Below are 87,856 nucleotides of genomic sequence, written 5' to 3'. Positions count from 1 at the left end.
CCAGGAGAGTTGGCAAGGGGTTGATTTCCCAAGGTTCTCTGGATCCCCGCTTTCGCGGGGATGACGAAAAATGGAAGAAACGCGCACGGGGCCGTCATATCCCCGAGGTGGAGACTCGGAACCACAGAACTCTGCCGCTTCAGAAGCTTAAACACGTTCCCCGGACAGCCGTGCGCGAAGGCGGGGATGACGGCGAAAAGGTGCCGCCAGGGCATGAGACTATGGGAGCGGCCGGCGTCGAACGTCCTCACACCGCCAGCAGCACCGCCCATCCCAGCACGATCAGGTTGACCGCGAAGGTCATCGCCATGCCCGGCGCGCGGGCGTAGGGGTGGACAGCGTAGCCCGCCCAGAACAGCAGCCGCCCCACCACGAACAGCGCCGTCGCCAGCGCCAGCACGCCCAGGCTGGCGACCGGCAGCAGCGTGCTCAGCGCCGTCAGCGCCGGCAGGAAGATCAGCGTCTGCTCGACGGTGTTGGACAGCACCCGCTGCGCCACGCGGTAGGCGCGGCTCTCGGTGTCCTCGACGGGGTTGAAGGCCTGGAAGCGCCCGCGCACCGCCATCACGCCGGCCACCATGGCGAACAGCACCAGCGCCGGCCAGATCGACAGCCGCGCCGCCAGCGCCAGCCGCGCCTGCAGGGCGACGACGCCCTCCGGCGCCGCCATCAGCGGCGCCAGCAGGACGAACAGGGCGGCGGTGACCGCCGCCGAGGCGAGGTTGACGCCGGCCGCCGTGGCGATGAGGCGCGTCCCCGCCGCCATGGCGTCAGCCCAGCCCCTTCTGGCCCATCTCCAGGAACTTCTCGCGGCGGTGGCGGCGCAGCGTGGCGGCGTCCTGGCCGTCCAGCTCGCGCAGCGACTCCTCGATGGCGTCGCCCAGCGCCGTCACCGTCTCGTCCGGCGCGCGGTGGGCGCCGCCGATCGGCTCCTGCACCACGCGGTCGATGACGCCCAGTTCCTTGAGGTCCTGGCTGGTCAGGCGCAGCGCGGTCGCCGCGTCGCCGGCCATGTCGGAGCTGCGCCAGAGGATCGACGCGCAGCCCTCGGGCGAGATCACCGAGTAGATGGCGTGTTCCAGCATCAGCACGCGGTCGGCCGTCGCGATGGCGATGGCACCGCCGGAGCCGCCCTCGCCGATCACCGCGCTGACCAGCGGCACGCCGATGCGCAGGCAGGTTTCGATGCTCTTGGCGATGGCCTCGGCTTGGCCGCGCTCCTCGGCCTGGACGCCGGGGAAGGCGCCGGCGGTATCGACCAGCGAGACGACCGGCAGGTTGAAGCGCTCGGCCATCTGCATCAGGCGCTGCGCCTTGCGGTAGCCCTCGGGCTTGGCCATGCCGAAGTTGTGGCGCACGCGCGATTCGGTGTCGTGGCCCTTCTCCTGGCCGATCACCACCACCGACCGGCCGCGGAAGCGGCCCAGGCCGCCGACCACAGCGGCGTCCTCGGCGAAGTGGCGGTCGCCGGCCAGCGGCGTGAAGTCCTCGATCAGGCCCTCCACGTAGTCCAGGCAATGCGGCCGGTTCGGGTGGCGCGCCACCTGCACCTTCTGCGCCGCGGTCAGCTTGGCGTAGGTCGAGCGCAGCAGCTTGTCGACCTTGACCTGCAGCTTGCCGACCTCGTCGGCGATGTTCAGCTCGCCGGCGTCGGTCAGGTGCCGCAGTTCCTCGATCTTGCCTTCGAGTTCGGCGATCGGCTTTTCGAATTCCAGAAAGGTCTGCATGTCGGGTGATTTCGCGGGGTCTGCTCGGGACCGGGCTACCTACCACGCGCCGCACCGCAGCGCCATAGCCTAGAACGCCGCTCCGTTGTTACCATGGCGCCCCGCAACGGAGGCCGAGCGATGACCAGCGCGTTCAAGGACCACTTCTCCGGCCACGCCGACGATTACCGGGCCTTCCGCCCGCTCTACCCGGCGGCGCTGGTGGACGTGCTGGCCGACGCCGCCCCCGGCCACGACCTCGCCTGGGACGCCGGCTGCGGCAACGGGCAGCTGTCGGGCGACCTCCGCCGCCGCTTCGCCCGCGTCATCGCCACCGACGCCAGCGAGACGCAGATCGTCCAGGCCGTGCCGCACGACGGCGTCGCCTACCGCGTCGCCCCGGCCGAGCGCAGCGGCCTGCCCGCGGCGCAAGCCGACCTGATCGTCGCGGCCCAGGCGGCGCACTGGTTCGACCTGCCGGCCTTCTACGCCGAGGCGAAGCGCGTCGGCCGCCCCGGCGCCGCGCTGGCGCTGGTCAGCTACGGCGTGCTGGCGGCGGACGGCGAGGTCGGGACCCTGCTGCGCACCTTCCACGACGACACCATCGGCCGCTGGTGGCCGCCGGAGCGGGCGCACGTCGACAACGGCTACCGCTCCCTGCCCTTCCCGGTGCCGGAGCGCCCGGTGCCGCCGCTGTCCATGGCGATGCCGTGGACTCTGGCGCAGGTGGTCGGCTACCTGGGCACCTGGTCGGCGGTGAAGGCGGCGCTCAAGGCCACCGGCGCCAACCCGCTGGACGATTTCGTGCCGGAGCTGGCGGCGGCCTGGGGCGACCCCGACGCGCCGCGCACCATCCGCTGGCCGCTGGCGGTGCGGCTGGGCACGCTGTAGCCCACCATCGGCGTACTCCGCCGCGACTCCCTGGCGCCCGCCCCTGTTCCACACCACTGTTATGGAAAAGGGGAGACGAGCCATGGTCGCGACCGCGCCGCCGGGGACCCGCCCCGACTACACCATCGACCAGGACTGGGACGCCTACACGCCCGAGGAGCACGCCATCTGGCGCACGCTGTTCCGCCGGCAGGAGGAGATCCTGCAGGGCCGCGCCGTGCCCGAGCTGGTCGAGGCCATGCGGGCGCTGGAGATGACCGCCGAGGGCATCCCGCGCTTCGAGCGGCTGACCGAGATGCTGATGCCGGTCACCGGCTGGACCATCGTCGCCGTGCCGGGTCTGGTGCCGGGCGAGATCTTCTTCGAGCACCTTGCCAACCGCCGCTTCCCGGTCACCCGCTGGATCCGCACGCCCGAGCAGATGGACTACCTGGAGGAGCCGGACCTCTTCCACGACCTGTTCGGCCACGTGCCGCTGCTGATGAACCCGGTGTTCGCCGACTACATGGCGGCGTACGGCGCCGCCGGGCTGAAGGCGAAGGACCTGGGCTTCCTCGACTATCTGGGTCGGCTGTACTGGTACACGGTGGAGTTCGGGCTGATCGACACTCCCGACGGCCTGCGCATCTACGGCGCCGGAATCGCCTCGTCGAAGGGTGAGTCGATCTGGTGCCTGGAGGACCCGTCGCCGAACCGCATCGGCTTCGACCTCAAGCGGGTGATGAACACGCACTACCGCATCGACGACTACCAGGAGACCTACTTCGTCATCGACAGCTACGACCGCCTGTTCGCCGAGACGACGCAGGACCTGACGCCGCTCTACCGGCAGTTGGCGGGCCACCCGCCCTACGAGCCGGGCACGGTGCTGCCGACCGACCGGGTGTACCATAGCGGCACCGGCACCTACCACGCGGCGAAGCGGCGGGCGGCCGAGTAGGCGGTCGCCCCGCCGGTTCCGGTGGGGTATCGTCGGCGGACACTCACCGGAGAGGAGCCAGCGATGTCAGCGGTGAAGATCTGGACCGACGCGGACGTCGAGGCGGACCCGCGCGTCAAGGCGGTGTTCGACGACATCCGGGCGACCCGGAAGACCGACTTCGTCAACAACATGTGGCGGGCGCTGGCCGGCCAGCCGGAGCTTCTGGAGGCCACCTGGAACCGCCTGAAGCAGGTGATGGTGGCGCCGTCCTCCCTCGACCCGCTGACCAAGGAGCTGGTCTACCTCGCGGTGTCGACGGCCAACTCCTGCAGCTACTGCGTCCACTCGCACACCGCCGCCGCGCGGGCGAAGGGCATGACCGACGCGCAGTACCAGGACTTCCTGGCCGTGGTCGGCATGGCGATGCAGACCAACGCGCTGGCGACCGCCATGCAGGTGCCGGTGGACCCGGAGTTCCAGGTGTGACGCTCCGGGTGTGAACGGCCTGCGGTCCGCCCGAACACCCGTTTCCGTCAGCCCGCGACCGCGTCCTCCAGCAGCGCACGCACGGCGGCCGTGTCCACGTCGCGCATGGTGAAGGCGTCGCCCAGGCGGCGGGCCAGCACGAAGGTGATGCGGCCGTCCTTCACCTTCTTGTCCTTGGCCATGGAGGCGATCAGCTCGTCCACGTCCCAGGCGACGCCGGGGATGTCGGTCGGCTTGGTCGGCAGGCCGACTGCCTTCAGGTGCGCCCGCGCCCGCTCGGCGTCGGCCGCCGGGCAGAGGCCCAGGCGCACGCTGAGGTCGAACGCCAGCACCATGCCGATCGCCACGCCCTCGCCGTGCAGCAGGCGCTGGCCGAAGCCGGTCGCCGCCTCCAGCGCGTGGCCGAAGGTGTGGCCGAGGTTGAGCAGCGCGCGGTCGCCGCTCTCGCGCTCGTCGATGCCGACGATGTCGGCCTTGGCGCGGCAGCTCACTGTCACCGCGTGGCGGCGGGCGGCCGAGTCGCCGTCCACCACGCGCCGGCCGTTCGCCTCCAGCCACGCGAAGAAGTCGGGCAGGCGGATCAGGCCGTACTTCGCCACCTCGGCATAGCCGGCCAGCACCTCGCGCGTCGGCAGGGTGTCCAGCGTCGCGGTGTCGGCGATCACCAGGCGCGGCTGGTGGAAGGCGCCGACCAGGTTCTTGCCGTGCCGGCTGTTGATGCCGGTCTTGCCGCCGACCGAGCTGTCGACCTGGCTCAGCAGCGTCGTCGGCACCTGGACGAAGTCGATGCCGCGCAGCGCGGTGGCGGCGGCGAAGCCGGTGATGTCGCCGATCACCCCGCCGCCCAGCGCCACCAGCACCGCCCCGCGCTCGATCCCGCGCCCCAGGATGGCGTCGAGCAGCCGCTCCAGATGGGCGAAGTCCTTGGTCTTCTCGCCGTGCGGCAGGACGATGGCGGTGCCGGGGTCGATGCCGGCGCGGCGCAGGCTGGCCTCCAGCGTGCCGAGGTGCAGCGGCGCCACGGTGTCGTCGGTGACGATGATCGGCGGCTTGCCGCGGGTGATCCCGGCGATGCGCGGCCCGGCCTCGGCCAGGATGCCGTCGCCGACCAAAATGTCGTAGCTGCGGGCGCCGAGCTCGACGCGGACGGTCTCGGGCCCAGGGGTCTTGGTGGCGGCGGTCATGGGTGCTTCTCCTCGGGCGCGGCGGCGGACCTGGACGGGCGGAGGGAATGGCCGAAATGCGTCTCCAGCGCCTCGATGACGCGGGAGACGGTGTATTCCGGCGGGTGCTCGTCGCTCTCCACCGTCAGCTCGGCCTCGGCGTAGATGGGGTAGCGCTGCTCCATCAGGCGGGACAGGATCTCGCGCGGGTCGCCCTTCCTCAGCAGCGGCCGGTGGGTGCGGCGCGCGGTGCGCTCCAGCAGCACTTCCAGCTCGGCGCGCAGCCAGACCGAGGTGCCGCGCTCGCGGATCAGCGCGCGGGTGTCCGGGTCCATGAAGGCGCCGCCGCCGGTGGCCAGCACGTGCGGCGCGCGCTCGGTCAGCAGCCGGGCGATGATCTTGCGCTCGCCGGCGCGGAACGCGGCCTCGCCGTCGCGGGCGAAGATCTCCTCGATGGTGCAGCCGGCGGCCTGTTCGATCTCGATGTCGGCGTCCACGAAGGGCAGCCCCAGCCGGGCGGCCAGGCGTCGGCCGATGGCGCTCTTGCCGGCGCCCATCAGGCCCACCAGCACGATGGTCCGCGGCAGGACGGCCGGCACGACGGTCTTGGGCAAAACTCACAACTCCCGGTCGATTCGGCGCGGGCGCGGCACGCTGTTGCGCGCCGCCCGTGCCGGGTCTAAAGTGACGCCCCGCTCGGGCTCCAGCCGAACGGCCGGTCCCAGGGCGCGGGTGCCTTGCTTTAGCATGAAAGCGCACCCTTGTCCCAACCCCTGCAGACCAGCCCCATGGTACGTCCGAAATCCCGTTCCTTTTCCGCTTCCGGGTCGTCCCGCTCCATGAAGTCTCGCGCGCTCTCCGCCCTCCTGGTGCTGTTGCTGGTGGTTGCCGTCGGCGGCCTCGCCGTCCTCGGCACCTGGGATCTGCCCGCTCCGTCGAAAGCGGTCGAGAAGGTCATCCCGGATGAGCGCTTCCCGCGCTGATCGCGCCGGGAGCGTCCGTCCAGGCCGGCGCGCCGCGCCGGCCGCCATCCTGATTCCGCCCATCCTGATTCCGCTGGGGGCCCTTCTCCTCGCGTCGGCCGCGCATGCGCAGTCGCAGGGCCCGATCCGCCTCGGACCGCCCGCCGCCGACACGGCGCGCTCGGTGACCGTGCCGGTGGTGCCGGCCGGCCCGGACACGCCGATCATCCTGGTGCCGCCGCCGGCCCGGCCGGACGCGGCGCCCTCCCCTCCGCCCGTCGCCGACCCGATCACCCCGGCGCCGGCCAAGCCCGGCACGATCCAGGCGGCCCCGCTCGCCGCCCCTGACCCGGACGGCGCCGGCGTGCTGGACGCGTCCAACGGCGGGCTCGGCGTGCTGCTGTGGCACGGGGTGCCGCGCGGCGCGGTGCTGCGCCTGCTGTCCGAGCTGCCGCTGTCGGTGCCGTCGCCCACCGCGCGCAGCCTGATGCGCCGGCTGCTGCTCACCGACGCCGCCGCGCCGCCGCCGGCCATGGACGAGGGGCCGCCGGTCCGCCGCTTCGGCGCGCTGCGCGTCGAGGCGCTGGCCGGGCTGGGCGACCCAAAGGGAGCGCTGGACCTCGCCGCCAGGCTGCCCGGCGTGCTGGAGGACGAGTCGGCGGCGCGCGCCGTCGTCGATGCGCAGCTGTTGCAGGGCACGCTCGACTGCCCGTGGGCGGTGGAGACCGGCAAGCCGTTCCCGACCACCTACTGGCAGCGCCTCGACCTGTACTGCCGGGCGCGCGGCGGCGACCGCACCGGCGCGGCGCTGGTCCTGGAGCTGCTGGGCGGCCAGAACGACGCCGACGATAGCTTCCGCGCGCTGGCCGAGGCGGCCATCGCCGGCGGCGTGCCGCCGCTGCGCGGCCTGAAGGACCCGGCGCCGCTGACGCTGGCCATGATGCGGCTGATCTCGGCGCCGGTGTCGCCGGACCTGCTGGACCTCGACCCGATGCGGCTTGCCGGGGTGGCGCGGCTTCCCTCCGCCGACCCGACGACCCGCGTCGCCGCGGCCGAACGGGCGGCCACCGCGCTCTACATGGATGCCCGCGCGCTCAGCGAGGCGTACCGCGCCGCGCCCGCCAAGGGGGACGAGCTGTACCGCCTGAAGGACCTCGCCGCCCGCGACCGCGGCGCGCGGGTGCGCGGGCTGGTGCAGCAGGCCTTCGCCGGGGCGGCGGACGGCAACCGGCGGATGGCGCTGGCGGCCCAGGCCATCGACCTGCTCGACCCGCCGATGTGGGCCGGGCCGGCCGGCACGGTGGTGGCCGCGATGTTCGACACCGTCACCGTGAACGTCGAGGCGGCGCCGCTCGCCCCGGCCGCGGTGCGGCTCTACGAGGCGCAGGGGCGCACCGAACAGGTACGGCGCTGGCGCGATCTGGCGACGCGCACCGGCGCAGGGGCGCGGCTGTGGCCGCTCGCCGCGGCGGCCAACCCGGCGGCCGGCGGGCTGTCGGCGTGGCTGGACGACGCGTTGCGCGGCGGCGATCCGTCGGCCCCGGCGCGCGCGGCCGGCACGCTGGCTCTGCTCAAGGCGCTGGGCGCGGACGTGCCCGAGGAGGCGTCGCGTCGCGTGCCGGCCGACCCGCCGGCGCTGCCCGGCGAGCCGATGCGCTGGTCGCAGCTCGACATGGCGGTCAAGGAGGGCCGTGTCGGCGAGACGGCGCTGCTCGCCCTGGTCCTGCTCGGCGAGGCCGGGCCGGCCGGGACGCCGCCGGCGGTGCTGGCGCGGCTGGCCGGCGCGCTGCGCACGGTGGGGCTGGAGAACGACGCCCGCGCGCTGGCGCGCGAGGCCATCGTGGCGCAGGGGCTCTGAGCGACCGCCCATGACGACCAAGCGCCGCGGACGACCCTGCAAGCCCCGCCCGGTGTCGCGCGTGCCGCAGCTCGACGCCTTCCTCGACATGCTGATGGCGGAGCGCGGGGCGGCGCTCAACACCCGGCAGGCCTACGAGCGCGACCTGACCGACGCGGCGCTGTGGCTGGCGCAGCGCAGCGTGACACTGGACCGCGCCAACACCGACGACCTGCGCGGCTACCTCGCGCATCTCCAGGCCAAGGAGGGGGCGGCGCCGCGCACGGTGGCGCGGCGGCTGTCGGCGCTGCGGCAGTTCTTCCGCTTCCTGGTGTCGGAGGGGCGGCGCGCCGACGACCCGGCCTCGGCGCTCGACAGCCCGAAGCAGGGCCGGCCGCTGCCGAAGATCCTCTCGGAAGGCGAGGTGGAGCGCATGCTCGACACCGCCCGCGCCCGCGGCGGGCCGGACGGCGTGCGGCTGGTGGCGCTGCTGGAGGTGCTGTACGCGACGGGGCTGCGCGTGTCGGAACTGGTGGGGCTGCCGCTGTCGGCGATCCTGCGCGACGGACGCGGCCTGATCGTGCGCGGCAAGGGCGGCAAGGAGCGCATGGTGCCGCTCTCCGACCCGGCGCGGGCGGCGATCGCCGCCTACCTGCCGCTGCGCGCGGCCTTCCTGATGCCCGAGCGCGAGGCGGTGCAGACGCGCTTCCTGTTCCCGTCGCGGACCGCGGCCGAGGGCTACCTGACGCGGCAGCGCTTCGCGCAGATCCTCAAGGACCTCGCCATCGAGGCGGGGATCGACCCGGAGAAGGTCAGCCCGCACGTGCTGCGCCACGCCTTCGCCACGCACCTGCTGGACCACGGCGCCGACCTGCGCTCGGTGCAGAAGATGCTGGGCCACGCGGACATCGCCACCACGCAGATCTACACCCACGTGGTGGCGGACCGCCTGCGCAAGGTCGTCACCGAGCACCACCCGCTGGCCAAGAAGCGGACGGTGAAGGGCGAAACGTAGCGGTCTTGCCCCCTCCCCCGCGCTGCGGGGAAGGGGGCATCGGCTCACCGTTTCAGCCCGCTCCCGTAGCGGCGGCAGTCGTACTCGTCCGTCCCGCGCGCGGCGTTGCCGCCGTTCGAGGTGTTGTACGACGGGTCGTCGCACTGGCCGTTGCGGGCGTACGCGCCGCCGCCCCGGCGGTTGCCGTACGCATAGCCGTCGTCGTAGTCGCTGCCCGAATTGCCGAACAGCCCGCCCGAGCCGCCGAACAGGCCGCCGCCGCCACGGCCGCTGCTGGTCTCGTTGCAGGCGGCGAGCGTCAGCGGCACCGCGATGATCGCGGCCACGCGAAGTGCGGTCTTCATGGTCGTTTCCTTCTCATTGTGCGGGGCGAACCCCGTCCTCGATCCCTCAACAGGCGAACGCCGCGCGGAATTCCCTCACGGCGTGCAGGCCGGCCGGGCGCGACCAAACGCCCGCGACGGCTGTGCCGCGGCTGTGCTATAGCGGCTGGAAAGGGTGCGCGCCGAAGCGCGGCAGCGTTCAAGGAGGGGGAAACCGCTATGGCAACCACGATCTCCGGGCTCGAGATCCTCGGCCCCGTCAAGCCGGGCTACGAGGAGATCCTGACGCCCGAGGCGCTGGCCTTCGTCGCCGAGCTGGAGGGCCGCTTCGGCCCCGAGCGCGAGCGCCTGCTGGACGTCCGCCGCAAGCGCCAGGCCCTGATCGACGCCGGCGAGAAGCCCGACTTCCTGCCCGAGACCAAGGCGATCCGCGCCGCCGACTGGAAGATCGCGCCGCTGCCGCACGACCTGCTGGACCGCCGGGTCGAGATCACCGGGCCGGTCGACCGCAAGATGGTCATCAACGCGCTGAACTCCGGCGCCAAGGTGTTCATGGCCGACTTCGAGGACGCCAACACCCCCACCTGGGCCAACCAGATCGAAGGGCAGATCAACCTCCGCGACGCGGTGCGCCGCACCATTAGCTTCCAGGACCCGGCAACCGGCAAGGCCTACGCGCTGAACCCGAAGCCCGCCGTCCTGAAGGTGCGCCCGCGCGGCTGGCACCTGGAGGAGCGCCACGTCCGCTACGAGGGACAGCCGGTCTCCGCCGCGCTGTTCGACTTCGGCCTGTACGTCTTCCACAACGCCCGGGAGCTGCTGGCGCGGCACAGCGGCCCGTACCTCTACCTGCCGAAGCTGGAGAGCCATTTCGAGGCGCGGCTGTGGCGCGAGGTGTTCCTGGTGGCGGAGGACTGGCTCGGCCTGCCGCACGGCACCATCAAGGCCACGGTGCTGATCGAGACGATCCTCGCCGCCTTCGAGATGGACGAGATCCTCTACGAGCTGCGCGACCACTCGGCCGGCCTGAACTGCGGGCGCTGGGACTACATCTTCAGCTTCATCAAGAAGTTCCGCGACGACCCCGCGGCGGTCATGCCCGACCGCTCGGAGGTCACCATGGCGACGCACTTCCTGCAGTCCTACAGCCTGCTGGCGATCAGGACGTGCCACCGCCGCGGCGCCCCGGCCATCGGCGGCATGGCCGCCTACATCCCGGTGAAGGGCGACCTGGAGGCCAACGAGGTGGCCTTCTCCCGCGTGCGCGCCGACAAGGAGCGCGAGGCCTCCAACGGCCACGACGGCACCTGGGTGGCGCATCCCGGCCTGGTCCCGGTGGCGCAGGAGGTGTTCGACGCCTACGTGCCCGGCCCCAACCAGATCGAGCGCAAGCGCACCGACGTCGAGGTGACGGCGGCCGACCTGCTCCAGGTTCCCGACGGTCCGAAGACCGAGAAGGGCCTGCGCCTCAACGTGGCGGTCGGCATCGGCTACATCGAGGCGTGGCTGCGCGGCCTGGGCTGCGTGCCGCTGTTCAACCTGATGGAGGACGCCGCGACGGCGGAGATCAGCCGCTCCCAGGTCTGGCAATGGGTGCGGCACGGGGCTTCGCTGGACGACGGCCGGACGGTGACGCTGGAGCTGGTCGACGCGGTCATCGCCGAGGAGCTGGCGGCCTGGAAGGACCGGCTGGGCGAGGCCGTCTACGGCGCCGGCACGTGGACGCAGGCGGCGGCGCTGTTCCGCGATCTGGTGGCGCGGACCGACTTCGTGGAGTTCCTGACGCTGCCGGCCTACGACCGCATCGTGGCGGACGGCGCGTGAGCGCAACGATTGCCCCCTCCCTAACCCTCCCCCGCTTCGCGGGAGAGGGAACTCAAGCCCCCTCTCCCGCGAAGCGGGGGAGGGATGGGGAGGGGGCTGCATGCCTCTGACCGCTCCCGACTTCGACGCGGCGTTCCGCGAGCGGCTGGTCGAGCTGTTCCGCTGGCGCCGCGACGTGCGGCGCTTCCGCACCGATCCGCTGGCGGACGGCCTGCTCGACGCGCTGATCGACGCGGCGTGCCTCGCCCCCTCGGTGGGGTTCAGCCAGCCCTGGCGCTTCGTCACGGTGGACGAGCCGGCGCGGCGCGACGCGGTGCGCGCCAGCTTCACGGCGTGCAACGAGGCGGCGCTGGGCGGTTACAAGGGGGAGCGGGCGGCGCTGTACGCGAAGCTCAAGCTGGAGGGGCTGACCGACGCGCCGGTGCAGCTGGCGGTGTTCTGCGACGAGGGGACGGCGGCCGGCCACGGCCTGGGCAGCCGCACCATGCCGGAGATGCTGCGCTACTCGGTGGTGGCCGCGGTGCAGACGCTGTGGCTGACCGCGCGGGCGCACGGGGTGGGCGTCGGCTGGGTGTCGATCCTCGATCCCGACGCGGTGACCCGCGCGCTGGACGTGCCGGAGGGCTGGCGGCTGGTCGCCTACCTGTGCATCGGCTACCCGGTCGAGGCGCTGCCGGAGCCGGAGCTTCAGCGGGCGGGGTGGCAGGCGCCGGACCCGGAGGCGCGGCGGGTGTGGGCGCGGTGAGCCACGACCGCGCGCCCGTGGGCATCGGGCACCACGTCCTGCACGAACCACCGCCCGGCACGCCGGACGCCCGCCGGCCCCTGACCTGACGCGAGCCGCCGCCCATGGAGAAGATCGATTTCGGCGTGGACCCGAGCGACGAGCTGACCCTCTGGATCATGCTCGGCGCGGTGATCGTGCTGATCGCGCTGTCGGCGTTCTTCGCCGGGGCGGAGACCGCGCTGACCGGCGCGTCGCGGCCGCGCCTGCATCAGCTGGAGCAGGAGGGCAACCGCCGCGCCCGCCTCGTCAACCGCCTGCGCGCGGACAAGGAGCGGCTGATCGGCGCGCTGCTGCTGGGCAACAGCGCCGTCAACATCCTGGCCTCCTCGCTCGCCACCTCGGTGCTGATCGGCCTGTTCGGCGAGCACGGCGTCGCCTACGCCACCATCGGCATGACCGCGCTGATCGTCATCTTCGCCGAGGTGATGCCGAAGACCTACGCCATCAACCACGCCGACCGCTCGGCGCTGGCGCTGGCGCCGGTGGTGCGCTTCGCGGTGGCGCTGCTGGGGCCGGTGGCGGCGGCGGTGGAGTGGATCGTCGCCCTCATCCTGCGGCTGTTCGGCAGCGACATCCACACCGTGTCGGTCGGCAGCTCGGCCGAGGAGCTGCGCGGCGCCATCGAGCTGCACCGCGGCGAGCAGACCACCGAGGAGGAGGAGGAGATCCGCCACGAGCGCGCCATGCTGCGCTCCATCCTCGACCTCAACGAGGTGCCGGTCTCCGACATCATGACGCACCGGCGCAACCTGGTCACCATCGACGCCGGCCAGCAGCCGGCGCAGATCGTCGACGAGGTGCTGGCCAGCCCCTACACCCGCCTGCCGCTGTGGAAGGACAACCCCGACAACATCGTCGGCGTGCTGCACGCCAAGGCGCTGCTGCGCGAGGTGCGGGCGCACGGCGCGCAGCTGGAGCCGGTGGATGTGGTGGCGCTGGCCGCGCAGCCCTGGTTCATCCCCGACACCACGACCCTGCTCGACCAGCTGCAGGCCTTCCGCGAGCGGCGCGAGCACTTCGCGCTGGTGGTGGACGAGTACGGCAGCCTGATGGGCGTGGTGACGCTGGAGGACATCCTGGAGGAGATCGTCGGCGACATCTCCGACGAGCTGGACGTCAACGTCGCCGGCGTGAAGCCGCAGCCCAACGGCTCCTACGTCATCGACGGCTGGGTCACCATCCGCGACCTCAACCGCGAGTTCGAGTGGCGCCTGCCCGACGACAAGGCCTCGACCATCGCCGGGCTGGTGCTGCACGAGGCGCGCAAGATCCCCGAGGTCGGGCAGGTCTTCACCTTCTACGGCTTCCGCTTCGAGATCCTGCGCCGCCAGCGCCACCAGATCGCCGCCCTGCGCGTCACCCCGCCGAATACGGGCGAGGACCGGCAATAGCCCCTCCTTTCGTGCGGCGACTTGACGCACCCGCGATCTCCGCTCACCATACCGTCAGCGGGCCGAACAAACGGCCGCCGAATCCGGGATGGACAGGGAGAGATCGCATGCCGACACGCAAGCTGATGCCCGACGTGATCCAGCGACAGCAGCTGGTCTGCCTGTCGGCCGACACCACGGTGCGCGACGCCGCGGTGCTGATGGCCGAGCGCCGCATCGCCGCCATTCTGGTGACCGAGGGGCGCCGCCTCCAGGGCATCTTCACCGAGCGCGACCTGACCGTGCGCGTCGTCGCGGCCGGCAAGGACCCGGTCGCCACCCGGCTCGCCGAGGTGATGACCCGCGCCCCCGACACGCTCGGCCCCAACGCCGCGGCCGGCGAGGCGCTGGAGCTGATGGAGCGCCACCGCTACCGCCACCTGCCGGTGGTGGACGGCGACGAGGTGGTCGGCATCGTCTCGATCCGCGACCTGTTCGCCGTTGTGCGCGAGCACCTGGAGCACGAGATCAAGGACCGCGAGGAGTTCATGTTCGGCTCGGGCTACTCCGCGGGCGCATTGCCGTAATGCCAGAGCGAGGGGTGGGGCTCGCTTGACCTAAGCGTCAGCCCCACCGATATTCGCTTCGCACCTGCGAAAGCGAAAAGAGACCTGAATCGATGCCCCTGTCCCCGCCGGCGGAACGCCACCCCCTCCATACCCGCGAGATCACCTGCCGCGGGTACCGGCGCGCCGACGGGCTGTGGGACATCGAGGGCCACCTCACCGACGTCAAGACCTACGCCTTCGTCACCGAGCAGCGCGGCCGGCTGGAACCGGGCGACCCGATCCACGAGATGTGGCTGCGGCTGACCGTGGACAACCAGTTCAAGGTGCACGCCGTGGAGGCGGTGACCGACAAGTCGCCCTTCCTCGCCTGCGGCGACATCGCGCCAAACTACCAGCGCCTCGTCGGGCTGAACATCGGCAAGGGCTGGACCCGCGCGGTCAAGGAGCGGCTGGGCGGGGTCGAGGGCTGCACGCACCTGATGGAGCTGCTCGGCCCGATCGCCACCACGGCGTTCCAGACCATCTACCCGATCCTCGCCCGCGAGGCGGAGGAGCGCGCCAGGGCCGCCGGCCGCGGCCAGGACAAGAAGGCGCGCCCGGTGCTGCTCGACATGTGCCACATCTTCGCCAGCGACGGCGAGGTGGTGCGCACCTTCTGGCCGGAGCACTACACCGGCGACTGCGAGCCAACCAACGCCGAGGCGGAAGCGGCGGAGTAAGGCCGCCTACATCTCCATCCGCGCATCGCCCAGCGCGCGGCTCTTGACGCCGGCCGGCCGGGTGGAGCCGGGCAGGCCAGGGTCCTCGCTGGGGATGCCGCCGCCGCCGCCGCCGGAATCGCCGCTGGCGTCGCGCGGCAGGTCGAAGGGCGTGCCGACGAACGGGTCGCCCAGGCCGTGCCCGGCCTTCTGGTGGCCCGGCTCGGTCGCCGCCTGCACGAAGTACGACGCGATCAGCACGCGCACCGCCGAGGTGAAGGTCGACTTCTTCTCGGCCGCGGTCTGCGGCTTGGCTCCCGGTTCCAGGGCGGCGCGCTCGCGCTGCCTGTCAAGGCGCTCCTTGATCAGAGAGCACAGGGCGTTGATGGTCAGGCCCTCGCGCTGCCCGATGGCTTCCAGGGCCTGCCACATGGACGGCTCCAGGCGGATGCTGGTCCGCTTGTGTCCGTCCATGACGACGTTGCGGCTTTCCAGCGGCCCGACGCCGCCGCTGGGTCGCACGGTCTGTTTCTTCCGCCCGCGATTGGCCATGCAGAGCTCTTCCCTCGGTCCGCGGCCGTGGGGCTCTCCCCTCGGGCGGACACGATAAACGGTTGCATAGACCGCACTCTACCGAATGAAGCGCGAAATGCAACCGGCACTGCATATTGCAATTGCCGAATGCGGAAAGTCATCCGCCGGCAGTTGCACACCAATGTATGCAAATGGGCTGCGGGAATGACTAGCGGTCTTCCTGCGGGGCCAGGGTGGTGAGGGCGAGCGCGTGGACGCGTTCGTCCATTTCCTCCTGCAGCAGGGCGTAGACCATGCGCTGCCGCTCGACCCGCGACTTGCCGGCGAAGGCCTCCGACACCACGGTGACGTGGAAGTGCGTCTCGCCCTCCGGGTGGGCGCCGCCGTGGCCGATGTGGCGGTGCGACTGGTCCTCGATGTCGAGGCGCGTCGGCGACAGGCCGTCGGTCAGCTTCCGGCGCATGCGGTCGGTGTAGGGCGTGGCGGTGGCCATGATGTCTCCTGGAAAAGCGGTTCAACGAAGCTGTGTGGTGCCGGGCCGGCGTGCTGTCAAGGCGCACTGTCAAGGCGTGGAAAACGCTGTCAAGACCGCCATGCGCGCGCTTGCCAGCGCCCCGGGTGGTGCCCATACTCAGCCGATGCAGCGCAACCGAGCCCGCCTCGATTCCCGTTACGACTTCGCCCCGCGCCCGGCGACGCGGGCGTGCGACCATCCCGGCTGCGCCGGCGACGGCGAGTACCGCGCGCCCAAGGCGCGCGACCGGCTGAACGAGTATTTCTGGTTCTGCCTGAACCACGTGCGCGAGTACAACAAGGCCTGGGACTACTACGCCGGCATGGACGCCGACCAGATCGAGAGCGAGGTGCGCCGCGACACCACCTGGCAGCGCCCGACCTGGCCGCTGGGCTTCTGGGCCGTGCAGGAGAAGTTCCTGCGCGACCGCGCGACCAAGGGCTTCGGCTTCGAGTTCGGCCGCGAAGCCGGACAGGGCGCGGCGGAGGAGCAGGCGCAGCGCCGCCAGGCCGCCCGCACGCCGGAGGAGGAGGCGCTGGCCGTCCTCGACCTCGCCCCGCCGGTGGATTACGCGCGCATCAAGGCCCGCTACCGCGAACTGGCGAAGCTCCACCACCCCGACGCCAACGGCGGCGACCGGGCGGCGGAAGAGCGGCTGAAGGACATCAATCAGGCCTACAACACGCTGAAAGCCTGTTATGGTGCATGAAGGCCTCCGCCGGCGTATGATTGTATCACTGCCGCCGTCGGCGGCGCCCGGATCCGACCCTCGCTGAAACGACCAAGAAAACCGTACTCATGCCGTCTCAAGGAGCCACGCAGGCCAGTTCGGCCCTGTTCGACCACGTGCCGGACATCACGCTGTCGGTGCGCCAGACCTTCGGAATCGACAGCGACATGCAGGTGCCGGCGTTCAGCACGCGCACCGAGCACGTGCCGGACGTCGATGAGGCCTACCAGTTCGACCGCGACACCACGCTCGCCATCCTGGCCGGCTTCGCGCACAACCGGCGCGTCATGATCCAGGGCTACCACGGCACCGGCAAGTCCACCCACATCGAGCAGGTGGCCGCCCGCCTCAACTGGCCGTGCATCCGCGTCAACCTCGACAGCCACATCAGCCGAATCGACCTGATGGGCAAGGACGCCATCGTGCTGCGCGACGGCCTGCAGGTGACCGAGTACCGCGAGGGCATCCTGCCCTGGGCGCTGCAGCACGCCTGCGCCCTGGTGTTCGACGAGTACGACGCCGGCCGCCCGGACGTGATGTTCGTGATCCAGCGCGTGCTGGAGGTGGAAGGCAAGCTGACGCTGCTCGACCAGAACCGCGTCATCCGCCCGCACCCGGCGTTCCGCCTGTTCTCCACCGCCAACACGGTGGGCCTGGGCGACACCACCGGCCTGTACCACGGCACGCAGCAGATCAACCAGGGCCAGATGGACCGCTGGAACATCGTGGCGACGCTGAACTACCTGCCGCACGACGCCGAGGTGGACATCATTCTGGCCAAGGTGGCCGGCTACGACGACGCCAAGGGGCGCGAGACGGTGTCCAACATGGTGCGCCTGGCCGACATGAGCCGCCAGGGCTTCATCAACGGCGACATCTCCACCGTGATGAGCCCGCGCACGGTCATCACCTGGGCGGAGAACGCCAAGATCTTCAACGACGTGGCCTTCGCCTTCCGGATCACCTTCCTGAACAAGTGCGACGAGGTGGAGCGCCCGGCCGTGGCCGAGTACTACCAGCGCTGCTTCGGCGCCGAACTGCCGGAGACGGGGGTGAGCGTCAACCTGGTGTGACCCTGCGCCCCTCATCCTTGGAGTGCGTACCAAGTCTTCACGGATTTCACGGATTTAGGCACGGATTTCACGGATGAGGGTGGTTCTCGACGGCGAGACGGAAAGCTTGACCGAGCGCATCATTGGGGCCGGCTACGAGGTCTTCAACGCGCTCGGCCAGGGCTTTGTCGAATCCGTCTACAAGAAGGCTTTCGTCCATGAGTTGCGCGAGCGCCTGCTCGACGTCGGACAGGAGGTTCCCTTCGATGTCCGGTACAAGGGGCACAGCGTCGGCACCTACTACGCCGATCTGGTCGTCGAGAGCCGGGTGATCGTGGAGCTGAAGGTCGCCGAGGCCATCGCCCAGCCGCACGTCAAGCAGGTGATCAATTACCTGCGCGCCAGCACCATGCCGGTTGGTCTGCTGTTCAATTTCGGAACACCCGGCCTGACGTTCCGCAGAGTGCTTCCCTAGGAAGATCCGTGAAATCCGTGACCCAATCCGTGAAATCCGTGAAGCCCCAGTAGTCCCCACGCCAACCGAGACCGTCCCACACATGTCCTCCGACCGCGAATCCCCCGTCGAGATCTTCAAGCGCTCCACCGCGTCCACGGTGCGCGCCCTGGCGGGGCGCGAGGACGTGCAGGTCACGCATTCCTCCGAGCCGCCGGGCCTGCTGGGCACGCGGGCGCGCATCCCGGTGCCGCCGCGCGACCTCAACCCGCACGACGTCGCCACGGTGCGCGGCGCCGCCGACGCGGTGGCGCTGCGGCTGCGCTTCCACTCCAACGCCATCCACGCCCAGCGCATGCCCCTGGGCGACACCGCCCGCGCCGCCTACGACGCGCTGGAGCAGGCGCGCTGCGAGGCGCTGGGCGCGCGCGCCATGCCGGGCGTCGCGCACAACCTGGGCGCCGCGCTGGAGGAGCGCTACCGCAAGCACGGCTTCGACAAGATCACCGACCGCGACGGCGCACCGCTGGCCGAGGCGCTGCGCCTGATGGCGCGCCAGTTGATGACCGGCGAGGCGCCGCCGCCGAACGCCGCCCACGTGGTGGATCTGTGGCGCGGCTGGGTCGAGGAGAAGCTGGGCACGGACTTCCACGGCCTCTCGAAGCACATCGCCGACCAGGACTCCTACGCCCGCGCCGTGCGCAAGCTGCTGGCCGAGCTGGAGATGGACGTCGGCGAGGAGCCGGAGACCGAGGAGGACGAGGACGAGGAGCGCAAGTCCGAGGAGAACGAGAACGAGCCGAACGACGGCCAGACCCGCGGCGAGGACCAGGTCTCCACCGAATCGGAGTCGATGTCCTCCCCGCAGATGCAGGAGAGCGACCTCGGCGACGGCGCCGAGCAGGGCGGCGAGGACAGCGACGCCGAGATGGGCGAGGGCGAGGGCTCGGAGGAGCCGGCCGGCCCCGGCCACCCCTGGCGCCCGGAGAACAGCCGCCGCAACGAGGTCGATCCCAACGCCTACAAGGCCTTCACCACCCAGTTCGACGAGGTGGTGGACGCCGCTGACCTCTGCGACCCGGACGAGCTGGCGCGGCTGCGCATGATGCTCGACCAGCAGCTCCAGCACCTGCAGGGCGTCATCTCGAAGCTGGCGAACCGCCTGCAGCGCCGCCTGATGGCGAAGCAGACGCGCAGCTGGGAGTTCGACCTGGACGAAGGCATTCTCGACGCCGCGCGCCTCAGCCGCGTGGTGGTCAACCCGGTGCTGCCGCTGTCCTTCAAGCGGGAGAAGGAGACTGATTTCCGCGACACGGTGGTCGGGCTGCTGATCGACAATTCCGGCTCCATGCGCGGCCGGCCGATCTCCATCGCCGCCATGAGCGCCGACATCCTGGCCCGCACGCTGGAGCGCTGCGCGGTGAAGACCGAGATCCTCGGCTTCACCACCCGCGCCTGGAAGGGCGGGCAGGCGCGCGAGGCGTGGCTGTCGGCCGGCAAGCCGGCCAACCCCGGCCGCCTCAACGACCTGCGCCACATCGTCTACAAGGCGGCCGACCAGCCGTGGCGGCGAGCCCGCAAGAACCTCGGCCTGATGCTGCGCGAGGGCATCCTCAAGGAGAACATCGACGGCGAGGCGCTGCTGTGGGCGCACAACCGCCTGATCGCCCGGTCGGAGCAGCGGCGCATCCTGATGGTGATCTCCGACGGCGCGCCGGTGGACGATTCGACGCTGTCGGTCAACGCCGGCAACTATCTGGAACGCCACCTGCGCGAGGTCATCCAGTACATCGAGGGCCGCAGCCCGGTGGAGCTGGTGGCCATCGGCATCGGCCACGACGTGACGCGCTACTACCGCCGCGCGGTCACCATCGTGGACGCCGAGCAGCTCGGCGGCACCATGATGAACAAGCTGGCCGAGCTGTTCGACGAGGACGACGACCGCGGCGCGCCGGCCTGGGCGCCGCGCCGGGCGGCCGCACGGTGATGTTGCCCCCTCCCCACCCCTCCCCCGCTCATGCGGTGGAGGGAGTTTGCCAACACATCGGCGGAGTTCCCTCCACCGCGTCAGCGGGGGAGGGTTAGGGAGGGGCCGCGTCCGGCGCTTGGCTCTTTCCCCGGCCCGCGTTACCATCGGGGCATGCGAACCATTCCCGATTTCCCGAACCTGTTCATCCTCGACCACCCGCTGATCCAGCACAAGCTGACGCTGATGCGGGAGAAGGAGCGCTCGACCGGCGGCTTCCGGCAGCTGCTGCGCGAGATTTCGCTGCTCATGGGCTACGAGATCACCCGCGACCTGCCGATGACGACCGAGCGGATCGAGACGCCGCTGGAGCCCATGGACGCCCCCGTCCTGGCCGGCAAGAAGCTGGCCATCGTGCCGGTGCTGCGCGCCGGCCTCGGCATGGCGCAGGGCCTGCACGAACTGGTGCCGTCGGCGCGCGAGGGGCACATCGGCCTCTACCGCGACCACGACACCAAGATGCCGCACGAGTATCTGGTGAAGCTGCCGGAGGCCGAGGGCCGCATCTTCATCGTGGTCGACCCGATGCTGGCGACCGGCAACTCGGGCGTCCACGCCTGCGACGTGCTGAACCGGCACGGCGTCGCCGACGAGAACATCCGCTTCATGGCGCTGGTGGCCGCGCCCGAGGGCATGCGCGTCTTCCACGCCGCGCACCCCAAGGTGAAGGTGTTCACCGCGTCGCTGGACAGCCACCTGAACGAGAACGCCTACATCGTCCCCGGCCTGGGCGACGCCGGCGACCGCATGTTCGGCACGAAGTGAGCTGAAGCCCCTCCCCCGCAACGAGGGAGGGGCTTTTGATTCTACCCCTTGAACGTCTCCCCATAGCGGTCGCGCAACAGGTTCTTCTGCACCTTGCCCATGGTGTTGCGCGGCAGCTCGTCGAGGAAGAAGACGCGCTTGGGCACCTTGAAGTTGGCGAGCTGCTCCTTGCACACCGCCACGACCTGCGCCTCGTCCGGCCCGGACGCCCCCGGCTTGCGCAGAACCACCGCGGTCACCGCTTCGCCGAAGTCGGGGTGCGGCACGCCGACCACCGCGGACTCCACCACCCCGTCGATGCCGTCGATCACCGTCTCGACCTCCTTCGGGTAGACGTTGAAGCCGCCGGAGATGATCAGGTCCTTGGCGCGGCCGACGATGTGCACGTAGCCGCGCGCATCCACCTTGCCGACGTCGCCGGTGATGAAGAAGCCGTCCGGCTTGATCTCCTGCGCCGTCTTCTCGGGCATGCGCCAGTAGCCGGAGAAGACGTTCGGCCCCTTCACCTCGATGACGCCGATCTCGTCCGGCCCCAGCACTTTGCCCTGGTCGTCGCATACCCGCAGCTCGACGCCCGGCAACGGGAAGCCGACGGTGCCCGGGATGCGCTCGCCGTCCAGCGGGTTGGAGGTCAGCATGCCGGTCTCGGTCATGCCGTAGCGCTCCAGGATGGCGTGGCCGGTGCGCGCCGAGAACTCCTTGTGGGTGTCGGCCAGCAGCGGCGCCGAGCCGGAGATGAACAGGCGCATGTGCGCCACCGCCTCCCTGGTCAGGCCGGGATGGCCGAGCAGGCGGGTGTAGAAGGTCGGCACGCCCATCATCACCGTGGCGCGCGGCAGCAGCGAGAGCACCTGGTCGGCGTCGAACTTCGGCAGGAAGATCATCGGCGTGCCGTTCAGCAGCACGCAGTTGGTGGCGACGAACAGGCCGTGCGTGTGGAAGATCGGCAGCGCGTGCAGCAGCACGTCGTCCGGCCGCCAGCCCCAGTAGTCGTGCAGCACCTGCGCGTTGGAGCCGAGGTTGCGGTGGCTCATCATCGCGCCCTTGGAGCGCCCGGTGGTCCCCGACGTGTAGAGGATCGCCGCGAGGTCATCCAGGCCGCAGGGCACGGTGGCGAAGTCCGGGTCCAGCCCCTTGGCCCGCTCCGGCAGGCTGCCGTCGCCCTTGGTGCCCAGGGTCAGCACGTGCGCCACCTTGGCCGTGTCGGCGACCGCGCGCAGCGCCGCCTCGGTCTCCGGCCGGCAGACGAAGACGCGCGGTTCGGCGTCGGTCAGGAAGTACTCGACCTCCGCCTTGGTGTAGGCGGGGTTGAGCGGCAGGTAGACGCCGCCGGCGCGCACCACCGCCAGATAGAGCACGATGTTCTCGACCGACTTCTCGACCTGCACCGCCACGCGGTCGCCCTTGACCACCTCCAGGTCGGCCAGCAGCCGGGCGGTGCGCCCCACCGCCGCGTCCAGCTCACCGTAGCTGAGGATGCCGCCGTCCTCCGTCTCGATGAAGGGGCGGGTCCGGTCCTTCGGGAAGCGGGAACGGAACAGGTCGTAGATGTTGTCGCTCATCCTCGTCGCTCTTCTTGTCGGTGGCGTTCCTCCGGGGCATCGACCTTAGCGGTTCGCCCCCCAGGGGTCCAGGGCGCGATACGGTACCGTAGGGTGCATTCCCTACGCCACCGCCGCGAAGCCTTCCGCCTCGGCCGGCGCCTCCACCCCCACGAGAGCCCCGTCCCGCCAGCCGACCAGCCAGGATCCCGGCCGGCCGCCGCGGCAGCGCAGCAGCTCCAGCCGCCAGCAGGGCGCGCCGACGCCGGGCTCGCCGTCGGTCAGGCTCGGCGCCGGCGCGACGCGCCAGCGGGTCACCGCGGCGCTGGCGGCCCCGGCACGCCCCTCCCCCGTCTGCAGCAGCAGCCCGGTCACCCCGCCCGCCTCGGCCGCGAGCTGCAGCCGCCGGCTGGCCGTCAGGTCGAGGCCCCGCACCTCGCCCAGCACGGCGGCCAGCCGGTTGCAGCGCAGCGCCTCCTCCAGCGCCCACAGCGCGTCGGCCTCGCGCTCCGCCCGCACGGCGATCAGCCGCTCCGGGGTCAGTCCGTAGGCGGCCAGCCCGGCGGCGTGCAGGTCGCGGCCGCGCACCACCCACAGCACGGGCGCGCCGCGCGCCGCGGCCAGCCGGGCGAGCAGCGCCGCCGCGAAGGCGGTGCCGGCGCCCGCGTCCTCCGCCGTCACCTCGTGCAGGCACCCCAGCGGCAACCCGCCGTCGGGCAGGCCGGCGTCCAGCCCCGCCACCCCGAACGGCAGCACGCCGCCGCCCGCCTCGCCGCCCAGCCCTTCCATGCGGCGGATGCGGCTGCGCAACTCGGCCAGCAGCGTGGCCTTGGCGGTTTCGGCCATGGGAATCCTCCGGTCGGTGCAGGACTTTGTTCTCTTTATGTTCTAGCACAGGACTCGTGTCCTGTGGAGTCCGTTTGCCCCGGAAACGCGAAAGGGCGCCCGCACAGGGACGCCCTTCTCTCTTGGTGCGTCGTGGAAGCCGTGTCAGAAGTTGGCCACCTTGGCGTAGGCGTTCCCCCTGCCCTCGCCGCGGGTGGCGGCCCAGGCGGCGGTCGTGGCCCCGGCCCAGACGCGGCGCCGCACCGCCATCTGGAGGCGGCAGTCCTGCGAGCAGTAGAGCGGGGCAGGACCGCGCTGCGAAGCGCGTTTGAAGGGCCGGCCGCAGCAGGCGCAATACAGGGCGTCCATGGTTCCTCCCGGATTTTGGTTTTCCCGGATATTCGTCGGCCTTGAGGCCTTGTCTTTGGTTGGGCTGAGTGTCACCGGAATCCACGGTCCCTGGCTAGCGGCGAAAAGGACATATGGCGGTTGGAGACGGCCTCTCCACCCCTACCCTTCCGCCCATGTTGACAAGGCAAATCAACGGCTTGCGCCGGCACCCGTCCCCGGACGCGGCGATTCGCCGCGCACCTTTAGCGCAGGTCGGGTGATGGCCCGATGAACGTATGTTTAAAAGAATGTGAAGTTGTCGATTGCGGTGCAGCGCTGAATTCTCGCACCTGCAACACCACATCGAACCGATCCAAATGCTTGTCGCTAACGGAACCCCGGAGACACGCGCGTGAAGCTCACCGCCATCCGCCATTTCCTGCACAACGAGGCGTCGGGCGGCATCGTCCTGCTGGCGGCCTCGGTGGCCGCGCTGGTCTGGGCCAACTCGGCCGCCGCCCCGCTGTACGAAGGGCTGCTGCACCTGCCCGTGGGCGTGCACGCCGGGGCGCGCGGGCTGGAGATGTCGCTGCACCACTGGATCAACGACGCGCTGATGGCGGTGTTCTTCCTGCTGGTGGGGCTGGAGATCAAACGCGAGGTCCTGGCAGGCGAGCTGTCCACCCCCGCCCGCGCCGCGCTGCCGGCCATCGCCGCGCTGGGCGGCATGGCGATGCCGGCGCTGGTCTATGTCGGCTTCAACGCGGGCCAGCCGGGAAACCTGCACGGCTGGGCCATCCCGGCGGCCACCGACATCGCCTTCGCGGTCGGCGTCCTGGTGCTGCTGGGCAACCGGGTGCCGAGTTCGCTGCGCGTCTTCCTGCTGGCGCTCGCCATCATGGACGATCTGGGCGCCATCGTGATCATCGCCGCCTTCTACACCGCCGGCGTGGCGCCGACGGCGCTGGGCTTCGCGGTGGCCTGCGGCGTGCTGCTGGCGTGGTTCAACCTGATCGGGGTGAAGCGGCTCACCCCCTACATGATCGTCGGCGTCGTGCTGTGGGTGTGCGTGCTGAAGTCCGGCGTGCACGCCACGCTGGCCGGCGTGGCGCTGGCCTTCGCCATCCCGCTGCGCACCGACGGCGCGCACGGCGAGAAGACGCCGCTGCACCGGCTGGAGCACGCGCTGCACCCCTGGGTCGCCTACCTGATCCTGCCGCTGTTCGCGCTGGCCAACGCCGGCGTGCCGCTCGCCGGCATCACGGCGGAGAGCCTGCTGGAGCCGGTGACGCTCGGCGTGGCGCTCGGCCTGTTCGTCGGCAAGCAGGTCGGCGTGATGCTGGCGGTGTGGATCGCCGTGCGCCTGCGCCTGGCGCCGCTGCCGGCCGGGGCGACGTGGACGCAGCTCTACGGCGTGGCGGTGCTGACCGGCATCGGCTTCACCATGAGCCTGTTCATCGGCGCGCTCGCCTTCGGCGGGGCGGCGGACAAGGACGTGGCGGTGCGGCTGGGCGTGCTGGTGGGCTCGCTGGCCTCGGCGTTGTGCGGCTACGCGGTGCTGGCCGTCCAGCCGGCCCGGCGGGCCGCGCCGGCGCGGGTGGCGGAACCCGACGGCATCCCCGGCGGTTGACCCGGCATGAGCATGGCCTCCCCCTATCCCCATCGCGCCCGCGCCGAGAGCGTCGACCGTCTGGAGCGGCTGGACCGCCTGCGCCGGCTGGCGCGGCTGCTCGACAACCGCTGGACCATCCCCGGCACCCGCATCGGCTTCGGCCTGGACGGCATCGCCAGCCTGGTGCCGGTGGCCGGCGACACGCTGACCGCGCTGGTCTCGCTGCACATCCTCGACGAGGCGCGGCGCATGGGCGTGCCGAAGCGGCTGCTCGCCCGCATGCTCGGCAACATCGCCTTCGACTGGGCGGCCGGCTCGATCCCGGTGATCGGCACGATCTTCGACGTCGCCTTCAAGTCGAACCTGCGCAACCTGCGCCTCCTGGAGCAGCACCTGGTGGAGGACATGCGGGTGGTGAATCCGCGATAGCCCCAGCGATTCTACGGTTGTCGACAGGCGCATCCGGATGACACGATGGGACTTTGACCTGGATCAAAGCCCTTCGCCGGGCCTGGACGCACTCTCCCGACATGACCAAGACATCCTCGATGGACTCCGCGCTGCTCGCCAAGTACGACGGGCTGCGCGTGCCCCGCTACACCAGCTACCCGACGGCGCCGCACTTCTCGCCCAACGTGGGGCCCGAGACGTACCGGCGCTGGCTGGGGACCATCGATCCGGCCAAGCCCGGCTCGCTGTACATGCACATCCCCTTCTGCAAGGAGATGTGCTGGTACTGCGGCTGCCACACCAAGATCGTCGCCCGCTACGATCCGATCGCCAAGTACCTCGCGCACCTGCGCACCGAGGTCGGCCTGGTGGCGGACTGCATCCCCGGCCGCATGAAGGTGGCGCACATCCACTTCGGCGGCGGCACGCCCACCATGACCGCGCCGGAGGACTTCGAGGCGCTCATGGCCCTGGTGCGCGAGCGGTTCGACATCGTGGACGGCGCCGAGATCGCGGTGGAGATCGACCCGCGCACCCTGACCGAGGACATGGCGAAGGCGCTGGGCCGCGCCGGCGTCAACCGCGCCTCGCTGGGCGTGCAGGACTTCGACGCCGACGTCCAGAAGGCGGTCAACCGCATCCAGCCGCGCGAGATGACCGAGCGCACGCTGACGTGGCTGCGCGAGAACGGCATCCGCCACATCAACCTCGACCTGATGTACGGCCTGCCGCGCCAGTCGGTGGAGAGCGTCACCCGCTCGGCCGAGATCGCGCTGTCCATGGACGCCGACCGCTTCGCCGTCTTCGGCTACGCGCACGTCCCGTGGATGAAGACGCACCAGAAGAAGATCGTCGAGGGCGAGCTGGCCGATTCCTACGGCCGCTGGGACCAGTTCGCCGCCATCGCCAAGACCCTGACCGACGCCGGCTACGTCGCCGTCGGCCTCGACCACTTCGCCAAGCCGACCGACGAGCTGGCGGTGATGCAGGCGAAGGGCGAGCTGCGCCGCAACTTCCAGGGCTACACGACGGACGAGTCGGAGGTGCTGCTGGGCTTCGGCGCGTCCTCCATCGGCCAGCTGCCGCAGGGCTACATCCAGAACGCCGTGCCCTTCGACCACTACGCCGAGGCCATCGACGCCGGCCGCCTCGCCACCGTGAAGGGGCTGGCGATCAGCGACGACGACCGCGTGCGCCGTGCGGTGATCGAGCGGCTGATGTGCGACATGGCCGTGGACCTGGACAAGGTCGCCGAGCAGCACGGCCTGCCCGCCGACGCCTTCGACGAGGAGCTGGCCGCCATGGGCGACCTGGTGGCCGACGGCGTGGCGATGGTGGAAGGCCGCCGCCTGAGCGTGCCGGAGTCCGCCCGCCCGCTGATGCGCATCCCGGCGGCGCGCTTCGACACCTACCTCAGCACCGGCGCGGGGCGGCACAGCCGGGCGGTGTAACCTCTCGTCGAGCCCCCACCCCAACCCTCCCCCGCTGGGCGGGGGAGGGAGCTCCGCTGTCAGCCGTCAAAAGCCCTCCCCCGCCCAGCGGGGGAGGGTTGGGTGGGGGCACATGAGCCGGCGCTAAACCTCCAGCGTCTCGTCGCACACCACCCGGTTCCGCCCGCCGTTCTTGGCGCGGTACAGCGCCTCGTCGGCGCGCGCCAGCAGGGCGCTCACCGACTCCTCGCCGGGCTTCAGCGCGCTGACGCCGACGCTGACGGTGAAGGTCACCCCCACCCCGCCGGGAATCCGCACCTCGGTCACCGCCAGCGCGCGGCGCAGGCGTTCGGCCAGCAGCACCGCGCCCTGCGGCGGCGTCTCCGGCAGCAGGATGGCGAACTCCTCGCCGCCCAGGCGGCCCAGGATGTCGGCGCCGCGCACCAGCGAGCGGCAGACCCGCACGACGCTGCGGATCGCCTCGTCGCCGGTGGCGTGGCCGTGCGTGTCGTTGACCTTCTTGAAGTGGTCGATGTCCAGCATGATCGCCGACAGCGGCCGGGCGTAGCGCAGCGCCCGCATCACCTCGTTCGCCGCCCGCGCCATGAAGCGGCCGCGGTTGAGCGCGCCGGTCAGCGAGTCGGTGGTGGCGAGGCGCTCCAGCTGGCGCTGCATGTCCACCACCCGCGAGGCGGCGAGCAGCCGGGCGCGCAGCCACGCCCAGTCCAGCGGCTTGCGCAGGAACTCGTCGGCGCCGTTCTCCACCACCTCGAAGAACTGGTTGGTGATGCTGCCGGGGATCATCAGCATGAGGTAGAGGTGCTTCGCCCCCTGCGCGGCGCGCAGGTGCCAGCAGAGTTCGACGCCCTCCATGTCGCCGACGCGGAAATCGACCAGCACCACGTCGAAGTCCTCGTCCCGGGTGCGGACCAGGGCCTCCGCCCCGCTGTCGGCGACCGCCGTCTGGTGGCCGAAGCCCTCCAGCTGCTGGCACAGCGCCGTGCGCGCCATGCGCGAGTCGTCCACCACCAGGATCCGCATCCAGCCTCCTCGCCCGATGCCCCAGTGAAGCACAGCGTCTTTAAGGAAGCGTTACAACCCTGTGGATTATCCGAACCACGACAGGATCCGCACCAGCGCGCGCGTTTTCGCGCCGAACAGGGTGGGCGTGAAGGCGCCGCCCGCCGCCCGCTTGCCGGCCTCGGACAACGTCGGGTAGGGCAGCATCAGCCCGGCGAGCGTCGACAGCTTCGCCCGCGTCGCCACCGCCAGGCACCACAGCGCGATCTGCTCGCCCGCCTGCGCCCCGACGATGGAGGCGCCGACCACCCGCCCCCGGTGCGCCAGCAGCTTGACCAGCCCCTCCGCCGCGCCCTCGGCGCGGGCGCGGTCGTTGTCCGCGAAGGGCTGGCGCAGCACCTGGATGTTTCCGTAGGCAGCGCGCGCCTCCGCCTCGGTCGGGCCGACCTGGGCCAGCTCGGGGTCGGTGTAGGTGACCCAGGGCAGCGCCGCGTAGTCCTCGCGCGCCGGCAGCCGGAACAGCGCGTTCCGCACCACCAGCCCGGCGTGGTAGCCGGCGACGTGCGTGAAGGCCGGCCCGCCGGTGACGTCGCCCACCGCGTAGACGCGCGGGTTGGTGGTGCGCAGCCGCTTGTCGGTCTGGATGCCGCCGCGGTGCGCCTCGATGCCGGCGGCGTCCAGGTTCAGGTCCTCGACGTTCGGCCGGCGCCCGGCGGCGACCAGCAGGTCCGAGCCCTCGACCCGCCGTCCGTCGTCCAGCACCGCCGCCACGCCGTTGCCGGCGCGCTGCACGGTGGCGACGCCGACGCCCTCGACCAGCGTCACGCCCTCGGCGGCCAGACGGCGGCGCACCACCTCCACCAGTTCCGGGTCGTCGCGCGGCAGCAGCGTCTGCTTCTCCACCAGCGTCACGCGGCAGCCCAGGCGGCGGAACGCCTGCGCCATCTCCACGCCGATCGGCCCGCCGCCCAGCACGACCAGATGTCCGGGCGCAACGGTCCGGTCGAACAGCGTCTCGTTGGTCAGGTACGGCACGGAGTCCAGCCCCGGAATCGGCGGCACCGCGGCGCGCGAGCCGGTCGCCAGCACGAATCGCCGCGCCCGCACCTCCACCCCGCCCGCCTCGACCGTCCCCGGCCCGGTGAAGCGCGCCGAAGCCCGGATCACCCGCACGCCCAGCCCCTCGAAGCGTTCCTGGCTGTCGTGCGGCGCGATGGCGGCGATGGTGCCGCGCACGTGCGCGTGCACGGCGGCGAAGTCGGTCGCCGCTTCATGACCCCCACTGAAAGGAAAAACCACGCCGAACCGTCCGGCGGTGCGCACCGCGTGCGCCGCCTTCGCCGCGGCGATCAGCGCCTTGGAGGGCACGCAGCCGGTGTTCAGGCAGTCGCCGCCCATGGCGCCGCGCTCGATCAGCACGGTCTTCACGCCCATCTGCGCCGCCGCCGCGGCCACCGACAGCCCGCCCGACCCGGCGCCGATCACGCACACTCCACAGGACAGACGCTCCGTCACCCCCGCCTCCGCCACGCCTTGACCGCCACCGGCAGCAGCGCCAGCGCCGCCAGCCCCAGCAGCGGCAGAATCACCTCCGGGCAGAAGATCAGGCCGAGGTCCGGCGTCTCCCCGGCGTCCAGCACCGCCCCCAGACCGTTGCCGACGGACGCGTACACCAGCGCCCCCGGCACGATGCCGACCAGCGTCGCCAGCACGTACACCCGCACCGGCACGCCGAGGAATGCCGGCACCAGGTTGACCAGCCAGAACGGGAACAGCGGCACCAGCCGCAGGAACAGCATGTAGTTGAAGGCGTGGTCGCGGAACCCGTCCTCCAGCCGGCCGATCCATGGCCGCGCCTTGCGCCGCAAGGCCCCGCCCAGCGCCGAGCGGGCCGCCAGGAACACCGCCACGGCGCCCAGCGTCGCCCCCGCCACGGCGTACGCGGCCCCCCAGAGCACGCCGAACAGGAAGCCGCCGGCCAGCGTCAATACCGTGCCTCCGGGCACCGAGAACGCCACCGCCAGCGCGTACACCCCGACGTACGCCAGCACCGCCAGCCCGCCCTGCGCCTCGACGAACGCCGCCAGCCCGGCGCGCTGCGCCGCCAGCCCCTCCAGCGTCAGCGTGCGGTGCAGGCCCAGCGCGAAGAAGCCCGCGAATCCCGCCGCCAGCACCGCCAGCGGCAGCAGCCGGCGCGCGGAGGAGGGATGGGGCGTGTCGTCGGCCCGGTTGAGTGTGGGGTCGATCATGGCAGACAGAGTGATGCCGCGGCCGCTCACCGGCCAGTCACCTTGCCGTGAACGGGCCGGCACTGGTAGAAGCGTGCGCATGAGCGACCTCGCCCGCCACATCGACGCCCTCGCGCAAGCCCGTGTGCTGTGCGTCGGCGACCTCATGCTCGACCGCTTCGTCTACGGCTCCGTGGACCGCGTCTCGCCGGAAGCGCCCATTCCCGTGCTGCGCATCGAGCGCGAGGCGGTGATGCTCGGCGGCAGCGGCAACGTCGCCGCCAACCTGCTCGGCCTTGGCGCCGCCTGCCGCTTCGTCTCGGTGGTCGGCGACGACGGCCCCGGCGCCGAGGTGCGGCACATCGTGGGGCAGCAGATCGGCCCGGCCGAGGGCATCGTCGTCGAGCCCGGCCGCCAGACCACGCTGAAGACCCGCTTCATCGGCAGCCGCCAGCAGCTGCTGCGCGCCGACGCCGAGACGGTCGCCCCGATCAGGCCGGCCTCGGCGGAGGCGGTGCTCGCCGCCGCCCGCGCGGCGCTGCCCTCCGTCGGCGCGGTGATCCTCTCCGACTACGGCAAGGGCATGCTGACCGACGCGCTGGTCGCCGCCCTGATCGCGGCGGCGCGCTCCGCCGGGCTGCCGGTGGTGGTCGACCCCAAGGGCACCGATTACCGCCGCTACCGCGGCGCCAGCATCGTGACCCCCAACCGCAAGGAGCTGATGCAGGCCACCGGCCTGCCGGCCGACGACGACGCCCAGGTGGAGACCGCCTGCCGCCACCTGATCGAGACCTGCGGCATCGACGCCGTCATCGCCACCCGCTCCGAGCGGGGCATGAGCGTGGTCACCCGCTCCGGCCCGGCCGTGCACCTGCCGGCCGAGGCGCGCGAGGTGTTCGACGTCTCGGGCGCCGGCGACACCGCCGTCGCGGCGCTGACCGCCGCGCTGTCGGCGGGGGTGGAGCTGAACGACGCGGCGCGCCTCGCCAACCTCGCCGCCGGCATCGTGGTCGGCAAGGTCGGCACCGCCGTGGTTCGCGCGCCGGAGCTGCTGGCCGCCCTGCACGCCCAGGAATGGCGCCAGGGCGAGGCCAAGGTCGCCGCCCGCGAGGAGGCCGCCGAGTGCGCCGAGCGCTGGCGCCTGCGCGGCAAGCGGGTGGGCTTCACCAACGGCTGCTTCGACCTGCTGCACCCCGGCCACATCTCGCTGCTGACCCAGGCGCGGGCGGCGTGCGACGTGCTGGTGGTCGGCCTGAACAGCGACGAGTCGGTCCAGCGCCTGAAGGGCCCGACCCGCCCGGTGCAGTCGGAGACGGCGCGCGCCACCGTGCTGGCCTCGCTGTCCTGCGTCGACCTGGTGGTGGTCTTCGGCGAGGACACGCCCGAGCAGCTGATCCGGACGCTGCGCCCGGACGTGCTGGTGAAGGGCGCGGACTACACCATCGAGACGGTGGTCGGCGCCGAGTTCGTGCAGAGCTACGGCGGCAAGGTAGTGCTCGCCAACCTCGTGGCCGGGCAGAGCACGACCAACACCATCAAGCGCATGCAGTCGTAGGGGAAAGCGCGTCAGGCGGCGCGCGCGCCGGTCAGCGGATAGGGACGGATCAGGCTTTCCGCCGGGATCTGCCACTCGGTGGACAGGCGCCACGCCATGTCCATCGTCAGGCGGCGCTTGCGCGCCAGCACTTCGGACGCCCGCGCCCGCGAGCCGATCACGCGCGCCAGATCGGCCTGCGTGTAGCCGGCCTGCTCCATGCGGCTCTTGATCGCCTCCACCGGATCCGGCGGATCGATCGGCCAGCGCTGCGCCTCGTAGGCATCGACCAGCGTGCCCAGCACCTCCAGCCGGTCATGCTCGGCCGAGCCGGGCTCGGCGTCCCACAGCCGCTCGATGTCCGCCACGGCGGCGTCGTGGTCCTCGTCGGTACGGATGGGCTTGATGGTGTCCATGACAGGCCTCAATGCTTGTCGACCGTCAGCGCGTCGATGCGGTCGTATTCGGCGTGCGTGCCGATGAACTTCACGAAGGCGATGCGCGCCGGGAACTTGAACGCCACGATCAGGCGGTAGTTGCCGCCGCAGACCTCGAACCGCACCCGCTCGCCGTTCAGCGGCTTGGCCTTCGGGTAGGTGCGCAGCACGTCGTTCATGCACGTCCAGCCGGACTTCTGCGTGGTGCGGAACCACTCTTTCAGCGGCTGCTCGGTTTCCAGGTGACGCTCCCAGAACTCGATCAGCGTGGCGCGCTTGATCACGTTCATGCGTCACGATACCGTGTTCCCGAACTGGGAACAAGAGGCCGCCCATGCACCCGGTCGCCGCCCACGCCCTCTACGCCCTCGCCTGGGCCAGCTTCGGCCTCGGCCACAGCCTGCTCGCCATCCCTGCGGTGGCGGCGCGGCTGCGGCTCGGCGCGTACACGCGGCTGGCCTACAACGGGTTCGCGGCGCTGCACCTGCTGGCGGTGCTCGCCGCCGGGCGCTGGCTGCTGCCCGATCCCCTGGCCTTCGCCCGGCCGCCCTGGCTGGTAGCGCTCCAGGCGGCCGCGGCGCTCGCCGGGCTGGGCGTGTTCCTGTGGGGGCTGTCCGGCTACGACCTCGGCCGCTTCGCCGGGCTGACGCAGATCCGCGCGCGCCGCGCGGGCGTGGCCCTGCCGGCGGACGAGCCGCTGCACATCCGCGGCGCCAACCGCTGGGTGCGGCACCCGCTCTACAGCGGGGCGCTGCTGATGCTGTGGGGCGGCGTGGCGGACGAGCGGTCGCTGGCCACCGCCCTGTGGGCGTCGCTCTACCTGCTGGCCGGGATGCGGCACGAGGAGCGGACGCTGGAGTCCCTGTACGGCGACGCCTACCGGGCCTACAAAACGAAAGTGCCCGCCCTGCTGCCATGGCGAGGGCGGGCGCTTCGGTAAGGCGCGTGCTTACATCTTCTTCTGGACGTTGTCCGCCCCGCGCTCCATGGCGCGGCCGCCGGCCTGGACGTCCTGGCCCATGCCCTCGAAGGTGTTGCACGCGGTCAGCAGCGAGCCGAAGAGGGCGAGCAGCGCGAGGGCCTTGATCTTACGCATGGTAGACTTCTCCAAATCCGTTCGGTCCGGGTAGCAGGGGAACGGTTGCCGGGACCTCCGGGTTTCACGCATCACCCGAATTCGGGTGAGGCACCCCGGACGAGACCACCAGGGAGGGGACAATGTTCGAAGGGTTCGCGCACCGCCGCGTCGCCACCAGCGGCGCCGAGATCCACGCCGCCGTCGGCGGCGAAGGCCCGCCGCTGCTCCTGCTGCACGGCTTCCCGCAGACCCACGCCATGTGGCGCCACGTGGCCCCGACGCTGGCCGAGCGCTTCACCGTGGTGGCCGCCGACCTGCGCGGCTACGGCCGGTCGGAGAAGATCCCCGGCGACCCCGCCCACGTCCGCCATTGCAAGCGCACCGTCGCCCAGGACCAGGTGGAAGTGATGCGCGCGCTGGGCTTCGAGCGCTTTTTCGTCGCCGGCCACGACCGCGGCGCCCGCGTGGCGCACCGCATGGCGCTCGACCATCCGGATCGGGTGGAGCGGCTGGCGCTGCTCGACATCCTGCCGACGCTGCACGTGTTCGAGGCGGCCGACCAGGCGATGGCCACCGCCTACTACCACTGGTTTTTCCTGATCCAGCCCGACGGGCTGCCGGAGCACGCCATCGGCCTCGACCCGGAATACTGGCTGCGCCGGCTGCTCGGCTCCATCGGCGCCGGCGGCGGCGAGGTGTTCGACGGGGAAGCCTTCGCCGAGTACCTGCACGCCTTCCGCGATCCCGCCACCGTGCACGCCATGTGCGAGGACTACCGCGCCGGGGCGAGCATCGACCTCGACCACGACCGCAAGGACCGCGCCGAGGGGCGCCGCGTGGCCTGCCCGACGCTGGTTCTGTGGGGCGAGCGCAGCGTCGTCGGCCGCCTCTACGACGACCAACTCGGCATCTGGCGCCGCTACGCCCCGCAGGCCGAGGGCCACGGCGTCCCCGCCGGCCACTTCCTGCCCGAGGAGCGGCCGGCGGAGGTGACGGAGGCGCTGTTGCGGTTCTTTGCCTGACGCTTCACGGCGGATCACCGTGTTTCACAGGTGCGTGAGGCCTCTGGCCGCCGGCGGAAATCGCGACAAGCTTGCCGTTGAGGCGCTCATGCCGCCAACGGGAGCCGAGCCATGTTCCGCCACGCCCTTCTGCTGACCGTACTGACCCTGACGCTGGCCGCGTGCGCCGGCCCCTACGTGGACCCGAGCCCGCGCGAGGTGACGTCCGCCGGCCCCGAGGCCGGCCTCCATCACGAGGGCATCGCCGCCAACCAGATGACGCGGATCGACTCGCAGCAGTGACGGGGCCGCGGGTCGATCCGGGCCGGGTCCTATCCCTCCAGCGTCGTCCGCCCGAACGGGTTGCCGAGCTTCGAGCCGAAGGCGGCCTTGCGGGCCTCGCGCCAGACGCCGCCGTTCCAGCGCGCGTGCGGCTCGGTGCGGACCTCCTTCACCATCGGCTGGGTGCGCGCCCAGGCGCGGAAGGCCTCCTCGAACGTCGCCGCCGCCTTGGCGTCGGGGGCGTCCAGGGTCACCGTCACGGTCACGTCCATGCTCATCGGAACCTCCCTGTGCTGTGCGGGTCGTTGCCGCTTCAACAGCCGGAGGCGGCGACCGTCACCGGGGCTCCTCTTGCCAGAGCGCCCCTCCCATGATAGGTTCAAATTCCTTTCGAGGAAACAGCCCACCCCGTGAACTGAACACGCCCCGCACAGTGTTCCATGGTGTTCCACTTCGTTCCATCCGCCACCCTCCCGGCCCTCATGGCCGCCTTGCCCGGAAGGGCGAACTCGGCCGTTGCACGGGCGGGCGCAGGGGGGCATAAATCGCGGCGACAAGGCCCTCCCCGGCCACCCAACAAGAACGCGGCGGAAGGAACAGCGCATGGCTGAGAGCACTTACGATGTCGTCGTCATCGGCGGCGGTCCTGGCGGGTACGTCTGCGCGATCCGCGCGGCGCAGCTCGGCTTCAAGGTCGCCTGCGTGGAGAAGCGCCCGGCGCTCGGCGGCACCTGCCTCAACGTCGGCTGCATTCCCTCCAAGGCGCTGCTGACCGCGTCGGAGAAGTTCGAGGAGGCCAAGCACGGCCTCGCCAAGTTCGGCGTCAAGGTCGGCGGCGTGGAACTCGACCTGCCCGGCATGATGAAGCACAAGGACGAGGTCGTTAAGTCCAACACCGGCGGCGTCGAGTTCCTGTTCAAGAAGAACAAGATCGACTGGATCAAGGGCGCCGGCACCATCGTCGCCAAGGACACCGTGTCGGTCGACGCCAACGGCGGCACCACGCTGAAGGCCACCAAGGCCATCATCATCGCCACCGGCTCCGAGGTCACCCCGCTGCCGGGCATCGAGATCGACGAGGAGAAGATCGTCTCCTCCACCGGCGCGCTGGCGCTGGCCGAGGTGCCCAAGCGCCTCGTCGTCATCGGCGGCGGCGTCATCGGGCTGGAGCTGGGCTCGGTCTGGGGCCGCCTGGGCGCCCAGGTCACCGTCGTCGAGTTCCTCGACCGCATCCTGCCGGGCATGGACGGCGAGGTGTCGAAGCAGATGCAGCGCATCCTGGCCAAGCAGGGCATGACCTTCAAGCTCGGCGCCAAGGTCACCGGCGCGAAGACCACCAACACCGGCGTCGCCCTGACCGTCGAGCCCGCCAAGGGCGGCGACGCGGAGACGCTGGAGGCCGACGCCGTGCTCGTCGCCATCGGCCGCCGCCCGCACACCCAGGGCCTGGGCCTGGAGAACGTCGGCGTCGAGATGGACCCGCGCGGCCGCGTGAAGATCGACCACCACTTCCAGACCAACGTGCCGGGCATCTACGCCATCGGCGACGTGGTGGAAGGCCCGATGCTCGCCCACAAGGCCGAGGACGAGGGCGTGGCGCTGGCCGAGATCCTCGCCGGACAGGCCGGCCACGTGAACTACGACGTGATCCCCGGCGTGGTCTACACCTGGCCGGAGGTCGCCTCGGTCGGCAAGGGCGAGGAGGACCTGAAGGCCGCGGGCATCGCCTACAAGGCTGGCAAGTTCCCGTTCACCGCCAACGGCCGCGCCCGCGCGATCAACAGCACCGAGGGCTTCGTCAAGATCCTGGCCGACGCGCGCACCGACAAGGTGCTGGGCGTCCACATGATCGGCCCGAACGTGTCGGAGATGGTGGCCGAGCTGGCCCTGGCCATGGAGTTCGGCGCCTCGTCCGAGGACATCGCCCGCACCTGCCACGCCCACCCGACCCTGTCGGAAGTCACCAAGGAAGCGGCGCTGGCGGTCGACGGCCGTCCGCTGCACATGTGATCGGAGCGGGGTGAGGGTGACTCACGTGCCCCCACCCCATCCCTCCCCCGCTTCGCAGGGGAGGGGGCCGGTCGTCCTATCTCCCCTCCCCTGCGAAGCGGGGGAGGGGCGGGGGGTGGGGGCAAACGCATGACGCTCTCCCCCGCCCGCCTCACCCTCGTCATGTGCCTCTCCGAGGTGCTGACCATGGCCGGCACCATGACGGTGCCCGCCCTGCTGCCCGTCTTCATCGAGGCCTGGGGCCTGACCACCGCCGAGGCCGGCTGGCTCGGCGGCATCGCGCACCTGGGCTACGTGCTGGCCGTCCCGGTGCTGCTCGGCCTCACCGACCGGCTCGACAGCCGCAAGATCTACCTGTGGTCCACCGCCGTGGCGGTCCTGTCCTGCGCGGGCTTCGCGCTGTGGGCGGACGGCTTCTGGTCGGCGATGCTGTTCCGGGCGCTGGGCGGCGTCGGCCTGGCCGGCACCTACATGCCCGGCCTGCGCGTGCTGTCCGACCACATCGCCGGGCCGCGCGCCGGGCGCTGCATGTCCTTCTACACCGCCAGCTACGGGATCGGCGTCGCCGGCTCGACGCTGGCCGCCGGCCTCGTCGCCGGAGCGGGCGGCTGGCACGCCGCCTTTTGGCTCGCCGCGGCGCTGACGCTGGCCGCGCTGCTGCTCGGCCTCGCGCTCATCCCGCGCACCGTGCCGGAGAACGCGCCGCCCAGCCTCGCCGCGCTGTTCGACTTCCGCCCGGTGCTGCGCAACCGCAAGGCCATGGGCTACATCCTCGGCTACACCGCCCACAATTGGGAGCTGTTCGGCTGCCGCGGCTGGCTGGTCGCCTTCCTGGCCTTCGCCGCCGGGGCGCCGCAGGGGCAGGTGCCGGCGCACGTCACCGCGCTGGCCACCGTGATCCTCATGGTCGGCGTCGCCGCCAGCATCCTCGGCAACGAGGCGGCGCAGCGCTGGGGGCGCGACCGCTTCCTCACCGTCATCATGCTGGCCTCGGCCGCCATCGCCGCGGTGATCGGCTTCGCCTCCGCCCTGCCCTACGGGCTGCTGGCGGCGATCGCGCTGGTCTACGGCTGCACCATCACCGCCGACAGCGCCTCGCTGACCGTCGGCATGGTCGGCGCCGCCGGGGCCGGGCGGCGCGGGGCGGCGATGGCCATGCACTCGCTGTTCGGCTTCGCCGGCGCCTTCGTCGCCCCCATCGTCTTCGGCGTGGCGCTGGAGACCGCGGGCGGGCCGGAGAGCGTCGCCGGCTGGGGCGCCGGGTTCCTGACGCTGGCCGCCGCGGTGGCGATGGGGCCGCTGTTCCTGCGGGTGCTCGGCCGCTGACCATGCCAGAGATCGTCCCCGTCGCCGATCCCGCCGACCCGCGCATCGCCGCCTACCGCGACGTGCGCGAGCGCGACCTGACCGGGCGCGAGGGGCACTTCATCGCCGAGGGCGAGGTGGTGCTGCGCCTGCTGATCCGCTCGCCCCGGCACGCGGCGGTGTCGCTGCTGCTGGCGGAGAACCGGGTGGCGAAGCTGGCCCCGCTGCTGGCCGAACTGCCGGACGACGTGCCGGTCTACGCCGCCGCCCAGCCGGTGCTGGACGCCGTCGCCGGCTTCCCGCTGCACCGGGGCATCCTGGCGCTCGGCCGACGCGCGCCGCTGCCGTCCGCCGACGACCTGCTGGCCGGGTTGGGACCGCGGGCGCTGGTGGTGGCGCTGTTCGGCATCGGCAACCACGACAACATGGGCGGCATCTTCCGCAACGCCGCCGCGTTCGGCGCCGACGCCGTGCTGCTCGACCCGACCTGCTGCGACCCGCTGTACCGCAAGGCGATCCGCGTCTCGGTCGGCGCCACGCTGCTGGTGCCCACCGCGCGGCTGGACGGCGATCCGGTCGCCCTGTTCGAACGGCACGGCTTCACCGCGCTGGCGCTCAGCCCGTCCGGCGAGACGGTGCTGGCCGCCCTGTCCCGCCCCGCCCGCGCTGCCGTCCTGTTCGGCTCCGAGGGGCCTGGGCTGCCGGCGGACCTGCTGGCGCGGGCGCACACCGTGCGCATCCCGATGGCCGGCGGCTTCGACTCGCTGAACGTGGCGACCACCAGCGGCATCGTGCTGCACCACCTTGCCTGCGCCGCGGTCGGCACGTCATGATCGGCCGCAACGAACCAGAGGGGAGGACCGCCATGCTCACCGGTTTCACGTCGCCGCTCACGCCCGAGGGCCGCTCTTCGCTCGCCCCGGCGCCGCCGTGGCACTACGCCGGCTGGCTGTTCTCCATCGACTACGAGCTGGACGCGGGCACCGCCGCCGCCTTCCTGCCCGACGGCTTCGGCACGGCCACCGGCCGCGCCACCGTGCACTTCGCCGACTGGCAGGCGACCTCCGACGGCAGCGAGCTGCTCGACCCCGTCTACTCCCAGTACCGTGAGTGCTTCGTGCTGGTGGAGGCGGAGCGCGCCGGAGCGCCGGTCAGCTTCTGCCCCTTCATCTACGTGGACCAGGACGTGTCGCTGATCCGCGGCTGGCTGCAGGGCCTGCCGAAGAAGCTGGGCAGCGTCTGGCTCACCCGCTCCTACCCGGTGGACCACGTGGCCGGCGCCCCGTCGCGCGCCGGCACGCGGCTCGGCGCCTCGCTGGCGGTGAAGGACCGGCGTCTGGCGCAGGCGGCGCTGACGCTGACCGGCGGCGAGGGCAGGCACCTCGGCCTGCTGGCCCGCCCGACCTACGGCCTGTTCGGCCTTCCCAGCATCGTCGGCGGCGCCAGGCCGGCCGAGCCGCAGCTGGTCCGCATGGTCGCGGATGCCAAGGAGTTCGGCCCGTTCTACGCCGCCGAGGCCGAGGTCGAACTGTACCCCTCGCCGCGCGACGAGCTGGCGGTGCTGGCCCCGAAGCGGGTGCTGGAGGCGTCGGCGGGATACTTCGCGATGAGCGTCACCCAGGTGGCGGCCGGCTGAGCCGTCACGCCCGGCCGACCAGCGCCACCCGCGACCAGGGGCGCTGGACGGCCAGCGCCTCGACGATCATCGGCCCCATGATGCCGGCGGTCAGCGAGGTGGCGAACACCAGCAGGTCGGCCTGCCACCCCAGCCGCACCAGGACGATGCGCACCGCCGCGGTGAAGAAGGTGTGGTAGAGGTAGATGGCGTAGGACGCCTCGCCCACCGTGCGCATCACCCCGCTGGACGGCATGACGCGCAGCAGCGTCAGCGCCCCGCCCATGCCGCACAGCAGCGCCACCCCGCTCTTCCACCCGATGTGGAAGGGCACGAGGTGCAGCAGCGACGCTTGGTGCACCGCCAGCCCGACCGCCAGCCCCAGCGGCGCCAGCGCCCACACCCGCGGCTGCCGGAACGTGTCGGCGAAGCGCCGCACCGCCACCCCCAGCAGGAAGTGCGGCAGCAGCGTCGCCGCCTCGTTCGCCGACCAGGGGTTGGCCTCGGTGTCGATGGCGAAGAAGGCGACGAGCGCCAGCGCGAAGCCCAGCGCGAACGCCCGCGGCGTCGCCAGCAGGCCGAACGCGTCGGCCACGCCGACCACGGCGAAGATCAAGAACAGCGCCTGCAGGTACCACAGGTGCGCGTAGGAGAAGACGTAGATCCGCCACATCTCCTCCGGCGCGTCGTTCCCGTTCGAGCCGGGCGCCGCGGTCTGGAGCAGGTAGAACACCGTCGACACGATGACGAAGGGCAGCAGCAGGCGCCGCACCTTCTTGCCGAAGAAGACCTTGAGCATGCCCTCCCGCACCGGCCGCGCCGCGTAGACGTAGCCGGAGATGAAGGTGAACAGCGGCATCCGGATCAGTTCGAAGCTGCTGGTCAGGTATCGGTACAGCGAATCGTCGCCGACGTGCATGCCCGACCCCGGCACGCCCACCGTGTGGTAGGCGACCAGCAGCAGGCAGGCGAGCCCGCGCAGCTCCGTCACGTTGTACCGTGCGTCCGTCCGTGCCATTTCCGCTCGCCCTGTGCCGGGCGCTCCTTCCCTTGTGCGCATAGGCAAGGTCGCGAGGACGGCGCCCGGCCGCAAGCCGCCCGTCCGTAACCTCGCCGCCTTGGTCCGGCGCCCACCTCTTTCGAAAGTTCGTCGCGACCGGAGACTCCGCCGTAGGCAAGCCGGCGAGGCTGCCCTACCATGGGCGGCATGCCCCTTCCGACCGCGACCCGCAGCCTGTCCGCCAAGCTCCTGGTGCTGACCGTGCTGTTCGTGATGCTGGCGGAGGTGCTGATCTACACGCCGTCCATCGCCCGCTTCCGCCTGACCTACCTGCAGGAGCGGCTTTCGGCCGCCCACCTCGCCGCGCTGGCGGTGGAGGCCGCCCCGGACCGCATGGTGACCAAGGAGCTGGAGGCCAAGCTGCTCGCCCATGTCGGCGCGCACGCGGTGGACCTCGTGCAGCCGGACAGCCGGGTCTACATGCTGTCGCGCTCCATGCCGCCGCAGGTGGACGCGGTGGTCGACCTGCGCGGCGCCGGCGTGGTGGACCTGATCGCCGACGCCTTCATGGCGCTGGCGCAGAGGCAGAACCGCGTGCTGCGCGTCATCGACCGCTCGCCCAAGGACGTGGCGCAGCGCGTCGAGATCGTCATGGACGAGCGCCCGATGGTCATGGCGATGCTCGACTATTCCGAGCGCATCCTGGTGCTCTCCGTGGTCATCTCGCTGATCACCGCCGGGCTGGTGTTCCTGGCGCTGGTGGTGATGCTGGTGCGTCCGATGCGCCGGCTGACCGAGAGCATGGTCGCCTTCCGCCGCGATCCCGAACACGCCGAGCCCACCTTCGCCCCCGACCCGCGCCGCGACGAGATCGGCGTCGCCCAGCGCGAACTGATCGCCATGCAGGACGCGCTGGGCACCGCGCTGCGCCAGCGCGAGCGGCTGGCGGCGCTGGGCACCGCGGTGGCGAAGATCAACCACGACCTGCGCGGCATCCTCTCCACCGCCGCCCTGCTGTCCGAGCGCCTGGCCGAGAGCGCCGACCCCGAGGTGCGGCGGGTGACGCCGCGCCTGATGGGCGCCATCGACCGCGCCGTCGACCTGTGCGGGCAGACGCTGTCCTACACCCAGGACGGCGTGCTGCCGCTGCGCCGCGCGCGGGTGGACCTCGCCGCCCTGGTCGAGGAGGCGGGGGCGGAGGTGGCCTCGTCCCTAAGACCTGATGGCGCGCGCACGGACGCCGTGTGGGTTGGCCAAGTGCCGGCCGGGCTGACTCTGTCGGCGGACGGTGACCAGCTGGTCCGGGCGCTCGCCAACCTCGGCCGCAACGCGGTGCAGGCGGGGGCGGATTCGGTGACGGTGGAAGCGCGGCGGACGGACGGGCGGCTGGTGCTGACGGTAACCGACAACGGCCCCGGCCTGCCGCCGCGGGCGCGCGAGAACCTGTTCCAGCCCTTCGCCGGCTCGGCCCGCGCCGGCGGCACCGGCCTCGGCCTCGCCATCGCGCGGGAGATCGCCCGGGCGCACGGCGGCGACCTGCGGCTGGTCGAGAGCACGGGCAGCGGGACGGTGTTCGCCCTGGAGCTGCCGGTGGAGTGAGGGCTTTGTTCCCTCCCCCGCCCAGCGGGGGAGGGTTAGGGTGGGGGCAAACCTTACTCCGCCCGCGCCCGCGACCAGAACAGCTTCGCCCCGTGGAAGCCGTCCCACTGCTCGTTCAGGTGCGCCTCCAGGTCGGCCACGCCGCGCGCCAGCCAGCCGATGACCAGCCCGGCGGCGCGGCGCTCGCCGGTGCCGGCACGGCTGCCGTCGGCGTGCAGGTCGTGCAGCAGGCGCGTCGCCGTCGCCACGTCGTTCAGGTGGCCCAGCGCGTCCTGGAACGCCGCGAGCCGCTGGATGTAGCGGCGCGCCGCCTTGTCCTCGTACAGCGAGCGGAAGAACTCCGCGGCGTAGCGCAGCTTCTTCAGCGCGATGCGCAGCTGGTGGCGGTCCTCCACCGACAGCTCGGCGAAGCCCTGCCCGGCCTTGCGCGCCCGCTTGCGGCGCTTGGTCAGCAGCTCGTCGGCCAGCGTGATGACCGGCTGCAGCAGCCGCGCCGACTCCTCGCTGACCGGCTGGGCGCGCCAGCCCTGGTCCTCCAGCCACGCACCGAGGCGCAGCATGAATTCAGTGTAGCGCGGCGACAGGATCGCCTCCCGCGCGCCCTGGTACGCCGCGTCGCGCCTGGCGCGGGCGGCGGCCTCCAGGGCGTCAATGCCGCTGAACAGCGGCGCCTCCTGGACGTTGGTGCGCTCCAGCCCCTGGCGCACCGGAGCCAGCAGGTCGGTCAGGAAGACGTCCCAGTCGCGCGCCGGCCCCAGATGGCCGCCCAGCCACTTCACCTCGCCGACCAGCCAGTCGTACTGCTCCGCCGGCACGTAGGGGCGGAACAGCGCCAGCGCCGAGCGCAGGCGGCGCAGCGCCACCCGCATCTGGTGGATGCCCTCCGGGTCCTCGCCCTTCAGCGAGCACGCCTCGTTCTCCGTAAGGTGGATGAGGCAGTTGGAGACGATGCGGCACAGCGCCCCCTCCACCGTCACCTCGGGCGACAGCGCGATCTTCGCCGCCTTCACCGGCTCGTCCACCCCGCCGGCCGCCAGCGCGAAGCCGCGCGCCGCCTTGGTGCGCGACTCGACTCGCAGCGGCGCCGTCTTGGCCAAGTCGAGCGCCAGATCGAACAGCGCCTTCGACTCGCCCTGTTTCAGCTCCAGTTCCACCTCGCACAGCGGCAGGACGGCGCCGGCCGGGGTGCGGATCTCGCCCTTGTCGAAAGCCACCTCGATCACCGCGCCGCCGCCGTCCAGCACGCGGATGGTGCGCTGGATGGCGGTGGTGAACATCGGCTGAAGCTCATCCACGCCCACCGAGTCGAGCAGCGCCCGCGCGTCGGGCTCGGTGAACAGCGACAGGTCCAGCGCGGGGCCGGGCACCGGGCATTCCCACTCGGCGCGGCCGAGGCCGCCCTCGGCGAACGGCGGGCCCTTGAGGGTCTGGACGAACCGCTTGCCCTTCCTGCGCACCCGCAGGCTGACCAGCTGGCGCGCGAGGCGCTGGTCCGGGGTGTCGTAATAGACGCTCTCCAGCGCGCTGGTGGCGGCGCGGCTGGCGGCACCGAGCGCCGGGGCCGAGCGCAGCGCCGGCAGGTCTTCGGGCCGCGCGGCCAGCTTCAGTTCGGTCTCGCGGTTGTGTTCGGCGTCGGCCATGGCATCGAAAGGGGGAGGTTCGGGTCCAACTTTTCTACACGGACGTATTCACATTGCCTAGCCAGACAAGTTTTGCAGTTTCATTGCGGTTTTATGACGGCGCGTCCCCGCCCTTCTTCAGCACCATCACCTTCGACATGAAGGCCGGCGTCTCCGAGACCACCGCCAGCCCCGCCCCGGCGAACAGCGCGCGCAGGTCCTGCCGCGCGTAGTCGGCGTAGAAGGGTTCGTGGAAGGCGATGGGGAACAGCTCCAGCAGGCCGTCCATCACCGGGTTGTCGCCGGTCTGCAGGCTGTCCACGAAGACGACGATGCCCCCGGGCTTGAGCACCCGCGCCCACTCGGCCGCCGCCCGGGCGCGGACCTTTCGCGGCAGCTCGTGGAACAGGTAGATGCAGGTGACGATATCCTGGCCGGCGTCGGGCAGCGGCAGGGCCTCGGCCGCCGCCTGCACCGCGCGGCTGGTGCGCGCCCACGGCGCGAGGTTGCGCCGGGCCTCCGCCAGATAGGCGTGCGAGAGGTCGAGCGCGGTGGTGTCCAGCCGCGGCCAGTTGTCCTTCACGAAGGTCAGGAAGCGTCCGGTCCCGGCCGCCACGTCGAGCAGCCGGCAGTCCGCTACCGCCCGGGTCCGCAGATGCTCGAAGATCGGCACCAGCGCCTGACGCCGCATGGCGTCGGCGCCGCCGCCGAACAGCACCTCGACCTGATGGTCGTACAGCCGCGCGCTGCGCTCCGACAGGTAGCCGTCGGTCTGGAAGTGGAAGTTCTGGCGGTAGTAGGCGGGCAGCGCCTCCGACCCCGGCGGCGGGTTGGCGCGCACCTCGGTGCCGACGTGCGCGCGGCGGCGGCGCGTCACCTCCGGCAGGTCGCGGAAGAAGGCGGCGGCGTCCGCCACCACCCTGGCCGGGCTGGGGATCAGGTCGTGCGGCAGGCGGTAGTAGCCCGCCTCGATGTTGGCGAGGTCGCGCTCCATCAGCGCGCGCAGCTCGGCCAGGACGCCGCGGGTGTCGGGCACGCGCAGGCCCGGCGGGCGGCGCTCGCGCGGGACATTGGGGCCGGAGATGCGGGCGGCCAGCGCGTACTGGCCGAAGAACCACGCCACCCGCGCCGCCTGGGACGCGGCGTAGGCGAGGCGCCCGGCCGGGCCGACGAGCGGCGGACGGGGGAACTCGGGTCGCGGGGAATCGGTCATAGCGATAAGGTGGTGACCCTATCCGCCAAGGCGAGTCCCTTATGACCGCCGGGCCGCGACCTTCGGTCCCTACCCCGCCGTGCGGCGTTGCAAAGCCGGGCGCGCTGTGCTTCGTTGCGCGCCAGATTCGAACCTTCTGGGGTCTGTGGCCATGAGCGACTTCAACACCATCGACGACCTGAGCGTGAACGGCAAGACCGTGCTGGTGCGCGCCGACCTGAACGTGCCGATGCAGGACGGCAAGGTGTCCGACACCACGCGCATCGACCGTCTGGCCCCGACGTTGAAGGAACTCGCGGGCAAGGGCGCCAAGGTGGTGATCCTCTCCCACTTCGGCCGCCCCAAGGGCGGGCCGGACACCAAGAACTCGCTGCGCCAGGTGCTGAGCGATCTTTCCAAGGCCGTCGGCCAGGAGGTCGCCTTCGCCGAGGACTGCATCGGCGACAAGGCCAAGGCCGCCATCGCGGCGATCAAGCCGGGCCAGATGGTGCTGCTGGAGAACACCCGCTTCCACGCCGAGGAGGAGAAGAACGACCCCGCCTTCGCCAAGCAGATGGCCGAGCTGGGCGATGTCTACGTCAACGACGCCTTCTCCGCCGCGCACCGCGCGCACGCCTCGACCGAGGGGGTGGCCCGCCACCTGCCCAGCGCCGCCGGCCGGCTGATGCAGCAGGAGCTGGAGGCGCTGACCAAGGCGCTGGAGAAGCCGGAGCGCCCGGTGTGCGCCGTGGTCGGCGGCGCCAAGATCTCCACCAAGCTCGACCTGCTCGGCAACCTGGTGGGCAAGGTGGACATGCTGGCGCTGGGCGGCGGCATGGCCAACACCTTCCTCTACGCGCAGGGCGTCGATGTCGGTGCGTCCTTGTGCGAAAAGGACATGGCCGACCAGGCCCGCGCCATCATGGAGACGGCGAAGAAGGCCGGCTGCGAGATCCTGCTGCCGCTGGACTTCATCGTCGCCAAGGAGTTCAAGGCCGGGGCCGCCAGCCGCGATGTCGACGCCAAGGCCATCGGCGCCGACGAGATGGCGCTGGACGTCGGGCCGAAGACGGTGGAGTTCCTGGGCCTGAAGATCCAGGGCGCCAAGACGGTGGTGTGGAACGGCCCGCTGGGCGCGTTCGAGATCAAGCCGTTCGACGCCGGCACCAACGCGGTGGCCGGTCTGGTCGCCGAGCGCACGCAGGAAGGCGGCCTGCTGTCGGTGGCGGGCGGCGGCGACACGGTGTCGGCGCTGGCCTCGGCCGGGGTGGAGGACAAGTTCACCTACGTCTCCGCCGCCGGCGGCGCCTTCCTGGAGTGGCTGGAAGGCAAGGACCTGCCGGGCGTCGCCGCGCTCAAGAAGAAGTAAGGGCGGACGCGGCGGGGGAGCGTCCCTCCCCCGCCGCGGGACCTTGCGCAAAGGTGGGTACCGCGATTGGTCCCACCTGCCCCGCAATTGCAGCACCTACATTCAGGGAAGGTCCCCACGACAGGCGCCTCCCCATGGCACAGCTTCCCCCGATGCCGGTCCTGACGCGCAACGAGCGTACCGAAGCGGGAGTGGTTGACCGCACGCGGAGGCACGAACACCCTATGACCGGGGGGAATCTGCCCGAACCGAGGGTGGAGAAGATGCGTGGACCGAAGCTGGTGGCACTCTGGGCGGTGCTGATCGCGCTGTCGTGGGGCGTGGTCGTCGGCATCGGCTACGGCCTGTGGACGCTGGCGACCGCGCTGATCTGACCACGCCCCGGCGGACCGTTCATTTCCTCCCCGGCGCCTCGGCGAGCTGGTCAGCCTTCTTCTCCGACACGTACCAGACCGTGAAGTGGTAGTGCGGCTCCGCCATGCCGGGATGGCCGGGGTTGAAATCGACCGTCACGTGGTCGACCGGCCGGTGCGGCGCGGCGAGGCGCTTGAAGTCCTTCTGGTCCTGCATGTCCTTCATCGGCACCATGTAGACGGCGCCGACCAGATGCTGCCCGCGGTCGTAGGCGAGGTAGGGACCGGTCGGCAGGGCCGACGGCTTGACGTACAGCGTGCCGAGCCCGGGGATGAAGTCGGGCAGCCCGCTCACCAGATCGCTGACCTTCCTGTAGTCGCCGCCCGGCGGCCCCTTCTCGGGCACGTCGGCGGCGTAGGACGGCCCAGCGCAGATCGGCATGGACAGAACGGTGGCGGCAACGGCCGCCAGAAGCGTCCGCTTCAGCATGGTTTCCTCCTGTTGCGATAGGGCGCGCGTCAGTCCCTGAGGCGCGCGAGCACGCCGGCGACGATGCGGTCGCACCGCTCGCCGGCAAAACCGAACGCGGTGGGCACGAGGCGGTCGAGATGATCGCTGAGCGCCTTCTGCAGCAGCGCCCGCGCCCGGTGCAGCCGGGTCTTCACCGTCTCGGGCGGGATGCCCAGGCAGGCGGCGGTCTCCTGCACGCTCATCTGCTCCACCGCGCGCATCACGAAGACGGCGCGGAAGCCGTCCGGCAGGTCGTCGATCGCCCGCTCGACCAGACGTCTGAGTTCGGCCACGGCGAACAGCTCCTCCGGCGTGCTGGCGGCGGTCCACAGCGGCACCACCGCGGCGGCGCCCTCCTCCTCGGCCTCGAGCCCGTCGGCGAACAGCCGCACCCGCCCCCGCTTGCGCAGGCGCATCAGCGCCTCGTTCGCCGCGATGCGCGCCAGCCAGCCGCCGAACCGGTCGCCGTCGGCGCACTGGTCCAGGTGGGTGAAGGCGCGCAGGTAGGCGTCCTGCACCGCCTCCTCCGCCTCGCCCTCGTCCTTGAGGATCGAGCGGGCGATGCGGAAGAGGCGGCGGTTGTGCCGGCGCATCACGGTCTCGAAGGCGCGCGTGTCGCCGCGCCTCATGGCGTCCAGCAGGTCGGCCTCCGCCTCGCCGCCCGCCGCGATCCTCAGGTGCCCGGCCATCGGGGTCCTCCCTGTTCTCCTTGCCCATAGGATGCGCCGGGCGGCGCCGAGGTTCCCGGAAAAACGCGACGAGTCGGATTCAGCTTGCATAGGACGGCCGGCATGACGATATTCGCGGCGGGAGGCTGGCGTCGGACGAGTCCCTCGCCAACCCGGTCAGGTCCGGAAGGAAGCAGCCGTAACGAGTTCCGGCTCGGGTCGTTCGTCCAGTCTCCCACCTAGCCAAAAATTCGCCCTGAAAATTTGAACGCGCAAAGCGGAGCCCGAGCCGCTATTCTGGCGGCCCGTCATAAAGTGCGTCCAGCAGCGTGACCGATACGACCATCGCCGAAACGCCCGCAGCCTCCGACAGCGCCGCACCGCAGGCGTACCGGGTGCTCGCCCGCAAGTACCGCCCGAAGAGCTTCGATGAGCTGATCGGCCAGGACGCGCTGGTGCGCACGCTGACCAACGCCATCAACTCGGGCCGCATCGCCCAGGCGTTCATGCTGACCGGCGTGCGCGGCGTGGGCAAGACCACCACCGCCCGCATCATCGCCCGCGCGCTGAACTGCACCGGCCCGGACGGCACCGGCGGGCCGACCATCAGCCCGTGCGGCGTCTGCGACAACTGCCGTGCGATCGCCGAGGACCGGCACGTCGACGTGATGGAGATGGACGCCGCCTCCCACACCGGCGTCGACGACATCCGCGAGATCATCGACGGCGTGCGCTACGCGCCGGTGTCCGCGCGCTACAAGCTCTACATCATCGACGAGGTCCACATGCTCTCCAAGAGCGCGTTCAACGCGCTCCTGAAGACGCTGGAGGAACCGCCGGCCCACGTGAAGTTCGTCTTCGCCACCACCGAGATCCGCAAGGTGCCGGTGACGGTGCTCTCGCGCTGCCAGCGCTTCGACCTGCGCCGGGTGGACGGCGCGGTGCTGAAGGAGCACTTCACCCGAATCGCCGGGCTGGAAGGCGCCAGCATCGAGCCGGACGCCGCCTCCCTGGTGGCGCGCGCCGCCGACGGCTCGGTGCGCGACGGGCTGTCGCTGCTCGACCAGGCCATCGCGCTGGGCGGCGGCAGCGTCACCGCCGTGCAGGTGCGCGACATGCTCGGCCTCGCCGACCGCGCCCGCATCCTGGACCTGTTCGAGGCGGCGGTGTCCGCCCGCCCGGCCGAGGCGCTGGACATCCTGTCCGACCTGCACCGCGTCGGTGCCGACCCGCTAGTCATCCTGCAGGACCTGCTGGACCTCGTGCACAGCCTGACGCGGCTCAAGGTCATCCCCGACACCGCCAACGATCCCTCCATGCCGGAGGCCGAGCGCACCCGCGGCCGCGACCTTTCGGCCAAGCTGTCCATGCCGGCGCTGACGCGCGCGTGGCAGCTGCTGCTGAAGGGCCTGGGCGAGGTGCAGGCGGCGCCGATCCCGCAGCAGGCGCTGGAGATGGTGATCGTTCGCCTCTCCTACGCCGCCGACCTGCCGACGCCGGGCGAGTTGATCCGCCAGTTGCAGAACGCCGGCAGCACGGGTGGCAACGGCGGCGGAAGCGCCCCGCGCCCGCCCGGCGGCGGCCCGGTCGCCATCGCCGGCGGCGGTGCCGCGCGCGCGGTCGGCGGCCACGCCGTGCAAGCGGCGCCGCAGCCGGTCGAGGCGGTCGCCACGGCGCGCCCGGAAGACTGGGCGCCGATGCCGCGCGACTACCGCACGCTGGTGCAGCTGTTCGCCGAACGGCGCGAGGGCGCGCTGTACGGCAACCTGTTCGGCGCCGCGCACCTCGTGCGGATGGAACCGGGGCGCCTGGAGATCCGGCCGGAGCCGGCGGCGCCCGCCAACCTCGCCAACCGCGTCGGCCAGCTGCTCAGCGAATGGACCGGGCAGCGCTGGGTGGTGGTGGTCAGCGACCGCCCCGGCGAACCGACGCTGAAGCAGCAGGAGGACGCCGCGGCCCAGCGCGCGCTGGACGAGGCCGCGGCCAACCCGGTGGTGCGCGCCGTGCTGGACAGCTTCGACGGGGCGAAGATCCTGGACGTGCGCGACCTCGCCGCGGCGGCGGCTGCCGCGGCGGCGGAGGCGGCGGGGGCGGACGAGCCCGACGCCGACGACATCAACATCCGCGATGCGCTGTTGTACCCCTTGGACGAAATGAGCGATTTGGGAGACGAGTGAGATGAAGAACCTCGGCCAGATGATGAAGCAGGCCCAGGAGATGCAGGCCAAGATGCAGCAGATGCAGTCGAAGCTGGCCGACATCGAGGTGTCGGGGCAGTCGGGTGCAGGCATGGTCAGCGTCACCCTGAACGGCAAGGGCGACCTGAAGAAGGTCAAGCTCGACAAGTCGATCGTCGATCCCGAGGACGTCGAGGTGCTGGAGGATCTGCTGGTCGCCGCCTTCAACGACGCCAAGGCCAAGGTCGAGCAGCAGGTCGCCGACGAAACCTCCAAGATGATGGGCGGTCTGAAGCTGCCGCCGGGCATGAAACTGCCGTTCTGAGTGCCTATATTTTCACGGGTGAACGCGGGTTGCCTTTAGAGCAGCTCTTCGGAAGGCATGAACACTTTTCCGTTATGGCCGGGCTTGTCCCGGCCATCCACGCACCGCGGCTTTTCCGAAGGTCCAGGTGCGTGGATGCCCGGGACAAGCCCGGGCATGACGTTCATAGTGCTGCGAAAGCGGCTGCACGCCGGCCTGCGTTCATTTGTGTTTGGAACGGCTGAGTTTCATGATCGGACCTGAAATCGAGCGCCTGATCCAGCTGCTCGCCAAGCTGCCGGGGCTGGGGCCGCGGTCGGCGCGGCGCGCGGCGTTGCAGCTGATGAAGCGGCGCGAAACCCTGATGGTGCCGCTGTCGGAAGCCCTGGCGCACGCCGCCGAGGCGATCCGCACCTGCCCGGTGTGCGGCAACCTGGACACCCGCAGCCCGTGCACCGTGTGCGCCGACCCGATGCGCGACCGCTCCACCATCTGCGTGGTGGAGGACGCCGGCGACCTGTGGGCGCTGGAGCGCACGCGTTCCTACCGCGGCGTGTACCACGTGCTGGGCGGCGTGCTGTCGGCCTTGCAGGGCGTCGGGCCGGACGACCTGACCATCGCGGCGCTGGCCGAGCGCGCCAAGGACCCGGCGGTTACCGAGGTCATCCTGGCACTGAACGCCACGGTGGACGGCCAGACCACCGCGCACGTGGTCACCGACCGCCTGGCCGGCGCCGAGGTCGCGGTGTCGCGCCTGGCGCACGGCGTGCCGGTCGGCGGCGAGCTGGACTATCTGGACGACGGCACGCTGACCGCCGCCCTGAAGGCCCGCCGCCCCTTCTAATGGACCTTCACCTCGTTCCCCCCGTCCTTGCGGTAGACGTGGACGTGGTAGGCGGCCATGGGGTTCTCGGCGAGGTATTCCAGCAGCTCGCGCTCGGTGCGGGCGCTGGCGTCGCGGATCAGCACCTGCCAGACCGGCTCCATGGTGCCGCGCTTCGTCTCGGCGTGCGGGATCATGATGAAGCCCGCCCACTCCGGCTTGAAGTCGGCGAGGTAGCTCTCGACGTAGTGCCGCATCATCGCGGCGTCGTTGACGTTCACACGCTCCGAGTTCTCGAAGCAGACGCGAAGGTTCATGGTCTTCTCCTGTTTCGGTAACCCTTGTCTCCCATATGGGTGCGCGTGCCGCCGAAAGCCATTCGGCCGTTTTCAGTAGCCCCGCCCGCGCTCCACCACGTGCAACAGCGGCTGGCCGGTTTCGGCGCGGCGGATGGCGTCGGCGATGTGGTCGGAACAGCGCGACGGGTGGGTGATGCCGGCGACGTGCGGTGTGACGTGGACCTTCGGGTGCGTCCAAAACGGATGGCCGGCCGGCAGCGGCTCCTCGGCGAAGACGTCCAGGCTGGCGCCGCCCAGGTGGCCGCTCTCCAGCGCCGCCAGCAGGTCTGCCTCCACCAGATGCCCGCCGCGCGCCGCGTTGATCACCACCGCCCCCTTGGGCAGCGTGGCGAACAGCCCGGCGTTCAGGATGCCGCGCGTCTGGTCGGTGAGCGGCAGCAGGCAGACCAGGAAGTCGCTGCGCGCCGCCAGCGCCACCAGCCCATCCTCGCCGTGCAGCGTCTCGATGCCGCGGATCTCCTTGGGCGAGCGGCTCCAGCCGATCACCTGGAAGCCCAGCGGCGTCAGCGCCCGCGCCGCCGCCTCGCCCAGCACGCCGAGGCCCAGGATGCCGACGCGCACCTCCGACGCCGGCTTGTGGCCGAGCTGATTCCAGACGCCGGCGCGCTGCTGCTCGGTGTAGGCGTCCACCTGGCGCTGCCAGCGCAGCACCTGGAGCACGACGTAGGCCGCCATGTCCTCGGTCAGCCCATCCGCGACCATGCGCACCAGCGGCACGTCGGGCAGCGTCGGGTCGGTCAGAAGCCGCTCCACCCCGGCGCCCAGCGACAGGATCAGCTTGAGGTTCGGCAGGCCGGCCAGCACCCCGGGCGGCGGCTTCCAGACCAGCGCGCAGTCGATGGCGGCCGGATCGCCGGCGTCCGGCCAGACGCGGAACTCCAGGTCCGGCAGCCGCTTGGCGATTTCGCCGCGCCATGCCTCGGAATTGTCGGTGGGGGAGACGAAGAGGAGGGTCGTCATGGTCGGTGCTTGATCCCGGCTGTGTCCTGCGGCATGTCGTGAGCAGCGTTCCCTACCGCAAGCCCTACCGTGCCGCGCCTCATCCTGCTGAACAAGCCCTATGGCGTCCTGCCGCAGTTCACCGACAAAGCGGAGGACCGCGCCACGCTGGCCGGGCTGGTGCCGGTCAAGGGCGTCTACCCCGCCGGCCGCCTGGACCGCGACAGCGAGGGGCTGCTGGTGCTGACCGACGACGGCGCCCTGATCGCCCGCATCGCCCACCCGAAGCACAAGATGCCCAAGGTCTACTGGGCGCAGGTCGAGGGCGTGCCGGACGCGGAGGCGCTGGAGCGCCTGCGCCGCGGCGTCGAGTTGAACGACGGCCCGACTCTGCCGGCCGGGGCGCGGCTGATCGACGAGCCGGCGGGGCTGTGGCCGCGCGATCCGCCGATCCGCCACCGCGCCAGCATCCCGACCGCCTGGATCGAGCTGACGCTGCGCGAGGGCCGCAACCGGCAGGTCCGCCGAATGACCGCGGCGGTGGGCTTCCCGACGCTGCGGCTGATCCGCTGGTCGGTGGGGGACTGGACGCTGGGCGATCTGGGGCCTGGGGAATGGCGGGAGGTGCACTTGCCCCCACCCCTTACCCCTCCCCCGCTGCGCAGGGGAGGGAGGGGACCCGCGCGCAAGCGTGGGGAGGGTGGGGGCGCGTAGGGATCAGGTCCGCACCGCGTCGCTCTTCACCGCCTCCAGGTTGAACGCGGCGGCCAGCAGGGCGCGGGTGTACTCCTCGCGCGGGGTCTCGAAGATCTGGCGCACCGGCCCCTGCTCCACCACCTTGCCGTCCTTCATGACGATGACGTGGCTGCTCAGGGCCCGCACCACCCGCAGGTCGTGGCTGATGAACAGGTAGGCGAGGTTGTAGCGCGCCTGCAAATCGCGCAGCAGGTCGACGATCTGCGCCTGCACGCTCATGTCGAGGGCGCTGGTCGGCTCGTCCAGCACGACGAACTTCGGCTTCAGCACCAGGGCGCGCGCGATGGCGATGCGCTGGCGCTGGCCGCCGGAGAACTCGTGCGGGTAGCGGTGCCGGCTGTCGGGGTCGAGGCCGACCTCCTCCAGCACCTTCGCCACCATGGCGTCGCGCTCGCGCGCCGACCCCATGCCGTGGATCTTCAGCCCCTCGCCGACGATCTGGCCGACCGACAGGCGCGGGCTGAGGCTGCCGTAGGGGTCCTGGAAGACCACCTGCATCTCGCGCCTGAGCGGCCGCACCTCGCCGGCCGACAGGCCCTGGATGTCCTTGCCGTCGAAGCGGATGGCGCCCTGGCTGGCGTGCAGGCGCAGCAGCGCGAGGCCCAGCGTCGTCTTCCCCGAGCCGGACTCGCCGACCACGCCCACCGTGTGCCCCTCGCGCACGTCCACCGACACGCCATCCACCGCGCGCACATAGTCCACCGTGCGGCGCAGCAGGCCCTTCTTGATCGGGAAGTGCACCTTGATGTCGCTGGCGGTCATCACCGCGCGGGCGTCGGTGGGCGGGGTGAGCGGGTTGCCCTTGGGCTCGGCGGCCAGCAGCTTCTGGGTGTAGGAGTGCCGGGGGCGGACGAACAGGTCGGCGACCGAGGCCTGTTCGACGATCTCCCCCTTGTTCATGACGCAGACGCGGTCGGCCATCTTGCGCACAACGCCCAGGTCGTGGGTGATCAGCAGCAGCGCCATGCCGAAGCGCTGCTGCAGGTCCTTCAGCAGTTCGAGGATCTGCGCCTGGATGGTGACGTCCAGCGCCGTGGTCGGCTCGTCGGCGATCAGCAGGTCGGGCTCGTTGGCCAGCGCCATGGCAATCATCACGCGCTGGCGCTGGCCGCCCGACAGCTCGTGCGGGTAGGCGCCCAGGCGCCGCTCCGGCGTCGGGATGCCGACGAGGCGCAGCAGTTCCAGCGTGCGCTTGCGCGCGGCTGCGCGGTCCAGGCCCTTGTGCAGGAAGAGGGTCTCGTTGATCTGCCGCTCGATGCTGTGCAGCGGGTTCAGCGAGGTCATCGGCTCCTGGAAGATCATGGCGATGCGGTCGCCGCGCACGCCGCGCAGCGTACGCTCGTTCGCCCCCATCAGCTCGGTGCCCTGGAACCGGATGGAGCCGGTGGGATGCCGCGCCATCGGGTAGGGCAGCAGCTGCAGGATGGACAGCGCCGTCACCGACTTGCCGGAGCCGGACTCGCCGACCAGCGCCAGCGTCTCCCCCTTGGCGATGTCGAAGGACACACCCTTCACGGCGGGAACGGCGCTGCCGGAGGCGCCGAACTCGACACCCAGGTTGCGGACGGTCAGGAGTTCGGTCATGGACGGGTCCCTGGTCATTCCGCGGCCTTGCGCTCGGCGGCCTTGGCCGCGGGCGCCTCGGCCGGGCCGGTGGCGAGCTGCGCGATGGTCTTGCGCGGGTCGAAGGCGTCGCGCACCGCCTCGCCGATGAAGATCAGCAGGCTCAGCATGATCGCCAGCACGAAGAAGGCGGTCAGGCCCAGCCACGGCGCCTGCAGGTTGGCCTTGCCCTGCGCCAGCAGCTCGCCCAGCGACGGCGAGCCCGGCGGCAGCCCGAAGCCCAGGAAGTCCAGCGCCGTCAGCGTGGTGATCGAGCCGTTCAGGATGAAGGGCAGGAAGGTCAGCGTCGCCACCATGGCGTTGGGCAGCACGTGCCGCACCATGATGGTCGCGTCGGTGGCGCCCAGCGCCTTGGCCGCCCGCACATAATCGAAGTTGCGCGCCCGCAGGAACTCCGCCCGCACCACGTGGACCAGCGAGGTCCAGGAGAACAGCAGCAGGAGGCCCAGCAGCCACCAGAAGTTCGGCGTCACCACGCTGGACAGGATGATCAGCAGGAACAGGGTGGGCAACCCCTGCCAGATCTCGATGAAGCGCTGGAACAGCAGGTCGGTCCAGCCGCCGAAGTAGCCTTGTATGGCGCCGGCGATGACGCCGACGACCGACGAGAACAGCGTCAGCACCAGCCCGAACAGCACCGAGATGCGGAAGCCGTAGATCAGCCGCGCCACCACGTCGCGCCCCTGGTCGTCGGTGCCCAGAAGGTTCTCGGCCGACGGCGGCGCCGGGGCGGGGACCGGCAGGTTGTAGTTGATGGTGCGGTACGAGTAGCGGACCGGCGCCCAGAGGATCCAGCCCTTCTCGCCGATGATCTGCTGGACGTAGGGGTCGCGGTAGTCGGTGTTGGTCTCGAACTCGCCGCCGAAGGCCGTCTCCGGATAATCCTGGAAGACGGGATAGTAGTACTGGTCCTGATACCGGATCAGCAGCGGCCGGTCGTTGGCGATGAACTCGGCAAACAGCGAGGCGATGAACAGCGCCAGGAAGACCCAGAACGACCAGAAGCCGCGCCGGTTGGCGCGGAAGTTGTAAAGCCGCCGCTTCGTCAGCGGCGTGACGGGGATGCCGAGGAAGCGCGGCTGATACGGCGTCGCCATCAGGCCCCCCGTGCCTCGAAGTCGATGCGCGGATCGACCAGCATGTAGGTGACGTCGCCCACCAGGTTCATGACCAGCCCGAGCAGCGTGAAGAAGTACAGCGTGCCGAACATGACGGGGTAGTCGCGGTTGATCGCCGCCTCGAAGCCCAGCAGGCCCAGCCCGTCCAGCGAGAAGATCACCTCGGTCAGCAGGGCGCCGGTGAACAGGATGCCGATGAAGGCGCCGGGGAATCCGGCGATGACGATCAGCATGGCGTTGCGGAACACGTGGCCGTACAGCACCTGCTTTTCCTTCAGCCCCTTGGCGCGGGCGGTGACGACGTACTGCTTGTTGATCTCCTCCAGGAAGGAGTTCTTGGTCAGCATGGTCAGCCCGGCGAAGCCGCCGATCACCAGCGCCAGCACCGGCAGCGTGATGTGCCAGAAATAGTCGGCGATCTGCCGGTACCACGGCAGCTCCGACCAGTTGTCGGAAACGAGGCCGCGCAACGGGAACCAGTCGAAGTAGCGCCCGCCGGCGAACACCACGATCAGCAGCACGGCGAACAGGAAGCTGGGGATGGCGTAGCCGACGATGACCACCGCCGAGGTCCAGACGTCGAACGGCTTGCCGTCGCGCACCGCCTTGGCGATGCCGAGCGGGATGGAGACGAGGTAGGTCAGCAGCGTCGTCCACAGGCCCAGCGAGATCGACACGGGCATCTTCTCCAGCACCAGATCCACCACCCGCCGGTCGCGGAAGTAGGAGGTGCCGAAGTCGAACATCACGTAGTTGGAGATCATGTGGAAGAAGCGCTCATGCAGCGGCTTGTCGAAGCCGAACTCGCGCTCCAGCTGCTTGATGAACTCGGGGTCCAGGCCCTGCGCGCCGCGGTAGCGGCTGCCCTCGCCGCCGCCCTGGTGCTGCTGCGCCTGCTGCGCACCGGACGAGGCGTCGCCGCCGCCGGTGCCGCCGATGCGCGCGGTCGCCTCAACGGCGGTGCCCTGGACGCGGGCGATGATCTGCTCGATCGGGCCGCCGGGGGCGATCTGCACGATCAGGAAGTTGATGACCATGATCCCGAACAGCGTCGGGATGATCAGCAGCAGGCGGCGGATGATGTAGGCCAGCATCGTCGGCTCAGTCCCTTCCGTGCGCCGGGTTCAGGTCAGCGGCGGGCCGGCAGGGCCGCCGCCCTGGCCGGGTCGAGCCACCACGTGGTGGGGAACCCGTTGGAGTATTTCCCCATGGTCCGCGGATAGCCGAACTTGTCCCAATAGGCGAGGCGGTCCGAATCGTTATACCAGAGCGGCACGATGTAGTAGCCCCACAACAGCACGCGGTCCAGCGCCCGGGTCGTCGCCTCGATGGTGGGAAGATCGGTGCCGGAGACGATCTTGTCCATCAGCTCTTCGGCGACCGGATCCTTGATTCCGGCGAAGTTCCCCTGCCCCTTCACGTCCACCACCTTGGCGGAGAAGAACGAGCGCAGCTCCGGCCCCGGCGGCGCGAAGAAGTTGAGGGCGAGGTTCACCATGTCGAAGTCGTACTCGTCGGTGCGCACCTTGTACTGGGCGGTGTCGACCACGCGGATCTGCGCGTCGATGCCCACCCGCTTCAACGCCACCACGAACGGCTCCGTCACGCGGACGAATCCGGGATCGGCCATCAGGATCTCGAACGCGAAGGGCTGACCGGTCTTCGCGTTGGTCAGCACGCCGTTCTTCACCTCCCAGCCGGCCTCCTTGAACAGGCGCATGGCTTCGCGCACGTTGGCGCGGTTGTTGCCGGTGCCGTCGGTGACCGGCGGCTCGAACGCCTTCGCCGTCGCCTCGGGCGGCAGCTTGTCCTTGTAGGGGGCGAGGATGGCCAGCTCCTCCGGCGTCGGCGGGCCGGACGCGCCGTATTCGGAGTTGGGGAACCAGCTCTTCAGCCGCTTGTACTGGCCATACAGCAGCTGGCGCTGCACCGTCTCGAAATCGTACAGCCAGTTGATCGCCTGCCGGACGCGGATGTCCCGGAAGATCGGCCGGCGCGTGTTCATGACGTAGCCGGAGACGCCGCGCGGCGTGTTGTCCGGCGTCTCGCGCCGGACGATGCGGCCCTCGGTCACGGCGGCGGTGGTGTAGGCGGTGGCCCAGCGCTGCGCCCGGTTCTCCTCCCAGAAGTCCATGCGGCCAGCCATGAACGCCTCGAACATCACCGTGTCGTCGCGGTAGTAGTCGAAGCGCAGCTCGTCGATGTTGTACAGGCCGCGCATCTGCGCCAGGTCCTTGGCCCACCAATCCTTCACCCGCTCGTAGGTGATGGAGCGGCCGGGATCCACGTGCTTGATCCGGTAGGGGCCGGCGCCGACCGGCGGTTCCAGCGTCGTCTTGGTGAGGTCGCGGCCGGGCTGAATCCAGTAGTGGCGCGGCACCGGGCCGAGGCCGGCGATCGCCACCAGCGGCTTCATGGTGTCCCGGGTGCGCATGGTGCATTTCAGGCGCCGCGGCGTCTCGGCCGCGCAGCCCTCCACGTCGTCGTAGAAGGAGCGCAGGAACAGCCGGCCGTTCTTGCGGATGAAGTCGAAGGCGAAGACGAAGTCCTCGGCGGTGATCGGCGTGCCGTCGTGCCAGCGCGCCTCCGGGCGCAGGTCGAAGGCGATCCAGCTCTTGTCGGCGGGGATTTCGGCGCTTTCGGCGACGACGCCGTAGGCGGCGACCAGCTCGTCCGCGGAGCCGGCCATCAGCGTGGCGCCGGTCAGGCCGATGCTGCTCGGCCAGGAGCCGCGCTCGATCATCGGGTTGAGCGTGTCGAAGCTGCCGAAGGCGCCCAGAACGATGGAACCGCCCTTCGGCGCGTCCGGGTTGGCGTAGGGCCAGTGCGTCAGGTCGGCGCCGTACTTCGGCTGGCCGAACTCGGCGATGCCCCAGGATTTGGTGGTCTGGGCGTGCACGGGGGATGTCAGGAGCAGGCCGAGCGCGAGGGCCAGGATGGTGGTCTTCTTGTTGTTCATTCCGCTCCCCGTGGCCTCCTGGCCCCCTCCCCGTCCCTCCCCCGCTGCGCGGGAGAGGGGGCTCAATTTCCCTCCACCGCGAAGCGGGGGAGGGTTAGGGAGGGGGCAAAACCGCTCCCTCCAGTTGGCCCCACGCTCCGCCACGATCAAGGCGCAAGCGTGGCGGACTCACCGCCCCAGCTTCGCCGCCTTGGCCGGATCGACCCACCACGTCGTCGGGAAGCCGCTGTTGCGGAAGGCCATGTCGTACTTCGCCGTGGTCTCGGGCCAGCCGAACTTCGTCCAGTAAGCGACCCAGCTCTCCGGGTTGTACCAGTGCGGGACCATGGTGAAATTCCACAGCAGCACGCGGTCGAGCGCCCGGGTGGCCGCCTGCAGGCTCTCCAGGTCCTTCGCCGCAATCACCTTCTCGATCATCTCGTCGGCAACCGGATCCTTGATGCCGGCGCGGTTGGCCGAGCCCGGCACGTCCGCCGCCGCCGAGCCGAAATAGCTGCGCAGCTCGGTGCCCGGCGGGCTGAAGAAGTTGAAGTTCACCACGATCACGTCGAAGTCGAACTCCTCCGACCGCTTCTGGAACTGCGCGGTGTCGACGATGCGGATTTGCGCGTCGATGCCGGCGCGGCGCAGCGTCTCGACGTAGGGCTGGTTGACGCGGGTCAGCGACCCGGTGCCGTCGAGGAACTCGATGGTCATCGGCTCGCCGGTCTTCAGGTTGACCAGCTTGCCGTCGCGCGTTTCCCAGCCGGCCGCCTTGAACAGCTCGTACGCCTTGCGGACGTTGGCGCGGTTGTTGCCGCTGCCGTCGGTGGCCGGCGGCTCGAAGGGCTGGGTGAACAGCCGCTCCGGCAGCTTGGCGCGGTGGGGTTCCAGCAACGCCAGCTCCGCCCCGGTCGGCAGCCCCTTGGCGCCGTAGTCGGAGTTCGGGAAGTTCGACGTGGTGCGCGTGTACTGGCCGTACAGGATGTTCTTGCGGATCCACTCGAAATCGAACAGGTAGCCGAACGCCTCGCGCACCCGCGGGTCGGCGAACTTGGCCCGGCGCAGGTTGAAGCGGTAGCCCTGGGCGCCCAGCGGCAGTTCGCTCCGGATGGCGCGGCGTTCCACCCGGCCGTCGGTCGCCGCGGGGAAGTCGTAGCCGGTGGTCCAGCGCTGGGCGCGGTTCTCGGTGCGCAGGTCGTAGGCGCCGGCCTTGAACGCCTCGAACATCACGTCGTCGTCGCGGTAGAAGTCCACCTTCACCACGTCGAAATTGTACTGGCCGCGGTTGACGGCCAAGTCCTTGCCCCAGTAGTCCGCCACCCGCTCGTAGGTGATCGAGCGGCCGGGATCGACCGCCTTGATCCGGTACGGGCCGGAGCCCAGCGGCGGCTCCAGCGTCGTCTTGGAAATGTCGCGTCCGTTCGACGTCCACCAGTGCTTCGGCTGCACCGGCATGGCGGTGCCGAAGTCGATGATCGGCTTGATCTCGCCGGTGGTCTTCAGCGCGATGCGCAGCCGCCGGTCGTCCAGCGCCTCCACCGTCGCCACCCTGTCGAGGAACGACTTGATGAAGGGCGCACCAAACGCCTGCACCGCCTCCCAGGTGAACGCCACGTCCTGCGCGGTGACCGGCGTGCCGTCGTGCCAGCGCGCACCGGCGCGCAGGTGGAAGACGGCCCAGCTCTTGTCATCCGGGACCTCGACGCTCTCCGCCAGCAGCCCGTAGGCGGCGTCCAGCTCCCAGCCCGAGCCGGTCATCAGGCCGTCGGAGATCAGCCCCAGCGTGCGCGGCTGCACGCCGCGCAGGATCAGCCCGTTCAGGCTGTCGAACGTCCCCGGCGAGGCGAGCGTCACCGCGCCGCCCTTCGGCGCGTCCGGGTTGGCGTGCGGGAAGTGGCTGACCTCCGGCCCGAACATCGGCGCCCCGAACTGCCGCAGCGCGTGCGTGCGGACGGTGTCCGCCAGGGCCGGGGCGCTCAGGACCAGGGCGACGGCAGCGACGGCGGTGAGAAGGCGCATGAAGGACGACCCGCGGACGGTGGCGATCCTTCGAAAGATCGCCATCGATCGGCGCGGGTCAAGCGGGATGTCACGCCTCGCCTTCGCCCTCCTCCTCCTCGTCCTCGCCGAGCAGCGCGTCGAACAGGCCGGCGTAGCGGCGGTCGCTGCGCAGCAGCTTCTTGAAGGCGGTGGCGTTCTTCTCGTCGGCCTGCAGCCAGTCCTCGGCCGCCTCGTAGTGCTCGGGATGGACCGAGAGGATGTAGAGCGCCGCCTGCTCGACGCTGGTGATGCGGTCCTCGCCCAGGCGCTCCAGCACCGCGCCGATGAACATCGGCAGGATGTCGATGCCCTCCCCGCCCTCTTCGTCGTCCTCGACCGCCTCGATGGCGTCCATGCGCGCCTTGGCCTCCGCCTCGGAGATCGAGCCATCCTCCATGCCGGTCATCAGCGCTTCGAAGGCTTCCTGCTGCTTCGGGCTGAGCTGGGTCATGGTCTCGACCACCAGCAGCGCGTCCAGCAGCGTCTTCTTGCGGACCTTCCAGTTGGCGTCGGCCTGCGCCGCCTCGACCAGCGATTCCAGCACCGGGCGCAGTTCCTCGGGCGCCGTGTCGAACACCGAGTGTTCGGGCTTGGCGATGGCGGTCATGATCGGGCTCCTTCCTCGGTGAGCGCGCCGGCGCTGGCGCCGGTCAAACGGGCGGTCTTCAGCAGGGTGGCGAAGCGCTTGTCGCCGCGCACCACCTTGCGCACGGCCTTGGCGTTGCGCGGGTCGGCCGTCATCCAGGTCTCGGCCGCCGCCTGGTGTTCGGGATGGATGGACAGGACGTAGACGGCGGCCTGCTCGGCGCTGGCGATGCGCTCCTCGCCCAGGCGCTCCAGGATGGCGCCGACGTAGAAGGGCAGCACCTCACCGAACTTCGCCGGCAGATCTCCGCCGTTCCCGTCCTCCGGCGGCAGCTCGACGCCGCTGGCCCCGGCCAGCTCCAGCCGCTCCGCCGGGCTCAGAGTCAGGTAGGCGCCGAGGCTGAGCATGTAGTCGCACAGCGTCTTCTTGCGGACCATCCAGTTGGCGCCCTGCGCCACCTTGTCCGCCAGCGAGCCGACGAAGGCCTTGAGGTTGTCCGGCGCCTCGTCGAGGACGGAGCGCGCCAGAGGGGTCACGATGGTGGAGGTCATGGAGCCTGATAGTAGGTCAGCCGGCGAGCGTCGCCAGGGCCTCGCGGTGGGTGCGGGGGTCGCCCGCGGCGATGACGCGCCCGTCGGAGGCGGCGTCGAGCGGATTGCCCTGCCAGTCGGTCATCACGCCGCCGGCCCCGGTCACCACCGGCACCAGGGCGGCGAAGTCGTACAGCTTCAGCCCGGCCTCCACGACGAGGTCGTAATAGCCCGACGCCAGCAGCCCGTAGGTGTAGCAGTCGCCGCCGTACACGGTGACCTTCGCCGCGTCCCGCACCCGCGCGAACCCCGCGGCGGTGCCGCCGGGGAACAGGTCGGGCGAGGTGGTGCCGAGCATCGCGCCGGACAGCCCGCCGGGGCAGCCGCGCACCTTGGCCGGCTGGCCGTTGTGGGTGGTCGGGCGGCCGGCGACGCCGATCCAGCGGTCGCCGATGATCGGCTGGTCGATGATGCCGAGCACCGGGCGGCCGTGCCGCAGCAGCGCGATCAGCGTGCCGAAGATCGGCCGGCCGGCGATGAAGCTCTTGGTGCCGTCGATGGGGTCGATCACCCACACCCATTCGGCGTCCAGGTTCTTGGTGCCGTGCTCCTCGCCGTAGATGCCGTCGTCGGGGCGCTGCGCCTCGATGATGGTGCGGACGATGCGCTCCGCCTCGCGGTCGGCCACGGTGACCGGGGAGGAGTCGGCCTTGTCGTCCACCGTCAGGTTGGTCCGGAAGTAGCGGCGCACCACCGACGCGCTGGAGTCGGCCAGACGCTGGGCGAGCGCCACCAGATGGGCGGGACAGGACTCGGACATGCGGGCGGGCTCCGCCGGACGGTTGCACGGGTGGCGGGCATCCTAGACGGGTGCGCGCCCCGCGCAAGCCGGAAAGCGTTTGCCGAACGGGCAGCGTGACCTAGACTTCCTGCCATGCTCGACCGACCGAACGTCTACGCCTGCGGCTCCATCGACCGCGCCGCCCACCGCCGCAAGGATTCCGACTGGCTCGCCTCCGCCCGCGCGGCGCCGGACACGCGCGTCGTGCCGGTCTGGCGCGCCCGCTCCCTGGTCGTCGGGCCGGAGGAAGCGCCGCGCATGGCGCTGCTGCCGCCCGATGGCGCCCATGGCGGTGGTTGGGGGGACGAGGCGGTGCTGCTCGGCCTGCGCGACGGCGCCGCGGTGTTCGCGGTGGACCTCTCCGCCCTGGAGGCGCCGGAGGAGCACCCGGCGGTGGCGTCCTGCGTCGCGGACGGCGGCCGATTCGTCGACCTGCGCCTCGTCGGGCCGCTGATGGATCACCATGACGGCTCGCTGTGCGCCTACGCCCGCGGCCTGACGCACTGGAACACCCGGCACCGCTTCTGCGGCGTCTGCGGCGCCCCCACCGCGGGCACCGACGCCGGGCACGTGCGCAAGTGCTCCAACCCCGAGTGCGCGACGCCGCACTTCCCGCGCACCGACCCGGCGGTGATCATGCTGGTGCACGACGGCGGCGACCGTTGCCTGCTCGGCCGGCAGGCGGTGTGGCCGGCGGGCATGCACTCGACGCTGGCCGGCTTCGTCGAGCCCGGCGAGTGCCTGGAGGAGGCCGTCGCCCGCGAGGTGTTCGAGGAGGTCGGCGTGCGCATCACCGACGTGCGCTACCACTCCTCGCAACCCTGGCCGTTCCCGTCCTCGCTGATGCTGGGCTTCACCGCGCGGGCGCTGTCCGCCGAGGTGAGCGTGGCCACCGACGAGCTGGAGAGCGCGCGCTGGGTCACCCGCGACTTCCTGCGCGACCTGGAGCCCGGCGACGCGTTCCGCATGCCCCGCCTCGACTCCATCGCCCGGCGGCTGATCGACGACTGGATCGCGGCGGGTTGAAGCCAAGACGGCCCGGCTCCTCGTGGAGGCCGGGCCGGGCCGGTGAGCGGCCTGCGGTCCGTCAGTGCGTGGCGGTCCAGATCGGGTGCGTGGAGCGCACCGGCGACCGCCGACGGTCGCACGGGTTCGGATGCCGTTCGCAGGTCGTCTGGTAGATGACGGTCAACGCGTCGATGCGGTCGGCGTGCTGGCGCAGGTTCGCCCGGCACAGGTTGTCCCACACCATCTGGCGGATCGCCGCGTCGCCCCAGGGCTGGGACAGCAGCGCCGCGCCCTTCTCGAGGGCGGTCATGTACGGAAGCCGCTCGTGCTCGGCGATTTGCGCGACTTCGTCCTTTTCCAGGTTCGCCAGACCGATGCAGTCTTCATAGGTCAGCATGGTCGCCTCCATCCGTTGGCGCCATGGCGCCGGCCAATGGTGCAAAGGCCGGACGTCTTGGGCGGAGGGCCCGTTGGCGGGCTCTTTATTTGTGTAAATATATAGCACAACTTGCCGGGAATGGACAGCCGGCGGAAAGGTAAAGACCCGGTTTCTTCAGGTCATGCGACCGGATGCCGCATTTCCTTTGCGCGGCAACGCACAAATTCCTCGCGGCGTCACAGAAAAGATAAAATTGACGGTAATTACCGGTCACTCCGGGCGGCCGGTCAATCCTCGCCGTTGAGCTGGCTTCCCTGGTACCGGAACAGGCTGGCCGGATAGACGCCGAGGATCTTCATCTCGCGGGCGAAGAAATCCAGTTCCTCCAGGGCGAGGCGGAGAGGACGCTCGTCCGGATGGCCTTCCACGTCGACGTAGAACTGCGCGGCGGCGAAGCGCCCGCCGACCATGTAGCTTTCCAGCTTGGTCAGGTTGACCCCGTTGGTGGCGAAGCCGCCCAGCGCCTTGTACAGCGCGGCCGGCCGGCTGCTGACGCGGAAGACGAAGGTGGTGATGGTCTTGCACGACCCGGCCGGCGGGATGCGCGGCTCGCGCGCCATGATGAGGAAGCGCGTGGTGTTGTGCGCCGCGTCCTCGATGTCGGCCTTGAGGATCTCCAGCCCGTAGATCTCCGCCGCCAGCTTCGACGCGATGGCGGCATGCGCCGGGTCGTTCAGCTTGGCGATGTCGGCCGCGGCCCCCGCGGTGTCGGCGTGGTTGACCGGCGTCAGGCCCAGCGCGCGCGTCATCTCGCGGCACTGGGAGAGCGCCTGGATGTGGCTGTGCACCGACTTGATGGTCCCCAGCGTGGCGCCCTTCGGGGCGAGCAGCTGGTGGTTCACCCGGTGGAAATGCTCGCCGATGATGTGCAGGCCGCCCTGCGGCAGGAGGTGGTGGTTGTCGGCGACGCGGCCGGCCACCGAGTTCTCCACCGGAATCATCGCGAGCCGGGCGCGCCCCTCGCGCACCGCGGCGAAGGCGTCCTCGAACGACGCGCAGGGCAGGGTCTGCATCTCCGGAAAGACCGAGCGGCAGCTCAGGTCGGAATAGGCGCCGGGCAGGCCCTGGAAGGCGATGACGTTCGAGGTCGACATGGATTTTCCGCAATTTGGAAAGGCGGTTCGGGACGCGGAGTATCGACAGCGTGCCGCCCCGCGTCAACGACCGCGGCAATCCCCCAGATTTAAGGCTTTTCGTGCCCGCCGCCGGCCCCAATTTACCCCTTTGGGCGTGACGGCGACGCGGTGACAGCCCCGGCCCGCCGCGCTATGGTGCGGCAAAGGGTCACATACGAACGATAAGCTAAGGGTAGAGACACCATGAGCATGGAAACCAACAAGATATTCGGGGCGATCCTGCTGGCTTTGCTGATCGGCACGCTGAGCGGCTTCATCGCCGAGGTGCTGGTGCACCCCAAGGCGCTGAAGCAGCCGTCCTACGTCATCGCCGTGCCCGAGTCCGCGCCGAAGGCCGAAGCGGCGGCGGCCGGCGGCGGCGGCCCGGCGGCCATCGCCCCGCTCCTCGCCAAGGCAGACCCGGCGGCCGGCCAGACCGCGGCCAAGGCCTGCGCCGCCTGCCACTCCTTCAACAAGGGCGAGCCGGGCAAGGTCGGCCCGAACCTCTACGGCGTCGTCGGCGGGCCGAAGGCGCACGCGCAGGGCTTCGCCTACTCCGACGCCATCGCCAAAAAGGGCGGCACCTGGGACTATGAGGATCTCAACCACTTCCTCTTCGACCCGAAGGGCTATGCCCCCGGCACCAAGATGACGTTCGCCGGCGTCAAGAAGGACCAGGAGCGCGCCAACATCGTCGCCTACCTGCGCTCGCTGAGCGACAACCCGCCGCCGCTGCCGCAGTAAAGCGCCGCGGCGCAGCCTTCGACGGGAACCAAGCCCCTCCCCGAGCGTTCGGGGAGGGGCTTTGGTTATAAGCGGGTCGAAGGGCTACGACTTTGATGAAATGTCTTCTCACCGCACTGCAATAAAAGTCCTACCTATACGGCCATATTGTGAAATCACTGCCCCTCCTGTATAAGAGAGCACCGTCCGAAAGGGCGGATGGAGGAGGCGCCGCGATGTTGCACACAGTAGCCGAGCCGTCCGAACAGAACATTCAATCAATCCTGGGCATGGAACGCCGGCTGGAGCGCGAAGAGCGCCACGGCGAAGACACGACGATCGCCCGAATTATACTTATGCGGCATTATGCCGCATACGCGCGAACCATGGTCCAGAAGACCGGCGGCAGCGTCACCGAGATGAGCACGCTGACCGACCGCGACAACGTGGTGCCGCTCGGCAGGGCCGACGGGCACTGCCCATCCTTCGACTGACCGACGGAATCCTGGCAGGGGACGCCGCACGGGCCGGCCGCCGCGCGACGCGGGGCCGGCCTTTGCGTTGCTGCGCGCCGGCAGGGTTACAGACGGCGCACCGCGCTGATGCCGCCGGCGCGCGCCGCCACCTCGTGGAGCGGCTCGATAACGACGGTCATGGTGTAGGCAGTGGCGTGCAGCAGCCGCTCGCCGTCGAGCATCAGCCCGACATGGCCGGGGAAGAACACCAGGTCGCCGCGGCGGTACGCCACCCCCGCCCCGTCGGCGGAGAGAAGCGCCCCGACCTCATCGCGCTGCATGTCGCTGTCGCGCGGGCACGGAATGCCGGCGCGCAGCAAGGCCAGCTGCGCCAAGCCCGAACAGTCGATGCCCAGCGGCGTCCGCCCGCCCCACAGGTACGGCACGCCGAGCAGCCGCTCGGCCGTCGCCACCGGGTCGGGCTCCAGCGCGTCGGGGGTGGAGAGGTGCCTGCCGTACAGCCAGCCGCCGCCGGCCAGCTCGCAATAACCGTTCACCGTGCGCAGCACCGCCACCGGCGCGCCCAGCGGGATGGCGTCGCGCGGCGGGGTCTTCAGGTCCGGCTCGGGAAACAGGAAGCTGCGCACCGCGGTGACGACGTGCGTCGGGTCGAACAGCTCCGGCGACAGCGACTGCGTGCGCGTCCAGCCGACATAGCCATCGGTGCCGCACTGCCCCCACGACCAGCCGTCCTTCGTGTCGTAGACGGTGAAGGTCTCGCCGAACAGCAGCTGCGAGGTGTGGCGGGCCTTGGCGTCTGGCTCGCCGCGCAGGCCGGCGACGCCGCTGCGCACGCGGTGCGGCACGCCCTCGACGAAGCGGTCGGCCTCCACCGTGCCCTTCAGGTGGGCGGCGGCGAGGTCGGCGCGGTGCGGGTGACGGCGCGGGTCGGGCACGCCGCTCATGCGTCGGCCGGCGCCTTGACGCGCAGCTCGGCCTCCAGCCGCGCCTTGGCGGCGGCGGCCAGCTCCTCCTCGGCCTTGACGACGGCCATGTCCTCGGGCGCCACGGCGCCGGCCTGGATCACCAGCTCGGCGAAGTCGGAGAGGAAGACGGAGCCTTTCACGGTGCGCTGGACCAGCACGTTGCGCTTGTCCTCGGTGTCCCGCTTGCGCTTGGCGAAGCCCAGCAGCGACAGGCGGTCGAGGGCGCGGGTGACGGCCGGCTTGGAGATGTTGAGCATGCCGGCCAAGCCGCGCACCGTGTGCGGCGGATCGGTCAGGTAGACCTGCAGCATGATGGCCATCTGGCGGGCCGACAGGTCCGGCCCGTCCTGCCGGACGCTGGCGACCAGCGCCGTGCGCCACAACCCGAGCGCCTTGAGGTTCCGCGCCATACCCGATCCCCCGACGGAAAGCGCAGCGAGTTTGCCCAAGCCCGCGCCAACCCGCAAGCGTTTCGCAGCCGGATCGATGGACGCGTGCGAAGGATCAGACGGCGGACCGGGGCGCGGGAGCGCCGCGCAGCAATCCCTCGGTCGAGAGGTCTTCGTCGATGTCCGGCCAGTGGATGCCGTAGCCGCTGCCGGCGAGTTCCCAGTTGCGCCGCTGCTCCGGCGTGGCGTCGAACAGGCGCGGGTACCAGGCGAGCGGAACGGCGATGCTGCGGCCGTCCATCAGGTCCACCGTCAGCCGGTCGTCATCGACCGACACCGCCTTGACGCGGAGGTCAACCTTGGGTGCCAAAGAAGCCATGCCATTCCTCCAGGAGCGTCTCGCGGCGCCCGCGCACGATCCGCAACACCTCGGCAAGCTCGTGCGCCGAATAGCCCATATTAACCGCGACCTGCACCGGGGTCAGCCACACTTTCGCGGAGGCACCGCCACGGTCCACATGGACGTGCGCGGGCTCGTTCGGCTCGTGGCTGTAGAAGTAGAAGCGGAAACCGTCTTGGCGATGGACGGTGGGCATTGTGTCGCCTCCTGAAAATGGGCGACTCCCCCAATAGCGCACTTTTCGGCAAACACACGTACAAAATAAAACAGGATTTCGAGCCATACACTCAGAGGTGCAACGACACGCCAGGAGATTGGTCAAAATCCGGTTCCCAAAGGCCTCTGGCCTTTGGCGGGGAGCGCGAGGGGCGGCTGCCCCTCGCCCGCGCAGCGCTCTCCCCTACCCTTTCCCGAACCGCTTCTCGATCAGCGTGTACACCGCGCGCATGCCCAGCGCCTCGCCGCCTTCCGGCCGTCCCGGCCGCGCCGAGCCGTTCCAGGCGTAGGTGTCGAGGTGCGCCCAGGGCGTTTCCTTCGACACGAAGCTCTCCATGAACAGCGCCGCGGTGATCGCCCCGGCAAAGCCGTGGCTGGTGACGTTGTTGAGGTCGGCGATCTTGCTCTCCAGGCCCTTGCGGTAGCCCTGCCACAACGGCAGGCGCCACATCGGGTCGGCGGCGGCCTCCGACGCGGCGAGCAGGTCGGCCGCCAGCTCCTCGTTGTTGGCGAACAGCGCCGGCAGGTCGGTGCCGAGCGCCACGCGCGCCGCGCCGGTCAGCGTGGCGAAGTCGATGAGCAGCGCCGGCTTCTCGCTGTCGGCCTCGGCCAGCGCGTCGCAGAGGATCAGGCGGCCCTCGGCGTCGGTGTTGCCGACCTCGACGGACAGCCCCTTGCGGGTCTTCAGGATGTCCTGCGGCTTGAAGGCGTTGCCGGAGATGACGTTCTCCACCGCCGGGATCAGCACGCGCAGGCGCACCGGCAGGCCGGCCATCATCACCATGCGCGCCACGCCCAGCGCGTGCGCCGCGCCGCCCATGTCCTTCTTCATGATCAGCATGGCGCTGGACGGCTTGATGTCGAGGCCACCCGAGTCGAAGCACACGCCCTTGCCGACCAGCGTCACCTTCGGGTCGTCGCGGCGGCCCCAGCTGATGTCGATCAGGCGCGGCTCGCGCGGGGAAGCGCGGCCGACGGCGTGGACGGCGGGGTAGTCCTTCTTCAGCAGGTCGTCGCCGACGGTGATCTTGACGGTCGCCTCGAACTCCTCGGCCAGCTCCTTGGCGGCCTTGGCTAGGTCGGCCGGACCCATGTCGGCGGCCGGCGTGTTGACGAGGTCGCGCACCAGCCAGGTGGCGGAGGCGGCGCGCTCCACGTCGCCGCGGTCGGCGGCCTTCGGCCAGACCAGCTGGGCGAATTCCTTCTCCGACGTCTTGTAGCGGGTGAAGACGTAGCTCCCCAGCGCCCAGGCCAGCGCGGCGCGGGTGGCGGCGCGGCCGTCGAGGTCGGCGTCGATGCGGTAGGAGCCGGGCGGCAGCGAGCCCGGAAGCCCGGCGAACGCCCAGAGATCGTCCACCGCCGACACGCCGACCAGCACGCGGCCGAGCCGGCCGTCGTCACCGGGCAGCAGCGCGGTCGCGCCGGAGTCGGCGGAGAAGTTCACGGCCTTCACCCAGGCGGCGGTGGCCGATGGCTGCGACTCCAGCCAGCCGGACAGCTCGGCCTTGGTCAGCGGGGTGACGGGAACGGTGTCGGCGGCGGCCTTGGCGCGCAGCGTGGCGATCAACGCGGGACGTCCTTGCTGGTGAAACGGAAGGTGAAAGGATGGCGCGCCGCGCGCCCTTGCGCAATCCCCGCTTCCCGGCGACAGTCGAGCCGACGCGTTCGGAGGCATGGCATGGCGGACCTCACCCTGGTCATCGGCAACAAGGCGTATTCGTCCTGGTCGCTGCGGCCCTGGCTGGCACTCAGGCACATCGGCGTTCCGTTCGCCGAGACGCTGGTGCCGCTGCGCCAGCCCGACAGCCGGGAGCGCATCCTCGCGCACGCGCCGTCCGGCAAGGTGCCGATGCTGCGCCACGGGGAGCGGACGATCTGGGATTCGCTGGCGATCTGCGAGTACCTGGCGGAGACCTTCCCCGACGCCCGCCTGTGGCCGGACGACGCATACGCCCGCGCGGTGGCGCGGTCGGTGTCGGCGGAGATGCACTCGGGCTTCGTGTCCCTGCGCACCACCATGCCGATGGACCTGAAGCGCAGCGCCCCCGGCGACGGCCGCAGCGAGGAGACGCTGGCCGACATCGCGCGAATCGCCGCGATCTGGCGCGACGCGCGGGACCGGTTCGGCGCGGCCGGGCCGTACCTGTTCGGCCGCTTCTCGGTCGCCGACTGCCTGTACGCGCCGGTGGTGACGCGGTTCGAGACGTACGGGGTGGAGCTGGATGCGGTCGGCCGCGCGTACGCCGACGCGATCCTCGCGCTGCCGGCGCTGCGCGAATGGGCGGAGGCGGCGCGGGCGGAGCCCTGGGTGCTGTTCTAGCGCACCCGCGCCTAACGCACCCGCTCTGCCGCGAAGACCTCGGACGGCTTGACCAGCTCGTCCTGCGCCGGGATCAGCGCCAGTTCGCGGGTGCCGAGGCGCCGTGTCTCCTGGAACACCGCGTAGATCGCCGAGGCCGCCTGCGCCAGCGCCTGCGCGGCGTCGGCGGTCTTCAGCCAGTGCGCGAGGAACAGCGCCGCCACCGCGTCGCCGGCGCCGTTCGGCGGCGGGTCGAGCGGCAGGCGCGGCGTCGACACCACCCAGGTGCCCTCGGCGGTGTCGGCCAGCATCTCGATGCGGTCGGCGGGGGCGTCGGCGCGCGTGAGGCTGGTGATCAGCACCAGCTTCGGCCCCGTGGCGCGCAACGCCGCCGCGGCGTCCAGCGCGTCGGCCATGCTGGCGACGGTGCGGCCGGTCAGGTACTCCAGCTCGAACTGGTTGGGCGTGACGATGTCGGCGGCGGGGACGGCGTGCGCCTTCATGAACTCGGGAATGCCCGGCCGCACGAAGAAGCCGCGCCCGACATCGCCCATGACGGGATCGCAGCAGTACACCGCCTGCGGGTTGGCCGCCTTGATCTGCGCCGCAGCCCCGACCACCACCTGCCCCAGCGCGGCGTCGCCCATGTAGCCGGACAGCACCGCCACGCAGGACGGCAGCACGCCGCGCGCGTCGATGCCGTCGAGGACGTCGGCGATGTGCTCCGGCGTGAAGACCTGCCCGGTCCAGGCGCCGTAGCCGGTGTGGTTGGAGAACTGCACCGTGTTCACCGCTACGGCGTCGTAACCCAGGCGCTGCAGGGGAAACACGGCGGCCCGGTTGCCGACGTATCCGTAGGCGACGTGGGACTGGATGGAGATGACCGTCTTCATGGCGGCAAAGCCTACGGCATGACCGGACGCGCGCCAAGCGTTCTATCGGCGGCGCTCGGACGGTTCACGGACACGCTTCCATGGCAAAGGGAATTCGCAAATTTCCCCAGGTTTCAAACCAGAAATCGAGCTTCTTCCGAAGAAACCAAATAGCCCTTTGTGCAGAAACAATCGCCGTCTACGTTTCCTCTGTCCGACGAACCCCCGAGGTCACGACGATGGCGATCGAATTCATCCGCATGAAGCTGTGGCTGAACGACGGCAGCACGGTTTTGCTGTCGGGATCCGCGGTGCTGCACCCGGACGGCGCCATGGACCTGTTCGGCGACGCGGCCTGCTATGGCCACGAGATCGCCTCGGCCGTGGAGCGGTTCGACGTCGAGTCCCCGATGGCCGAGCAGCGCCTGTTGGTCGAGCCGCTGCCGCGCGGCAGCGTCCGCTTCGACAAGGTGCGCTGGGGCACCACCGATTCGCTGACGCCGGTGACCCTGGCTCCCGGCCGCGCCGCCACCATCGCGCCGGGCGCGCCGCCGGCGGTGAAGGACGCGCTGCGCGCCGACCTCACCAGCTTCCGCGCCGTCCGCGCCGCCGCCCTGCCGCTCGCCGCCTGACACCCGGTCATTTTTTGGAGCTGGGCCGTGGACACCCGGTGCGCCCTGCGGGTAAGCAGGGACGCAAGACGAACCGGGGAGACTCCGCCATGGCCACGACCGCCCGCCCGCGCCGCAGCGTCCTCTACATGCCGGGCTCGAACGCCCGCGCGCTGGAAAAGGGGCGCACGCTGCCGGCCGATGGCCTGATCCTCGACCTGGAAGACGCCGTGGCGCCCGACGCCAAGGCGGACGCGCGCGCCAACATCGCCGCGGCGCTGGCCGCCGGCGGCTACGGCGGGCGGGAGATCGTGGTGCGCGTCAACGGGCTCGCCACTCCCTGGGGTTACCAGGACCTCGTCATGGCCGCCGCCTCGGGCGCCGACGCCGTGCTGCTGCCCAAGGTGGAGAGCGCCGACGCCGTCCGCCAGGCCGAGGCGGTGCTGCGCGCCGCCGGCGCGCCCGAGGGGCAGCGGATCTGGTGCATGATGGAAACCCCGCTCGGCATGCTGAACGCCAAGGAGATCGCCGGGGCGTCCGCGACGCTCGGCGGGCTGGTGATGGGCACCTCCGACCTCGCCAAGGACCTGCACGCCGCGCACACCCGCGACCGCCTGCCGATGATCACCAGCCTCGGCCTGTGCCTGCTGGCGGCGCGCGCCTACGGCCTCGCCATCCTCGACGGCGTGCACCTGGACCTCAACGACGACGAGGGGTTCGCGGACTCCTGCCGGCAGGGTCGCGACCTGGGTTTCGACGGCAAGACGCTGATCCATCCCAAGACCATCGCCGCCACCAACGCGGCCTTCGCGCCGGGCGCCGACGAGATCGGATACTCCCGCCGCATCATCGCCGCGCACGCCGAGGCGGCGGCGGCCGGCAAGGGCGTGGTGGTGGTGGACGGCAAGCTGGTGGAGAACCTGCACGTCGAGAACGCCCGCCGGCTGGTGGCGCTGGCCGAGGCCATCGCCGCGCTGGAATCCGCGGCAACCTGACCGGGAGCAGGGAATCCGCCGAGTCGCCTGGAACCAACTCTGCCGTCCCTGGTTTGTGGGCAGAAGGCAGAGTTGGAGGTTTCACGATGGCTTCGAAGGACGGCGGGCGGACATCGAACCGCGGGTTCGCTTCCATGGACCGTGACCGGCAGCGCCAGATCGCCAGCAAAGGCGGCGAAAGCGTGCCGGCCGACAAGCGCAGCTTCTCGAAAAACCCGGAACTCGCCGCCGAGGCGGGCCGCAAGGGCGGGCGCAGCGTGCCGGCGCAGGCGCGCAGCTTCTCGAAGAACCCTTCGCTCGCCGCCGAAGCCGGGCGAAAGGGTGGACAGGCCAGCCACGGCGGCCGGGGCGCGCGGGTCGAGGCGGCCGGCGACGATTGATCCGATAACAGCCTTGCCCCCTCCCTAGCCCTCCCCCGCCGTCAACGGGAGAGGGAACTCCGCCGCAGCGGCGGCAGCCCCCTCTCCCGCGCAGCGGGGGAGGGTTGGGGAGGGGGCATCGCATCCAAACGAAAAAAGCCCCTCTCCGGCGGAGAGGGGCTTTCTTGTTGCCGCGATCGCCCGTTACGACGACAGCTTGTCCAGCTCGCGCAGGATCGAGTCGCCCATCACCGTGGTCGAGCAGCGGGCCATGCCCGGCGCCATGATGTCGGCGGTGCGCATGCCGCCGCCCAGCACGTTCTGCACGGCCTTCTCCAGCATCTTCGCGTCGTCGTCCAGGTTGAACGAGTAGCGCAGCGCCATGGCGAACGACAGCAGCGTCGCGCACGGGTTGGCGAGATCCTTGCCGGCGATGTCCGGGGCCGAGCCGTGCACCGGCTCGTACAGCGCCTTGCGGTTGCCGTTGGCGTCCGCCGCACCGAGCGAAGCCGAAGGCAGCATGCCCAGCGAGCCGGTCATCATCGCCGCCTCGTCCGACAGGATGTCGCCGAACAGGTTGTCGGTGACGATGACGTCGAACTGCTTCGGGTTCTTCAGCAGCTGCATGGCGCCGTTGTCGGCGTACATGTGCTCCAGCGTCACGTCCGAGTACTGCTCTTGGTGCAGCTTGGTCACTTCCTGCCGCCACAGCAGGCCGGACTCCATGACGTTCGCCTTCTCCATGGAGTGGACCTTGTTGCTGCGCTTGCGCGCCAGCTCGAAGGCCACCGACGCCACGCGGCGGATCTCGGAGGTGGTGTAGACCTGGGTGTTGACGCCGCGGCGCTCGCCGTTCGGCAGCTCCTCGATGCCGCGCGGCTCACCGAAGTACACGCCGCCCGTCAGCTCGCGGACGATCATGATGTCCAGGCCCTTGATGATCTCGGGCTTGAGCGTCGAGGCATCGACCAGCGCGTCGAACACCGTGGCCGGGCGCAGGTTGGCGAACAGGCCCAGTTCCTTGCGCAGGCGCAGCAGGCCGGCCTCGGGGCGCTTCATGTAGTCGGTGGGGTTGTCCCACTTCGGACCGCCGACGGCGCCCAGCATCACCGCGTCCACCGCCAGCGCGTCGGCCAGCGTGGCGTCGGTCAGCGGGGTGCCGTGCGCGTCGATGGCGGCGCCGCCGACCAGACCCTCGGTCACGTCGAAGGTGACCTTGCGCTTGCGGTCCATCCAATCGATGACCCGGCGCACCTGGCGCATCACCTCGGGGCCGATGCCGTCACCGGGCAGGAACAGGAGCTTCTTGTTGGCGGGCATCGGGTACTCTCCCCTTCTCTCTACGGTTTGTCTCTTGCTTGGGTCAGAGGGCCAGCCACGGCTGGCTGCCGCGGATCTTGGCCTCGAAGGCGTCGATCGCCGACACCTGCTGCAGCGTCAGGCCGATGTCGTCCAGGCCGTTCAGCAGGCAGTGCTTGCGGAACGGATCGACCTCGAAGCTGATCTTGCCGCCGTCCGGGCCGGTGATCTCCTGCTTCTCCAGGTCCACGGTCACCACCGCGTTGGAGCCGCGCGAGGCGTCGTCCAGCAGCAGGTCCACCTGCTCCTTCGGCAGCTTGATCGGCAGGATGCCGTTCTTGAAGCAGTTGTTGTAGAAGATGTCGGCGAAGCTCGGCGCGATGATGCAGCGGATGCCGAAGTCGGCCAGCGCCCACGGCGCATGCTCGCGCGACGAACCGCAGCCGAAGTTGTCGCCCGCCACCAGGATCTTGGCGCTGCGGTAGGCCGGCTTGTTGAGGACGAAGCTGTCGACCTCCTGGCCGTCGGGGGTGTAGCGCATCTCGTCGAAGAGATGCTTGCCCAGGCCGGTCCGCTTGATCGTCTTCAGGAACTGCTTGGGGATGATCATATCGGTGTCGATGTTGATCATCGGCATCGGGGCGGCAACGCCGGTGAGAACCGTGAACTTTTCCATAGCCAAAACCCATCGCGCGCGTGGCCGGCCGGAGGCGCCGGCAAGAGCCCGGTGAATAGCAGACCAAGGACCGCGACGCCAGAGGCAGGTGCACGCTTTCCGCATGGCGGTTGATTGGCTTGGCCCTGCGCCGCCGCGCGACCCGCCGCCGTCGGCGCACGCCGGCCGGCGCCCGCACCCACCGCCCGACGCGCAGATCTTTCCCGCTTCCGGGAACGCCCCCGGCAAATCCAGAACGACCATGAAAGCATACGCTCCACCGCCCTCAGTGGCCGTACGTCAAAATCACCTAAAAGCCGTTTCAATTGCTCGGGCTCGACTTGGCTCGGACTTGGCAAAATGCCGCACCCCGCGCCGCCGGCTTGATTAACCGCGGAGCAACATCTTGGGTGGAATATGTCCGGACGCCGGGCTCCCTTCCGCCCGCGCGCCCATGCCTGCCCAGTGGAGAGTCCTATGCGTGGATGGAGCCTTCGGATCGGGGGCAAGCTGCTCCTGTTGCCGGCGGTGGCGTTGGCCGCGCTCGCCGTCTTCGGTTTCGTCGCCGTGGCCGAGATCCGCTCGACCATGCTGCAGGAGGACAAGGCCAAGGTGAAGGCGCTGGTGGAGACCGCGGTCACCATCGTGCAGGACCTGGAAGCGCGCGCCGCCAAGGGCGAGATGCCGGTCGAGCAGGCCCAGGCGCAGGCGAAGAACGCGTTGCGCGCCATCCGCTTCGAGGGCAGCGAGTACTTCTTCGCCTACAACCGCGACGGCGTGGTCGTGGCGCACGGCGCCAAGCCGGAGCTGGAAGGCAAGGACCTGCGCGACATGAAGGGCCCGAATGGCCAGTTCATGATCCGCGACCTGCTGGCCGCCGCCGGGCGCGGCGGCGACTTCGTGGAGTTCCTGTGGGCCAAGGCCGGCTCCGACGTGCCGGTGCCGAAGATCGGCTACGCCAAGTTCACCAGCGGCTGGGCCTGGATGCTGGGCACCGGCATCTACGTGGACAACGTGCAGGCGGCCTTCCGCGACCGCGCGCTGGAGGCCGGCGGCATCGTGCTGCTCCTGGGCGCGGTGGCGTTCGGCGCCGCCGTCCTGCTGGGCCGCAGCATCGCCCGGCCGATCACCCGGCTGTCCGCCGTCATGCACACGGTGGCCGGCGGCGACCTGTCCGCCGCCGTCCCGGACACCACGCGCCGCGATGAGGTGGGCGAGATGGCCCGCGCCGTCGAGGTCTTCAAGGACCGCGCCCGCGAGAACGCCGCCCTGCACGCCGAGCAGGAACAGCTGAAGGCCGCAGCCGAGGCCGAGCGCAAGGCGACGCTGGCGCGACTGGCCGACGCGTTCGAGACGTCGGTGCGGCACGTGGTGGACACCGTGGCCTCCGCCGCGGCGGAGATGCAGGCCTCCGCCGGCACCCTGTCCTCCACCGCCGAGGCGACCTCGCGGCAGGCCGTCATCGTGGCCGGCGCCGCCGAGCAGGCGTCGTCGAGCGTCAACACGGTGGCCGGGGCGGCGGAGGAGCTGTCCGCCTCGATCCGCGCCATCGGCCAGCAGGTCGAGCAGTCCACCCGCATCACCGCCACCGCGGTCGCCGAGGCCCGTCAGACCAACGAGCTGATGGCCGGGTTGGCCGAAGCGGCGCATCAGGTGGGCGACGTGGTCAAGCTGATCTCCGACATCGCGTCGCAGACCAACCTCCTCGCCCTCAACGCCACCATCGAGGCGGCGCGGGCCGGCGAGGCGGGCAAGGGTTTCGCGGTGGTGGCGAACGAGGTCAAGCACCTCGCCAACCAGACGGCGCAGGCGACCGGCGACATCCAGACCAAGATCGGCGACATCCAGGCGACCACCGACCGCGCGGTGGCGGCGATCCGCGCGGTGGGCGAGACCATCTCGGGCGTCGACCGCATCGCGACCTCCATCGCCGACGCCATCGAGCAGCAGGGCGCGGCCACGCGCGACATCGCCACCAACGTCCAGCAGGCCGCCGGCGGCACGCGCGCGGTGTCGGACACCATCGTCGGCGTCAACCAGGCCGCCTCGGAGACGGGCGCCGCCGCGTCCCAGATGCTCGGCGCCGCCGGCAGCCTGTCGCAGGAGGCCGAACGGCTGCGCGGCGAGGTCCTCGCCTTCCTGGAGCGCATCCGGGCGGCGTGACGTTCATTCAAAGCCCTCCCCCAGCCCTGCCGGGGGAGGGTTGGGTGGGGGCAGCGGCGTGCGCCGGATCCACGCCCGCCACCTAAGCTGTAGCCCCCACCCTCCCAAGCTATGCTTGGGCCCCTCCCTCCCCCGCCGAAGGAGAGGGAGGGGTCGCGAGAAAGTCCCTATATCCATAGACCTAGGCGACCCCCTGCGCCCGCCAACCGTTCGCCCTTCAAACCATTGGTTCAGCCGTAATTTTTCGGTCTTCCAGGGTTGCGGTCTTTGCGCATATGGCATTTGGTATGCCAGACTATACTCTCCTCATCAGCCAATGGAGAGACACCATGACGACCACGACCTTCTCGCACAGCGCCCACACCGCCCAGTCGGCCAACGGTTTCCAGGCCGTCCGTGAGTTTCTGGTGGCGTGGTTCCAGGCGACTCCGGCGTACTTCGTCTATCAGGCCCTGACCCACCGCGGGTAAGTTCTGGGACGCCAGATACCGATACGACCGAAAAACGGGCTGCGCAGGGCGCGGCCCGTTTTCGTTTGCGCCGGGCGGCCGACACGCACACCCGCGCCGGCAGAGCCTTGAAGCCCCGCGCCGCGTCGCGTACCAACGGCGCGACGCCAACCGCCCCGGCCCTGCCCCCATGCCGATCCTGCCGACCTCCGACCGCCGCGCGCGCCTGATCGCGGCCGCCTTCCTGGTGCTCGCCCCGCTGGCCTACGGCGCGCTGGGGGTGTCGCTGGACATGGACGCCAACTGGGACCTGCGGAACTACCACTGGTACAACGCCTATGCCTTCCTGACCGGCCGCCTCGGGACCGATCTGGTGCCGGCGCAGATGCCCAGCTTCTACAACCCCATCCTCGACCTGCCCTTCTACTGGCTGGCCACCGCGTTTCCGGCGCCGGTCGCCGGCTTCGTGTGGAGCGCCGTCCAGGGGTTGAACCTGCCGCTGCTGTTCGGCCTCGCCATGGCCAGCCTGCGCGTCGGCACCGAGATGCAGCGCACGCTGCTGGCGGTCGCGTTGGCGGCGATGGGGGGCCTGGGCGGCGGCACGCTGGGCCTCCTGGGCACGACGTTCCAGGACAACGTGGTCAGCCTGGGCGTGCTGGGCGCCGCGCTGGTGGTGGTGAGCGGGCTGCCGCGGCTGCTGGACGGCCCCGCCGGCCGGGCGTTCGCGCGGGTGGCGGCGGGCGGCGTGCTGGCCGGCGCGGCGATGGGGGCGAAGAACCCGACGGTGATCTTCGCGATCGGCCTTTGCCTCGCCTTCCTGGTGCTGCCGGCGCGGCCCTGGCGCAGGCTGTGGCTGGCGTTCTTCTTCGGGATCGGCGTGCTGGCCGGGCTGGCGGCGACCGGCGGATTCTGGATGGTCCACCTCTGGCAGAGCTACGGGAACCCGATCTTCCCGCACATGAACCACGTCTTCAAATCGCCGCTCGCCGCCATCTCCGACTACCGGAACTATTCGTTCCTGCCGGCCGACCCGGTGGAGCGGGTGTTCTTCCCCTTCTATTTCCTGCGCGACCCGATCAAGGTCGGCGAGGTGGCGTGGTTCGACCTGCGGGTGCCGCTGCTGTTCGCGCTGGTGCCGCTGGCCGGCGTGGCGGCGCTGGTGCGGCGGCCGGCGCAGGCCGTCGCCGTCCCCGGCGCGGCGCGCTACCTGCTGACGGCGCTGGCCGTGACCTACGCGCTGTGGGTCTACATGTTCTGCGTCTACCGCTATCTGGTGCCGGTGGAGATGGTGGCGCCGCTCGCCGTCGTGCTGGCGGTGGGGGTGCTGCCGATGCCGGTCAAGGCGCGGATGGGCGCCGCGGCCGCCCTGCTGGTGCTGGTGCAGGCGACCATGCAGCCGGCCGACTGGGGCCGCGTGAACTGGAGCCGCCAGTGGGTGCAGGCCGACGTGCCGCGCATCGAGGATCCGGACCACACCATGCTGCTGATGGGCGGCTACTGGGCGATCTCCCATGTGCTGCCGCTGTTCCCGCCGCAAATGCCGGTGGTGCGCATCCAGTCCAACTTCCTGCAGCCGGATTCCGTCGGCAACGGCATGCGCGCGGTGCTGGAGCGCCGGGTGGCCGAGCATAGGGGGGCGTTCCTGATGCTCAGCACCATCCCCGACACGCCCGGTGCGGCGAAGGCCGCGGCGCTGATGGGCCTGACGCTCGACCCGCAGGGCTGCCGCCCGGTGCCCAACAATCTGGGCGAGACGCTCAACCTCTGCCCGGTGCACCGCTAAGCCGTCGGGGCAGCGAAGGCGCGTTCGGGGAGCGTTGAACGGCGTACCCCGGCTGCCCGCGGGACGGGCCGCCGAACGGGCGGTTGCAGGTCGGCGCGGGCGGCACCGCCATGCCGGGGCGCCATCGCATTTCGACAGTGGAATAGCGGGGAGCAGATGGTGTTTATTCCGGAGACTCCACTGAAGCCGCCACAGGCCATGTCCGCCACGACCCTCACCCGCACCCCGGCCGCCGCCTCCGCCCCTTCGGCGACGCAGCAGCCAGCGCCGCTGCCGTGCTCCGTCGCGGTGCTGATCCCCTGCTACAACGAGGAGGCGGCCATCGGGAAGGTGGTGGAGGACTTCCGCGCCGCGCTGCCGGACGCCACCGTCTACGTCTACGACAACAACTCCGCCGACCGCACCATCGAGGTGGCCAGGGCCGCCGGCGCGGTGGTGCGGTGCGAGCCCCTGCAGGGCAAGGGCAACGTCATGCGCCGGATGTTCTCGGACATCGAGGCGGACGTCTACGTCCTGGTGGACGGCGACGACACCTACCACGCCCCCAGCGCGCCGCTGATGGTCAAGCGCCTGTGGGAAGAGCAGCTGGACATGGTCAACGGCGCGCGGGTGACCGACATCGTCGCCGCCTACCGCCCGGGCCACCGTTTCGGCAACAAGCTGCTGACCGGCCTGGTGGCGGAGGTGTTCGGCCACCGCATCCACGACATGCTCTCCGGCTACCGGGTGTTCTCGCGCCGCTTCGTCAAGAGCTTCCCGGCGCTGGCCTCCGGCTTCGAGACGGAGACCGAGCTGACGGTGCACGCGCTGGAGCTGCGCATGCCCATCGCCGAGGTGAAGACCCCTTACAAGGACCGGCCCGAGGGCTCGGTCAGCAAGCTGCGCACCTACCGCGACGGCTTCCGCATCCTGAAGACCATCCTGGTCCTGGTGAAGGAGGAGCGGCCGCTGCCGTTCTTCGCCACCATCTTCGGGGTGCTGGCGGCGGTCTCGCTGATGCTGGTGGTGCCGATCTTCCTGACCTACTTCCAGACCGGGCTGGTGCCCCGCCTGCCCACCGCGGTGCTGGCGACCGGCACCATGGTGCTGGCCTTCCTCAGCCTGACCTGCGGCCTGATCCTCGACACCGTGACGCACGGCCGCAAGGAGATGAAGCGCCTGCGCTACCTCTCCATCCCCGCGCCGAACTGCGCGCCGCCGAAGGGCGCGAAATGATCGACCTCGCGGTGAGGCTGCTCGACAGCCGGCTCGGCCGGCTGGGGGTGCAGTTCGGCAAGTTCGGGATGGTCGGAATCGTCGGTCTGGTGGTGGATACGGCGGTGCTCTACCTCGGCCTGTGGGCGGGGCTGGAGTTCTTCGCCGCGCGCATCCCCTCCTTCTTCGCCGCGGCGACGACGACCTGGGCGCTGAACCGCGCCTTCACCTTCCGTCACGCCGACCACGCGCCGCTGCACCGGCAGTGGGCCGCCTTCCTCGCCGCCAACGCGGTGGGCGGCGTGGTCAACTACACGGTGTCGGTGGTGCTGGAGGCGGGGGTGGACGTGTTCGACGCCTACCCGTTCCTGGCGGTGGCGGCCGGCGCCATCGCCGGCATGTTCTTCAACTTCGCCGCCTCCAAGCGCCTGGTGTTCAAGGGGGCGTGAGGTCCATCGCCTCGACGACGCGGGTGTAGGGCAGCCCGGCGGTGTCGTTCAGCCGCCGCACCGCGTCCGCGTCGTCGGCGTCGAACAGGCACTCGCAGCGGCCCTCGCTCGGCACGAACATGCTGCGGATGTAGCGGACCCGCGTGCCCCCGGCGCTCATGTCGCGGGCGGTGTCGATGGCCCGCCGCTGCGCCGCCGCGAGGTCGTCCATGCCGATGCCCTTGAGGTCCCGTTCGGCCATGTAGACGGTCATGATGCCCTCCCTGGACAGTGTCCCGGGCCAGTCTCGCACGCGGTCCGGAACCGCGGCGGTGGGCATCGGAGGGGCACCCCCGCCCCGGGGGCATAGCTCCCTGCCCGTTCGGGCGGGGCCGGCGGCGTGCCCGCCCATGGACTCGGGAGGCCGGGTCGCCATATAACGGCGGTCATGACGCGCGACTTCCTGAAGATGCACGGGCTCGGCAACGACTTCGTCGTGATCGACGCCCGCACCGCGGCCTACGCCCCGTCCGAGGCGGAGGTGCGGGCCATTTCCAACCGCAGGACCGGCGTGGGCTGCGACCAGTTCATCGTCGTCGAGCCGGCGCAGGACCCGCGCGCCTCCGCGTTCATGCGCATCCGCAACGCCGACGGCAGCGAGGTGGCGGCGTGCGGCAACGCGTCGCGCTGCGTCGGCTGGCTGCTGATGGAGGAGACCGGCGCCGACCGCGCCGTCTTCCAGACCGCCGCCGGCCTGCTGGAGGCCTCGCGCGCCGGCGACGGGCTGATCACCGTCGACATGGGCCCGGCCAACCTGGAATGGACCGCCATCCCGCTGGCGCAGCCCACCGACACGCTGCACCTGCCGATCGAGCAGGGCGGGGTGTCGGACCCGGTGGCCGTCAACATGGGCAACCCGCACGCGGTGTACTTCGTGCCCGACGCCGAGGCGGTGGACGTCGCCGCGATCGGCCCCGGCCTGGAGCGCCACCCGCTGTTCCCCGAGCGCACCAACGTCGAGTTCGCCACCGTCGTCGCCCCGAACCGCATCCGCATGCGGGTGTGGGAGCGCGGCGCCGGCGTCACCCAGGCCTGCGGCACCGGCGCCTGCGCCACCGCCGTGGCGGCGGCGCGCCGCGGCCTCACGGGCCGCAAGGCCGACGTGGTGCTGGACGGCGGCACCCTGACCATCGAGTGGCGCGAGGACGGCCACGTCCTGATGACCGGCCCGGTCGCCGTGAGCTTCACCGGGCGGCTGTCGCCCGAACTGGTATCGTAATGAGCGATGCGCTGCGCAAGACGCCGGAGATCGTCACCTTCGGCTGCCGCCTGAACACCTACGAGTCCGAGGTGATGCGCACCCACGCCCGCAACGCGGGGCTGGAGAACGTCGTCATCGTCAACACCTGCGCCGTCACCTCGGAAGCCGAGCGGCAGGCGCGGCAGACCATCCGCAAGCTCAGGCGCGAGAACCCGGACGCCCGCATCGTCGTCACCGGCTGCGCCGCGCAGATCGCGCCGGCCACGTACGCCGGGATGCCGGAGGTCGACCAGGTCCTCGGCAACCAGGAGAAGCTGCAACCCGAGAGCTGGGGCCTGCCGCCGGCCGAGAAGGTGCTGGTCAACGACATCATGTCGGTGAAGGAGACCGCCGGCCACCTGATCGGCGGCTTCGAGGACCGGGCGCGTGCCTTCGTCCAGGTGCAGCAGGGCTGCGACCACCGCTGCACCTTCTGCATCATCCCCTACGGCCGTGGCCCCTCGCGCTCCGTGCCCATCGGCGCGGTGGTCGAGCAGGTGCAGGCGCTGGTCGCCGCCGGCTACACCGAGGTGGTGCTGTCCGGCGTCGACGTCACCAGCTACGGCCCCGACCTGCCGGGCTCGCCGACGCTGGGGCAGATGATCCGCCGCCTGCTGGCGATGGTGCCGGAGCTGCCGCGGCTGCGCCTGTCCTCGCTCGACTGCATCGAGATCGACGACGACCTCTGGCGCTTGATCGAGAGCGAGCCGCGGCTGATGCCGCACCTGCACCTGTCGCTGCAGGCCGGCGACGACCTGATCCTCAAGCGCATGAAGCGCCGGCACAGCCGCGCCGACGCCGTCGCCTTCTGCGCCAAGGTGCGCGAGCGCCGGCCGGACTTCGTCTTCGGCGCCGACTTCATCGCCGGCTTCCCCACCGAGGACGAGGCGATGTTCGGGAACACGCTGCGCCTCGTGGAGGAGTGCGGGCTGACCTGGCTGCACGTCTTCCCCTACTCCCCGCGCCCCGGCACCCCGGCGGCGAAGATGCCGCAGGACAACAGCCGCTTCCGCAAGGAGCGCGCCGCCCGCCTGCGCGCCGCCGGCGACGCGGCGGTCGCCCGCTACCTGGAAAGCCAGATCGGCCGTACCGCCACCGTGCTGGTGGAGAAGGACGACCTCGGCCGCACCGAGCATTTCGCCGAGATCCGCCTGGGCCGGACCTACCCGCCCGGCACGCTGGTGCGCACGCACATCACCGGCACCGACGGCAGCGTGCTGCACGGCATCCCCCTCTAAGACTTCGGACACCCCATGATCCTGCGTTGGTTCGGCCGCAAGAAGCCCGAGGAAGAGACCGTCAAGGATGTGCCGCCGGTCGCCGAGCCGGAAGCGCCGGCGCCCGAGGCCGCGCCCGCGGTTCCACCCGCGGTTCCCGAAGTGGTCGAGCACGCGCAGCTTCCCGAGGACCTGCCGCCGGCGCTCGCCATCGAGACCGTGCCGCCCCCGCCGCTGGCCGAGCCGGCGCCCGAGGACGCCGAGTTCACGCCCGAGCACCACGCGGCCCAGCCGGAGCCGCCGGAATCCAGCCACACCATCAGCGAGGAGCCGCCGAAGAAGGGCTGGCTGGCGCGGCTGAAGGAGGGGCTGTCCAAGTCCTCGTCCAAGCTGACCGACGGCATCACCGGCATCTTTACCAAGCGCAAGCTCGACGACGAGGCGCTGGAGGAGCTGGAGGAGTTGCTGATCACCGCCGACCTCGGCCCCGTCACCGCCGCCAAGGTGACGGCCGAGCTGGCCCGCACCCGCTTCGGCAAGGAGGTCGGCCCGGACGAGGTCAAGGCGACGCTGGCCGCCGAGGTGGCGAAGATCGTCGGCCCGGTGGCGCAGCCGCTGACCATCGACATGGGCCTCAAGCCGCACGTCATCCTGCTGGTCGGCGTCAACGGCACCGGCAAGACCACCACCATCGGCAAGCTGGCCCGCCAGTTCCGCGACGAGGGCAAGACGGTGATGCTGGCCGCCGGCGACACCTTCCGCGCCGCCGCCGTCAGCCAGCTGAAGATCTGGGGCGAGCGCACCGGCTGCGCCGTGGTGGCGCGGGAGACCGGCGCGGATGCCGCCGGCCTCGCCTACGACGCGCTGGAGCGCGCGCGGGCCGAGAAGGTGGACGTGCTGCTGATCGACACCGCCGGCCGCCTGCAGAACAAGACCGGCCTGATGGACGAGCTGCGCAAGATCGTCCGCGTCATCAAGAAGGTGGACGAGACCGCCCCGCACACCACGCTGCTGACGCTGGACGCCACCACCGGGCAGAACGCGCACAGCCAGGTCGAGGTGTTCCGCGACATGGTCAACGTATCTGGGCTGGTCCTGACCAAGCTGGACGGCTCGGCGCGCGGCGGCGTGCTGGTCTCGCTGGCGGAGAAGTTCAAGCTGCCGGTGCACGCCATCGGCATCGGCGAAGGCGTCTACGACCTGCGGCCGTTCGACGCCGAGGCGTTCGCCAAGTCGCTGATGGGCATTCAGTCGTAACGGGGAACAACAGGGTTCACACGAATTGAGGCACGGATTCCTCGGATTTTTTGATGCTTGCCGCGCCGCGCTTACCCCGCAAGCCTCAGCGTCGGCACGGATAAAGAGATCCGTGTAATCCGTGCCCAAATCCGTGAAATCCGTGTAGACCGGGTTGTGTCCCAACGGGATGGCACGTTGCCACCCCCCGCCCCAGGGCTTATGTGAAGGTCATGACGTCCTTCACGACCGCCCCCTCGCCCATCCCGCCGGGCCCCGCCGGCTCCTTCACCGACGTCGACGCGGCGCTGGCCTGCGTGCGCGACCTGTGGGAGCGCAACACCGCCTACCTGCGCGACCGCTTCGCCGCCTTTGCCCGCGGCGAGGAGTTCGACGGCCGGGTCAGCGCCTGCTACCCCTACGTCACGCTGGTGACCGGGAGCGGCGCGGTCGTGGACACCCGCCTCGCCTACGGCTTCGTCGAGGGGGTGGGCGAGCACAGCACCACCGTCACCCGCCCCGACCTGTTCGACCGCTATTACCGGGAGCAGTTCGGCCTGCTGCTGAAGAACCACGGCGTGCCGCTGCAAGTCGGCGTCAGCACCGAGGCGATCCCCATCCACTTCGCCTTCCCGAACGGCATGTACGTGGAGGGCGGCCTGACGCCCGAGCGGCTGGCGCGCCTGCCCGACCTGTTCGAGCTGCCCGACCTCGCCCGCATGGACGACACCATCGTCAACGGCACCTACGAGGCGGGCATCGACGACGTCAAGCCGCTGGCGCTGTTCACCGCGCCGCGCGTCGACTTCTCGCTGCACCGGCTGCGCCACTACACGGCGACGGCGCCCGAGGATTTCCAGAACTTCGTGCTGTTCACCAACTACCAGTTCTACGTGGACGAGTTCATCCGGCTGGCGCACGAGATCATGACGCCGACCGACGACCCGCGGCTCGCCGAGTACCGCCGGCAGTACGACCGCTTCATCGAGCCGTGGGACATCGTCACCACCAACCGCAACCTGAACCCCAACGCCGACCCGGCCGAGCTGACCGCGCAGAACCGCCGCACCCGCGCGCCGCAGATGCCCGCCTACCACCTGACGCGTCCGGACGGCAACGGCATCACCCTGGTCAACATCGGCGTCGGCCCGTCCAACGCCAAGACCATCACCGACCACATCGCCGTGCTGCGGCCGCACGCCTGGATCATGCTGGGCCACTGCGCCGGCCTGCGCTCGACCCAGCGGCTCGGCGACTACGTGCTGGCGCACGGCTACGTGCGCGACGACCACGTGCTGGACGCCGACCTGCCCACCTGGGTTCCGGTTCCGGCGCTGGCCGAGGTGCAGCGGGCGCTGGAAGCGGCGGTGGAACGCATCACCGGCCTGTCCGGCTACGCGCTCAAGAGCGTCATGCGCACCGGCACGGTGGCGACCATCGACAACCGCAACTGGGAACTGCGCGACCACCGCGAGCCGCTGATGCGCTTCAGCCAGAGCCGCGCCATCGCGCTGGACATGGAATCCGCCACCATCGCTGCCAACGGCTTCCGCTTCCGGGTGCCGTACGGCACGCTGCTGTGCGTGTCGGACAAGCCGCTGCACGGCCAGCTGAAGCTGCCCGGCATGGCCGACCAGTTCTACCGCGAGCGGGTGGACCAGCACCTCAAGATCGGCCTGCTGGCCATGGAACTGCTGCGCGAGCACGGCATGGACACCCTCCATTCCCGCAAGCTGCGCAGCTTCGCCGAGGCGGCCTTCCAGTAGCCGGCCGGCACCTCACGACGGGCTGAGGCTCGACAGGAAGGCCAGAATGTCGTCGATCTCCCGGTCCGGACGCTGGGCGAACAGCAGCTCGATGTCGTCGTGCTTGCGCCGTCCCTTGCGGAAGTCGGAGATCTGCTGGAACAGGTACTCGCTGTACTGCCCGGCCAGCGGCGGCTTCTTGACGCGGCCCTCGCCCGCCTTGCCGTGGCAGGACGCGCACAGCTCGGCGTAGAGCGTGCGGCCCTTGTCGACATCGCCGTCCCAGCGCTCGATGTGCAGGATCTTCTTGGCCGCCATCAGGCGGTCGAGGCCGTCGGCCGGCGCGTCGGTGTCGTCCAGCTTGGTCTTCAGCTTGATTGTGGACAGAAAGCGGGTGATGTCGCGGATGTCGGAGTCCGGCATCTCGCGGTCGTTGGCGAACGGGATCATCGGGATGTTCTCGCGCTCGCGCGACTTGAACTTGCGCAGCTGGTCGGCAAGGTAGTCGGCGTTCAGACCCGCCAGCCGGGGGTAGGTGCCCTTGCCGCCGCCCTGGCCGAACTCGCCGTGGCACGGCGCGCAGGTGCGCATGACGTCCTTGGCGTTGAAGGCGTCGAACTCCTGCGGCGGCTCGACCGCGGCGACCTCGGTGGGGGCCTCGGCGGCCGGCGCATCCTTCGCCGGCAGCGCGGCCTTCTGCACCGCCGCGGCCTTCACCGCGTTGATGCCGGCCTCGGCGTTGTCCAGCGCCAGCTTGTAGTCCACCGAGACGTGGTGGAAGCGGGCGTTGGTGTGGTCGTCGTGGATGGCGAAGCCGATGGTGTAGGTCTTGCCCGGCTCGATGCT

At 70.8% G+C, this 87,856-nt stretch carries 92 protein-coding genes and 1 other RNA gene; 49 read left to right on the top strand and 44 right to left on the bottom strand.

Translation table 11 applies throughout. From position 1 onward, the window contains the following. Positions 1–247: 247 nt before the first annotated feature. The gene (locus tag ACRWK7_RS15175) at positions 248–766 is read right to left on the bottom strand and encodes an MAPEG family protein (protein WP_431857099.1); all 519 of its coding nucleotides are present in this window, start codon (positions 764–766) and stop codon (positions 248–250) included. Between the two features lie 4 nt (positions 767–770). Continuing rightward, positions 771–1,727, bottom strand: a complete 957-nt coding sequence (locus ACRWK7_RS15170; RefSeq protein ID WP_431857098.1) for an acetyl-CoA carboxylase carboxyltransferase subunit alpha — start codon at positions 1,725–1,727, stop codon at positions 771–773. Between the two features lie 120 nt (positions 1,728–1,847). On the opposite strand from ACRWK7_RS15170, the gene ACRWK7_RS15165 reads away from it, so the two are divergent. The 3 genes from ACRWK7_RS15165 (at position 1,848) to ACRWK7_RS15155 (ending at position 4,005) form a co-directional block, all read left to right on the top strand. Then, positions 1,848–2,597: a class I SAM-dependent methyltransferase gene (locus ACRWK7_RS15165; protein ID WP_431857097.1), complete on the top strand. Its 750-nt coding sequence runs from the start codon at positions 1,848–1,850 to the stop codon at positions 2,595–2,597. Between the two features lie 82 nt (positions 2,598–2,679). Further along, the gene (gene phhA / locus ACRWK7_RS15160) at positions 2,680–3,537 is read left to right on the top strand and encodes a phenylalanine 4-monooxygenase (protein ID WP_431857096.1); all 858 of its coding nucleotides are present in this window, start codon (positions 2,680–2,682) and stop codon (positions 3,535–3,537) included. Positions 3,538–3,600: 63 nt separating this feature from the next. Next, positions 3,601–4,005, top strand: coding sequence for a carboxymuconolactone decarboxylase family protein (locus ACRWK7_RS15155; protein WP_431857095.1), 405 nt, complete (start codon positions 3,601–3,603; stop codon positions 4,003–4,005). Positions 4,006–4,052: 47 nt separating this feature from the next. Here ACRWK7_RS15155 and aroB read toward each other — a convergent pair whose 3' ends face one another. Continuing rightward, a complete protein-coding gene (gene aroB / locus ACRWK7_RS15150) occupies positions 4,053–5,189 on the bottom strand; it encodes a 3-dehydroquinate synthase (RefSeq protein WP_431857094.1) in 1,137 nt (378 codons plus the stop codon). After that, positions 5,186–5,725 carry a shikimate kinase gene (locus ACRWK7_RS15145; protein WP_431857100.1) on the bottom strand — a complete coding sequence of 180 codons (540 nt, stop codon included), beginning with the start codon at positions 5,723–5,725 and terminating at the stop codon, positions 5,186–5,188. The genes aroB and ACRWK7_RS15145 overlap by 4 nt, the downstream gene beginning before the upstream one ends. Before the next feature lie 282 nt (positions 5,726–6,007). Between ACRWK7_RS15145 and ACRWK7_RS15140 the strand changes: the two genes are divergently transcribed. From ACRWK7_RS15140 to xerD, 3 genes are read left to right on the top strand one after another with little or no spacing between them, the layout of a single operon-like run. After that, positions 6,008–6,151, top strand: a complete 144-nt coding sequence (locus ACRWK7_RS15140) for a hypothetical protein (RefSeq protein WP_431857093.1) — start codon at positions 6,008–6,010, stop codon at positions 6,149–6,151. Then, positions 6,132–7,988 (top strand): hypothetical protein, encoded by a 1,857-nt coding sequence (locus tag ACRWK7_RS15135; RefSeq protein WP_431857092.1) that lies wholly within the window; start codon positions 6,132–6,134, stop codon positions 7,986–7,988. Before ACRWK7_RS15140 ends, ACRWK7_RS15135 begins: the two co-directional genes overlap by 20 nt. A 10-nt stretch (positions 7,989–7,998) precedes the next feature. Then, entirely contained in the window at positions 7,999–8,982 is a 984-nt protein-coding gene (gene xerD, locus ACRWK7_RS15130; RefSeq protein ID WP_431857091.1) for a site-specific tyrosine recombinase XerD, read from the top strand. 44 nt (positions 8,983–9,026) lie between these two features. Here the strand turns inward: xerD and ACRWK7_RS15125 are convergent, their stop codons facing one another. Continuing rightward, positions 9,027–9,326, bottom strand: a complete 300-nt coding sequence (locus ACRWK7_RS15125; RefSeq protein ID WP_431857090.1) for a hypothetical protein — start codon at positions 9,324–9,326, stop codon at positions 9,027–9,029. A gap of 198 nt (positions 9,327–9,524) precedes the next feature. Here ACRWK7_RS15125 and aceB point away from each other — a divergent pair, with 198 nt between their 5' ends. The 5 genes from aceB (at position 9,525) to ACRWK7_RS15100 (ending at position 14,574) form a co-directional block, all read left to right on the top strand. After that, positions 9,525–11,129, top strand: coding sequence for a malate synthase A (aceB, locus tag ACRWK7_RS15120; protein ID WP_431857089.1), 1,605 nt, complete (start codon positions 9,525–9,527; stop codon positions 11,127–11,129). A 100-nt stretch (positions 11,130–11,229) separates the two neighbouring features. Further along, positions 11,230–11,874, top strand: coding sequence for a 5,6-dimethylbenzimidazole synthase (gene bluB / locus ACRWK7_RS15115; RefSeq protein WP_431857088.1), 645 nt, complete (start codon positions 11,230–11,232; stop codon positions 11,872–11,874). Between the two features lie 104 nt (positions 11,875–11,978). Then, positions 11,979–13,307 (top strand): HlyC/CorC family transporter, encoded by a 1,329-nt coding sequence (locus ACRWK7_RS15110; protein WP_431857087.1) that lies wholly within the window; start codon positions 11,979–11,981, stop codon positions 13,305–13,307. Between the two features lie 107 nt (positions 13,308–13,414). Further along, on the top strand, positions 13,415–13,873 hold the full coding sequence (locus ACRWK7_RS15105) for a CBS domain-containing protein (RefSeq protein WP_431857086.1): 459 nt from the start codon (positions 13,415–13,417) through the stop codon (positions 13,871–13,873). A gap of 92 nt (positions 13,874–13,965) precedes the next feature. Continuing rightward, complete coding sequence (locus ACRWK7_RS15100) at positions 13,966–14,574, top strand: DUF2889 domain-containing protein (RefSeq protein ID WP_431857085.1); 609 nt, start codon at positions 13,966–13,968, stop codon at positions 14,572–14,574. 6 nt (positions 14,575–14,580) lie between these two features. On the opposite strand, the gene ACRWK7_RS15095 is transcribed toward ACRWK7_RS15100, so the two are convergent. Next, a complete protein-coding gene (locus tag ACRWK7_RS15095) occupies positions 14,581–15,075 on the bottom strand; it encodes a ribbon-helix-helix domain-containing protein (RefSeq protein WP_431857084.1) in 495 nt (164 codons plus the stop codon). Positions 15,076–15,295: 220 nt separating this feature from the next. After that, positions 15,296–15,580 carry a BolA family protein gene (locus ACRWK7_RS15090; protein WP_431857083.1) on the bottom strand — a complete coding sequence of 95 codons (285 nt, stop codon included), beginning with the start codon at positions 15,578–15,580 and terminating at the stop codon, positions 15,296–15,298. Positions 15,581–15,725: 145 nt separating this feature from the next. Between ACRWK7_RS15090 and ACRWK7_RS15085 the strand changes: the two genes are divergently transcribed. The 5 genes from ACRWK7_RS15085 (at position 15,726) to upp (ending at position 20,628) form a co-directional block, all read left to right on the top strand. Then, complete coding sequence (locus ACRWK7_RS15085; protein ID WP_431857082.1) at positions 15,726–16,310, top strand: J domain-containing protein; 585 nt, start codon at positions 15,726–15,728, stop codon at positions 16,308–16,310. Between the two features lie 89 nt (positions 16,311–16,399). Further along, complete coding sequence (gene cobS / locus ACRWK7_RS15080) at positions 16,400–17,404, top strand: cobaltochelatase subunit CobS (protein ID WP_431857081.1); 1,005 nt, start codon at positions 16,400–16,402, stop codon at positions 17,402–17,404. Between the two features lie 73 nt (positions 17,405–17,477). Further along, on the top strand, positions 17,478–17,858 hold the full coding sequence (locus tag ACRWK7_RS15075) for a GxxExxY protein (protein ID WP_431857079.1): 381 nt from the start codon (positions 17,478–17,480) through the stop codon (positions 17,856–17,858). Between the two features lie 82 nt (positions 17,859–17,940). Beyond that, a complete protein-coding gene (cobT, locus tag ACRWK7_RS15070; protein WP_431857078.1) occupies positions 17,941–19,824 on the top strand; it encodes a cobaltochelatase subunit CobT in 1,884 nt (627 codons plus the stop codon). A gap of 153 nt (positions 19,825–19,977) precedes the next feature. Beyond that, entirely contained in the window at positions 19,978–20,628 is a 651-nt protein-coding gene (gene upp / locus ACRWK7_RS15065; protein ID WP_431857077.1) for a uracil phosphoribosyltransferase, read from the top strand. A gap of 41 nt (positions 20,629–20,669) precedes the next feature. Here the strand turns inward: upp and ACRWK7_RS15060 are convergent, their stop codons facing one another. The 3 genes from ACRWK7_RS15060 to ACRWK7_RS15050 form a co-directional block, all read right to left on the bottom strand. Next, complete coding sequence (locus ACRWK7_RS15060; RefSeq protein WP_431857076.1) at positions 20,670–22,190, bottom strand: malonate--CoA ligase; 1,521 nt, start codon at positions 22,188–22,190, stop codon at positions 20,670–20,672. A gap of 102 nt (positions 22,191–22,292) precedes the next feature. After that, a complete protein-coding gene (locus ACRWK7_RS15055; protein WP_431857075.1) occupies positions 22,293–23,015 on the bottom strand; it encodes an ImuA family protein in 723 nt (240 codons plus the stop codon). A gap of 144 nt (positions 23,016–23,159) precedes the next feature. Further along, positions 23,160–23,363: a hypothetical protein gene (locus tag ACRWK7_RS15050; protein ID WP_431857074.1), complete on the bottom strand. Its 204-nt coding sequence runs from the start codon at positions 23,361–23,363 to the stop codon at positions 23,160–23,162. A gap of 373 nt (positions 23,364–23,736) precedes the next feature. On the opposite strand from ACRWK7_RS15050, the gene nhaA reads away from it, so the two are divergent. The 3 genes from nhaA to hemN all read left to right on the top strand — a co-directional run bounded on the left by nhaA (position 23,737) and on the right by hemN (position 26,837). Further along, the gene (gene nhaA / locus ACRWK7_RS15045) at positions 23,737–24,954 is read left to right on the top strand and encodes a Na+/H+ antiporter NhaA (protein ID WP_431857072.1); all 1,218 of its coding nucleotides are present in this window, start codon (positions 23,737–23,739) and stop codon (positions 24,952–24,954) included. Positions 24,955–24,960: 6 nt separating this feature from the next. Next, on the top strand, positions 24,961–25,365 hold the full coding sequence (locus ACRWK7_RS15040) for a DUF4112 domain-containing protein (RefSeq protein WP_431857071.1): 405 nt from the start codon (positions 24,961–24,963) through the stop codon (positions 25,363–25,365). A 101-nt stretch (positions 25,366–25,466) separates the two neighbouring features. Beyond that, positions 25,467–26,837, top strand: coding sequence for an oxygen-independent coproporphyrinogen III oxidase (gene hemN, locus ACRWK7_RS15035; RefSeq protein WP_431857070.1), 1,371 nt, complete (start codon positions 25,467–25,469; stop codon positions 26,835–26,837). A 123-nt stretch (positions 26,838–26,960) separates the two neighbouring features. On the opposite strand, the gene ACRWK7_RS15030 is transcribed toward hemN, so the two are convergent. The 3 genes from ACRWK7_RS15030 to ACRWK7_RS15020 form a co-directional block, all read right to left on the bottom strand. Beyond that, positions 26,961–27,857 carry a GGDEF domain-containing response regulator gene (locus ACRWK7_RS15030; RefSeq protein WP_431857069.1) on the bottom strand — a complete coding sequence of 299 codons (897 nt, stop codon included), beginning with the start codon at positions 27,855–27,857 and terminating at the stop codon, positions 26,961–26,963. A gap of 66 nt (positions 27,858–27,923) precedes the next feature. Next, positions 27,924–29,351 (bottom strand): dihydrolipoyl dehydrogenase family protein, encoded by a 1,428-nt coding sequence (locus ACRWK7_RS15025; protein WP_431857068.1) that lies wholly within the window; start codon positions 29,349–29,351, stop codon positions 27,924–27,926. Next, entirely contained in the window at positions 29,348–30,085 is a 738-nt protein-coding gene (locus tag ACRWK7_RS15020) for a TVP38/TMEM64 family protein (RefSeq protein WP_431857067.1), read from the bottom strand. The genes ACRWK7_RS15025 and ACRWK7_RS15020 overlap by 4 nt, the downstream gene beginning before the upstream one ends. 79 nt (positions 30,086–30,164) lie before the next feature. Between ACRWK7_RS15020 and rfaE1 the strand changes: the two genes are divergently transcribed. Further along, a complete protein-coding gene (rfaE1, locus tag ACRWK7_RS15015) occupies positions 30,165–31,619 on the top strand; it encodes a D-glycero-beta-D-manno-heptose-7-phosphate kinase (RefSeq protein ID WP_431857066.1) in 1,455 nt (484 codons plus the stop codon). 11 nt (positions 31,620–31,630) lie between these two features. Here rfaE1 and ACRWK7_RS15010 read toward each other — a convergent pair whose 3' ends face one another. Then, positions 31,631–32,014 (bottom strand): helix-turn-helix domain-containing protein, encoded by a 384-nt coding sequence (locus ACRWK7_RS15010; RefSeq protein WP_431857065.1) that lies wholly within the window; start codon positions 32,012–32,014, stop codon positions 31,631–31,633. An 8-nt stretch (positions 32,015–32,022) separates the two neighbouring features. After that, complete coding sequence (locus ACRWK7_RS15005; protein WP_431857064.1) at positions 32,023–32,325, bottom strand: type II toxin-antitoxin system HigB family toxin; 303 nt, start codon at positions 32,323–32,325, stop codon at positions 32,023–32,025. A 44-nt stretch (positions 32,326–32,369) separates the two neighbouring features. Between ACRWK7_RS15005 and ACRWK7_RS15000 the strand changes: the two genes are divergently transcribed. Next, positions 32,370–32,975, top strand: coding sequence for a methyltransferase family protein (locus ACRWK7_RS15000; protein WP_431857063.1), 606 nt, complete (start codon positions 32,370–32,372; stop codon positions 32,973–32,975). 9 nt (positions 32,976–32,984) lie between these two features. On the opposite strand, the gene ACRWK7_RS14995 is transcribed toward ACRWK7_RS15000, so the two are convergent. Next, entirely contained in the window at positions 32,985–33,131 is a 147-nt protein-coding gene (locus ACRWK7_RS14995) for an entericidin A/B family lipoprotein (RefSeq protein WP_431857062.1), read from the bottom strand. 122 nt (positions 33,132–33,253) lie between these two features. Here ACRWK7_RS14995 and ACRWK7_RS14990 point away from each other — a divergent pair, with 122 nt between their 5' ends. Then, entirely contained in the window at positions 33,254–34,135 is an 882-nt protein-coding gene (locus tag ACRWK7_RS14990) for an alpha/beta fold hydrolase (RefSeq protein WP_431857061.1), read from the top strand. A 111-nt stretch (positions 34,136–34,246) separates the two neighbouring features. Continuing rightward, the gene (locus tag ACRWK7_RS14985) at positions 34,247–34,417 is read left to right on the top strand and encodes a hypothetical protein (RefSeq protein ID WP_431857060.1); all 171 of its coding nucleotides are present in this window, start codon (positions 34,247–34,249) and stop codon (positions 34,415–34,417) included. Between the two features lie 29 nt (positions 34,418–34,446). On the opposite strand, the gene ACRWK7_RS14980 is transcribed toward ACRWK7_RS14985, so the two are convergent. Then, positions 34,447–34,674, bottom strand: coding sequence for a hypothetical protein (locus ACRWK7_RS14980; RefSeq protein ID WP_431857058.1), 228 nt, complete (start codon positions 34,672–34,674; stop codon positions 34,447–34,449). Positions 34,675–34,999: 325 nt separating this feature from the next. Between ACRWK7_RS14980 and lpdA the strand changes: the two genes are divergently transcribed. The 4 genes from lpdA to ACRWK7_RS14960 all read left to right on the top strand — a co-directional run bounded on the left by lpdA (position 35,000) and on the right by ACRWK7_RS14960 (position 39,347). Then, positions 35,000–36,406 (top strand): dihydrolipoyl dehydrogenase, encoded by a 1,407-nt coding sequence (lpdA, locus tag ACRWK7_RS14975; RefSeq protein WP_431857057.1) that lies wholly within the window; start codon positions 35,000–35,002, stop codon positions 36,404–36,406. Between the two features lie 129 nt (positions 36,407–36,535). Further along, a complete protein-coding gene (locus tag ACRWK7_RS14970) occupies positions 36,536–37,732 on the top strand; it encodes an MFS transporter (RefSeq protein ID WP_431857056.1) in 1,197 nt (398 codons plus the stop codon). Between the two features lie 2 nt (positions 37,733–37,734). After that, positions 37,735–38,544 (top strand): TrmH family RNA methyltransferase, encoded by an 810-nt coding sequence (locus ACRWK7_RS14965; protein WP_431857055.1) that lies wholly within the window; start codon positions 37,735–37,737, stop codon positions 38,542–38,544. 32 nt (positions 38,545–38,576) lie between these two features. Next, on the top strand, positions 38,577–39,347 hold the full coding sequence (locus ACRWK7_RS14960; RefSeq protein WP_431857054.1) for an acetoacetate decarboxylase family protein: 771 nt from the start codon (positions 38,577–38,579) through the stop codon (positions 39,345–39,347). A 4-nt stretch (positions 39,348–39,351) separates the two neighbouring features. On the opposite strand, the gene ACRWK7_RS14955 is transcribed toward ACRWK7_RS14960, so the two are convergent. Beyond that, on the bottom strand, positions 39,352–40,344 hold the full coding sequence (locus ACRWK7_RS14955) for an acyltransferase family protein (protein ID WP_431857053.1): 993 nt from the start codon (positions 40,342–40,344) through the stop codon (positions 39,352–39,354). Positions 40,345–40,533: 189 nt separating this feature from the next. Between ACRWK7_RS14955 and ACRWK7_RS14950 the strand changes: the two genes are divergently transcribed. Then, the gene (locus ACRWK7_RS14950; RefSeq protein WP_431857052.1) at positions 40,534–41,925 is read left to right on the top strand and encodes a sensor histidine kinase; all 1,392 of its coding nucleotides are present in this window, start codon (positions 40,534–40,536) and stop codon (positions 41,923–41,925) included. A gap of 53 nt (positions 41,926–41,978) precedes the next feature. On the opposite strand, the gene ACRWK7_RS14945 is transcribed toward ACRWK7_RS14950, so the two are convergent. Both ACRWK7_RS14945 and ACRWK7_RS14940 read right to left on the bottom strand, forming a co-directional pair. Beyond that, a complete protein-coding gene (locus tag ACRWK7_RS14945) occupies positions 41,979–43,565 on the bottom strand; it encodes a CHAD domain-containing protein (protein ID WP_431857051.1) in 1,587 nt (528 codons plus the stop codon). 91 nt (positions 43,566–43,656) lie between these two features. Beyond that, a complete protein-coding gene (locus tag ACRWK7_RS14940; protein WP_431857050.1) occupies positions 43,657–44,757 on the bottom strand; it encodes a class I SAM-dependent methyltransferase in 1,101 nt (366 codons plus the stop codon). A 151-nt stretch (positions 44,758–44,908) separates the two neighbouring features. Between ACRWK7_RS14940 and ACRWK7_RS14935 the strand changes: the two genes are divergently transcribed. Continuing rightward, positions 44,909–46,105 carry a phosphoglycerate kinase gene (locus ACRWK7_RS14935; RefSeq protein ID WP_431857049.1) on the top strand — a complete coding sequence of 399 codons (1,197 nt, stop codon included), beginning with the start codon at positions 44,909–44,911 and terminating at the stop codon, positions 46,103–46,105. A 393-nt stretch (positions 46,106–46,498) separates the two neighbouring features. Here the strand turns inward: ACRWK7_RS14935 and ACRWK7_RS14930 are convergent, their stop codons facing one another. Both ACRWK7_RS14930 and ACRWK7_RS14925 read right to left on the bottom strand, forming a co-directional pair. After that, positions 46,499–46,948: a hypothetical protein gene (locus ACRWK7_RS14930; protein ID WP_431857048.1), complete on the bottom strand. Its 450-nt coding sequence runs from the start codon at positions 46,946–46,948 to the stop codon at positions 46,499–46,501. 29 nt (positions 46,949–46,977) lie between these two features. Next, a complete protein-coding gene (locus ACRWK7_RS14925) occupies positions 46,978–47,658 on the bottom strand; it encodes an RNA polymerase sigma factor (protein ID WP_431857047.1) in 681 nt (226 codons plus the stop codon). 120 nt (positions 47,659–47,778) lie between these two features. Here ACRWK7_RS14925 and ffs point away from each other — a divergent pair. The 4 genes from ffs (at position 47,779) to recR (ending at position 50,962) form a co-directional block, all read left to right on the top strand. Next, an RNA gene (gene ffs, locus ACRWK7_RS14920) (signal recognition particle sRNA small type) lies at positions 47,779–47,876 on the top strand. Positions 47,877–47,966: 90 nt separating this feature from the next. Further along, entirely contained in the window at positions 47,967–49,814 is a 1,848-nt protein-coding gene (locus tag ACRWK7_RS14915; RefSeq protein WP_431857046.1) for a DNA polymerase III subunit gamma/tau, read from the top strand. A 1-nt stretch (position 49,815) separates the two neighbouring features. Beyond that, entirely contained in the window at positions 49,816–50,139 is a 324-nt protein-coding gene (locus ACRWK7_RS14910) for a YbaB/EbfC family nucleoid-associated protein (protein WP_109122072.1), read from the top strand. A gap of 229 nt (positions 50,140–50,368) precedes the next feature. After that, positions 50,369–50,962, top strand: a complete 594-nt coding sequence (recR, locus tag ACRWK7_RS14905; RefSeq protein ID WP_431857045.1) for a recombination mediator RecR — start codon at positions 50,369–50,371, stop codon at positions 50,960–50,962. Here the strand turns inward: recR and ACRWK7_RS14900 are convergent. Continuing rightward, a complete protein-coding gene (locus ACRWK7_RS14900) occupies positions 50,959–51,258 on the bottom strand; it encodes a hypothetical protein (RefSeq protein WP_431857044.1) in 300 nt (99 codons plus the stop codon). The two genes, recR and ACRWK7_RS14900, sit on opposite strands and share 4 nt — an antisense overlap. Positions 51,259–51,330: 72 nt before the next feature. Beyond that, positions 51,331–52,260: a 2-hydroxyacid dehydrogenase gene (locus ACRWK7_RS14895; RefSeq protein ID WP_431857043.1), complete on the bottom strand. Its 930-nt coding sequence runs from the start codon at positions 52,258–52,260 to the stop codon at positions 51,331–51,333. Between the two features lie 69 nt (positions 52,261–52,329). On the opposite strand from ACRWK7_RS14895, the gene ACRWK7_RS14890 reads away from it, so the two are divergent. After that, positions 52,330–52,953 (top strand): rRNA large subunit pseudouridine synthase E, encoded by a 624-nt coding sequence (locus tag ACRWK7_RS14890; RefSeq protein WP_431857042.1) that lies wholly within the window; start codon positions 52,330–52,332, stop codon positions 52,951–52,953. 3 nt (positions 52,954–52,956) lie between these two features. Here the strand turns inward: ACRWK7_RS14890 and ACRWK7_RS14885 are convergent, their stop codons facing one another. The 8 genes from ACRWK7_RS14885 to hisN form a co-directional block, all read right to left on the bottom strand. Continuing rightward, a complete protein-coding gene (locus ACRWK7_RS14885) occupies positions 52,957–54,579 on the bottom strand; it encodes an ABC transporter ATP-binding protein (RefSeq protein ID WP_431857041.1) in 1,623 nt (540 codons plus the stop codon). 14 nt (positions 54,580–54,593) lie between these two features. Further along, entirely contained in the window at positions 54,594–55,715 is a 1,122-nt protein-coding gene (locus tag ACRWK7_RS14880; protein ID WP_431857040.1) for an ABC transporter permease, read from the bottom strand. Continuing rightward, positions 55,715–56,830, bottom strand: coding sequence for a microcin C ABC transporter permease YejB (locus ACRWK7_RS14875; RefSeq protein WP_431857039.1), 1,116 nt, complete (start codon positions 56,828–56,830; stop codon positions 55,715–55,717). Before ACRWK7_RS14875 ends, ACRWK7_RS14880 begins: the two co-directional genes overlap by 1 nt. Before the next feature lie 35 nt (positions 56,831–56,865). Continuing rightward, positions 56,866–58,695: an extracellular solute-binding protein gene (locus ACRWK7_RS14870; RefSeq protein ID WP_431857038.1), complete on the bottom strand. Its 1,830-nt coding sequence runs from the start codon at positions 58,693–58,695 to the stop codon at positions 56,866–56,868. A 168-nt stretch (positions 58,696–58,863) separates the two neighbouring features. Continuing rightward, positions 58,864–60,696: an extracellular solute-binding protein gene (locus ACRWK7_RS14865; RefSeq protein ID WP_431857037.1), complete on the bottom strand. Its 1,833-nt coding sequence runs from the start codon at positions 60,694–60,696 to the stop codon at positions 58,864–58,866. A 70-nt stretch (positions 60,697–60,766) separates the two neighbouring features. Continuing rightward, positions 60,767–61,324, bottom strand: a complete 558-nt coding sequence (locus ACRWK7_RS14860) for a hypothetical protein (RefSeq protein WP_431857036.1) — start codon at positions 61,322–61,324, stop codon at positions 60,767–60,769. Next, complete coding sequence (locus tag ACRWK7_RS14855; protein ID WP_431857034.1) at positions 61,321–61,854, bottom strand: hypothetical protein; 534 nt, start codon at positions 61,852–61,854, stop codon at positions 61,321–61,323. Before ACRWK7_RS14855 ends, ACRWK7_RS14860 begins: the two co-directional genes overlap by 4 nt. A 16-nt stretch (positions 61,855–61,870) precedes the next feature. After that, positions 61,871–62,653, bottom strand: coding sequence for a histidinol-phosphatase (hisN, locus tag ACRWK7_RS14850; protein WP_431857033.1), 783 nt, complete (start codon positions 62,651–62,653; stop codon positions 61,871–61,873). 114 nt (positions 62,654–62,767) lie between these two features. Between hisN and nudC the strand changes: the two genes are divergently transcribed. Continuing rightward, the gene (gene nudC, locus ACRWK7_RS14845; RefSeq protein ID WP_431857032.1) at positions 62,768–63,700 is read left to right on the top strand and encodes an NAD(+) diphosphatase; all 933 of its coding nucleotides are present in this window, start codon (positions 62,768–62,770) and stop codon (positions 63,698–63,700) included. A 61-nt stretch (positions 63,701–63,761) separates the two neighbouring features. Here the strand turns inward: nudC and ACRWK7_RS14840 are convergent, their stop codons facing one another. Both ACRWK7_RS14840 and ACRWK7_RS14835 read right to left on the bottom strand, forming a co-directional pair. Then, positions 63,762–64,079 carry a hypothetical protein gene (locus tag ACRWK7_RS14840; protein ID WP_431857031.1) on the bottom strand — a complete coding sequence of 106 codons (318 nt, stop codon included), beginning with the start codon at positions 64,077–64,079 and terminating at the stop codon, positions 63,762–63,764. 269 nt (positions 64,080–64,348) lie between these two features. Then, a complete protein-coding gene (locus ACRWK7_RS14835) occupies positions 64,349–65,215 on the bottom strand; it encodes a prephenate dehydratase (protein WP_431857030.1) in 867 nt (288 codons plus the stop codon). A 225-nt stretch (positions 65,216–65,440) separates the two neighbouring features. Here ACRWK7_RS14835 and ACRWK7_RS14830 point away from each other — a divergent pair, with 225 nt between their 5' ends. Next, positions 65,441–65,980, top strand: a complete 540-nt coding sequence (locus ACRWK7_RS14830; protein WP_431857029.1) for a c-type cytochrome — start codon at positions 65,441–65,443, stop codon at positions 65,978–65,980. Between the two features lie 559 nt (positions 65,981–66,539). Here ACRWK7_RS14830 and ACRWK7_RS14825 read toward each other — a convergent pair. The 5 genes from ACRWK7_RS14825 to ACRWK7_RS14805 all read right to left on the bottom strand — a co-directional run bounded on the left by ACRWK7_RS14825 (position 66,540) and on the right by ACRWK7_RS14805 (position 69,972). After that, on the bottom strand, positions 66,540–67,379 hold the full coding sequence (locus tag ACRWK7_RS14825) for a C40 family peptidase (protein WP_431857028.1): 840 nt from the start codon (positions 67,377–67,379) through the stop codon (positions 66,540–66,542). After that, on the bottom strand, positions 67,376–67,810 hold the full coding sequence (locus ACRWK7_RS14820) for a MarR family transcriptional regulator (RefSeq protein WP_431857027.1): 435 nt from the start codon (positions 67,808–67,810) through the stop codon (positions 67,376–67,378). Before ACRWK7_RS14820 ends, ACRWK7_RS14825 begins: the two co-directional genes overlap by 4 nt. Positions 67,811–67,904: 94 nt before the next feature. Continuing rightward, positions 67,905–68,168, bottom strand: coding sequence for a DUF2442 domain-containing protein (locus ACRWK7_RS14815; RefSeq protein ID WP_431857026.1), 264 nt, complete (start codon positions 68,166–68,168; stop codon positions 67,905–67,907). Next, a complete protein-coding gene (locus tag ACRWK7_RS14810) occupies positions 68,143–68,385 on the bottom strand; it encodes a DUF4160 domain-containing protein (protein ID WP_431857025.1) in 243 nt (80 codons plus the stop codon). The genes ACRWK7_RS14815 and ACRWK7_RS14810 overlap by 26 nt, the downstream gene beginning before the upstream one ends. A 204-nt stretch (positions 68,386–68,589) precedes the next feature. Then, positions 68,590–69,972, bottom strand: coding sequence for a leucyl aminopeptidase family protein (locus ACRWK7_RS14805; RefSeq protein WP_431857024.1), 1,383 nt, complete (start codon positions 69,970–69,972; stop codon positions 68,590–68,592). Positions 69,973–70,083: 111 nt separating this feature from the next. Between ACRWK7_RS14805 and ACRWK7_RS14800 the strand changes: the two genes are divergently transcribed. Further along, positions 70,084–70,725 carry a glutathione S-transferase family protein gene (locus ACRWK7_RS14800; RefSeq protein WP_431857023.1) on the top strand — a complete coding sequence of 214 codons (642 nt, stop codon included), beginning with the start codon at positions 70,084–70,086 and terminating at the stop codon, positions 70,723–70,725. Positions 70,726–70,736: 11 nt separating this feature from the next. On the opposite strand, the gene pdxY is transcribed toward ACRWK7_RS14800, so the two are convergent. Further along, on the bottom strand, positions 70,737–71,597 hold the full coding sequence (pdxY, locus tag ACRWK7_RS14795; protein ID WP_431857022.1) for a pyridoxal kinase PdxY: 861 nt from the start codon (positions 71,595–71,597) through the stop codon (positions 70,737–70,739). A gap of 218 nt (positions 71,598–71,815) precedes the next feature. On the opposite strand from pdxY, the gene ACRWK7_RS14790 reads away from it, so the two are divergent. The 3 genes from ACRWK7_RS14790 to ACRWK7_RS14780 all read left to right on the top strand — a co-directional run bounded on the left by ACRWK7_RS14790 (position 71,816) and on the right by ACRWK7_RS14780 (position 73,562). Beyond that, positions 71,816–72,208 carry a hypothetical protein gene (locus tag ACRWK7_RS14790; protein ID WP_431857021.1) on the top strand — a complete coding sequence of 131 codons (393 nt, stop codon included), beginning with the start codon at positions 71,816–71,818 and terminating at the stop codon, positions 72,206–72,208. Positions 72,209–72,297: 89 nt separating this feature from the next. Continuing rightward, positions 72,298–73,182 carry an HpcH/HpaI aldolase/citrate lyase family protein gene (locus ACRWK7_RS14785; protein ID WP_431857020.1) on the top strand — a complete coding sequence of 295 codons (885 nt, stop codon included), beginning with the start codon at positions 72,298–72,300 and terminating at the stop codon, positions 73,180–73,182. An 86-nt stretch (positions 73,183–73,268) separates the two neighbouring features. Beyond that, positions 73,269–73,562, top strand: coding sequence for a general stress protein (locus ACRWK7_RS14780; protein ID WP_109121893.1), 294 nt, complete (start codon positions 73,269–73,271; stop codon positions 73,560–73,562). A 183-nt stretch (positions 73,563–73,745) separates the two neighbouring features. Here ACRWK7_RS14780 and leuB read toward each other — a convergent pair whose 3' ends face one another. Next, positions 73,746–74,861: a 3-isopropylmalate dehydrogenase gene (gene leuB / locus ACRWK7_RS14775; RefSeq protein ID WP_431857019.1), complete on the bottom strand. Its 1,116-nt coding sequence runs from the start codon at positions 74,859–74,861 to the stop codon at positions 73,746–73,748. A 43-nt stretch (positions 74,862–74,904) separates the two neighbouring features. Beyond that, positions 74,905–75,516, bottom strand: coding sequence for a 3-isopropylmalate dehydratase small subunit (leuD, locus tag ACRWK7_RS14770; protein ID WP_431857018.1), 612 nt, complete (start codon positions 75,514–75,516; stop codon positions 74,905–74,907). Positions 75,517–75,972: 456 nt separating this feature from the next. On the opposite strand from leuD, the gene ACRWK7_RS14765 reads away from it, so the two are divergent. The 5 genes from ACRWK7_RS14765 (at position 75,973) to ACRWK7_RS14745 (ending at position 81,533) form a co-directional block, all read left to right on the top strand. Beyond that, positions 75,973–77,658, top strand: a complete 1,686-nt coding sequence (locus ACRWK7_RS14765; protein WP_431857017.1) for a methyl-accepting chemotaxis protein — start codon at positions 75,973–75,975, stop codon at positions 77,656–77,658. A 329-nt stretch (positions 77,659–77,987) separates the two neighbouring features. Then, complete coding sequence (locus ACRWK7_RS14760; protein WP_431857016.1) at positions 77,988–78,128, top strand: hypothetical protein; 141 nt, start codon at positions 77,988–77,990, stop codon at positions 78,126–78,128. Positions 78,129–78,297: 169 nt separating this feature from the next. Then, on the top strand, positions 78,298–79,890 hold the full coding sequence (locus ACRWK7_RS14755; RefSeq protein WP_431857015.1) for a hypothetical protein: 1,593 nt from the start codon (positions 78,298–78,300) through the stop codon (positions 79,888–79,890). Between the two features lie 198 nt (positions 79,891–80,088). Further along, the gene (locus tag ACRWK7_RS14750; protein ID WP_431857014.1) at positions 80,089–81,105 is read left to right on the top strand and encodes a glycosyltransferase family 2 protein; all 1,017 of its coding nucleotides are present in this window, start codon (positions 80,089–80,091) and stop codon (positions 81,103–81,105) included. Next, positions 81,102–81,533, top strand: coding sequence for a GtrA family protein (locus ACRWK7_RS14745; protein WP_431857013.1), 432 nt, complete (start codon positions 81,102–81,104; stop codon positions 81,531–81,533). Before ACRWK7_RS14750 ends, ACRWK7_RS14745 begins: the two co-directional genes overlap by 4 nt. Here ACRWK7_RS14745 and ACRWK7_RS14740 read toward each other — a convergent pair. After that, complete coding sequence (locus ACRWK7_RS14740) at positions 81,520–81,786, bottom strand: DUF4242 domain-containing protein (RefSeq protein WP_431857012.1); 267 nt, start codon at positions 81,784–81,786, stop codon at positions 81,520–81,522. The two genes, ACRWK7_RS14745 and ACRWK7_RS14740, sit on opposite strands and share 14 nt — an antisense overlap. Before the next feature lie 174 nt (positions 81,787–81,960). On the opposite strand from ACRWK7_RS14740, the gene dapF reads away from it, so the two are divergent. The 4 genes from dapF (at position 81,961) to ACRWK7_RS14720 (ending at position 87,031) form a co-directional block, all read left to right on the top strand. After that, the gene (dapF, locus tag ACRWK7_RS14735) at positions 81,961–82,791 is read left to right on the top strand and encodes a diaminopimelate epimerase (protein WP_431857011.1); all 831 of its coding nucleotides are present in this window, start codon (positions 81,961–81,963) and stop codon (positions 82,789–82,791) included. Beyond that, positions 82,791–84,050: a tRNA (N(6)-L-threonylcarbamoyladenosine(37)-C(2))-methylthiotransferase MtaB gene (gene mtaB / locus ACRWK7_RS14730; RefSeq protein WP_431857010.1), complete on the top strand. Its 1,260-nt coding sequence runs from the start codon at positions 82,791–82,793 to the stop codon at positions 84,048–84,050. Before dapF ends, mtaB begins: the two co-directional genes overlap by 1 nt. A 15-nt stretch (positions 84,051–84,065) precedes the next feature. Next, positions 84,066–85,286: a signal recognition particle-docking protein FtsY gene (ftsY, locus tag ACRWK7_RS14725; protein WP_431857009.1), complete on the top strand. Its 1,221-nt coding sequence runs from the start codon at positions 84,066–84,068 to the stop codon at positions 85,284–85,286. 212 nt (positions 85,287–85,498) lie between these two features. Beyond that, positions 85,499–87,031, top strand: coding sequence for an AMP nucleosidase (locus ACRWK7_RS14720; protein WP_431857008.1), 1,533 nt, complete (start codon positions 85,499–85,501; stop codon positions 87,029–87,031). Positions 87,032–87,043: 12 nt separating this feature from the next. Here ACRWK7_RS14720 and ACRWK7_RS14715 read toward each other — a convergent pair. Continuing rightward, positions 87,044–87,856: c-type cytochrome (locus ACRWK7_RS14715; protein WP_431857007.1), on the bottom strand; the 813-nt coding region annotated here is incomplete at its 5' end.

This window comes from Azospirillum sp. (assembly GCF_050789165.1).
The sequence above is the reverse complement of the archived record's forward strand: the minus strand, read 5'-3'. Positions and strand labels throughout refer to the sequence as shown.

Coding starts and splice junctions, on each gene's coding strand:
- ACRWK7_RS14800 (WP_431857023.1), top strand. CDS start 70,084: ATGGCGGACCTCACCCTGGTCATCGGCAACAAGGCGTATTCGTCCTGG.
- ACRWK7_RS14945 (WP_431857051.1), bottom strand. CDS start 43,565: ATGGCCGACGCCGAACACAACCGCGAGACCGAACTGAAGCTGGCCGCG.
- ACRWK7_RS14930 (WP_431857048.1), bottom strand. CDS start 46,948: ATGCTGAAGCGGACGCTTCTGGCGGCCGTTGCCGCCACCGTTCTGTCC.
- ACRWK7_RS14995 (WP_431857062.1), bottom strand. CDS start 33,131: ATGCGTAAGATCAAGGCCCTCGCGCTGCTCGCCCTCTTCGGCTCGCTG.
- ACRWK7_RS14990 (WP_431857061.1), top strand. CDS start 33,254: ATGTTCGAAGGGTTCGCGCACCGCCGCGTCGCCACCAGCGGCGCCGAG.
- aroB (WP_431857094.1), bottom strand. CDS start 5,189: ATGACCGCCGCCACCAAGACCCCTGGGCCCGAGACCGTCCGCGTCGAG.
- ACRWK7_RS14935 (WP_431857049.1), top strand. CDS start 44,909: ATGAGCGACTTCAACACCATCGACGACCTGAGCGTGAACGGCAAGACC.
- recR (WP_431857045.1), top strand. CDS start 50,369: ATGATCGGACCTGAAATCGAGCGCCTGATCCAGCTGCTCGCCAAGCTG.
- ACRWK7_RS15000 (WP_431857063.1), top strand. CDS start 32,370: ATGCACCCGGTCGCCGCCCACGCCCTCTACGCCCTCGCCTGGGCCAGC.
- ACRWK7_RS14790 (WP_431857021.1), top strand. CDS start 71,816: ATGGCGATCGAATTCATCCGCATGAAGCTGTGGCTGAACGACGGCAGC.
- leuB (WP_431857019.1), bottom strand. CDS start 74,861: ATGCCCGCCAACAAGAAGCTCCTGTTCCTGCCCGGTGACGGCATCGGC.
- ACRWK7_RS15105 (WP_431857086.1), top strand. CDS start 13,415: ATGCCGACACGCAAGCTGATGCCCGACGTGATCCAGCGACAGCAGCTG.
- ACRWK7_RS15055 (WP_431857075.1), bottom strand. CDS start 23,015: ATGGCCGAAACCGCCAAGGCCACGCTGCTGGCCGAGTTGCGCAGCCGC.
- ACRWK7_RS14755 (WP_431857015.1), top strand. CDS start 78,298: ATGCCGATCCTGCCGACCTCCGACCGCCGCGCGCGCCTGATCGCGGCC.
- upp (WP_431857077.1), top strand. CDS start 19,978: ATGCGAACCATTCCCGATTTCCCGAACCTGTTCATCCTCGACCACCCG.
- cobS (WP_431857081.1), top strand. CDS start 16,400: ATGCCGTCTCAAGGAGCCACGCAGGCCAGTTCGGCCCTGTTCGACCAC.
- ACRWK7_RS14855 (WP_431857034.1), bottom strand. CDS start 61,854: ATGACCTCCACCATCGTGACCCCTCTGGCGCGCTCCGTCCTCGACGAG.
- ACRWK7_RS15010 (WP_431857065.1), bottom strand. CDS start 32,014: ATGGACACCATCAAGCCCATCCGTACCGACGAGGACCACGACGCCGCC.
- ACRWK7_RS14765 (WP_431857017.1), top strand. CDS start 75,973: ATGCGTGGATGGAGCCTTCGGATCGGGGGCAAGCTGCTCCTGTTGCCG.
- ACRWK7_RS14970 (WP_431857056.1), top strand. CDS start 36,536: ATGACGCTCTCCCCCGCCCGCCTCACCCTCGTCATGTGCCTCTCCGAG.
- ACRWK7_RS14820 (WP_431857027.1), bottom strand. CDS start 67,810: ATGGCGCGGAACCTCAAGGCGCTCGGGTTGTGGCGCACGGCGCTGGTC.
- ACRWK7_RS15100 (WP_431857085.1), top strand. CDS start 13,966: ATGCCCCTGTCCCCGCCGGCGGAACGCCACCCCCTCCATACCCGCGAG.
- ACRWK7_RS14835 (WP_431857030.1), bottom strand. CDS start 65,215: ATGTCGACCTCGAACGTCATCGCCTTCCAGGGCCTGCCCGGCGCCTAT.
- ACRWK7_RS14910 (WP_109122072.1), top strand. CDS start 49,816: ATGAAGAACCTCGGCCAGATGATGAAGCAGGCCCAGGAGATGCAGGCC.
- ACRWK7_RS15030 (WP_431857069.1), bottom strand. CDS start 27,857: ATGCGGATCCTGGTGGTGGACGACTCGCGCATGGCGCGCACGGCGCTG.
- phhA (WP_431857096.1), top strand. CDS start 2,680: ATGGTCGCGACCGCGCCGCCGGGGACCCGCCCCGACTACACCATCGAC.
- dapF (WP_431857011.1), top strand. CDS start 81,961: ATGACGCGCGACTTCCTGAAGATGCACGGGCTCGGCAACGACTTCGTC.
- ACRWK7_RS14840 (WP_431857031.1), bottom strand. CDS start 64,079: ATGCTGACCTATGAAGACTGCATCGGTCTGGCGAACCTGGAAAAGGAC.
- ACRWK7_RS14760 (WP_431857016.1), top strand. CDS start 77,988: ATGACGACCACGACCTTCTCGCACAGCGCCCACACCGCCCAGTCGGCC.
- ACRWK7_RS14980 (WP_431857058.1), bottom strand. CDS start 34,674: ATGAGCATGGACGTGACCGTGACGGTGACCCTGGACGCCCCCGACGCC.
- ACRWK7_RS15040 (WP_431857071.1), top strand. CDS start 24,961: ATGAGCATGGCCTCCCCCTATCCCCATCGCGCCCGCGCCGAGAGCGTC.
- ACRWK7_RS14745 (WP_431857013.1), top strand. CDS start 81,102: ATGATCGACCTCGCGGTGAGGCTGCTCGACAGCCGGCTCGGCCGGCTG.
- ACRWK7_RS14860 (WP_431857036.1), bottom strand. CDS start 61,324: ATGACCGCCATCGCCAAGCCCGAACACTCGGTGTTCGACACGGCGCCC.
- ACRWK7_RS15075 (WP_431857079.1), top strand. CDS start 17,478: ATGAGGGTGGTTCTCGACGGCGAGACGGAAAGCTTGACCGAGCGCATC.
- lpdA (WP_431857057.1), top strand. CDS start 35,000: ATGGCTGAGAGCACTTACGATGTCGTCGTCATCGGCGGCGGTCCTGGC.
- ACRWK7_RS14875 (WP_431857039.1), bottom strand. CDS start 56,830: ATGCTGGCCTACATCATCCGCCGCCTGCTGCTGATCATCCCGACGCTG.
- ACRWK7_RS14785 (WP_431857020.1), top strand. CDS start 72,298: ATGGCCACGACCGCCCGCCCGCGCCGCAGCGTCCTCTACATGCCGGGC.
- ACRWK7_RS14985 (WP_431857060.1), top strand. CDS start 34,247: ATGTTCCGCCACGCCCTTCTGCTGACCGTACTGACCCTGACGCTGGCC.
- ACRWK7_RS15165 (WP_431857097.1), top strand. CDS start 1,848: ATGACCAGCGCGTTCAAGGACCACTTCTCCGGCCACGCCGACGATTAC.
- ACRWK7_RS14720 (WP_431857008.1), top strand. CDS start 85,499: ATGACGTCCTTCACGACCGCCCCCTCGCCCATCCCGCCGGGCCCCGCC.
- ACRWK7_RS15135 (WP_431857092.1), top strand. CDS start 6,132: ATGAGCGCTTCCCGCGCTGATCGCGCCGGGAGCGTCCGTCCAGGCCGG.
- leuD (WP_431857018.1), bottom strand. CDS start 75,516: ATGGAAAAGTTCACGGTTCTCACCGGCGTTGCCGCCCCGATGCCGATG.
- ACRWK7_RS15060 (WP_431857076.1), bottom strand. CDS start 22,190: ATGAGCGACAACATCTACGACCTGTTCCGTTCCCGCTTCCCGAAGGAC.
- ACRWK7_RS15170 (WP_431857098.1), bottom strand. CDS start 1,727: ATGCAGACCTTTCTGGAATTCGAAAAGCCGATCGCCGAACTCGAAGGC.
- ACRWK7_RS14950 (WP_431857052.1), top strand. CDS start 40,534: ATGCCCCTTCCGACCGCGACCCGCAGCCTGTCCGCCAAGCTCCTGGTG.
- aceB (WP_431857089.1), top strand. CDS start 9,525: ATGGCAACCACGATCTCCGGGCTCGAGATCCTCGGCCCCGTCAAGCCG.
- ACRWK7_RS14810 (WP_431857025.1), bottom strand. CDS start 68,385: ATGCCCACCGTCCATCGCCAAGACGGTTTCCGCTTCTACTTCTACAGC.
- ACRWK7_RS15020 (WP_431857067.1), bottom strand. CDS start 30,085: ATGATCGACCCCACACTCAACCGGGCCGACGACACGCCCCATCCCTCC.
- hemN (WP_431857070.1), top strand. CDS start 25,467: ATGACCAAGACATCCTCGATGGACTCCGCGCTGCTCGCCAAGTACGAC.
- ACRWK7_RS14895 (WP_431857043.1), bottom strand. CDS start 52,260: ATGACGACCCTCCTCTTCGTCTCCCCCACCGACAATTCCGAGGCATGG.
- ACRWK7_RS14940 (WP_431857050.1), bottom strand. CDS start 44,757: ATGACCGATTCCCCGCGACCCGAGTTCCCCCGTCCGCCGCTCGTCGGC.
- ACRWK7_RS14740 (WP_431857012.1), bottom strand. CDS start 81,786: ATGACCGTCTACATGGCCGAACGGGACCTCAAGGGCATCGGCATGGAC.
- ACRWK7_RS14825 (WP_431857028.1), bottom strand. CDS start 67,379: ATGAGCGGCGTGCCCGACCCGCGCCGTCACCCGCACCGCGCCGACCTC.
- xerD (WP_431857091.1), top strand. CDS start 7,999: ATGACGACCAAGCGCCGCGGACGACCCTGCAAGCCCCGCCCGGTGTCG.
- ACRWK7_RS14780 (WP_109121893.1), top strand. CDS start 73,269: ATGGCTTCGAAGGACGGCGGGCGGACATCGAACCGCGGGTTCGCTTCC.
- cobT (WP_431857078.1), top strand. CDS start 17,941: ATGTCCTCCGACCGCGAATCCCCCGTCGAGATCTTCAAGCGCTCCACC.
- ACRWK7_RS14955 (WP_431857053.1), bottom strand. CDS start 40,344: ATGGCACGGACGGACGCACGGTACAACGTGACGGAGCTGCGCGGGCTC.
- ACRWK7_RS15050 (WP_431857074.1), bottom strand. CDS start 23,363: ATGGACGCCCTGTATTGCGCCTGCTGCGGCCGGCCCTTCAAACGCGCT.
- ACRWK7_RS14870 (WP_431857038.1), bottom strand. CDS start 58,695: ATGAACAACAAGAAGACCACCATCCTGGCCCTCGCGCTCGGCCTGCTC.
- rfaE1 (WP_431857066.1), top strand. CDS start 30,165: ATGAGCGACCTCGCCCGCCACATCGACGCCCTCGCGCAAGCCCGTGTG.
- ACRWK7_RS15125 (WP_431857090.1), bottom strand. CDS start 9,326: ATGAAGACCGCACTTCGCGTGGCCGCGATCATCGCGGTGCCGCTGACG.
- ACRWK7_RS14960 (WP_431857054.1), top strand. CDS start 38,577: ATGCTCACCGGTTTCACGTCGCCGCTCACGCCCGAGGGCCGCTCTTCG.
- ACRWK7_RS15085 (WP_431857082.1), top strand. CDS start 15,726: ATGCAGCGCAACCGAGCCCGCCTCGATTCCCGTTACGACTTCGCCCCG.
- ACRWK7_RS14750 (WP_431857014.1), top strand. CDS start 80,089: ATGTCCGCCACGACCCTCACCCGCACCCCGGCCGCCGCCTCCGCCCCT.
- ftsY (WP_431857009.1), top strand. CDS start 84,066: ATGATCCTGCGTTGGTTCGGCCGCAAGAAGCCCGAGGAAGAGACCGTC.
- ACRWK7_RS14880 (WP_431857040.1), bottom strand. CDS start 55,715: ATGGCGACGCCGTATCAGCCGCGCTTCCTCGGCATCCCCGTCACGCCG.
- ACRWK7_RS15175 (WP_431857099.1), bottom strand. CDS start 766: ATGGCGGCGGGGACGCGCCTCATCGCCACGGCGGCCGGCGTCAACCTC.
- ACRWK7_RS15090 (WP_431857083.1), bottom strand. CDS start 15,580: ATGGCCACCGCCACGCCCTACACCGACCGCATGCGCCGGAAGCTGACC.
- ACRWK7_RS14900 (WP_431857044.1), bottom strand. CDS start 51,258: ATGAACCTTCGCGTCTGCTTCGAGAACTCGGAGCGTGTGAACGTCAAC.
- ACRWK7_RS15145 (WP_431857100.1), bottom strand. CDS start 5,725: ATGGGCGCCGGCAAGAGCGCCATCGGCCGACGCCTGGCCGCCCGGCTG.
- ACRWK7_RS15110 (WP_431857087.1), top strand. CDS start 11,979: ATGGAGAAGATCGATTTCGGCGTGGACCCGAGCGACGAGCTGACCCTC.
- mtaB (WP_431857010.1), top strand. CDS start 82,791: ATGAGCGATGCGCTGCGCAAGACGCCGGAGATCGTCACCTTCGGCTGC.
- hisN (WP_431857033.1), bottom strand. CDS start 62,653: ATGTCCGAGTCCTGTCCCGCCCATCTGGTGGCGCTCGCCCAGCGTCTG.
- ACRWK7_RS14865 (WP_431857037.1), bottom strand. CDS start 60,696: ATGCGCCTTCTCACCGCCGTCGCTGCCGTCGCCCTGGTCCTGAGCGCC.
- nudC (WP_431857032.1), top strand. CDS start 62,768: ATGCTCGACCGACCGAACGTCTACGCCTGCGGCTCCATCGACCGCGCC.
- ACRWK7_RS15155 (WP_431857095.1), top strand. CDS start 3,601: ATGTCAGCGGTGAAGATCTGGACCGACGCGGACGTCGAGGCGGACCCG.
- ACRWK7_RS14925 (WP_431857047.1), bottom strand. CDS start 47,658: ATGGCCGGGCACCTGAGGATCGCGGCGGGCGGCGAGGCGGAGGCCGAC.
- ACRWK7_RS14885 (WP_431857041.1), bottom strand. CDS start 54,579: ATGACCGAACTCCTGACCGTCCGCAACCTGGGTGTCGAGTTCGGCGCC.
- ACRWK7_RS14815 (WP_431857026.1), bottom strand. CDS start 68,168: ATGGCTTCTTTGGCACCCAAGGTTGACCTCCGCGTCAAGGCGGTGTCG.
- ACRWK7_RS15005 (WP_431857064.1), bottom strand. CDS start 32,325: ATGAACGTGATCAAGCGCGCCACGCTGATCGAGTTCTGGGAGCGTCAC.
- ACRWK7_RS15140 (WP_431857093.1), top strand. CDS start 6,008: ATGAAGTCTCGCGCGCTCTCCGCCCTCCTGGTGCTGTTGCTGGTGGTT.
- bluB (WP_431857088.1), top strand. CDS start 11,230: ATGCCTCTGACCGCTCCCGACTTCGACGCGGCGTTCCGCGAGCGGCTG.
- ACRWK7_RS14830 (WP_431857029.1), top strand. CDS start 65,441: ATGAGCATGGAAACCAACAAGATATTCGGGGCGATCCTGCTGGCTTTG.
- pdxY (WP_431857022.1), bottom strand. CDS start 71,597: ATGAAGACGGTCATCTCCATCCAGTCCCACGTCGCCTACGGATACGTC.
- ACRWK7_RS14965 (WP_431857055.1), top strand. CDS start 37,735: ATGCCAGAGATCGTCCCCGTCGCCGATCCCGCCGACCCGCGCATCGCC.